At 70.7% G+C, this 114,752-nt stretch carries 106 protein-coding genes, 1 tRNA gene, 1 pseudogene and 1 riboswitch (2 of these 109 cut by a window edge); of the genes and pseudogenes, 54 read left to right on the top strand and 54 right to left on the bottom strand.

What is annotated here, in order from left to right:
* Positions 1–740, bottom strand: the 5' portion of a protein-coding gene (locus O7624_RS12590) for a CoA ester lyase (RefSeq protein ID WP_282240124.1). The gene continues 217 nt to the left of window position 1, outside the view; only the first 740 of its 957 coding nucleotides appear in the window; it begins with the start codon at positions 738–740; its stop codon lies beyond the left edge, outside the window.
* Positions 741–849: 109 nt separating this feature from the next.
* Between O7624_RS12590 and O7624_RS12595 the strand changes: the two genes are divergently transcribed.
* From O7624_RS12595 to O7624_RS12610, 4 genes are all read left to right on the top strand, one after another.
* Positions 850–1,701 carry an SDR family NAD(P)-dependent oxidoreductase gene (locus O7624_RS12595; protein ID WP_282240616.1) on the top strand — a complete coding sequence of 284 codons (852 nt, stop codon included), beginning with the start codon at positions 850–852 and terminating at the stop codon, positions 1,699–1,701.
* A 60-nt stretch (positions 1,702–1,761) separates the two neighbouring features.
* Positions 1,762–2,481 carry a GNAT family N-acetyltransferase gene (locus O7624_RS12600; protein ID WP_282240125.1) on the top strand — a complete coding sequence of 240 codons (720 nt, stop codon included), beginning with the start codon at positions 1,762–1,764 and terminating at the stop codon, positions 2,479–2,481.
* A gap of 88 nt (positions 2,482–2,569) precedes the next feature.
* Positions 2,570–3,163 (top strand): TetR/AcrR family transcriptional regulator, encoded by a 594-nt coding sequence (locus O7624_RS12605; RefSeq protein ID WP_282240126.1) that lies wholly within the window; start codon positions 2,570–2,572, stop codon positions 3,161–3,163.
* Positions 3,164–3,236: 73 nt separating this feature from the next.
* The gene (locus tag O7624_RS12610) at positions 3,237–4,052 is read left to right on the top strand and encodes a hypothetical protein (protein WP_282240127.1); all 816 of its coding nucleotides are present in this window, start codon (positions 3,237–3,239) and stop codon (positions 4,050–4,052) included.
* A 66-nt stretch (positions 4,053–4,118) separates the two neighbouring features.
* Here O7624_RS12610 and O7624_RS12615 read toward each other — a convergent pair whose 3' ends face one another.
* Positions 4,119–5,081, bottom strand: a complete 963-nt coding sequence (locus tag O7624_RS12615) for a DMT family transporter (protein WP_282240128.1) — start codon at positions 5,079–5,081, stop codon at positions 4,119–4,121.
* 107 nt (positions 5,082–5,188) lie between these two features.
* Between O7624_RS12615 and O7624_RS12620 the strand changes: the two genes are divergently transcribed.
* Positions 5,189–5,899, top strand: coding sequence for an HAD family hydrolase (locus O7624_RS12620; protein ID WP_093408353.1), 711 nt, complete (start codon positions 5,189–5,191; stop codon positions 5,897–5,899).
* Between the two features lie 44 nt (positions 5,900–5,943).
* Here O7624_RS12620 and O7624_RS12625 read toward each other — a convergent pair whose 3' ends face one another.
* Together O7624_RS12625 and O7624_RS12630 are read right to left on the bottom strand one after the other, a co-directional pair.
* On the bottom strand, positions 5,944–6,468 hold the full coding sequence (locus O7624_RS12625) for a hypothetical protein (protein WP_282240129.1): 525 nt from the start codon (positions 6,466–6,468) through the stop codon (positions 5,944–5,946).
* A gap of 22 nt (positions 6,469–6,490) precedes the next feature.
* Entirely contained in the window at positions 6,491–7,360 is an 870-nt protein-coding gene (locus O7624_RS12630; protein WP_282240130.1) for a PhzF family phenazine biosynthesis protein, read from the bottom strand.
* 108 nt (positions 7,361–7,468) lie between these two features.
* On the opposite strand from O7624_RS12630, the gene O7624_RS12635 reads away from it, so the two are divergent.
* The 3 genes from O7624_RS12635 (at position 7,469) to O7624_RS12645 (ending at position 10,615) form a co-directional block, all read left to right on the top strand.
* On the top strand, positions 7,469–8,779 hold the full coding sequence (locus O7624_RS12635; RefSeq protein ID WP_282240131.1) for a CBS domain-containing protein: 1,311 nt from the start codon (positions 7,469–7,471) through the stop codon (positions 8,777–8,779).
* Positions 8,772–9,401 (top strand): DUF1003 domain-containing protein, encoded by a 630-nt coding sequence (locus O7624_RS12640; RefSeq protein ID WP_093408590.1) that lies wholly within the window; start codon positions 8,772–8,774, stop codon positions 9,399–9,401. Before O7624_RS12635 ends, O7624_RS12640 begins: the two co-directional genes overlap by 8 nt.
* Positions 9,402–9,466: 65 nt before the next feature.
* Positions 9,467–10,615 carry an Mrp/NBP35 family ATP-binding protein gene (locus tag O7624_RS12645; protein WP_093408361.1) on the top strand — a complete coding sequence of 383 codons (1,149 nt, stop codon included), beginning with the start codon at positions 9,467–9,469 and terminating at the stop codon, positions 10,613–10,615.
* A 125-nt stretch (positions 10,616–10,740) separates the two neighbouring features.
* On the opposite strand, the gene O7624_RS12650 is transcribed toward O7624_RS12645, so the two are convergent.
* Both O7624_RS12650 and O7624_RS12655 read right to left on the bottom strand, forming a co-directional pair.
* Positions 10,741–11,160, bottom strand: a complete 420-nt coding sequence (locus tag O7624_RS12650) for a preprotein translocase subunit TatB (protein ID WP_282240132.1) — start codon at positions 11,158–11,160, stop codon at positions 10,741–10,743.
* Between the two features lie 74 nt (positions 11,161–11,234).
* A complete protein-coding gene (locus O7624_RS12655) occupies positions 11,235–12,554 on the bottom strand; it encodes a trypsin-like peptidase domain-containing protein (RefSeq protein WP_282240133.1) in 1,320 nt (439 codons plus the stop codon).
* Positions 12,555–12,739: 185 nt separating this feature from the next.
* Between O7624_RS12655 and O7624_RS12660 the strand changes: the two genes are divergently transcribed.
* Positions 12,740–13,414 (top strand): O-methyltransferase, encoded by a 675-nt coding sequence (locus O7624_RS12660; protein WP_232511370.1) that lies wholly within the window; start codon positions 12,740–12,742, stop codon positions 13,412–13,414.
* An 82-nt stretch (positions 13,415–13,496) separates the two neighbouring features.
* Here O7624_RS12660 and O7624_RS12665 read toward each other — a convergent pair whose 3' ends face one another.
* Both O7624_RS12665 and O7624_RS12670 read right to left on the bottom strand, forming a co-directional pair.
* Complete coding sequence (locus O7624_RS12665; RefSeq protein WP_282240134.1) at positions 13,497–14,963, bottom strand: leucyl aminopeptidase family protein; 1,467 nt, start codon at positions 14,961–14,963, stop codon at positions 13,497–13,499.
* A 151-nt stretch (positions 14,964–15,114) separates the two neighbouring features.
* On the bottom strand, positions 15,115–15,282 hold the full coding sequence (locus O7624_RS12670; protein ID WP_013283866.1) for a DUF3117 domain-containing protein: 168 nt from the start codon (positions 15,280–15,282) through the stop codon (positions 15,115–15,117).
* Positions 15,283–15,472: 190 nt separating this feature from the next.
* On the opposite strand from O7624_RS12670, the gene O7624_RS12675 reads away from it, so the two are divergent.
* Together O7624_RS12675 and O7624_RS12680 are read left to right on the top strand one after the other, a co-directional pair.
* Positions 15,473–16,297 (top strand): PaaX family transcriptional regulator C-terminal domain-containing protein, encoded by an 825-nt coding sequence (locus tag O7624_RS12675; RefSeq protein WP_093408370.1) that lies wholly within the window; start codon positions 15,473–15,475, stop codon positions 16,295–16,297.
* Positions 16,294–17,085: an enoyl-CoA hydratase-related protein gene (locus O7624_RS12680; RefSeq protein ID WP_093408372.1), complete on the top strand. Its 792-nt coding sequence runs from the start codon at positions 16,294–16,296 to the stop codon at positions 17,083–17,085. Before O7624_RS12675 ends, O7624_RS12680 begins: the two co-directional genes overlap by 4 nt.
* 15 nt (positions 17,086–17,100) lie before the next feature.
* Here the strand turns inward: O7624_RS12680 and O7624_RS12685 are convergent, their stop codons facing one another.
* The 4 genes from O7624_RS12685 to O7624_RS12700 are packed head-to-tail and all read right to left on the bottom strand — an operon-like array spanning position 17,101 to position 19,539.
* On the bottom strand, positions 17,101–17,724 hold the full coding sequence (locus O7624_RS12685) for a hypothetical protein (RefSeq protein WP_282240135.1): 624 nt from the start codon (positions 17,722–17,724) through the stop codon (positions 17,101–17,103).
* A gap of 4 nt (positions 17,725–17,728) precedes the next feature.
* Complete coding sequence (locus O7624_RS12690) at positions 17,729–18,319, bottom strand: DNA-3-methyladenine glycosylase I (protein ID WP_282240136.1); 591 nt, start codon at positions 18,317–18,319, stop codon at positions 17,729–17,731.
* Positions 18,320–18,364: 45 nt separating this feature from the next.
* Positions 18,365–18,862, bottom strand: coding sequence for an SRPBCC family protein (locus O7624_RS12695; protein WP_282240137.1), 498 nt, complete (start codon positions 18,860–18,862; stop codon positions 18,365–18,367).
* Positions 18,859–19,539: a DivIVA domain-containing protein gene (locus O7624_RS12700; protein WP_282240138.1), complete on the bottom strand. Its 681-nt coding sequence runs from the start codon at positions 19,537–19,539 to the stop codon at positions 18,859–18,861. Before O7624_RS12700 ends, O7624_RS12695 begins: the two co-directional genes overlap by 4 nt.
* A 131-nt stretch (positions 19,540–19,670) precedes the next feature.
* Between O7624_RS12700 and folP the strand changes: the two genes are divergently transcribed.
* Positions 19,671–20,540 carry a dihydropteroate synthase gene (folP, locus tag O7624_RS12705; protein ID WP_282240139.1) on the top strand — a complete coding sequence of 290 codons (870 nt, stop codon included), beginning with the start codon at positions 19,671–19,673 and terminating at the stop codon, positions 20,538–20,540.
* Between the two features lie 16 nt (positions 20,541–20,556).
* On the opposite strand, the gene O7624_RS12710 is transcribed toward folP, so the two are convergent.
* On the bottom strand, positions 20,557–20,934 hold the full coding sequence (locus O7624_RS12710) for an NADH-quinone oxidoreductase subunit A (protein WP_282240140.1): 378 nt from the start codon (positions 20,932–20,934) through the stop codon (positions 20,557–20,559).
* A 122-nt stretch (positions 20,935–21,056) separates the two neighbouring features.
* Between O7624_RS12710 and O7624_RS12715 the strand changes: the two genes are divergently transcribed.
* From O7624_RS12715 to O7624_RS12725, 3 genes are all read left to right on the top strand, one after another.
* Positions 21,057–22,532, top strand: a complete 1,476-nt coding sequence (locus O7624_RS12715; RefSeq protein WP_282240141.1) for a hypothetical protein — start codon at positions 21,057–21,059, stop codon at positions 22,530–22,532.
* A gap of 257 nt (positions 22,533–22,789) precedes the next feature.
* Positions 22,790–24,637: a 2-oxoacid:acceptor oxidoreductase subunit alpha gene (locus O7624_RS12720; RefSeq protein ID WP_093408391.1), complete on the top strand. Its 1,848-nt coding sequence runs from the start codon at positions 22,790–22,792 to the stop codon at positions 24,635–24,637.
* A complete protein-coding gene (locus tag O7624_RS12725) occupies positions 24,630–25,667 on the top strand; it encodes a 2-oxoacid:ferredoxin oxidoreductase subunit beta (protein WP_093408394.1) in 1,038 nt (345 codons plus the stop codon). Before O7624_RS12720 ends, O7624_RS12725 begins: the two co-directional genes overlap by 8 nt.
* 84 nt (positions 25,668–25,751) lie before the next feature.
* Here O7624_RS12725 and O7624_RS12730 read toward each other — a convergent pair whose 3' ends face one another.
* A complete protein-coding gene (locus O7624_RS12730) occupies positions 25,752–26,765 on the bottom strand; it encodes a potassium channel family protein (protein ID WP_210937760.1) in 1,014 nt (337 codons plus the stop codon).
* A gap of 159 nt (positions 26,766–26,924) precedes the next feature.
* On the opposite strand from O7624_RS12730, the gene O7624_RS12735 reads away from it, so the two are divergent.
* Together O7624_RS12735 and O7624_RS12740 are read left to right on the top strand one after the other, a co-directional pair.
* On the top strand, positions 26,925–27,629 hold the full coding sequence (locus tag O7624_RS12735; RefSeq protein ID WP_282240142.1) for a helix-turn-helix transcriptional regulator: 705 nt from the start codon (positions 26,925–26,927) through the stop codon (positions 27,627–27,629).
* A gap of 181 nt (positions 27,630–27,810) precedes the next feature.
* A complete protein-coding gene (locus O7624_RS12740) occupies positions 27,811–28,398 on the top strand; it encodes an ATP-dependent Clp protease proteolytic subunit (protein WP_282240143.1) in 588 nt (195 codons plus the stop codon).
* Positions 28,399–28,444: 46 nt separating this feature from the next.
* On the opposite strand, the gene O7624_RS12745 is transcribed toward O7624_RS12740, so the two are convergent.
* The 5 genes from O7624_RS12745 to O7624_RS12765 all read right to left on the bottom strand — a co-directional run bounded on the left by O7624_RS12745 (position 28,445) and on the right by O7624_RS12765 (position 32,610).
* On the bottom strand, positions 28,445–29,014 hold the full coding sequence (locus tag O7624_RS12745) for a hypothetical protein (RefSeq protein WP_282240144.1): 570 nt from the start codon (positions 29,012–29,014) through the stop codon (positions 28,445–28,447).
* 5 nt (positions 29,015–29,019) lie between these two features.
* Positions 29,020–30,354 carry a hypothetical protein gene (locus tag O7624_RS12750; protein ID WP_093408406.1) on the bottom strand — a complete coding sequence of 445 codons (1,335 nt, stop codon included), beginning with the start codon at positions 30,352–30,354 and terminating at the stop codon, positions 29,020–29,022.
* A complete protein-coding gene (locus tag O7624_RS12755) occupies positions 30,351–31,151 on the bottom strand; it encodes an ABC transporter ATP-binding protein (RefSeq protein ID WP_282240617.1) in 801 nt (266 codons plus the stop codon). Before O7624_RS12755 ends, O7624_RS12750 begins: the two co-directional genes overlap by 4 nt.
* Positions 31,152–31,258: 107 nt before the next feature.
* Positions 31,259–32,065 (bottom strand): hypothetical protein, encoded by an 807-nt coding sequence (locus tag O7624_RS12760; RefSeq protein WP_282240145.1) that lies wholly within the window; start codon positions 32,063–32,065, stop codon positions 31,259–31,261.
* A complete protein-coding gene (locus tag O7624_RS12765; RefSeq protein WP_282240146.1) occupies positions 32,062–32,610 on the bottom strand; it encodes a sigma-70 family RNA polymerase sigma factor in 549 nt (182 codons plus the stop codon). Before O7624_RS12765 ends, O7624_RS12760 begins: the two co-directional genes overlap by 4 nt.
* Before the next feature lie 235 nt (positions 32,611–32,845).
* Here O7624_RS12765 and O7624_RS12770 point away from each other — a divergent pair, with 235 nt between their 5' ends.
* Positions 32,846–33,352, top strand: a complete 507-nt coding sequence (locus O7624_RS12770) for a hypothetical protein (RefSeq protein WP_282240147.1) — start codon at positions 32,846–32,848, stop codon at positions 33,350–33,352.
* Positions 33,353–33,870: 518 nt separating this feature from the next.
* On the opposite strand, the gene O7624_RS12775 is transcribed toward O7624_RS12770, so the two are convergent.
* Positions 33,871–33,946, bottom strand: a tRNA-Arg gene (locus O7624_RS12775).
* Positions 33,947–34,105: 159 nt separating this feature from the next.
* Between O7624_RS12775 and O7624_RS12780 the strand changes: the two genes are divergently transcribed.
* A complete protein-coding gene (locus tag O7624_RS12780) occupies positions 34,106–34,666 on the top strand; it encodes a hypothetical protein (protein ID WP_282240148.1) in 561 nt (186 codons plus the stop codon).
* A 74-nt stretch (positions 34,667–34,740) separates the two neighbouring features.
* Positions 34,741–34,967 (top strand): annotated as a pseudogene (locus O7624_RS30670) (hypothetical protein); the annotation flags it as partial.
* A gap of 452 nt (positions 34,968–35,419) precedes the next feature.
* Here O7624_RS30670 and O7624_RS12785 read toward each other — a convergent pair.
* The 4 genes from O7624_RS12785 to O7624_RS12800 form a co-directional block, all read right to left on the bottom strand.
* A complete protein-coding gene (locus tag O7624_RS12785) occupies positions 35,420–36,169 on the bottom strand; it encodes an ABC transporter permease (protein ID WP_093408418.1) in 750 nt (249 codons plus the stop codon).
* Entirely contained in the window at positions 36,166–37,107 is a 942-nt protein-coding gene (locus O7624_RS12790) for an ATP-binding cassette domain-containing protein (protein ID WP_282240149.1), read from the bottom strand. The genes O7624_RS12785 and O7624_RS12790 overlap by 4 nt, the downstream gene beginning before the upstream one ends.
* Complete coding sequence (locus O7624_RS12795) at positions 37,104–37,607, bottom strand: hypothetical protein (RefSeq protein WP_282240150.1); 504 nt, start codon at positions 37,605–37,607, stop codon at positions 37,104–37,106. The genes O7624_RS12790 and O7624_RS12795 overlap by 4 nt, the downstream gene beginning before the upstream one ends.
* A 129-nt stretch (positions 37,608–37,736) precedes the next feature.
* A complete protein-coding gene (locus O7624_RS12800) occupies positions 37,737–38,537 on the bottom strand; it encodes a GNAT family N-acetyltransferase (protein ID WP_282240151.1) in 801 nt (266 codons plus the stop codon).
* A gap of 189 nt (positions 38,538–38,726) precedes the next feature.
* On the opposite strand from O7624_RS12800, the gene O7624_RS12805 reads away from it, so the two are divergent.
* Positions 38,727–39,614: a LysR family transcriptional regulator gene (locus tag O7624_RS12805; RefSeq protein ID WP_282240152.1), complete on the top strand. Its 888-nt coding sequence runs from the start codon at positions 38,727–38,729 to the stop codon at positions 39,612–39,614.
* A 61-nt stretch (positions 39,615–39,675) separates the two neighbouring features.
* Here the strand turns inward: O7624_RS12805 and O7624_RS12810 are convergent, their stop codons facing one another.
* Entirely contained in the window at positions 39,676–40,647 is a 972-nt protein-coding gene (locus tag O7624_RS12810) for a helix-turn-helix domain-containing protein (protein ID WP_170863551.1), read from the bottom strand.
* Positions 40,648–40,770: 123 nt separating this feature from the next.
* On the opposite strand from O7624_RS12810, the gene O7624_RS12815 reads away from it, so the two are divergent.
* Positions 40,771–46,341, top strand: a complete 5,571-nt coding sequence (locus O7624_RS12815; protein WP_282240153.1) for a fibronectin type III domain-containing protein — start codon at positions 40,771–40,773, stop codon at positions 46,339–46,341.
* A 101-nt stretch (positions 46,342–46,442) separates the two neighbouring features.
* Here the strand turns inward: O7624_RS12815 and O7624_RS12820 are convergent, their stop codons facing one another.
* Positions 46,443–47,270 carry a bacteriorhodopsin gene (locus tag O7624_RS12820; RefSeq protein WP_282240154.1) on the bottom strand — a complete coding sequence of 276 codons (828 nt, stop codon included), beginning with the start codon at positions 47,268–47,270 and terminating at the stop codon, positions 46,443–46,445.
* 174 nt (positions 47,271–47,444) lie between these two features.
* Here O7624_RS12820 and O7624_RS12825 point away from each other — a divergent pair, with 174 nt between their 5' ends.
* The 4 genes from O7624_RS12825 (at position 47,445) to O7624_RS12840 (ending at position 51,121) form a co-directional block, all read left to right on the top strand.
* Positions 47,445–48,140, top strand: a complete 696-nt coding sequence (locus tag O7624_RS12825) for a bacteriorhodopsin (RefSeq protein WP_282240155.1) — start codon at positions 47,445–47,447, stop codon at positions 48,138–48,140.
* Positions 48,137–49,147: a Brp/Blh family beta-carotene 15,15'-dioxygenase gene (locus tag O7624_RS12830; RefSeq protein WP_282240156.1), complete on the top strand. Its 1,011-nt coding sequence runs from the start codon at positions 48,137–48,139 to the stop codon at positions 49,145–49,147. The genes O7624_RS12825 and O7624_RS12830 overlap by 4 nt, the downstream gene beginning before the upstream one ends.
* Before the next feature lie 183 nt (positions 49,148–49,330).
* Complete coding sequence (locus O7624_RS12835) at positions 49,331–49,738, top strand: four-helix bundle copper-binding protein (RefSeq protein WP_282240157.1); 408 nt, start codon at positions 49,331–49,333, stop codon at positions 49,736–49,738.
* A gap of 84 nt (positions 49,739–49,822) precedes the next feature.
* On the top strand, positions 49,823–51,121 hold the full coding sequence (locus tag O7624_RS12840; RefSeq protein ID WP_282240158.1) for an NAD(P)/FAD-dependent oxidoreductase: 1,299 nt from the start codon (positions 49,823–49,825) through the stop codon (positions 51,119–51,121).
* A 57-nt stretch (positions 51,122–51,178) separates the two neighbouring features.
* On the opposite strand, the gene O7624_RS12845 is transcribed toward O7624_RS12840, so the two are convergent.
* A complete protein-coding gene (locus O7624_RS12845) occupies positions 51,179–53,869 on the bottom strand; it encodes a LuxR family transcriptional regulator (protein WP_282240159.1) in 2,691 nt (896 codons plus the stop codon).
* Positions 53,870–54,008: 139 nt separating this feature from the next.
* Here O7624_RS12845 and O7624_RS12850 point away from each other — a divergent pair, with 139 nt between their 5' ends.
* The 6 genes from O7624_RS12850 (at position 54,009) to O7624_RS12875 (ending at position 59,466) form a co-directional block, all read left to right on the top strand.
* The gene (locus O7624_RS12850) at positions 54,009–54,680 is read left to right on the top strand and encodes a hypothetical protein (protein ID WP_282240160.1); all 672 of its coding nucleotides are present in this window, start codon (positions 54,009–54,011) and stop codon (positions 54,678–54,680) included.
* A gap of 58 nt (positions 54,681–54,738) precedes the next feature.
* Positions 54,739–55,308, top strand: a complete 570-nt coding sequence (locus tag O7624_RS12855; protein ID WP_282240161.1) for an SdpA family antimicrobial peptide system protein — start codon at positions 54,739–54,741, stop codon at positions 55,306–55,308.
* Complete coding sequence (locus O7624_RS12860) at positions 55,302–56,324, top strand: sporulation-delaying protein SdpB family protein (RefSeq protein ID WP_282240162.1); 1,023 nt, start codon at positions 55,302–55,304, stop codon at positions 56,322–56,324. The genes O7624_RS12855 and O7624_RS12860 overlap by 7 nt, the downstream gene beginning before the upstream one ends.
* A gap of 210 nt (positions 56,325–56,534) precedes the next feature.
* The gene (locus O7624_RS12865) at positions 56,535–57,824 is read left to right on the top strand and encodes a GAF domain-containing protein (protein WP_282240163.1); all 1,290 of its coding nucleotides are present in this window, start codon (positions 56,535–56,537) and stop codon (positions 57,822–57,824) included.
* Between the two features lie 186 nt (positions 57,825–58,010).
* The gene (locus O7624_RS12870; protein ID WP_093408461.1) at positions 58,011–58,427 is read left to right on the top strand and encodes a hypothetical protein; all 417 of its coding nucleotides are present in this window, start codon (positions 58,011–58,013) and stop codon (positions 58,425–58,427) included.
* Between the two features lie 37 nt (positions 58,428–58,464).
* Positions 58,465–59,466, top strand: coding sequence for a polyprenyl synthetase family protein (locus tag O7624_RS12875; protein ID WP_282240164.1), 1,002 nt, complete (start codon positions 58,465–58,467; stop codon positions 59,464–59,466).
* A gap of 10 nt (positions 59,467–59,476) precedes the next feature.
* Here O7624_RS12875 and O7624_RS12880 read toward each other — a convergent pair whose 3' ends face one another.
* Complete coding sequence (locus O7624_RS12880) at positions 59,477–60,541, bottom strand: LacI family DNA-binding transcriptional regulator (RefSeq protein ID WP_198413226.1); 1,065 nt, start codon at positions 60,539–60,541, stop codon at positions 59,477–59,479.
* Positions 60,542–61,028: 487 nt separating this feature from the next.
* Here O7624_RS12880 and O7624_RS12885 point away from each other — a divergent pair, with 487 nt between their 5' ends.
* The gene (locus O7624_RS12885; protein WP_282240165.1) at positions 61,029–63,131 is read left to right on the top strand and encodes a cellulase family glycosylhydrolase; all 2,103 of its coding nucleotides are present in this window, start codon (positions 61,029–61,031) and stop codon (positions 63,129–63,131) included.
* 59 nt (positions 63,132–63,190) lie between these two features.
* On the opposite strand, the gene O7624_RS12890 is transcribed toward O7624_RS12885, so the two are convergent.
* Genes O7624_RS12890 through O7624_RS12900 form a run of 3 tightly spaced genes read right to left on the bottom strand, consistent with a single transcriptional unit; the run spans position 63,191 to position 67,331 of the window.
* Positions 63,191–64,399, bottom strand: coding sequence for an ABC transporter substrate-binding protein (locus O7624_RS12890; RefSeq protein ID WP_282240166.1), 1,209 nt, complete (start codon positions 64,397–64,399; stop codon positions 63,191–63,193).
* Positions 64,396–64,800 carry a roadblock/LC7 domain-containing protein gene (locus O7624_RS12895; RefSeq protein WP_093408465.1) on the bottom strand — a complete coding sequence of 135 codons (405 nt, stop codon included), beginning with the start codon at positions 64,798–64,800 and terminating at the stop codon, positions 64,396–64,398. The genes O7624_RS12890 and O7624_RS12895 overlap by 4 nt, the downstream gene beginning before the upstream one ends.
* Positions 64,801–64,838: 38 nt before the next feature.
* Positions 64,839–67,331 (bottom strand): nitrate- and nitrite sensing domain-containing protein, encoded by a 2,493-nt coding sequence (locus tag O7624_RS12900; RefSeq protein WP_170863553.1) that lies wholly within the window; start codon positions 67,329–67,331, stop codon positions 64,839–64,841.
* 323 nt (positions 67,332–67,654) lie between these two features.
* Between O7624_RS12900 and O7624_RS12905 the strand changes: the two genes are divergently transcribed.
* Complete coding sequence (locus O7624_RS12905; RefSeq protein ID WP_282240167.1) at positions 67,655–69,709, top strand: copper-translocating P-type ATPase; 2,055 nt, start codon at positions 67,655–67,657, stop codon at positions 69,707–69,709.
* Between the two features lie 85 nt (positions 69,710–69,794).
* Here O7624_RS12905 and O7624_RS12910 read toward each other — a convergent pair whose 3' ends face one another.
* The 7 genes from O7624_RS12910 to O7624_RS12940 form a co-directional block, all read right to left on the bottom strand.
* Positions 69,795–70,178: a hypothetical protein gene (locus O7624_RS12910; protein ID WP_282240168.1), complete on the bottom strand. Its 384-nt coding sequence runs from the start codon at positions 70,176–70,178 to the stop codon at positions 69,795–69,797.
* Positions 70,179–70,194: 16 nt separating this feature from the next.
* On the bottom strand, positions 70,195–72,666 hold the full coding sequence (locus O7624_RS12915) for a glycoside hydrolase domain-containing protein (protein ID WP_282240169.1): 2,472 nt from the start codon (positions 72,664–72,666) through the stop codon (positions 70,195–70,197).
* A gap of 88 nt (positions 72,667–72,754) precedes the next feature.
* Positions 72,755–73,987: an ABC transporter permease gene (locus tag O7624_RS12920; protein WP_282240170.1), complete on the bottom strand. Its 1,233-nt coding sequence runs from the start codon at positions 73,985–73,987 to the stop codon at positions 72,755–72,757.
* Complete coding sequence (locus O7624_RS12925; protein WP_282240171.1) at positions 73,984–74,649, bottom strand: ATP-binding cassette domain-containing protein; 666 nt, start codon at positions 74,647–74,649, stop codon at positions 73,984–73,986. The genes O7624_RS12920 and O7624_RS12925 overlap by 4 nt, the downstream gene beginning before the upstream one ends.
* A 3-nt stretch (positions 74,650–74,652) precedes the next feature.
* A complete protein-coding gene (locus tag O7624_RS12930; RefSeq protein WP_282240172.1) occupies positions 74,653–75,819 on the bottom strand; it encodes a hypothetical protein in 1,167 nt (388 codons plus the stop codon).
* A 17-nt stretch (positions 75,820–75,836) separates the two neighbouring features.
* Positions 75,837–76,766, bottom strand: a complete 930-nt coding sequence (locus tag O7624_RS12935; protein ID WP_282240173.1) for a hypothetical protein — start codon at positions 76,764–76,766, stop codon at positions 75,837–75,839.
* A gap of 62 nt (positions 76,767–76,828) precedes the next feature.
* A complete protein-coding gene (locus O7624_RS12940) occupies positions 76,829–77,209 on the bottom strand; it encodes a hypothetical protein (RefSeq protein ID WP_093408485.1) in 381 nt (126 codons plus the stop codon).
* A 951-nt stretch (positions 77,210–78,160) separates the two neighbouring features.
* On the opposite strand from O7624_RS12940, the gene O7624_RS12945 reads away from it, so the two are divergent.
* Genes O7624_RS12945 through O7624_RS12955 form a run of 3 tightly spaced genes read left to right on the top strand, consistent with a single transcriptional unit; the run spans position 78,161 to position 80,618 of the window.
* Entirely contained in the window at positions 78,161–78,754 is a 594-nt protein-coding gene (locus tag O7624_RS12945) for a copper chaperone PCu(A)C (RefSeq protein ID WP_282240174.1), read from the top strand.
* Entirely contained in the window at positions 78,751–79,971 is a 1,221-nt protein-coding gene (locus O7624_RS12950; protein ID WP_282240175.1) for a Dyp-type peroxidase, read from the top strand. The genes O7624_RS12945 and O7624_RS12950 overlap by 4 nt, the downstream gene beginning before the upstream one ends.
* A gap of 17 nt (positions 79,972–79,988) precedes the next feature.
* Positions 79,989–80,618, top strand: a complete 630-nt coding sequence (locus O7624_RS12955; RefSeq protein WP_282240176.1) for a copper resistance CopC family protein — start codon at positions 79,989–79,991, stop codon at positions 80,616–80,618.
* A 42-nt stretch (positions 80,619–80,660) separates the two neighbouring features.
* Here O7624_RS12955 and O7624_RS12960 read toward each other — a convergent pair whose 3' ends face one another.
* The 3 genes from O7624_RS12960 to O7624_RS12970 form a co-directional block, all read right to left on the bottom strand.
* Positions 80,661–81,761: an L-dopachrome tautomerase-related protein gene (locus O7624_RS12960; RefSeq protein WP_282240177.1), complete on the bottom strand. Its 1,101-nt coding sequence runs from the start codon at positions 81,759–81,761 to the stop codon at positions 80,661–80,663.
* Between the two features lie 141 nt (positions 81,762–81,902).
* Positions 81,903–83,870 carry an ABC transporter ATP-binding protein gene (locus O7624_RS12965; protein ID WP_282240178.1) on the bottom strand — a complete coding sequence of 656 codons (1,968 nt, stop codon included), beginning with the start codon at positions 83,868–83,870 and terminating at the stop codon, positions 81,903–81,905.
* A gap of 220 nt (positions 83,871–84,090) precedes the next feature.
* Positions 84,091–84,426 (bottom strand): YnfA family protein, encoded by a 336-nt coding sequence (locus tag O7624_RS12970; protein ID WP_093408611.1) that lies wholly within the window; start codon positions 84,424–84,426, stop codon positions 84,091–84,093.
* Between the two features lie 193 nt (positions 84,427–84,619).
* Here O7624_RS12970 and crcB point away from each other — a divergent pair, with 193 nt between their 5' ends.
* Both crcB and O7624_RS12980 read left to right on the top strand, forming a co-directional pair.
* Positions 84,620–85,099, top strand: coding sequence for a fluoride efflux transporter CrcB (gene crcB, locus O7624_RS12975; protein ID WP_307818562.1), 480 nt, complete (start codon positions 84,620–84,622; stop codon positions 85,097–85,099).
* A complete protein-coding gene (locus O7624_RS12980; protein ID WP_282240179.1) occupies positions 85,099–85,473 on the top strand; it encodes a CrcB family protein in 375 nt (124 codons plus the stop codon). Before crcB ends, O7624_RS12980 begins: the two co-directional genes overlap by 1 nt.
* A 45-nt stretch (positions 85,474–85,518) precedes the next feature.
* On the opposite strand, the gene O7624_RS12985 is transcribed toward O7624_RS12980, so the two are convergent.
* Together O7624_RS12985 and O7624_RS12990 are read right to left on the bottom strand one after the other, a co-directional pair.
* On the bottom strand, positions 85,519–88,170 hold the full coding sequence (locus O7624_RS12985; protein ID WP_282240618.1) for an HAD-IC family P-type ATPase: 2,652 nt from the start codon (positions 88,168–88,170) through the stop codon (positions 85,519–85,521).
* Between the two features lie 215 nt (positions 88,171–88,385).
* Positions 88,386–89,141, bottom strand: coding sequence for a potassium channel family protein (locus O7624_RS12990; protein WP_282240180.1), 756 nt, complete (start codon positions 89,139–89,141; stop codon positions 88,386–88,388).
* A gap of 311 nt (positions 89,142–89,452) precedes the next feature.
* Here O7624_RS12990 and O7624_RS12995 point away from each other — a divergent pair, with 311 nt between their 5' ends.
* The 3 genes from O7624_RS12995 to O7624_RS13005 all read left to right on the top strand — a co-directional run bounded on the left by O7624_RS12995 (position 89,453) and on the right by O7624_RS13005 (position 93,692).
* Positions 89,453–91,063, top strand: a complete 1,611-nt coding sequence (locus O7624_RS12995; RefSeq protein WP_282240181.1) for a potassium/proton antiporter — start codon at positions 89,453–89,455, stop codon at positions 91,061–91,063.
* A gap of 83 nt (positions 91,064–91,146) precedes the next feature.
* The gene (locus O7624_RS13000; protein ID WP_282240182.1) at positions 91,147–92,088 is read left to right on the top strand and encodes an ABC transporter ATP-binding protein; all 942 of its coding nucleotides are present in this window, start codon (positions 91,147–91,149) and stop codon (positions 92,086–92,088) included.
* Positions 92,085–93,692: a hypothetical protein gene (locus O7624_RS13005; RefSeq protein WP_282240183.1), complete on the top strand. Its 1,608-nt coding sequence runs from the start codon at positions 92,085–92,087 to the stop codon at positions 93,690–93,692. Before O7624_RS13000 ends, O7624_RS13005 begins: the two co-directional genes overlap by 4 nt.
* 223 nt (positions 93,693–93,915) lie before the next feature.
* Here the strand turns inward: O7624_RS13005 and O7624_RS13010 are convergent, their stop codons facing one another.
* From O7624_RS13010 to O7624_RS13020, 3 genes are read right to left on the bottom strand one after another with little or no spacing between them, the layout of a single operon-like run.
* Positions 93,916–95,013: an FUSC family protein gene (locus O7624_RS13010; protein WP_093408514.1), complete on the bottom strand. Its 1,098-nt coding sequence runs from the start codon at positions 95,011–95,013 to the stop codon at positions 93,916–93,918.
* Positions 95,014–95,017: 4 nt separating this feature from the next.
* Entirely contained in the window at positions 95,018–95,383 is a 366-nt protein-coding gene (locus O7624_RS13015; RefSeq protein ID WP_093408517.1) for a sensory rhodopsin transducer, read from the bottom strand.
* On the bottom strand, positions 95,383–96,600 hold the full coding sequence (locus tag O7624_RS13020) for a D-arabinono-1,4-lactone oxidase (protein ID WP_282240184.1): 1,218 nt from the start codon (positions 96,598–96,600) through the stop codon (positions 95,383–95,385). The genes O7624_RS13015 and O7624_RS13020 overlap by 1 nt, the downstream gene beginning before the upstream one ends.
* A gap of 122 nt (positions 96,601–96,722) precedes the next feature.
* Here O7624_RS13020 and O7624_RS13025 point away from each other — a divergent pair, with 122 nt between their 5' ends.
* Positions 96,723–97,349 (top strand): universal stress protein, encoded by a 627-nt coding sequence (locus O7624_RS13025; RefSeq protein WP_170863555.1) that lies wholly within the window; start codon positions 96,723–96,725, stop codon positions 97,347–97,349.
* Between the two features lie 109 nt (positions 97,350–97,458).
* Positions 97,459–98,310, top strand: coding sequence for a zf-HC2 domain-containing protein (locus tag O7624_RS13030; RefSeq protein ID WP_282240185.1), 852 nt, complete (start codon positions 97,459–97,461; stop codon positions 98,308–98,310).
* 6 nt (positions 98,311–98,316) lie between these two features.
* Here the strand turns inward: O7624_RS13030 and O7624_RS13035 are convergent, their stop codons facing one another.
* Positions 98,317–98,892 carry a sigma-70 family RNA polymerase sigma factor gene (locus tag O7624_RS13035; protein ID WP_282240186.1) on the bottom strand — a complete coding sequence of 192 codons (576 nt, stop codon included), beginning with the start codon at positions 98,890–98,892 and terminating at the stop codon, positions 98,317–98,319.
* 129 nt (positions 98,893–99,021) lie between these two features.
* Between O7624_RS13035 and O7624_RS13040 the strand changes: the two genes are divergently transcribed.
* Complete coding sequence (locus O7624_RS13040) at positions 99,022–99,867, top strand: MEDS domain-containing protein (protein ID WP_282240187.1); 846 nt, start codon at positions 99,022–99,024, stop codon at positions 99,865–99,867.
* Entirely contained in the window at positions 99,864–100,823 is a 960-nt protein-coding gene (locus O7624_RS13045) for an anti-sigma factor RsbA family regulatory protein (RefSeq protein WP_282240188.1), read from the top strand. The genes O7624_RS13040 and O7624_RS13045 overlap by 4 nt, the downstream gene beginning before the upstream one ends.
* Before the next feature lie 26 nt (positions 100,824–100,849).
* Here the strand turns inward: O7624_RS13045 and O7624_RS13050 are convergent, their stop codons facing one another.
* The 4 genes from O7624_RS13050 to O7624_RS13065 form a co-directional block, all read right to left on the bottom strand.
* Complete coding sequence (locus O7624_RS13050) at positions 100,850–101,023, bottom strand: CsbD family protein (RefSeq protein WP_093408532.1); 174 nt, start codon at positions 101,021–101,023, stop codon at positions 100,850–100,852.
* Positions 101,024–101,095: 72 nt separating this feature from the next.
* Positions 101,096–103,345, bottom strand: coding sequence for a heavy metal translocating P-type ATPase (locus O7624_RS13055; RefSeq protein ID WP_282240189.1), 2,250 nt, complete (start codon positions 103,343–103,345; stop codon positions 101,096–101,098).
* Positions 103,346–103,356: 11 nt separating this feature from the next.
* Entirely contained in the window at positions 103,357–104,349 is a 993-nt protein-coding gene (locus O7624_RS13060; protein ID WP_282240190.1) for a hypothetical protein, read from the bottom strand.
* A 33-nt stretch (positions 104,350–104,382) separates the two neighbouring features.
* Entirely contained in the window at positions 104,383–104,592 is a 210-nt protein-coding gene (locus tag O7624_RS13065; RefSeq protein ID WP_093408540.1) for a copper ion binding protein, read from the bottom strand.
* 115 nt (positions 104,593–104,707) lie between these two features.
* Between O7624_RS13065 and O7624_RS13070 the strand changes: the two genes are divergently transcribed.
* From O7624_RS13070 to O7624_RS13080, 3 genes are all read left to right on the top strand, one after another.
* A complete protein-coding gene (locus O7624_RS13070; protein ID WP_093408543.1) occupies positions 104,708–105,004 on the top strand; it encodes a metal-sensitive transcriptional regulator in 297 nt (98 codons plus the stop codon).
* Positions 105,005–105,279: 275 nt separating this feature from the next.
* The gene (locus tag O7624_RS13075) at positions 105,280–106,626 is read left to right on the top strand and encodes a YibE/F family protein (protein ID WP_282240191.1); all 1,347 of its coding nucleotides are present in this window, start codon (positions 105,280–105,282) and stop codon (positions 106,624–106,626) included.
* Positions 106,627–106,792: 166 nt separating this feature from the next.
* A riboswitch (cyclic di-AMP (ydaO/yuaA leader) is annotated at positions 106,793–106,924 on the top strand.
* 3 nt (positions 106,925–106,927) lie between these two features.
* Complete coding sequence (locus O7624_RS13080; protein WP_282240192.1) at positions 106,928–107,944, top strand: hypothetical protein; 1,017 nt, start codon at positions 106,928–106,930, stop codon at positions 107,942–107,944.
* Between the two features lie 136 nt (positions 107,945–108,080).
* On the opposite strand, the gene O7624_RS13085 is transcribed toward O7624_RS13080, so the two are convergent.
* On the bottom strand, positions 108,081–108,779 hold the full coding sequence (locus tag O7624_RS13085; RefSeq protein WP_282240193.1) for a carbonic anhydrase: 699 nt from the start codon (positions 108,777–108,779) through the stop codon (positions 108,081–108,083).
* Between the two features lie 199 nt (positions 108,780–108,978).
* On the opposite strand from O7624_RS13085, the gene O7624_RS13090 reads away from it, so the two are divergent.
* The 4 genes from O7624_RS13090 to O7624_RS13105 all read left to right on the top strand — a co-directional run bounded on the left by O7624_RS13090 (position 108,979) and on the right by O7624_RS13105 (position 112,102).
* Entirely contained in the window at positions 108,979–109,314 is a 336-nt protein-coding gene (locus tag O7624_RS13090; protein WP_282240194.1) for a helix-turn-helix domain-containing protein, read from the top strand.
* A gap of 97 nt (positions 109,315–109,411) precedes the next feature.
* A complete protein-coding gene (locus O7624_RS13095; protein WP_282240195.1) occupies positions 109,412–109,810 on the top strand; it encodes a hypothetical protein in 399 nt (132 codons plus the stop codon).
* 169 nt (positions 109,811–109,979) lie between these two features.
* Complete coding sequence (locus tag O7624_RS13100; RefSeq protein ID WP_282240196.1) at positions 109,980–110,768, top strand: hypothetical protein; 789 nt, start codon at positions 109,980–109,982, stop codon at positions 110,766–110,768.
* Positions 110,769–110,860: 92 nt separating this feature from the next.
* Entirely contained in the window at positions 110,861–112,102 is a 1,242-nt protein-coding gene (locus tag O7624_RS13105) for an AI-2E family transporter (protein WP_282240197.1), read from the top strand.
* Positions 112,103–112,524: 422 nt separating this feature from the next.
* On the opposite strand, the gene O7624_RS13110 is transcribed toward O7624_RS13105, so the two are convergent.
* A complete protein-coding gene (locus tag O7624_RS13110; RefSeq protein WP_282240198.1) occupies positions 112,525–113,193 on the bottom strand; it encodes an alpha/beta fold hydrolase in 669 nt (222 codons plus the stop codon).
* A gap of 166 nt (positions 113,194–113,359) precedes the next feature.
* Between O7624_RS13110 and O7624_RS13115 the strand changes: the two genes are divergently transcribed.
* Positions 113,360–113,539, top strand: coding sequence for a hypothetical protein (locus O7624_RS13115; RefSeq protein ID WP_093404158.1), 180 nt, complete (start codon positions 113,360–113,362; stop codon positions 113,537–113,539).
* Positions 113,540–113,555: 16 nt separating this feature from the next.
* Here the strand turns inward: O7624_RS13115 and O7624_RS13120 are convergent, their stop codons facing one another.
* A protein-coding gene (locus O7624_RS13120; protein ID WP_282240199.1) for a glycosyl hydrolase family 65 protein crosses the window boundary here: on the bottom strand, positions 113,556–114,752 show its 3' portion. The gene runs 1,179 nt beyond the window's last position; 1,197 of the gene's 2,376 nt are visible here — the last part of the coding sequence; the start codon falls outside the window, past its right edge — the gene reads right to left on this strand; it ends in the stop codon at positions 113,556–113,558.

The raw sequence follows: 114,752 nt of genomic DNA on the forward strand, positions 1-114,752 counted from the left end.
TCGTTCGCGACGTCGATCTGCCCGGGGTGCAGCACCCACTTGCCGTCGAAGCCGAGCGCCGCCGACCGCTTCGCCACCTCGCGGAACGCGTCGGTGTCCCGGATCTGCAGGAACGGGCCGTCGATGGCCTGCTTGTCGTGCATCCGAGCGGCCATCAGGATGCGCATCAGGATGTAGTGGTACGGGTCGCCCGGGTAGTCGGGAATGAGGGCGCCGACCACCAGCGACTTCATGTTGATCGAGGCCATGAAGTCGGCCGGCCCGAAGATGATCGTCTCGACGCGTGGCGACGCGGCGGCGATGGCGTCGACGTTGACCAGGCCGGCCGCGTTCTCGATCTGCGCCTCGATGCCGATCCGGCCCACCTCCAGGCCGAGGGTCTTCTCCAGCTGGGTGAGGGTCATGTCCAGCCACTGCACCTGCGCCGCGTCCTGCACCTTCGGCAGCATGACGCAGTCGAGGTTGGCCCCCGCCCCCTCCACCACGTCGATGACGTCCCGGTAGGTCCACGGGGTGGTGAGGTCGTTGACCCGGACGACCCGGGTCTTGCCGGTCCAGTCGCCTTCGTTGAGCGCGGCCACGATGTTCTTGCGGGCGTCCGGCTTGGCCAGTGGCGCGACCGCGTCCTCCAGGTCGAGGAAGACCTGGTCGGCCGGGAGTCCCTGGGCCTTGCCGAGCATCTTGACGCTCGATCCGGGTACGGCCAGGCAGGATCGGCGGGGACGCCCAACAACGGCCATCGGCGGCGCTCCTTCCGGGTACGGCAGGTCCGCCGTCCCTTACTTAACGATCCCAAAGGTGCTTGTGACGCCACGGTAACCTCGTGCCGTGACCGCGGTGAATGGACCTGTGGAAGATGTCACTGACCCTCGACTGGTCGTCATCACCGGAGCGAGTTCCGGCATCGGACTGGCCGCCGCCATAGGTCTCGCCTGCCGGGGTGACCGGGTCGTCCTGGTGGGCCGGGATCCGGCCCGGCTGCGGGCTGCCGCCGACGAGGTCCGCGAGGCCTCCGGGGAACGGCCCGAGGTGTTCCGCGCCGACTTCGCCGTCCTCGACGACGTGCGGCAGCTGGCCGAGCGGCTGCGCGCCGCGTACGACCGGATCGACGTGCTCGCCAACAACGCCGGCGCGATCGTGCTTCAGCCGATCACCACTGTCGATGGTTTCGAGCTGTCCGTCCAGGCCAATCACCTGGCCCCCTTCCTGCTCACCAACCTGCTGGTCGACCGGGTACGCCGAATCGTGGTGACCGCCTCCGGCGCGCACCGCAGCGGCACGCTCGACCCGAACGACCTCAACGCGTCGCTGCGCCGCTACCGCCCGATATCCGCGTACGGCACCAGCAAGCAGGCGAACATCCTGTTCACCGCCGAGGCCGCCCGGAGATGGCCGCGGGTCGACTCGTACTGCTTCCACCCCGGAGTGGTCCGGACCCGCTTCGGCAACGAGAGCCGGGTGGTCGCCCTGGGCATGCGTCTGCTGCCGTTCCGCAGCCCGGCCAAGGGTGCGCAGACGCTGGTCTGGCTGGCCAACCAGGACCGGTCCCGGCTGCACAACGGCGGCTACTACTTCGACTGCCGGCCACGTCGCCCCTGGCCCAAGGCGGCCGACCCGCGACTCGCGGCGCGGCTCTGGGCGGCCAGCGCCGCCGCGGTGGGCATCCCGGACGGGCCGGGCCACCCGGGGCGCCCGGCCTGAGGTCGCATCGGGCGAGCAACCGGGTCGCCCCGCTCGGCAAACATTGCGATACTCCGCGCCATGACCGTCGCCGAGGGCGTCAACCTGCAAGTGCTGGGCAAGGACGAGGAACTGGCCGCCCGATTGGATGCGGAGCTGACCAGCTTCAACCAGCGAGCCACCGGCGCCACTGACGAGGCCGAGCTGTCCGTACGGGTCACCGCCGCGGACGGCGAGCTGGTCGCCGGGTTGACCGGCTGGAGCTGGGGCACCTGCGCGGGGATCAACATGGTCTGGGTCCGTGCTGATCGCCGTGGCGAAGGCTGGGGCGGCCGGTTGCTGGCGGCGGCCGAGCAGGAGGCCCGACGGCGCGGCTGCGCCGAGATCTCGGTCGCCTCGTTCTCGTTCCAGGCTCCGGGCTTCTACCGCCGGCACGGCTACCTCGACACCGGTCGTCGGGAGGGCATTCCGGGTGGTCACGTCGACCACCAGTTCTGGAAGTCGCTGGTCACCGACCCGGCCGCCGCGGTGCGCCTGGTCGCGCTGGTGGAACTGCCCGACGGCGCGGTCGAGGTCGGGCAGCGGTACGAGGACACCGTGCTCGCCCTGCTGCCACGGCACGGTGGTCGGCTGGAGCGGCGGCTGCGTACCGGGGACGGGCGTACCGAGGTGCACGTCATCCGGTTCGACACCCGGGCCGGCTACGAGGCGTTCCTCGCCGACCCGGAGCGGACCGCGCTGCGGGTGACGCTCGGCGAGGCCGCCCCGCGCACCCGGGTGCTTGAGGTGCACGAGGTGTGACCGGCGGCCGGGACGGCGCCGCCAGACTTGACCGATCAGTCAACGACTGTTTGAATTAGACTGAGCAGTCAAGTCTGGGGAGTGAGTCGTGGCTCGGGACACTCGGGAGCGCATCGTCGCGGTGGCGCGCGACCTCGTTCACGGCGCCTCGCTGGCCGAGGTGAGCACCGAGGAGATCTGCAAGGCGGCAGGTGTCCACAAGGGGAGTCTCTACCACTTCTTTCCCTCCAAGGAGGCGCTCGGCGGGGCCGTGCTGGACCGCAACTGGGAGATGTTGCACGCCGTGCTGGAGGAGGCCTTCGTCGCGGACGTACCGCCGCTGGAGCGCATCGACCGGTTCGTCGACAGCTTCGTGCGGATGCTCTCGCTCATGCGGGAGAGGTTCGGCGCGACTCCCGGGTGCCCACTCGGCGGCCTGGCCGCCGAGGTGGCCGGTCACGGTGACGACGGCCGAGCCCGGGCGGGGCGGGTGCTGTCCGGCTGGACGGGCTATTTCGCCACGGCCATCAGCGAGGCGAAGGGGCGCGGGGACGTGCCGACCGACGTCGACGCCGACAGTGCCGCGACCCGTGCGCTGGCGCTGATGCAGGGGCTGGCGCTGCTGGCCAAGGCGCACGACGACCCGGCCCTGGTGCTGCTCGCCAAGGCCGACATCCGGCTGCTACTGCGGGCGTCTGGCTGACCCTCGCCAGCGACGAGCGCCCGTTCGTCATGCACGTTGACTTGACCGATCGGTCAATTACGGAGGAGATCCCATGTCGCAGTCGACCACCAACGCGGGCGAGAAGTACCGGTTCACCCGCTTCCGCACCGCCCTGCTGCTCGACGATCTGACGTTCGACCGGAATGCTCCCGCACCCGGTGACCGGATGCCGGCTTTCGACCTGCCGACCCTGGGCGGCGGCCGGTTCACCGACGCCGACCTCGGTCGCCTGCCGGTGCTGATGGTCTTCGGTTCACGGACCTGCCCGGTCACCGAGAGCGCCGGGCCGGTGTTGCGCGCCCTGCACCGCGACTTCGGTGACCGGGTGCGGTTCGTTCTGGTGAACACCCGCGAGGCACACCCAGGTGAGCGGTTCGGTCAGCCCCGGACCGCCGAGGACAAGTGGCGGCATGCCGAGGAGTTGCGCAAGCATCACGGGGTCGCGTTCGAAGTGGCCGTCGATGACCTGGATGGCGGGTTGCACCGGGCGATGAGCCCGAAGCCCAACTCGGCGTACCTTCTCGACACCACCGGCGTGATCAGGTACCGGGCCCACTGGGCCAACGATGAGCAGGGCCTGCGAACAGCGCTGGCCGCGATCGCGGCCGGGGTTACTCCGCCGCGCGGACGCAGCCGTGCCATGGTCGGGCCGCTGCTGCGCGCCGTCGGTCACCTGCCCGAGGTGGTGAGCTTCGCCGGCGGTCGGGTCGAACGTGACATCTGGCTGGCGGCCACGCCGCTGGCCGTGCTCGGACGGGTCTCCCGCCTGTTCCGGCGGCTGCCGAAGGACCGCCGAGGTATCGCGGCGGCAGCGTTCACCGGTGCGGTTGTCGTCCTGGCCGCCGCCGTGGTCGCGGTGGCGTCGTGACCGCCGAGACGGGCCGCGGCGATCCGTCCACCGGCAGCGGGGCCGGGTCGGAGGTTAGCCGACAGCTCAGTCGCGGACCGGTGCCGCGTCCGCCGGCACCGCCGTGGTGACCCGTGTCGTACGCCGGGCCGTGCGGGCGCTGGACAACACCACCACGGCTACACCGACCAGCAGCAGCGACAGACCTGGCAGGGTCACCGGGTCGGGCAGCTGCCCCAGCCACGCCCAGCCGATCAGCGCGGCACCGGGCGCCTCCAGCAGGATCAGCACGCTGACCGTGGTGGCCGAGACCCGCCGCAGCGCGTAGCTGAACATCGAGTGGCCGAGCAGTTGCGCCCCGCCGACCAGGGCGAGCACGGCCAGCCAGGTGCCGGTGTCGAAGCCGCTCAGCGGCACCCCGCCGACCAGGCAGACCACCAGCAGGATCAGTCCACACACGCTGTAGCAGATGGTGGTGTAGGTGGCGTTGCTGACGGTGACCCGGGCCCGCTCCCCCAGCGCGGTGTAGACAGCCGCGAACAGCCCACCGGTCAGCGCCAGCAGATCGCCCGCGAAAGCCTGGCCGGAGACCGTGAAGTCGGCACCGGTCGCCAGCACCGCCCCGGCCACCGCCACCCCGATGCCGGCCCAGACACCCACCGGCAGCCGGCGGCCCTGGGCCCGGGCGATCAGCCCCTGCCAGACCGGCTGGGTGGCCACCAGCGCCGTTGCCGCGGCCACCGAGGTGAGCTTCGCACTCGGCATCCAGGTGGCGAAGTGCGCCGCCAGCGCCACCCCGGACAGGACACAGAACATGCCCTCGCGACGGCCGACGCCGGTGGCCACGAAGCGGAACTCGGACCGTCGCCGGGTCAGCGCGAACGGACTCAGCACGGCGACCGCCAGCACGTTGCGCCAGAACGCGACCGCCAGGGCGGGCGCGGCGGCAAAGGCGATCAACGGCGCGGATGACGAGACGGCGAAGACGGCCACGGCAAGTGCCGCGCCGGTGACCAGGTCGAGCGGCGGACGGTGAGGTTCGGGTGCCACGAGGTGCAATCTTCACACGTCACGGGGGCGCCACTTTCCGTCAACGTTCGGTTACGATCGTGCCCGTCCTCACCAGGGCCCCTCCCCGTCCGCCCGGAGGCGTTCCCATGCCCAGGTTCCGGGCGGTGCTGTTCGACTTCTTCGGCACGTTGACCCGTCCGGTCCAGCGTGGCAAGGGTCACCTCAGCACCGCCGAACTGCTCGGCTGCCCGCCGGCCGCCTTCCTTGAGGTGCTCGACCGCACGTTCTACGACCGCGCCAGCGGGCGCTTCGACACCGTCGAGGCGACCCTGCGCTGGGTGTGCGAGCAGGCCGGCGTACACCCTCCGGCGGAGGCGTTGCGGGCTGCCGCCGCCGCCCGGCACCAGGCAGTACGCGCGGACACCCGGCTACGGGACGAGGCCGTGCCGACCCTACGGGCGCTGCGGCGACGGGGCTTACGGACCGGCGTGATCAGTGACTGCACCCACGAGCTACCGGCTTTCCTGCCTGAGCTGGCGATCGCCCCGCTGCTCGACGTCCGGGTGTTCTCCGTGCAGGTGGGGCGATGCAAGCCGGACGCGAGCCTCTATCTGGCCGCCTGCGCGCGGCTGGGCCTCTCTCCGGCAGACTGCCTCTACGTGGGTGACGGCGGCAGCCAGGAGTTGACAGGTGCGCAGCGCGCCGGTCTGAGCGCGGCCCGGCTCGCCTCGCCCGACCTCGCCGACCATCTGGTGTTCAATCTCGACGCCGCCTGGGCCGGCCGGACACTGGGGTCCCTCCGCGAGGTGGTCGACCTGGTCGACGAGGCTCCCAGCCCGGTCGGCGCACCGTGGTAGCCACGCACGTGCGCCGGGCCGGCGTCGCCTCGGCCGACGACGGGTCAGCGACGCCGGACACGGTGCAGCCGGAACGGCCGGCGAGTGGCCCGGACGGCCGGCGTCGGTCGAGGCGGCTCGGCCAGCGACCCGGCCGGTAGCTCGCCGCCGTGCGTCGGCTGGCCGACCGGCGCGAGCCGCACCAGGGCGCAGTCGTCAGCGGCCCAGCGGGCGACGAGTTCGGAGGTCGGTCCAGGCGCGTTCAGCCGTTTGGCCCCCACCAGCGGGGCGAGCGTGTCCCACTGCTCGGTGCCGGGTGTCAGCCGGCTGACCCGCGCCGGCCAGGTGACGATCCGGCCCCCGTGGTCGCCGCGCAGGGTCACCTGGACCTCGTCGGCCTCGGCCAGCCCGGGCGCGGCCTGCTCGCCGGGGCCGCTGACCACGAACAGCGCCGCTTCCAGGGGTACGCACCACAGGGCGACTGGCGGGCGACCCGCCACCGCGGCCCAGGCCACCGAGGCCTTCTTCATCGCCTCTTCGACCAGGGGATGGTTCTCGCGCTCGTCGGTCACCGCGGCATCCTCTCTCATCCGGGCCGGTCCGCGTCGGCCGTCAGCCGACGAACGGCGGGACGAGGATCTCCCCCCGGGCCACCGGCATCACCTGACCTGCGACGCTCGTGCCCACCGCGACACCGCCGGCTGCGGTCACGACGCAGGCCAGCGAGGACGGTCGGCCCATCTCGACACCCTGCCGGACGGTGTACGACGATCGTCCCTCGCCGGGCAACAGGCCGCTGGCGACCAGCCACACCCCGAGACCGAGCGCGGCCGACCCGGTAGCCGGATCCTCGGGTACGCCGAGACCTGGGACGAAGACCCGGGCATGCGCGGTTTGGGTCGCCGGGTTCCAGGAGAAGACGCTGACATGCTCGATGCCGTACCGCCCGGCCGCCACCGGGTTCACCTGCGCCCGGGCGAGGGCGTCGGGGTGTACCGGCAGGAACGGGAACTCCAGGCCGCAGCCGGCGACCCGCGGCGCTGGACCGGGATAGTCCTCCGCGCCGAGCCCGACCATCTCCAGCAGCGGCTCCGGCTCCAGCTCGGGCCCGAGGGTGGGGCTGCCGCCGGTCAGGATGGCGGCACCCTCGCTCACCTCGATCGGCAGCACGCCGGCACCGCATTCCTGGTTGACCTGCCCGGTCGGGAACATCCCCCGGCGAGCGGCGGTGACCGCGGCGCCGACGCTGGGGTGGCCGGCAAACGGCAACTCGTCGACCGGCGTGAAGATCCGGGCCCGGTAGGTGGCGCCGACCTGGGTGGCGGGCAGCACGAAGACCGTCTCCGACAGGTTGAACTCGCGGGCCAGAGCCTGCATCTGGTCGGTCGCCAGCCCGTCAGCGCCGAAGACCACCGCGAGCGGGTTCCCGGCGTACGGACGGTCGGTGAAGACGTCCACGATCTCGTAAGCCAAGGTCGACATGTTGATAGACACTAGGCCCTTCGGGCGTACGTCGGGGTCAGTGCCGGGCCGTGCCGGCCCTGGAGCATCGCCGACCGGGTCATCGGCCCACCCCCTAGGCTGGTGCCCGTGAGCACGCCGACCCGGGTGTACATCGCCCGACTTGCCGGAGTCGCCGTCTTCGACCCCAACGGCGACCAGGTCGGCCGGGTACGCGACGCGGTGGCCCGGCTGCGCGCGAGCCAACGGCCGCCCGAGGTCGTGGGTCTGGTCGCCGAGATGCCGATGCGGCGACGGATCTTCCTCTCCATCAACCGGATCACCTCGATCGACGCCGACGCCATCGTGCTGGGCAGCGGCACGTTGAACCTGCGCCGGTTCGAGAAGCGGCCCAACGAGTTGCTCGTCCTCCAGGAACTGCTGGACCGCCGGGTACAGGTCGCCCCGGAGGGCCGGGCGGCGTCGGTGGTCGACGTGGCGATGGAGTGCAGTCGTAGTGGCGAGTGGTCACTGACCCGGGTGGCGGTCCGCGAGCAGACCGGTCGGTTGGCTCGCCGGGGCCACCTGCATCAGGTCGAGTGGAATCAGGTACGCGGGCTCAGCGGGGTGGCGGAGACCCGGGGTACGGCCAACCTGCTCGCCGTACTGGAGGACATGCGTCCGGCGGACCTGGCCAACGCGCTACAGGATCTGCCCGACGCGCGACGCAACGAGGTCGCGGCGGCCCTGGACGACGAGCGGCTCGCCGACGTGCTCAGCGAACTGCCCGAGCACGACCAGGTGGAGATCCTCGCCGCGCTGGACCGCGAGCGGGCCGCCGACATCCTGGAGGAGATGGATCCGGACGACGCCGCCGATCTCCTCGGTGAGCTGCCGCCGCCGGAACAGGACGTGCTGCTCGACCTGATGGAGCCGGACGAGGCCGATTCGGTGCGTCAGTTGCTGAAGTACACGCCGGGCACGGCGGGCAGCGTGATGACGTCCGAACCGGTCATCCTGCCCCCGGACGCGACGGTGGCGGAGGCCCTCGCGCGGATCCGGGAGCCGCAGCTCTCCCCGGCGGTGGCCGCGCAGGTGTTCGTGACCCGGGCGCCGATGGCCACCCCCACCGGCCGCTATCTGGGCATGGTGCACTTCCAGCGGTTGCTCCGGGAGCCCCCGGCGGATCTGCTCGGCGGGGTGGTGGTCAACGACATCGATCCGCTGCGCCCGACCACCCCGCTGCCGGAGATCACCCGTCGGATGGCCACCTACGATCTGGTGGCCATGCCGGTGATCGACCGGAACAACCGGCTGGTGGGCGCCGTCACCGTCGACGACGTGTTGGATCACTCGCTGCCGCGGGACTGGCGGGACCGGGACGCGGCACCGGGCGGCCTACCGAACGGGGCGACGACCTCGACCGTTCCGGAACCGGCGACGGACGGTGGCCATGACTGAGCAACGGCGCGCGGAACGGCTGGACCTGCCACGGGAGCCCCGGGGATTCAAGCTGCCCCGGGTGGACCAGGAGACGTTCGGACGCTGGGCCGAGGGCATCGCCCGTGGCATGGGTACGGCGAACTTCATCGTCTACATGACGCTGGTGATCAGCGCGTGGTTCCTCTGGAACACCCTCGCCCCGGCTGGGATGCGTTTCGACCCGTACACCTTCACCTTCCTCACCCTGGTCCTCTCCATCCAGGCGTCGTACGCGGCGCCGCTGATCCTGCTGGCACAGAACCGCCAGGCCGACCGCGACCGGGTGGCGATGGAGGAGGACCGGCGTCGGGCGACCATGCAGAAGGCCGACACGGAGTACCTGGCCCGGGAGATCGCCGCGCTGCGGATCGCGCTGGGCGAGGTGGCCACCCGGGACTTCGTCCGCTCCGAGCTGACCCGGCTCGCCGAGGAGTTGGACGAGGCGGCGCAGCGGCGTCAGCGGCTGGAACGCCGGCACCGGGACGAGCCGGCCGCCCGGACCGGCGGTGACGGGTTGGACGAACCCCGCGACGAGGTGGACGGCGACCAACCGGGTGACGGTCGTCACGACCGGGCGACCTCCCACCGCCCGGAGAGCTGATCGACTCGCTCACACCACTGTGACCGGCACCGGTGGCGGCCCGCTGCCGACGTAGCATTACGGGCATGTCAGCTCCCGTCAGCACCGTCAACGACGCCGTCATGGCCGCCCTGGCCACCGTCAACGACCCGGAGATCCGCCGGCCGATCACCGAACTCGGCATGGTGCGTTCCGCCGAGGTCGGCGAGGACGGCGTGGTCCTGGTCGAGTTGCTGCTGACCGTGGCCGGTTGCCCGCTGAAGGACAAGCTGCGTTCGGACATCACCGCAGCCGTGGGCGCGGTGAGCGGGGTCAGCCGCGTCGAGATCGAGTTCGGTGTGATGAGCACCGAGCAGCGCCAGGGCCTACAGGCGAAGCTGCGCGGCGGCGGCGCGACCGCGGAGCCGGTGATCCCGTTCGCCCAGCCCGGTTCCCGCACCCGGGTGTACGCGGTGGCCAGCGGCAAGGGCGGCGTCGGCAAGTCCAGCGTGACGGTAAACCTGGCCGCCGCGCTGGCCGCCCGGGGCCTGTCCGTCGGCGTGGTGGACGCGGACATCTACGGCCACTCCGTGCCGCGGATGCTCGGTGCGGACGGCCTGCCCACCCGGGTCGAAGACATGATCATGCCGCCGCAGGCGCACGGGGTGAAGGTCATCTCGATCGGCATGTTCACCGCCGGCAACGCCGCCGTGGTCTGGCGTGGCCCGATGCTGCACCGCGCGTTGCAGCAGTTCCTCGCCGACGTCTACTGGGGCGACCTCGACGTGCTCCTGCTCGACCTGCCCCCGGGCACCGGCGACGTGGCGATCTCCCTGGCCCAGCTGCTGCCGAACGCCGAGATCCTGGTGGTCACCACCCCCCAGGCCGCCGCCGCGGAGGTCGCCGAGCGGGCCGGCGCGATCGCCCTGCAGACCCACCAGCGGGTGGTCGGTGTGATCGAGAACATGTCCTGGCTGGAACTGCCGGACGGCTCCCGGATGGAGATCTTCGGGGCCGGTGGTGGTCAGACGGTGGCGGATTCGCTTACCCAGACCATCGGCGCGCAGGTGCCACTGCTGGGCCAGGTGCCGCTGGACACCCGGGTCCGGGAAGCGGGCGACGAGGGTAACCCGATCGTGCTCGCCGAGCCGGATTCCCCGGCGTCGAAGGCGCTGGGTCAGGTGGCCGACCGACTCGCCCTGCGCCGCGAGTCCCTGCTCGGCAAGCCGCTGGGCCTCAAGCCGGCCGGGCGCTGATACCGACGGCCCGCACCGGCCCTTCGTCGAGGATGGCGTTCGCGTCGGCCCCGGCCGACGCCGCCGTTCGCTGAGTCGGCTCGCGACCCGACCGGGTCGTTCGACCCGGGCCCGACCGGTGATTGTCAGGTGACGTCGTCGTAGCTGACCGCGCGGGGGGCCGGGGCGGGGCTGGCGGTGCTCACCGGCGCCGGGCCGGGCCGGCGCGGGTCGGCCGAGTTCGCGACATCCTTGAGCTCGTCATGCACGCCGGTGACGTCCGCTCGCAGGCCGTCGTAGACGCCCTGAAGCGGTTTCCGGATCGCCTGCTCGTCCTCCTCGCTGAGCAGATGCTTACGGATGAACGCCTTGGGGTGCAGGTCCTCCAACTGGATGTCGGTGCCCAGCTCCTTGCTCAGGTCGGTGGTGGCGCTGCGGGCCATGTTGCGGAGGTTGCGCACCATCCGCAGTCCGTCACTGATCACCACCGGCAGCCGGTCGCCGAAGATCAACAGCGCCAGCAGCAGCAGCGCTCCGACCTCCCACACGTTCAGGTTCTCGAACATCCTCGGTCCCCCTTCCCCCGGCTACCGCAGCCAGAGTACGCACGTCGGTGCCGCTGCCAGAAGGGGGTGAGAGGTCACTTCGCGTCCGCGGCGAGGGTGACCGAGGCGTTCTGCCGGGTCGAGCCCCGGCGGTACTCGACCGTCACCACCGATCCGGGCGCGTACTTTCGGACCAGGGCGATGAGATCGGTCGGCTCGGTCATCGGGCGACCGTTGAGCTTCAGGATCACGTCACCGGCGCGCAGTCCGGCACCAGCGGCCGGTCCGGACGGCTCGACCGTCGCGAGGCGTACGCCGGTGCCGTTGGCGCCCGAGCCCGGCCCGCCGACCTGGGCGCCGATCACCGTACGCCGGGCCTTTCCGGTGCCGATGATGTCCTGGGTGATCCGTTTCGCCTGATTGATCGGGATGGCGAAGGCAAGGCCGATGTTGCCGGCCTCCTGCCCCTCGGCGACAAGGGACTTGATCGTGGAGTTGACGCCGATGACCCGCCCCGCCGCGTCTACAAGCGGGCCGCCCGAGTTTCCGTGGTTGACCGCGGCGTCGGTCTGGATCGCGGCGTAGTAGCGCGTCGGGCCGCCCGGCTCACCGGCGTGCATCGTCCGGTCCAGGGCGCTGACGATGCCTGCGGTGACCGTGTTGGCAAGCGACAGCGGCGAACCCATCGCCAGCACCGGGTCACCGACGGCCAGGGCGTCGGAGTCGCCGAACTCGACCGGACGCAGCCCGGTGCGGGAGACCTTGATCACGGCGATGTCGGACTCCGCGTCCTGGCCCACCACCGTCGCGGAGGCCGAGCTGCCGTCGTTGAAGATGACCGACGCCTTGCCGGTGCCGCCGGCCACCACGTGATCGTTCGTGATCACATGCCCGTCGGCGCTGGCGATGAAGCCCGAGCCCTCGCTGGTCCCACCCAGACCGGCGACCCGGACGGTGACCACGCTGGGCAGTACCCGCTCAGCGACGCCGGCCAGCGACTCCGGCGGACGTTGGGCGAGCGTGGGCGCCGCACCGGGGACCGCCCCCAGGACCGCCCCACCGGCGCCATTACGGATCGCGAACGCGTAGCCGAGCGCACCACCGAGCGCGCCGGCCAACAGGGCGGTCACCAGCGGAATGAGCAGGAGCTGCTGAAGTCTCGGCCGGCCAACCGCGTCCGGGTCCACGACCGGCTCCGGCTCGCTGCCGGCCTCCGGGGCAGCGGGCAGCACCACCGCCGCCGGAGCGTGCGGATCCCGCCACGGATCGGTGAGCGCGTCGGACCACCACGGCGACGCGGTGTTGCCGCCGTCCTGCGGTGTCGCCGGCCCACCGGCCGGCGGATGTCCGGCCGCCGGCTGCCCGGCCGGTGCTCCGCCCACGCCGGGCTGGCGCCAGTCCCAGCCGTCGGTCACTCGGTGCCTCCCACTCCCGTCCCCGGCATCCACGCGTCCGCGATCCGGCGCGGGCCACGGGATACCGCTTCCAGGATTGCACGGATGCGCCGCGTGGGGTCAGCGGTTGTCACCGCGGGTGGATGCCCCGCTGCGCTCAGGACGGGCCGCCTTTAGAGTCACAGTGCCCATCCGCCCTGCGCATCATGCTCGTCGCCCGGAGGTGCCCCATCGCCACGGTCGCCGGTTCCGGCAGTTCGACGAACCCGGCCCTGCAGTTCGCCGAGTCGTACGTCACCGAGGACCTCGTCCTACGGACCGCACGCAGCCTCGCCCGCGAGGTCGGCCTGAACGCGGTCACCGCGGGCGCGGGTGCCGCGTTGCGCCTGCTCGCCGCCGCCGGCAACGCCCGCGCGGTGGTCGAGATCGGCACCGGCACCGGCGTCAGCGGCGTCTGGCTGCTGCGCGGCATGCGGGCCGACGGGGTGCTCACCACCATCGACGTCGAGGTGGAGCATCAGCGGATCGCCCGACGCATCTTCGCCGAAGCCGGCTTCGTCGCCGGCCGGACCCGGATCATCACCGGCCGGGCGCTGGACGTCCTGCCTCGGCTCGCCGACGGCGCGTACGACCTGGTCTTCGTCGACGCCGAGGTGACCGCCTTCCCCGCCTGCGTGGACGCCGCGCTCCGGCTGCTGCGGCCGGGTGGAGTTCTGGTGCTCAACGGTGCGCTGGCCGACGGTCGGATCGGCGATCCCGCCGCCCGCGACCAGGAGACGGTCACCGTTCGCGAGACGGTGAAGGCCATCCGCGAGTCGGAGCACTGGATTCCGGCGCTGCTGCCGGTCGGCCATGGGCTGTTGGCTGCGGTGCGCTGCTGAACCGACGCGGCCGGCCGCCTGGCGGGCCGGCAGCCGCACCGAGCGACCGACAGCGAGGCGGCCGACCCCGCCATGCCCAAAGTCAGTCCAGCGCCGCCAACCAGCGCAGCAGCCCGCGTACGCCCCAGCCGGTCGCGCCCCTGGTCAACTCCGCGTCGGCGCGTTCGCACCAGGAGGGTGCGGACATGTCGATGTGCAGCCAACGGTCGCGCAGGTCGCCGGTGAACTCCCGCAGGTAGAGGGCGGCCAGCACGGAACTGGCGCCCTGGGTCGGCGCGCTGTGCAGGTCGGCCAGGTCGCTGCCGAGGTGCTCGACGTAGTCGTTTGGCAGCGGCATCCGCCAGGCTGACTCGCCGGCCGAGCTGATCGCCGCCAGCAGTTCCTCGGCGAGCTGATCGTTGTCGCTGTAGAGGGCGCCGGTACGGGTGCCCAACGCCACCGAGTTGGCACCGGTCAGGGTGGCCAGATCGACAAGCAGGTCGGGCTGGAGTTCCTGCACGGCGTACGCCAGCGCGTCGGCGAGGACCAGCCGGCCCTCGGCGTCGGAGTTCGTCGTCTCGCTGGTCAACCCGCCGTAGTGCCGGATGACGTCGCCGGGCCGGAACGCGGCCCCGCTGACCATGTTCTCGGCCAATGGAGCGAGTGTGGTCACCCGGACCGGCAGGCCCAGCGCAGCGACGCCGAGGGTGGCCGCAACGACGGCGGCGGCACCGGCCATGTCCTTGCGCATCAGCTTCATCGCCGGCACGGGCTTGATCGAGATACCGCCGGTGTCGAAGGTGATGCCCTTGCCCACCAGGACCACGTGGGTGCGGGCTTCGGAGGGGTGCCAGTCCAGCTCGACCAGGCGTGGGCCGCTGGCCGATCCGCCGCCGACGGCGAGGATGCCGCCGAAGCCCTCCGCGGCCAGCTGCTCCGGCTCGCGGACCCGCAGCGTGAGCCCGGGCAGGTCGGTCACGGCCTCGGCGACCTGTTCGGCGAACCACTGCGGGTTCTTCACCGAGGAGGGCATGTTGGTGAGGTCCCGGGCCAGTCGGGTCATTCGGGCGGTGGTCCGCGCCACGGTGACGGCCTGCTCGTACGCCTCGGGGTCGGGGACCGCCAGGTCGACGTCGGTCAGCGAGGGGGCGTCGGGGTCCGCACCAAGCCGGAACCGGTACGACCCCAGCAGCAGCCCCTCGACCAGCCCGCGCACCGCCTCGGGTGCCACCCCGGCCGGGAGGGCGAGTGTGACATGAGTCTCATCTTTGGCCGTGCGCGCCAGCGCCGCACCGCCGGCCCGCCAGGCCGCCTCGTCCGCCGCACCGATCCCGAGCAGCAGCAGTCGGCGGGGAGCACCTCCGGGTCGCAGCTGCGTGTGCACCTCACCAGCGCGGCCGTGGAAGCGCGCCACCGGGATCAGTGCGGCCACCTCGTCGGCGACGCCGTCGGGTGGGGCCACTCCGGTTGGCATCGGCTCGGCCTGTGCGTCGTCGGTGGCTCCGGGTCGTACGGGCAGGACCAGGGTGTCGAGCCGGTCCGGCTCGGCGGTCAGACGGATGGCGAGCACGCGGAGCCGTACCTCCTGGAGACGGACGCGCGGTGGACTTGGCCCGCGCGAGGGTGTGACGGCTCTGAGCCACCGGTGGGACCGGTGGCTCAGAGCCAGGAACCAGACGAACTGTCCGCGGCGGCGAGCGTCGCCGACGCACCGGCCTCAATCAGCCGGCGGCCGCCTTCAGCGCGTCACCGAGAGCAGTCGCCTCGTCGGGAGTCATCTCGACGACGAGCCGGCCACCGCCCTCCAGCGGGACCCGCATGACGATGCCCCGGCCCTCCTTGGTGACTTCCAGCGGACCGTCGCCCGTCCGCGGCTTCATCGCCGCCATGTTGTCTCCCCTCAGACCTACACCAGGGTCGGTGGGTTGCCCCACAGCCACTTCGCCATGACCACCCGCAACTTGCACGTGGGTGTCGACCGACGATTTTCCCTGATGAACACCGCCGGACCCAAACCGAAGCAGCATTGATGTAACAGCATCTAGCTTATCCCTAGATGGCCTGTCACAATGTGCGGTCATGCAGGCACGGTCGGCACTCTTCGACCTGTACGGCGACCACCTCCGGCCACGGGGTGGTCGCGCACCCGTTGCCGCGCTGGTCAAGCTACTGGCGCCGCTCGGGATCGCGCCCCCCGCCGTACGGACGGCGGTCTCCCGAATGGTGCGCCAGGGCTGGCTCGAACCGATCAGACTGGCGTCCGGTCCCGGATATTCGATCACACCGAAGGCGGCCCGCCGACTGGACGAGGCCGCCTCCCGGATCTACCGCACCGGTCGGGTCAGCTGGGACGGGCGTTTCGACCTACTGGTGCTGGACGCGCCGAGCGCACGCCGGGACCGCCAGCGACTCGCCGCCAACCTCCGGTACCTCGGCTACGGCACCCTGGACGAACAGACCTGGGTGGCCACCCGTCCGGCAGAAGACGTCGACCTGTTGCTCAGCGAGGCGGGCGTACGCTTCGAGCGGTTCAGCGCCGCGCACGCCGCCGGCACGCCGGGCGCGATGGGCCTGGTCCGCCGGGCCTGGGACCTGGCCGAGATCGGCCGGGCGTACGAGGAGTTCGTCGCCGAGCAGCGGACGTTGCTGACCGGCGTCACGGCCCGCAGTGGCGACGAGGAGGCGTACGCGGCCCGGTTCCGGCTGGTGCACGCATGGCGTACGTTCCTGTTCCGGGATCCGCAGCTGCCCCCGGCGCTGCTGCCCGAACGCTGGCCCGGTATCGCCGCAGCCAGCTTCTTCGACCGCCACGCGGCCCGGCTCCGGCCGGCCGCCGACCGGTACGTCGAGCTCTGTCTCGACGGTGGACACCGGATCGCCCGACAGAAGGGTCGCCAGACGTGACCGAGCCGCTGCTCGTCGACCGCACCGACGCCGTCGTCACCCTCACCCTGAACCGCCCGACGGCGATGAACTCGCTCGACGTGGCGCTCAAGGAGGCGCTGCGGGACACCCTGGCCGAACTGGAGTCCGACCGTGGCTGCCGGGCGGTGGTGCTGGCCGGGGCGGGTGGGTCGTTCTGCGCCGGCCAGGATCTGCGCGAGCACGTCGAGACCCTCCAGGCGGGTGACGGCAACCCGCTGGACACCGTCCAGGCGCACTACAACCCGATCGCCGCCCGGCTGGCGAGCCTGCCGAAGCCGGTGGTGGCCGCCGTCCGGGGCATGGCCGCCGGGGCGGGTGCCTCGCTGGCCTTCCTGGCCGACATCCGCATCGGGGGCCCGTCCACCAGCTTCCTGATGGCGTTCGCCAAGGTCGGGCTGGCCGCCGACACCGGCGCCTCGTGGACGCTGCCCCGGCTTGTCGGCCACGCCAAGGCCGTCGAGCTGCTGATGCTGGCCGAGCCGGTACGCGCCGAGGAGGCCTGCCGGTTGGGGCTGCTCAACCGGATGACGGACGACGACGAGCAGGTGCTGCCCACCGCGCAGGAACTGGCCGCTCGGCTCGCCGCCGGACCGACGGTGGCCTACGGGGCGATCAAGCGTCAGCTCTCCGTCGCCGACGCCGGCACCCTGGCCGACGCGCTGGCCGCCGAGGCGCAGGCGCAGGCCATCTGCGGCGCGACCACGGACCACCGGACCGCCACCATGGCCTTCGTCGGCAAGCAGAAGCCGGTCTTCGAGGGCCGTTGACCCGCCGCCGGTCGGTCAGTCGTCCTCTTCCGGATCCTGGTTCGCCTCCGCGCCGAGCACGAACGCCTGCATGGCCAGTTCGTCGCCGGAGGGTGAGACGAAGGCAGGCAGCTCCCGGGGGCCGAGCTCCTGCACGTACGCCCAGAACAGCCGGACCGCCTCGGCCGGCGAGTCGGCCTCGATCGGCAGATCCAGGCTGACCAGCCAGGTGCGGCGCTGCGGCGCCGGGCCGAGCCGGTCGACCAGTTCGCGGAACGTCGCCGCGTCGAGGGCCGTGACCGGCCCGCCGAGGGCCAGCGCGTCGGCCGCCACCGGCTCGTCGAAGGCCCGCCGGGTGTACGCGACCACAAGCGTGTCGGGTGCCCGGTCGGACTGCGGGTCGTCCGGGTCCTCCGGACGTCGGGCGGCCGGGCCGGCGACCCGGCCCACCGCCACCAGCCGCGGTGGCTCGTCGGCCAGCACCGCGACCTGGTCACCGGGGCGGGGCAGGCTGGTGCCGTCCAGCCCGGTCAACTCAAGCGTGTCGTGGTGGACGAGCCGTTCGGCGTCGTACCGTCCGGCGGGCAGGAGCACGGCCCAGGTGCCCGTGCCGTCCGCCTGGCTCGCCCCGTTCACCCGGTGTGCGGTGTCGGTCGTCATGCCCTCATCCCATCACGCCCGTCGCGGATGTCACGACGTGGCAGCCCGTCAGATGGTCGTCGACCATCCCGGTGGCCTGCATCAGCGCGTACGCCGTCGTCGGGCCGACGAACCGGAAGCCACGCTTCTTGAGCGCCTTGGCCATGGCCGTGGAGGCGTCGGTCAGCGCGGGCACGGCGGCCGCGGAGCCCGGTCGGGCCCGACCGGGTGGCGGGGCGAAGGACCAGAGCAGCGCGGACAGCCCGTCCGGAAGGTCCTGTGCGGCGCGCGCGTTCGCGATCGCAGCTTCGACCTTGGCCCGGTTACGGACGATGCCGGCGTCGGCGAGAAGTCTGGCCACGTCGGCCTCGCCGTAACCGGCCACCGTGTCGATCCGGAACCCGGCGAAGGCCGCCCGGAAGGCCGGCCGCTTGCGCAGGATGGTCAGCCAGGACAGACCCGACTGGAACGCCTCAAGCGTCATCCGCTCGTAGAGGGCGTCGTCACCGTGCAGCGGGCGGCCCCACTCGGTGTCGTGGTAGACCGCGTAGTCGGGAGTGCTGGCACCCCACCCGCACCGGGCCAGTCCGTCGGCACCGATCACCAGTTCAGTCACGGCATCAAGGCTAGGCCCGGTGTCCGACAGCCGGCCGCGCACCGGTCAGGGCAGGCGGCCCTGCTCGACCTGACGGGCGAAGCGTCGCAGCGCCTGGGTGAGGCTGAACTTGGAGCCGGGCCAGAGCACCGGCCAGGCCACCCGCCCGGCCGGCCCGCCCGGCAGGTGGAACCACTCGTGCCAGACCACCTGACTGCGCCCGCTCTCCAGCGGGGTGCACCGCAGCACCCCGGGGCCGCGCAGCAGCGTGCCGCAGTGCACCACGCCGATCTCGTACGGCGCGTCCACCCGGACCACCCGCATCTTGTCCCGCAGCACCGCCGGGCCGAGCGAGGTGACCGCCTCGACCAGGCTCCCCTCACCACCGTCGCCCTCCACCACCTGGACGGTGGTGAACGGGATCCACTCGGACTGCCGTTCCCAGGCCAGCAGGGCGGCGAAGACCTTCTCGGCCGGCGCGTTGACGATCACCGTGGCGGTGACCTCACCGGCACCCGGTTGGGCCGCCTCGCGAAGATCGTCAGCGCCGTCCGATCTGCTCACGCCGACTCCGACCGGACCACCGAACTGTGCGGCCCGGATCCCGGTGCCCCACTGGCGGCCGGCTCGTCACCGGAGTCGGCGGTGGCGGGTGCCGCAGCGTCGTCGGCCGGCACCGGCTGCTCACCGGCCGCCCGGACATCGCCGTCGACCGGCGCCGTCGGGTCGGTCGGCGCTCCCGCCGCCGCCTGCGGTGCCGCCGTTGACTCCGCCGTGGTCTTCGGACCCGGCCGGTCGCCGGTCTCGACCACCGCCGGCGTCACCGAAAGCTCGATCGTCGATCCTTCGACCGTCTGAGGGTCCTGCGCCTCGATCGGCTTGGCCGCCGACTGCTCGCGGGCCTGGCGGAGCGCGTCGGCGTCGTCGATCCGTCCGTCCCGCAACGCCGTCACCTCCGCCTCCAGCACTCCGATCAGCTCGGCCTTGTAGCCGATGTCGTACGCCGCCCGGCGCATCGCCTGATCAACCTGGGTCATCCGGTACCCACGCAGCGCGGTGTCGAAGCGCACCTCGCCGACATCCGACTCGCGTAGCGGACGGTCGCCGGGCAGCGGCACGGCCCGCCCGTCCGCCTCGACCGGGGCCAGGCCGGGATCCCGACCGGTGACCAGCACCGTCACGCCGAACACGACCGCCGCGACGGTGACCGCCACGACCAGCAGGAGCAGAAGCTGACCCATGCACTGATCGTGGCACGCCGAAAGGATCGGGGCGACCCCACCCGGCGCGGCGTACCGCGAACCGGCAACCGGATAGCGTCAGTGCAGCGGCGGCGTGATCGTCGGTGGCGGGTGGCGATGTGGGAGGTGGCGTGGCCGGGGTGCTGCGGCTCGGGGCTCGGCGGTTCGGCCCCGAAGACCTGGTGGTGATGGCGATCGTCAACCGCACCCCGGACTCGTTCTTCGACCGGGGCTCGACCTTCCAGGCCGACAGCGCGCTGCGGGCGGTGGAAAAGGCGGTGGACGAGGGCGCAGACATCGTCGACATCGGCGGGGTGAAGGCCGGGCCGGGTACCGAGGTGGATGTCGCCGAGGAGATCCGTCGGACGGTGGGCACCATCGCCGCCGTACGGGCCGCCTTCCCGGAGGTCGTCATCTCGATCGACACCTGGCGGGCCGAGGTCGCGGTGGAGGCCGTGGCGGCCGGCGCGGACCTGCTCAACGACACCTGGTCGGGGGCGGATCCGGCGCTGGCCCGGGTGGCTGCGCGGACCGGGGTCGGGCTGGTCTGCTCACATGCGGGCGGACTCAGCCCACGCACCCGGCCGCACCGCGCGGCCTTCGACGACGTGGTGGCGGATGTGGTCGCCACGGTGACCGGCCTCGCCGAGCGTGCGGTCTCCCTGGGCGTACGCCCCGACGGGATCCTCATCGACCCGGCGCACGACTTCGGCAAGAACACCCGCCACTCCCTGGAGATCACCCGGCGGTTGGGTGAGCTGACCGCGACCGGTTGGCCGGTGCTCGTGGCCCTGTCGAACAAGGACTTCGTCGGCGAGACGCTGGACCTGCCGGTAACGGAGCGGCTGGAGGGAACGCTCGCCGCGACGGCGGTCTCCGCATGGTTGGGCGCCCGGGTCTTCCGCGCCCATCAGGTCCGGCCGACCCGCCGGGTGCTGGACATGGTCGCGGCCGTTCGAGGCGATCGGCCACCCACGCTCAGCCGCCGCGGCCTCGCCTGAGCGGCCCACCCAGGGGTCAGGTCCAGCGGAGGACGTTGCGCCGCCAGGCGTAGAGCAGGCCGAGCGCGAGGACGCCCACGAAAATCGCCATCTCCACCACCGTGACCATGCCGAACCCGGGCCGGTCGAAGACCACCGCCCAGGGGAAGAGGAACACCGCCTCGACAGCGAACAGCACGTAGAGGTACGCGTAGACGTAGTAGCGGATCTGCATCTGCGCCCAGTCGCCGCCCACCGGGTCGAGCCCGCACTCGTAGCTGGCCCGCTTGCCGGGCGGATCTGCCGGGCGGGCGGGGCGCAGCACCCGGTTGGCGGTGAACGCGACGACGAGGAAGAGCACGCCAGCGAGCAGCAACAGCCCGAGCGTCGCGTACGAGCCCAGGTAACCGGTCACGGTCGGTCAGCCTACCGCCCGTCGGGAGACCACGGCCGCGTCGCGAACTTCTTTTCATCTGGGACTAGTGTCCCAGGGCAACTTCCGACCACCATGGGACCACCACCAGCACCGGAGGATCAATGCGACGGCTGCCCGGACGACGCGTGTGGCGTCGTAGGCTCGCGTCCGCCTGTGCCCTCGGCCTGCTGCTGGGCGTCGGAGCCGGCGCGGCGCCGGGTGCGCTGGCGGCCATGGCGTTGCCGAGTCGGGCAACCGAGCCGGGGCCGTACAGTCCACCGGCCGAGCCGACCGGCGAGCCCGAGCCGACGTCGCCGCCACCGACGGTCGAGCCGCCGGTCGAGACGAGTACGCCCGCCGCGCCGTCGACGACACCCACACCCGGTGCCACCACCGGCGGACCGGCCCCGAGCAGCGGTCCGCCGGCCGCGACCGTGGCACCGCCCCAGCCCACCTACTCCCCGCCGTCCCGGCCGCCCGCGCCCACCGTCGCACCGCCCGTGTCGGCCGGCGTGAAGGTCACCACCGGCGACGTCACCCTGCCGGCCGGCTACTGGAATGCGGCCAGCACGGTGGCCACCCTGAACGTGACAGTCACCAACACCGGCAGCGCGAACGCCGGCGTCCGCCTCGCCTACACCCTGCCGGCCGGACTCACCGACGCCGGCACGGACGGCTGCGCCGCCGACGGGAACCGGGAGTACCGCTGCGGGCAGTGGACCACCGCACCCGGCGCGCAGTTCAGCACCCGCCTGCGGATCCGGGTCGACGGCGACGCCTGGCGCAACATGCCGCTGGCCGGCTCGGTACGGGTGACGGCCACCGGCGCGGCCGGCACCGCGAGTGACGACGAGGGCTTCGCCGTGCTGTTTCCGCCCGGCCCACCGGCGCCTGGGATCACCATGTCGGCCGGCGAGGTCACCTTCGACGTCGACGGTGCCAGCGAAGGATTCCTCGTCCGGCTCGGCAACACCGGTCGGGCCGACGCCAGCGGCTGGGTCGACGTGCTGCTGCCCGCCGGGGTCACGGTGACGACGCCACCTGCCGGCTGCGTCGCCGCGGCGGCAACGCGTACCCGTTGCGAGCTCGGCACCGTCCGGTCGGGGCGTACGGAGGAGGTCAGGTTGCCGGTGACGGCGACGCCGCAGGCGCTGCGCAGCGCACCGCTGTCCGGAGCGGTGATCGGCCGGCTCGACCCGCGCAACGGTGCCGACCGGCGGATGCAGCTCAGCTTCCGGATCACCGCGGCGTCACCTGAGCAGCTCGCGGTGGTGCCGCCGCCAGCGACGTCGCCGAGCCTGCCCCCGGCCGGGGTGGCACCGGGTGACACCGGGGGGTCGTTGTCGAGACAACGCACGGCGATGCTGCTGGTCACGGTGTCGGCGCTGCTGGCGGTCCTCGCCGTCGGGCTGGCCACGGCGCGGTTGCGGCGCCGGGCCGGCGCGTCGCGGACTGGCGGCGCGGAGACCACCGCTGCGACGCTCGGGATCGAGGCGAACCAGCCCCTGGGGGGCGCGCCGGAATCGGACAGCGGAATTTGGTTCCGGGCCCGACGGCCGGCCCGGACGCAGGACCGACCCGGCTGGGACGTGCGGTGATATGGATTACGGCGGCCACGGCGAAACACCGCAAGTTATCACATAAACCCTCAGTTTTCGATCCCAGTCGGCGGACCTCCGGGCAGGGTGCGCCCTCGATCCGACGTAGGCTCTCGGTGAGGGAAGGACAGGCGGGCCGGACGGTGACGGACGGCCGGTACAGCGGCGCGTCAAGGAGGTCTCGTGGCCGGGCAAGGCGAGGTCACCATCCAGTTCAGCCGGCCGCGCCACGGCGCGCTACGAAGCGAGGTGCGGCCGTGAGCAAGCAGATCCGCCAGCTCGAACGGGTGGTCATCCGGTTCGCCGGCGACTCCGGCGACGGCATGCAGCTGACCGGCGACCGGTTCACCTCGGAAACGGCGCAGCTGGGCAACGACATCTCCACGCTGCCCAACTTCCCCGCCGAGATCCGGGCTCCCGCCGGGACCCTGCCGGGGGTGTCGAGCTTCCAGGTGCACTTCGCCGACTACGACATCCTCACCCCGGGTGACGCGCCGAACGTCCTGGTCGCGATGAACCCGGCGGCGCTCAAGGCGAATCTCGCCGACCTGCCCCGGGGCGCCGACATCATCGTCAACACCGACGAGTTCACCCGGCGCAACCTGGCCAAGGTCGGCTACGCGAGCAGCCCGCTCGACGACGACACTCTCGCCGGGTACGCGGTGCATCCGGTCGCGCTGACCTCGATGACGATCGGCGCGCTGACCGAGCTGGACGTGTCCAAGAAGGACGCCGAGCGGGCCAAGAACATGTTCGCCCTCGGCCTGCTCAGCTGGATGTACTCCCGGCCGTACGAGTCGACCCTGCGGTTCCTGGAACGCAAGTTCGCCAAGCGGCCCGAGCTGGTCGCGGCGAACGTGGCCGCCTTCAAGGCCGGCTGGAACTTCGGCGAGACCACGGAGGACTTCGCCGTCCGCTACGAGGTCAAGCCGGCCAAGATGCCGCCGGGGACCTACCGCAACATAACCGGCAACGCCGCGCTGTCGCTCGGCATCGTCGCCGCGGGTGTCCGCTCCGGCCTGCCGGTCTTCCTCGGCGCGTACCCGATCACGCCGGCCTCGGACATCCTGCACGAGCTGAGCAAGCACAAGCGGTTCGGCGTCACCACCATGCAGGCCGAGGACGAGATCGCCGCGATCGGCGCGGCGCTCGGGGCCTCGTACGGCGGCGCGCTCGGCGTGACCACCACCAGTGGCCCCGGCGTGGCGCTCAAGGGCGAGACCATCTCCCTCGCGGTGGCGTTGGAGCTGCCGCTGGTGATCGTGGATGTGCAGCGGGCCGGCCCGTCGACGGGCATGCCGACCAAGACCGAGCAGGCCGACCTGAACATGGCGCTGTTCGGCCGGCACGGCGAGGCACCGGTGGCGGTGATCGCGCCGAAGTCCCCGTCCGACTGCTTCCACGCCGCGCTGGAGGCGGCGCGGATCGCGCTGACCTACCGCACCCCGGTCATCCTGCTGTCGGACAACTACGTCGCCAACGGTTCCGAGCCGTGGCTGCTGCCCGAGGTCGACTCCCTGCCGGACCTGCGGGTCGAGTTCGCCACCGCGCCCAACAGCGAGGACGGCACGACCTTCCTGCCGTACCTTCGCGACCCGCAGACGCTGGCCCGGCCGTGGGCCGTACCGGGCACCCCCGGTCTCGAACACCGCATCGGCGGGCTGGAGAAGGCCGACAAGACCGGCGACATCTCGTACGACCCGGCGAACCACGACTACATGGTGCGGACCCGGGCGGCCCGGATCGAGACCATCCCGGTGCCGGACGTCGAGGTCGAGGACCCGGACGGCGACGCCCGGGTGCTGGTGCTCGGCTGGGGCTCGACGTACGGCCCGATCGGCGCCGCCTGCCGCGCCCTGCGCCAGCGCGGCCTGCCGGTCGCGCAGGCGCACCTGCGGCACCTGGCCCCCATGCCGGCCAACCTCGGTGCGGTGCTGCGCTCCTACGACCGGGTGGTCATCCCCGAGATGAACCTCGGCCAGCTCGCGCACGTGATCCGGGGTCGCTACCTGGTCGACGCCATCGGCTACAACCAGGTCCGCGGCCTGCCGTTCACCGCCGCCGAGCTGGAGACGATGCTGGAAGAGGTCCTGAAGAATGTCTGAGCCCGTCGCTCTCAAGCTCACCGCCAAGGACTTCAAGTCCGACCAGGAGGTGCGCTGGTGCCCCGGCTGCGGCGACTACGCGATCCTCGCCGCCGTCCAGCAGTTCATGCCGGAGTTGAACATCCCCCGGGAGAACACCGTCTTCGTCTCCGGGATCGGCTGCTCGTCGCGCTTCCCGTACTACATGAACACCTACGGGATGCACTCGATCCACGGGCGGGCGCCGGCGATCGCCACCGGCCTGTCGGTCTCCCGGCCGGACCTGTCGGTATGGGTGGTGACCGGTGACGGCGACGCCCTCTCCATCGGCGGCAACCACCTGATCCACGCGCTGCGCCGCAACGTCAACCTCAAGATCCTGTTGTTCAACAACCGGATCTACGGGCTGACCAAGGGGCAGTACTCGCCCACCTCCGAGGTCGGCAAGATCACGAAGTCGACGCCGGTTGGTTCGGCCGATGCGCCGTTCAACCCGCTGTCGTTGGCGCTCGGCGCGGAGGCGACCTTCGTCGGCCGGACCATCGACTCCGACCGTAAGCACCTGCAGTCGGTGCTACGCGCCGCCGCCGAGCACTCCGGCTCCGCCTTCGTGGAGATCTACCAGAACTGCAACATCTTCAACGACGGGGCCTTCGAGCAGCTCAAGGAGCCGGGCACCCGCGACGACTACCTGATCCGACTGGAGCACGGCCAGCCGATCACGTTCGGCAAGGACGGGCAGTTCTGCGTCGTACACCCGCCCGGCGGGTTCGGCCTGGAGGTACGCGAGACCGCGTCGACCCCGGCGGAGGAGATCGTCGTACACGACGCCACGGTCGACGACCCGGCGTACGCGTTCGCGCTGTCCCGGCTGCCCGGCTTCGACCTGCGGAACACCCCGATCGGCGTGTTCCGCTCGGTGCGCCGGCCGTCGTACGACAGCGTGGTGCAGGGGCAGTTGGCCGACGCCCGGGCGACCGTCACCGAGAGCCCGGAGCAGCAGTTGGCCGGGCTGTTGGGCAGCGGCGACACCTGGACCATCGTCGGCTGACCCGTGCCGTGACCAGCGCGGCCGGGCCGTTCCCTCGGGACGGCCCGGTCGACGTTTTCGGGCCCGGTGGTAGTCGACCGTCGCTCAGGGCAGGGTGTTGGCGGTGGGGCGGTCGTCGCGTACGTGCACGAGCATGTCCCCGGTCTCGATGACCGCGCCTGCCCGGTCCGCCAGGGTGACCACCTTGCCCCGCCGGACCAGCGCGATGACCAGGGTGTCGAGTTCCCGGGGCGACCTGCCGACCTCGCTGCGTTCCGCGGAGCGCATGGCCAGCGCCATGCCCTGACCCGGGGTGAGCAGATCCTCCACCACGTCGATCAGCGGTGGCGCCGACGTCGACAGGCCCAGCAGCCGGCCGGCGGTCGCCGAGGAGACGATCACGTGGTGCGCCCCGCTCTGCTTGAGCAGTGGGGCGTTCTCCGCCTCCCGGGCCGCGGCGATGATCCGGACCTGGCCGGCGGTGAGCTGACGTACGGTCAGCGCCACCAGCACCGACGCGTCGTCGCTGTCGGTTGCGATGATCACTGCCTTGGCGGTCCGTACGTGGGCCTGGTTGAGCACGGACGATCGGGTCGCCGAACCTTCGATGGCGACCAGCCCGTTCGAGGTAGCCTGCCGCAAGGCCGGACCGGCACGTTCCACCACCACGATCCGGGACTTGTCCAGCCCGTTCTCCAGCAGTGCCGAGATCGCGCTACGGCCCTTGGTGCCGTAGCCGCAGATGATGACGTGGTCCTTCACTTTTCTCTCCCACCGGTGCAGGCGACGGCCGGTCCGGTACTGCTCGGTCAGGACCTCGAGGGTGGTACCGACCAGGATGATCAGGAACAGCACCCGGGCCGGGGTGACGAACACGATGTTGACCAGCCGGGCCTGCTGGGTCATCGGCACGATGTCGCCGTATCCGGTGGTCGACAGCGAGACCACCGCATAGTAGAAGCAGTCCAGCAGCGTCAGGCCGTCCCCGTTGTTGTCGCGGTACTGCTCCCGTTCGAGGTAGACCACAGCCACCACGGCGAGGACCAGCCCGATGGCGGCGGCCAGCCGGATGCTCAGCGCGCTGAGCGGGCCTCGCCGCTGCGCGGGGAAGTGGATCACCTGGGGTCCTGCCCCGCGTCGGTCGCCTGCACGTCCACAACATAGCGGCTGACCCGGGAACCGCACGGCGGGGTGGCGTCAATGGACCGGTACGGCGAACGCGGCGGCGGACGGGCATGATGGGACGGTCAGCGCAGGAGCGGCGAGAGTGAGGCCCGTATGTCGTTGCTGAGACGGGTGATCGGCGCGGTACTGCGCCGCGAGCGCCAGCACCAGGGCCGCACGCTGCGGGAGGTCGCCCAAGCCGCCGGGGTCTCCGTGCCGTACCTGTCCGAGGTAGAGCGCGGGCGCAAGGAGGCGTCCTCCGAGGTTCTCGCGGCGATCTGCCGGGCGCTCGGCCTGCACCTCTCGGATCTGCTGGAGGAGGTTCGCGACGAGCTTCGGCGGGTCGAACGCCGACTGCCGGCCACCGGCCCGGCCGGCCATGTCCGGGCCGGTAACGTCCCGGCCACCCGGCGCGGCGACCCGGCGACCGCGCCCGCTGGCCGCGGTACGGACGGATCCGCCCAGCCGGTCGCCCGACTCAACGCCGTCGGCTTCGGCGCGGACCTCACCGCAGGGCTGGGCGGCAACGGTCCCTATCCGGGCTGGACCGGCCCGGTCGGGCGGATCGGTGCCGCCGGCCCGACCGGCGGCGAACTCAAGGGCGGTGGGCTGACCGGCGGCGGGTCGGCCGGCGGAATCAGGGTCATCGCCTTCGCCGACCCGGTCGGTCCGATCCACCTCGTCGCCCGGGGTCCGCTGCTCCGTCGCAGGTCGACCACCCGGTCGTCCCTCGGCCCGCTGCACCGGCCCAGAGCACGTACGCGAGCCGCCCGGCGGACGACCGCCGCTCGGACCACCGTCGGCAGTCACCGAGGGTGAGGCCACCAGACATTGTTGTCTCCTCCGAGGAATGACCTGAACTGGCGGCTGGTCGCCGTCGTTCTGCCGTGGGCGGATCTGCCCCGAGCAGAACGGCTGGTTGAAGTCCGGCGGCATCCCGCAGGCTGAAGGGGCCGGTCCCCGAGCGCTCGACGTCGCCGCCGGCGGGTGGAGGTTGACCATGATCACAATGCTCGACGACGGCCAGCGGACCTTCGGCGACCAGGTGTTCGAACGGCTGCTACGAGAGCGGATCGTCTTCCTCGGCAGCGAGGTGAACGACGAGATCGCCAACCGGATCTGCGCCCAGATCCTGCTGCTCGCCGCCGAGGACCCGGAGCGGGACATCACCCTCTACATCAACTCGCCCGGCGGCTCGGTGAGCGCCGGAATGGCGGTCTACGACACCATGCGCTTCGTCCGCAACGATGTGGCGACCCTGGCCATGGGGCTCGCCGGCTCGATGGGCCAGTTCCTCCTCTGCGCCGGCACGGCCGGCAAGCGGTACGCGCTGCCGCACACCCGGATCCTGATGCACCAGCCCTCCGGCGGCATGGGTGGTACCGCCTCCGACATCACCATCCAGGCGGAGAACATGCTGCACGTCAAGCGGACGATGCAGGAGTTGATCGCCCAGCACAGCGGCCGCACCCTGGCCGAGATCCAGCAGGACTGGGACCGGGACCGTTGGTTCACCGCCGAGGAGGCCCGGAACTACGGCCTGATCGACCAGGTGGTGAACACCGCCACCCAACTGTCCACGAGCTGATGCCGCTCGTAGATCGCCCGGGCGACACCTTCAGCTACCCGGACGCCTAGCGCCGAGCCGGACCGACGATCGAGTAGGCGATCAACCCGCCGAGGGCGAGTACCGCGGCAATCAGCATGGCGGCATCGCTCTCGGCTGGCTGTCCCGGCCACGTCGCCGTTGCGCCCCAGACACCCTGCTGGGGGTACATGACCGCGACAGTGGTCCAGCCCAACGGCAAGAACCACGATCTGGCGGCACCGACCACGGTCGCGCACAGGGCGGTCAGCCCCAGCAGGCCCGCGGCGTCACGGGCCACCAGCGCGGCCGGCCCGAACCGGGCCCCGGTGTACCACGTGACGAGCAGGACCACGAGGACGACCACCAGGCCGGCGAGCAGGTGCACCGCACGCCGCCAGGGCCAACGCATCGACGCGGTGCGGTCCAGGTTCTCGTCGGGACCGGCGAGGGTGGACGACAGCACCGCGACCATCAGCAGGACGGTCATCACCACCACCATCGCAGTCACGTCCCGCTCCTTGGCGAAGGCCAGGCACAGGCCCCACACCACTGCCGCGCCGCCGACGGCCGCAATCAGGGCCAGTGGTACGCGCCGCGAGCGCAGGTACAGCAGCATCCAGGTCACCGGGCAGCCCCGGACAGGATGCCGGTGACGTCGGCGCAGGTCCGGAGGGCATCACGGACCGCTGTGACCCGGGCCAGCGCCTCGTCCTCGGGCAGTGCGCGCAATCCCTGCCACAGCGCGACCGCCGCGGGGTTGATCTCGGGGTCCTCCTCGATCATCCCGGGAACCACTCCGACGTCTGACCGCGGTTCGCGCTCCAGAAGCCAGTAGGCCGCCGCCCGTTCGACCACCTCGTTACGGTTCTCGCACCGCCCGTCGTACTGGACACCCAGCCCACGGACAATCTCGGGAACCACGGCGGCCGGGTGCGCGAGCCCGCCACGCTTGTCAATTCGTACCTGGATCCTGACGACGCCGTCCTCAGGCGAACTGACCTCGTCAGTCATGAACGTGCGGGTGTCCTCGTACACAGCGGTGGGCGCGTCCGGCAGTTTGGCCAACGCCGTCAAACCCTCCCGGGCCAGCGGAGTCAGGGCGTCGAGCACATTGGCGTTGACCCGGCTGACGCAGACCGTCGGAGTGTCGTCGGTGCAGAGCAGTTCCCGCGCAACCGGGTCGACCGGCCAGTTGAGCACGCCTTCGTCCCTGGGTACGACCGCTGTCGCCACAAGGAGCCCGAGCACCACCGGCACCAGCGCTGCCGTACGGGTGCGCCAGCCATCGGCCACGAACAACAGCATCCCAGCGGTGGCGAGTGCGGCCATCGAGATCGCGAGCGCAGCGCTGACCCGATTGTCGATCGTCTGGTAGGCGTGGAACGGAAGGGTGCCGTGGACCGGGGAGACCGCCGCGGCCAACCAGTCCGGAAGCCGGATGACGCTGAGGAAGATCAGCAGGACGCCGGCCACCGCCAGCGCCGGGGCGGTCACCAGGGCGGGAAGCATACGCCCGATGCCGAGTCCGAGCCACGCCGCACCGATCAGTGACATCGCACCGACACCGGTGACGACCGCGAAGTTCAGCAGGGGCACGTGCCGGGCGGTGGAGGCGATCCAGCCGATGCCCGCCACGGTCACCAGCAGGTAGGCGACCGTGAGGGTGAGTGCCATCGCACCGAGGACCGGCAGCATCCGCTGTGCGCGTGGCCGGGCGGTGGTGGTGAACAGCTCGCCCACCTTCGCCCGGTGCTCACGGCGGCCCTGCCAGGCCCCGGCGGCCAGCGCCAGCGGCCACAACAGGAGCAGGTATTCGCGGACGGTCATGGCCAACGCCATCCAGCCACTCGACCAGCGTCCGGTCGCCAGATAGAGCGCACCGACCCCGACCACCACCGTGATCAGCCCGGCACCGAGCGCCGCGGACCGACGTAGTTCGATTCCCAGAACGGTCATCGGGCGGCCTCCGCGCGGTGCCGGCGGAGGACGGCGGAGTAGCCGCGCTCGGCCGGGCTGTCACCGGCGTCACCCTGGTCGCCCTGCATGGTCAGCCCCTCGGGGGTACCCTGCCACACCAGGCGGCCCTCGTTGAGAACGAGCACGTCGGTGCAGGCGGCCACCACATCCTCCACCAGATGGGTGGAGACCAGCACGCAACTGTCGGTGCCGAGATCACGCAGCAGCTCGCGGAAGTCGAGCCGCTGTTCCGGGTCGAGGCCGACGGTCGGCTCATCGAGCAGCAGGAGCTGCGGATCGTTGACGATGGCCTGCGCGATCCCGGCCCGGCGCAGCATGCCACCGGAGAGAGTCTTGAGTCGGGCATCGGCCTTGCTGGTCAGCCCGACCCGGTCGATCGACCGTTGCACGGCCGCCGCGACTTCGGCCTTCGGCATCTCCTTGAGCCACGCCATGTACCCGACGAACTCGCGGACCGTGAACCGCGGATAGAAGCCGAAGTGCTGCGGCAGGTAACCGAGGTTACGACGGAGCGATCGCAGATCGGATCGGCTGTCGACCGAGTGTCCGAGCAGGGTCAGCCGCCCCCCGGCGGGGTTCAGGACAGTCGCCAGAGCCCGGATCAGAGTGGTCTTCCCCGCACCGTTCGGGCCGAGCAGCCCATGCACCCCGGAGGGCAGGGCCAGGTCAAGACCGTCCACGGCAAGGTGACGCCCCGCCCGGACCCGTAGACCCTCGGCGTGCACCTCCCACGGATGGGTGGTGACGGCCGTTTCGGCCGCACTCACGGCACGCATCATCATCGTCTCCTTCATTGATCGGCAGCGCGGCAGCGACGCCGCCTCTTTCGCAGGTCGGAGCTGCCCAGGCAAGGCAGGAGTCGTCTGGGCACGGTGGGAGCTGTCTAGTCGTGGTGGGTGAGTCGACGGAGTCCGTTGACCCGGAGGAGGGCCATGACGGTCAGCAGCAGCGTGGCCAGTGCCCAGATGCCGGCACTGTCGGCGGCCAGGACCACCGGGAGCCGAGCTGCGGCCAAACTCGGAGCGATCACGACGAGCGTCCAGATCGCGATCAGTCCGATCGCGGCCCGGCGTACGCCGACAAGCGTCCCCAGCAGCAGCGTGGCGGCGGTGAAGGCCAGGCACGGCAGCAGCATCAGAGCAAGTGACACCCCGGTGCGCACACCAGCCACGGCGAGAGCGGGAATGACGAAGACCAGCACCGCCGCAGTACGCCGCAGCAACATCGTCAGACCGATGGCGGGAGTGGCGGCAATCAGTTCCCAGGCCGGATCGGCACGCCGATGCCAGGCGACCGCCACGCCGGGCAGCGGAGCCAGCGGTGCGATCAGCAGCACCAGCGAGGGCCGCCCCGCCCACAGTTCACCGAGCAGCGCGGCGGAGGCGAGCACCGTGGCGGTCATCGCCAGCCACGGCAACAGCGTGCCGACGAACCAGCGGTGGCGCAGCACGGACCAGGGCCGGCTGCGGCCGGCGGGAGCGGATGTGGCGGCGATCTCCCAGTCCAGGTTCATCGCGACGCGATCGATCAACGTCCGGGTGTCGACAGTGGTGGCACCGGCCAGCCGGGCGCGGCAGTCACCGCAGTCCTCAAGGTGCACCTCGACCGCCCAGACGCTGGGCTCGTCGAGGCCGGGATCCCCGGCGGCGTACCGCTCTATCTGGGACATCGTGGGATGGGTGGTCGTCATGACAGAGCCTCCCGCAGGGCGATCCGGGCGCGGCGGACCCGGGACTTGACGGTGTTCTCCGGTACGCCCAGCAACACCGACGCCTCCCGCATGGAAAGCCCGTCGAGGACCGTCGCCCGCAGCGCGGCCCGCACCTCGGGCGGAAGGACCAGCAGGGCCTGCTCCAACTCCTGGCCGACCCGGGCGGCCATCACCTCGTCCTCGGCCGCCGGGGCCGTGTCCGGCATCAGCTGCACCTGCGGCACCCGGGCCCGGCGCGCCCGGCGCCGGAACGCATCGACCAGACGGTGGGCGGCGATGGTCCACAACCAACCCACCGCGCTCCCCCCGCCGCGCGCCGCCGGCACTCCGGCGAAACTGCCCGCAGCCCGCCAGACCGTCAGGTACGTGTCCTGCAGGACTTCGGCGACCATGTCCGGATCGGCGCACCGCCGGCGCAGGCGCACCTCCAGCCAGGGCACCGTACGCCGGTAGAGCTCGTCGAACGCGCGCCGATCTCCACGGGCCACTCGGCGTACGAGTTCACCCTCGTCAGCTGCGTCCATGCCTCGTCTCACACCCGGTAAGACGACGCGCCCCACCGGATCGGGTCCCAACCCCGTGTGATCGCCGTCACTTCTGACTGCCCAATCGCTGAAGGAGGATCAGTGATCGGTGCCCGCTCGTGACCGCTGGGCCTCGCGGCTACTGGCCCGTGGGCGGCCCAGGATGGTCCGGTCCGTCCAGCGCTCTTGACCTTGCGCCCACCCATGCGTGGCTCGGTTGGCCTACTGTTTCGTCGTGCCTGGATCCGACGATGCCGCTGACGGGCGCATCGCGGTACGTTCGCGACGCCGACGTATCTGGCTGCTGTCGTTTGCCGCGGTTGCCGCCGGCTGTTTCGGCGTGCTCAAGTTGCAGGATCCCGTTGGGACCCCGGCTCAACGCTATGTGTCTCAGGTCAGCGTGCGCGGTTACGAACGAGTGCACGACTACATTGATCCTGGTACGGCGCCTGCCGAGGTTCGCGCCGCAGTCGCGATCTTCGTCGGACCTCCGGATGATGACGCCCTTGCTCGCGTCTCGGGACCTGGACTTGTCGTCAGCGCTCCGACAAAGAATCCAGACTTCCGCGGCTTCCAGTTGATCGGTCACGGCGAGTGGCACGGCTGTTTCGTGCACGTCAAGCGCTGGATGACGAGTCAGCCGCGATTTTCGTACTACGAGCTGACGGCGGATGAGAGGGCCGCGTTCGAGACCGGACGACTGTCGGTGTTGTCTATCGCTGTCGGATGTGGTGATGGGTAGTTGCCCGCGCCATGCGGCCTTCGCGTGGCTACGATCGCGTAATCCATGATCGCCGACGTGCTTCCTTGGGTCTTTGGCCGTTAAAGCGGATCTCTGAGGAGGGTCGGGGTTCGGGGCGGAGCCACCATCGCCCAGGTCGGCAAGCTCGCCGCCGCCTGCGACCTTCCCGACCGCGTCCTGGTCCTACTGCTGGCCTACGGTGGCATGCGAATCGGGGGAGCGCTGGCGCTGCGTCGACACCTGGCGACGCTGCCCGACGTGCCGGATGTGTTCGTCTTCCCCGGTCGACAGTCGCACACCAGCACGGCAGCACGGCAGCAGAGCCATCACGGATTCCGCCGTCGCTTCAACATCGCCCTACGGTCGGCTGGATTGAACGACGTGACGCCCCATGATCGGCGGCCCACCCATCTGAGCACCTGGACGCGAGCCGGTCGAAGGTTGCAAGGCGATCGGGCACGCAGCGGGCACGTAAGCCCCGGAAGGCGGATCAGTGATCGATGATCAAGGCTGTTACCTGGTGCCCCCGGCAGGATTCGAACCTGCGACACACGGTTTAGGAAACCGATGCTCTATCCCCTGAGCTACGAGGGCGCGAGGGCACAGTCTAGCGACCTGGGGTTTACCTGAGGTGGCAGGGAGTGGCAACCTTCCCCCGATCATCGTTGTCCCAGCCTGCCGCCGTCGCCGGCCGCCGTTGCACGACCGGTCTGGCTCCTGGCCAACCGACGCTGCAGCGGCTTGAATGGCGGGGTGCAGGTCAGCAAGGACGGGCGGAGCTGGCGCATCGGCACCGCCGCCGACGTGAGTTGGATCGCTGGTCACACCACTGCCGGCGTCTCGATCACCACCGCCATCCCGCCGGTCTTCGATGCCTACGCCACCACGTACCAGGCCGACGACGTCACCGTCGCCAGCTACGAGCACGCCTTGGTCGAGGACCTCATCACGCACACTCCGGACCAGCCCTGGTTGCTGGCCTACCTCGACACCGGCGCCCACGACGTCGTCTTCCCCCACGCCCGGAGGGTGTTCCTCTACTGGGACTGGCCGTACGTGCTGGTCGAGGCCGGTCCCGAGCAGGCCCTCACCTGGCGCACCGGTGGGCACATGCGCCACGGCCGCGGAGCGCTACCCGATCTGTTCTTCCCCGCCGACCGGTCATGGCTGGTCTCCGCGCTCTGGGACGACACCTGGACCTGCGTCGGCGGCCCGACACCCGTGATCCACGCCCTCGAACGCGACCCCGTGGCCAACGCCCGCCAGGTACGACCCGGCGAAGACGCGCTGCCACCGGGACTGGTCCGCGAGTAACGACCAACGCCGACGTCGCGGTCAGTCCCGACCATCGCGATCACCTTGCGGCCACAGAGACATGACGAAGAGCCGGATACGGCCGGGAGGCGATCCGCCAGGCGCTACGACCGGAGGTCCGACGAGCAACCAACCGCAGCCCGCGCAGGATGCCAGTACCGTCGAGGATCTGAACACCTGGCTCGACGCTGACCTGCTCCGGCGGCTCTGGCCGCCCACCCTCTGGCTGCCGCCCCAGCTCCGCGATCGCTGGAAGGATGCCTTGCCCGAACTCGCCGCAACCCGCAGCAACGCGGCGTAGCGGTGGATCCCTTCCACGAACGCCTCGCCCGCACCGGGCTCGGGGCAGCCGAACGATACGGCTTCGCCCTGGCCGGCGGCTACGCCGTCCAGGCCGCCGGACTCCTGGAGCCTCCCCTGTGCTTTGCAGGTGTGCCGAACCAGCGGGAGAGCCTTTCTCGCAACGTGGCCTCGGCGGTGGCGGTGGGTTCGTCGAGCGTCGCGGCCCAGGCGACGTGCCGTGATGCCCCGGTCGGTGTGCAGGGTGAGGTCGGGTGCGAAGGTGCCGGCCAAGGCGTGGTGGCCGGAACCGGGCATCGGGTAGCGGACGTCGGCATGGGCGACGAGTGCTCCCATCCGGCGTTCGGCCGCGACGGCCGGGTGCCGAGCGCAAGGGCTCTCGATTCGTTGCGGCGCCGCCTCGTCGGATCACGTTCACCGAGACGGCGCCGCAACGCCCCACACCGGCCCGGGTCACGCTCGCTTCGTGAAGGCGGAACGCGCCCACAGGTAGCCGACGAGGGCGATCGCCACGCACCAGGCGACTGCGACGGCCGCGTCGGTGGTGTCAGGCGCGCTGTCGAGCAGGCCGCGCACGGTCTCGATGATCGGCGTGAACGGCTGGTACTCGGCGAACTGTCGCAGGCCCGGCCCCATCTTCTCCGCCGGGACGATCGCGCTGCTGAAGAATGGCAGCATGACCAGCGGCACGGCGGCCATGCCCGCCGTCTCCGGCGATTTCGCCGAGAGTCCCAGCGCGACAGTGAACCAGCCCGCCGCGAAGGCGAGCAGCACGACGACACCACCCACGGCGAGCCAGTCGGTCAGGCCCGCCTCCGGGCTGAACCCCAGCAGGAAGGCCACTCCGACGAGCGCCGCGATGGCGATCACGTTGGTCAGCACGCTGGTGACGACGTGGCCGGTCAGCACCGCGCCGCGGGAGACGTCCATGGCCTTGAACCGGTTGATGATGCCCTTGGTCATGTCGGAGTTCACCGCTGTCGCGGTGGCTCCCAGCCCGTAGCAGACGGCCAGCAGGATCAGGCCCGGCGTCGCGTAGTCGATGTAGTCCATGCCGACGCTGAAGGCGTCGCCGAACATGTAGACGAACATCAGCATGATGATGATCGGCATCAGGACGGCGTTGAACACCGAGGTCGGGTTCCGGGTGAGGTGTTTGAGGTTGCGGCGCAGCATGACCAGCGAATGGGACTGGGCGCTCATTTCGTGTCGACCTCCGTGGCGTGGCCGGTCAGGGCGAGGAAAACGTCGTCGAGGTCCGGGGTGCGCACGGAGCATTCCTCGGCGCTGAGGGAGTGCTCGTCGAGCCGGTCCAGCAGGGCCCGCAGTGACTTCGTGCCGCCGTCGGCGGGAACCCGCAGGGCCAGCGCGTCGTCGTCTCGGGTGGCCTCGGGGAAGATCCCCGCGGCGGCGTCGAGTTCGGCGGCGGTGGAGAACCGCAGCCGTACGTGTGTTCCGGGGATGAGGCGTTTGAGCTCTTCCGGCGTGCCCTGGGCGACCAGGCGGCCCTGGTCGAGCACCGCGAGGCGGTCGGCGAGTTGGTCGGCCTCCTCCAGGTACTGCGTGGTGAGGAAGATGGTTGCGCCGTCGGCGACCAGGTCACGCACGATCGACCACATGGTGCGGCGGCTGCGCGGGTCCAGGCCCGTCGTCGGCTCGTCGAGGAAGATGATCCGCGGATCGCCGACCAGCGTCATCGCCAGGTCGAGCTTGCGACGCATGCCCCCGGAGTAGGTGGAGGTCGGCTTGTCCGCCGAGGCGGTCAGCTCGAACCGGTCCAGCAGGTCCGTGACGATTCGCGCGCCGCCGCCGGCGACCCTCCGGTTGAGGTCCACCATCAGCTGGAGGTTCTCGCGTCCGGTCAGTAGTTCGTCGACGGCCGCGAACTGGCCGGTGACGCCGATGGCCGCGCGGACCGCCTTGGCGTCGGTGGCAAGGTCGTGGCCGGCGACCCGGACCGTGCCGCCGTCGGCCTGGACCAGGGTGGTCAGCACGTTCACCGTCGTCGTCTTGCCCGCGCCGTTGGGGCCGAGCAAACAGAACACCGTGCCGGCGTGGACGTCGAAGTCGACGCCGTCGAGGACGGTCTTGTCCTTGTACGCCTTGCGCAGGCCCGAGACCGAGATCGCCGGGATCGTCACGTGGTCACCTCCGGGGTGACCGCGGCGGCGTCGAGCGCCGCGGTGATCTTGTTGGTCATCTCGGCGACGGTTGGACCGGGTGCGCCCTGACGGGTACGGACGGCGGCGTCGAGGGCGACGACGACGGTGCGGCGGAAGTTGTCGGCCTCGGCCGGAGCCTGCTCGGCGAGCAGGCGCATCGCCTCGGTCAGGGCGGGCAGCACGCGGTCGGCAAGCTCGGCCACCGACCTGCCGTTCAGGTCGACGCCCGTGGACTTCTCCGCAAGCACGTGCCCGACCAGGCCGGTTGCCGAGGCCAGGGCGATGGACCCATCGGTGGCGATCTTGTGCGGCGAGCCGCCGGCGGCTCCGGCGGCCGACAGCAGTGCGACCGCACCGTACGCGGCCGTGCGAAGCGTGAGTTTGTCCTGGGTGGAGAGGTTGACGGGCACGGTGGTGAACTCCTTGACGTTGACGTTGACGTGGGCAGGTGGCGACCGCCGGGTGGCGACCCGGATCACTGGGCGGGTCCCGGCTCCCGACCGGGGCGGCCCACGTCCGAGGGCGGACAGGATCTTTCATGACAAACCTCTATTCTTTGGGCACGAGTCGGCCCGGACGTGCCACTGGATCGGAGTCAGGGCCGCCGGTTACGGCAGGGTGAGTTCGTAGCGGAGACGCCGCCCTAATGGGCGGAAGCCCAGGTGTCGACGCAGGGCGACCAGGTCGGAGTCCTCGTCGGCGGTGCGGGTCTCGATCTCCTCGACGTGTGGATGGATCTCGCGTAGTCGGGTGAGCAGAGCGGCATTCACCCACAGCCCCAGCCGCTGGCCGCGATCACCGACGAGCACGGCAGGGCCGTACTGGCGGGCGCGGACCTGCGGCAGTGCGCCCGTCATCGCCACGACATAGGCGGCCACCCCGCCGTCCGCCTCGGCGGCGCTCACCACCGCGGCACCGGGCCCGCTCGGATGCCGGAGCAGTTGCTCGACGCTGGTCGCGCCGCACGGATCCCCGGTCCAGTGACGCAGTCGGTATCCGGGGTGCTCGACATCGACCAACTCACCCAGCCAGGCATGGTGGACATCGCAGTAGCTGAGCAGATCATGGCTCCCGGATCCGGTGCGCCGAAATCCGTGCCGCTCACAGAACGACTGCGCGGCGGAATCCGGGGCGGTCTCCACGATCAACCGCCGGCCCACGGCGTGTGCGCCGACGGCGGCCAGCAGCCGCGATCCGATCCCTCGACGACGCCACTGCGGCTGTACGTACAGGTTCAGCTCGAGGGTGCCCGGCTGCGGGGCGGTCTGCGGTGGCAGTTCGTACTCGAACGGCATGACCGGCCGCAGTTCGGCGACCCCGGCCACCAAACCGGGCGACGTCACAGCGTGCCAGCGTGGGATGCCGAGATGATCCGGCGCCGCCACGATGTCGATCACGCTTTCGCTCATGCGTTCACCATCGCCCGGCCGCCCCGGCCGAACAACGCAGAAGATCGCATCGCCGCATTAGCCAGCGGTGATCGATCGACGACGACCCCGCGACGGCCGGTGGTCCGAGCCACGCTCGTGCCGCCCGTTCTCGGCGGGGCCGTAGACTGCCCAATCCCAGGCCGCAGTGATCGAAGGTAGGGCCGTCTGGTGGAGCTGCGCGACATCGAGATCTTCCTGACGCTGACCGAAGAGCTTCACTTCGGTCGCACGGCCGAGCGTCTGCACGTGTCCCAATCGCGGGTCAGTCAGTCGATCAAACAGCAGGAACGCCGGATCGGCGGGGGCCTGTTCGAGCGTACGAGCCGCGCCGTTCGGCTCACCCCGCTCGGCGAGCGGCTGCGCGACCGTCTCCGCGCCGGCTATAGCGAGATCATCTCCGGCATCGAGGAGGCCACCGCCACCGCCCGCGGCCAGGCCGGCACGCTGACCATCGGCACGATGGCCACCCAGTACCAGTCGGTCGAGTCCACCCTCGACCTGTTCCGGCAGCGGCACCCGCAGTGCGAGCTGCGCCTGCGCGAGATCCTGCCGACCGACCCGCTCGGGCCGCTGCGGGCCGGTACGGTCGACATCGGGATTCTCTGGCTGCCGATCCGCGAGCCAGACCTCACGGTCGGGCCGGTCCTGCACCGCGAGAAGCTGGTGCTGGCGGTGGCCGCCGGTCATCCGCTGGCCGGCCGGGGCAGCGTCGAGATGGAGGATCTCGGCGATCATCCGGTGGTCTACCCCGAGGGACCCATTCCGGACTACGTGTGGGAGGCGCACACCCCGTCCACCACCCCGGCCGGGCGGCCCGTCCGGCGCGGACTGGGCATCGTCACCCTCGAGGAGGCCTTCCAAGCGATCGCCGGCGGCAGCGTCGTGTCCCCGATCGGATCGGACGTGGGAGCCACCCGGCAACGGGGCGACATCACCTTCCTGCCCATCACCGACGGACCGGTGCTGCACTACGCGCCGGTGTGGCGCAAAGGCGGAGAGAATGCCCTGGTACGCGCCTTCGTTCAAGTCGTCACGAAGGCGCAGCAAACGACGTAGCCGGGCCGGGCACCGGCTGGAGTGCACACCCCGCACACATCCGCGAAGACCATCCACACGTTCATCGCGGTGTCCGGCGGGCACGGAACGTGGCACGGTACGCCTGGGGTGAGGTGCCGAGTTCCCGCCGGAAGGTGTGCCGCAGGTTGGCGGTAGACCCGATCCCGGTCCGCGTGGCGATCCGTGCGATCGGCTCGTCGCTGGCCTCCAGCATGCGCTGGGCGGCGAGCACCCGCTCCCGGGTGAGCCACTGGTGTGGGCTCATTCCGGTCAGCCGATGGAAGTGCCGCGCCAGCGTCCGCGGACTCATGTGCACCCGTTCGCCGAGCGATCGCAGCGACCATGGCTGGTCCAGGTGGCCGCGCATCCAGTCCAACAACTCCGGCAGCGGATCGTCGGGATCGGGGCTGAGCGGCGAATCGACGAACTGGGCCTGTCCGCCGCTGCGGTAGCCGGAGAGCACCAGCCTGCGGGCGAGCGCGGCAGCCACGTCCGCGCCGTAGTCCCCGCGTACCACGTGCAGGGCGAGGTCAATACCGGCGGACATACCGGCGGCGGTCAGGACGCCGGTGTCGTCGATGAAAAGCGCCCGCGGATCCACGGTCGCGGCGGGGAAGAGCGAGGCCAGCAGCGGTGCGGTCGTCCAGTGGGTGGTGACGTGCCGATGGTCGAGAAGGCCGGCGTGGCCGAGGATGAACGCCCCCGTGCAGATCGACATGATGCGGGCCCCGCGCCCGTGTGCCCGCAGCAGGGAGGTCAGCAGCGGCCGGGGTGGCACCTCGTGTTCCCTCGTCCAACCCGGGACGACGAGGAGGTCAGCGGCCTCCGCCTCGGCCAGCCCGTACGGGGCGGACACGGTGATCCCGCCGTCCAGCTCGATCTGCCCCGGTTCGATGGCGCACGTCCTGGTCCGGTACCACGATCCGAACCGGTACGCATAGTCCACGCCGAAGATCTCGTTGACCGTGACGTAGTCGAAGCTACCCGCGCCCGGGTAAGCCAGCATCGCCACGCTCGGTTCCTCGACCGGCATCGCAGACCTCCCTAACGCGCCCGCCGCGCGCCCCCGGGTGACGCTGAGTGACTGTCCACATTCTTGCGTTCGATGTCCAGATCCTTCACCCCGCTCCACATATCGATGGCACATTATTCGTGGATGGCGAGCGTGACGACCGACCGCAGCGAGTATCCGATGGGCGTATCGCTCAACAACCAGGTGATGTTCGCGGCGAAGGCTCGGCGAGCCGCCGTCGCGATGCTCGTGACGGTGGCGATTCTGCTGGCGCCGGGCGCTGTGGCGAAGGCCGAGATCCCTGCGGGCGGGATGTCCGCGGCCCAACTCAACGACGCCTTCCGCACGTACGGAGACACCAGCGGCAGGTGGAACGGAGGCGACAGCACCGCCTCGGTCAAGCTGCCCGACGGCCGGATGGTGTGGCTGTTCTCGGACACCTTCGTCGGCTCGGTCAACCCCGACGGATCACGTCCCGACTTCCAGCCGATGATCCACAATTCGATCGTCGTGCAGGACGACGCCACCCTCTCCGAGACGCTGACCGGCGGCAGCGTCGACGAACCGATGTCCCTGGTCGGCGCCGAGCGGGACGGGGATCCCACGAGCGCCGGCTACTGGGTCGGTGACGGCACGGTCGAGGACTCCACCCTCAAGGTGCTCTACAACCACTACCTGCGTTCCGGCCCGAATCCCCTCGACCTGAAGTTGACCGGCACCGCCCTCGCCTCGTTCGACCTGCCCGAACTGACCCTGCGCTCGCTCACCCCGCTCCCGGTGGCCGACCGGATCGCCTGGGGCTCGGCCATCCTGGAGGACGGCGACACCACCTACATCTACGGCACCCGGCTGGTCAACGACTCGGGGCCGGTGAAGCCGATCTACCTCGCCAAGGTGCCGGCCGGCGAGCTGGCCGGGCCGTGGCAGTTCTGGACCGGCGACGGCTGGTCGGCCGAGGAGTCGGAGGCCACCCGGCTGATGGCCGGCACCACCACCGCCTTCGGCGTGCAGAAGATCGGAAACCAGTACCTCCTGGTCACCGTCGACGGCAACCTCGTGTTCAACCCGGACACCGTCGCCTACACCGCGCCGGCGCCGACCGGCCCCTTCAGCGGACCCGTGCACCTCTTCCGGGCGCCCGAACCGCAGCCGGGCAAAGAGATCATCGTGTACGACGCCCGACTGCACCCCGAGTTGGCACGCCCGGGCAAGCTGCTCGTGTCGTACAACGTCAACAGCCTGGCGAACGCCGACAACCAGGCGGACGCCCGCCTCTACCGACCCCGGTTCGTGGAGGTCACCTGGCCACGGCCGGCGCCGGACCCTGCGACCCTGCCCCCGACGCCGACCGAGCTGTCCGCCACCGCCGACGAGCAGCGCAACGTTCAGCTCACCTGGACCGCCTCGCCGGGTGCCACCGGCTACCGCATCCACCGGCGGGACCTGTCGTACGGGCAGAGCCACCCGGTCCGGCTGCCCGGCCAGGTCGCGGCGCCGTCCTTCACCGACGCCGGCCTGGTGGACGGGCACCTGTACGAGTACGCCGTCTCGGCGGTGAACGGCAACGGCGAGAGCGCCCCGACGACCGTGGTGTCGGCCACCGCGCGCGGCGGGCCCACCCAGCAGGGCGAATTCCTGCCGGCCCCGGACGGCACCGCCGTGGCCGGTAGCTACCTCGTCGACCTGCGCGACGGCGCGGCCAGCGGCGAGTACGGCATCCGGGAGATCGCAACCCGCCTGGTCGCTCGATACGGCGGCAGCCTCGACGGGGTCTTCGGCGCGGCCCTCGGCGGCTTCTCGGTCACCGACCTGACCGACGCGAGGGCGCGCGAACTCGCCGCCGACCCGGCCGTCGAGGCGGTCGAGGAGGACCGCACGGTCAGCTTGGACGACGACGGCGATGTCTCGGCGTCGGACAGCGGTGGCGTCCAGGAAAACCCACCCTCCTGGGGCCTGGACCGCATCGATGGCGCCCTGGACGGCAGGTTCGTCTTTCCGTCCATGGGTGAGGGCGTCCACGTGTACATCCTCGACAACAGTGTGCGGACCACCCACACCGACTTCGGTGGCCGGGCCGACGTAGGAGGTGAAAAGCGCTCCCGCAACGTGGAAATGTGCGGCGCGCACGGCACCCACGTGGCAGGCACGGCCGGTGGAAAGAGCTACGGAGTGGCGAAGAAGGCGCACATCATCGACGTGCAGATCGGTTGCCAGATGGCCACGACCGCCGCAAGGATGACCGGGGGCGTCAACTGGATCACCCAACACGCCGCCCTGCCCGCAGTGATGAACATCAGCCTCAGCGTGGCTACCCGCTCGCGGGACCGGGACCGGCTCGGCAAAGCAGTGCAGGATGCGATCGACAAGGGCATCACCGTGGTCGCCGCCGCCGGCAACGCCGACGTGGACGCGTGCACGGAGGTGCCGGCCGCCCTGACAGACGTCATCACCGTGGCGGCCACCGACCAGGACGACAGGCGCGCCCCGCGCAGTAACCACGGGTCGTGCGTCGACATCTTCGCGCCGGGCGTCGGCATCACCTCGGCCAGCAACATGGACGACACCTCATCCCGCGTATCGGGTGGCACCTCCATGGCGACACCGCACGTCGCCGGTGCGGCGGCGCTGGTGCTGCAGGCACACAAGAACTACCGGCCCGAGCAGGTGTCCGCCGCGCTTCTCGGCCTGGCCGAGCCGGGCGTGATCCGCGATCCCGGCGTCGGTTCCCCCAACCGGTTGTTGCGGGTGGCGCCGCCGCTGGACGATACGCCCACCGGCCTCACCGCCACCCCGGCCGACGACGGCACCATCAACCTGGCCTGGGAGCCGATCGACGGCGACGGGATCAGATACCGGGTCTCGCAGCGGGACGTGACCGCCGGGCAGCGCGATCCGGTGGAACGGCAACCGACGATCTGGAGCGGCACCAGCGCGGTCGCCGACCACCTCGTGCCCGGGCACACCTACGAGTTCTCCGTGGTCGCGGTGAACAGCATGGCGGTCAGCCCTCCATCGGAGCCGGCCACCGCGACGTCGACAATCGCGGCGCCGCCCGCACCCGGCGGGTTGACCGCCACCGCCCAGGGCAACGGCACCATCGAGCTGACCTGGACCGAGCCGCAGTCGGACGTCTGGTACTGGGTCTACCAACGCGACACCACGATTGACGAGCAGGAGTTCACCAAGCTGCCGCTGCCGCTCACCGAGTGCTGCTCGATGGAAGCGGGCTTCCTCACCCACGGCCACACGTACGAGTTCAAGGTCAGCGCGACCAACCGTGGCGGTGAGGGGCCGACATCGGCACCGGCCACCGCGACCGCGTACTTCGATGCGCCGGCCGCCCCGACGAACCTGCGCGTCACACCCGGCGACGGCATGACCACCCTCACCTGGGACCCGTCCGCCACCGAGGATGTCTGGTACTGGGTCTACCAGCGCGACGCTACCGAGAACGAGGAGTGGGAGCAGCTCCCGATACCGATCTCCGAATGCTGCACCATGCCGGCGCAGTACCTCGCCAACGGCCACGAGTACGAGTACAAGGTGACCGCGACGCGGGGTTCCGAGAGCCTGCCCAGCAACGTGGCCCGAGCCAAACCCATGCCACCGCTGCCCGGCCAGCCGACGAACCTGACCCTCCGGCCGCTGTCCACCGGCGACATCACCCTGACCTGGGACGCGCCCAGCCCGAACCTCTACTACCGAATCTACTGGCGGGACGTCACCGCAGGTGAGACCACCTTCAAACGATCCGAGGTCCCCACCGACAAGACCACCGCCACCTGGGAATACCTCACCCACCTGCACACGTACGAGTTCAAGGTGACCGCCGAGAACCTTTCCGGCGAGGGCGCGGCGTCGGCGCCGGTGCAGGCCCGGAGCACGGTGGCGCGGCCGACGGCACCGACGAACCTGCGGACCGTGCCGTCCGGCAGTCTGCAGATCCGGCTGACCTGGGACGCGCCCGGCCCGAACGTCCTCTACTGGGTGTACTGGCGGGACGTGACCGCGGGCGAGACCACCTTCCGCAAGTCGCCTTACCCGACGGAGCTGACCGAGGCGACCTGGCAGTACCTGGTCAACACCCATGTCTACGAGTTCAAGGTGAGCGCCACAAACGTGGCGGGGGAAGGGCCTGCCTCGGCGACCTCCCGGGCCACCGCCATCGGCATCGCCCCCCAACCACCGAGCAACCTCAAGGCGACAGCCGGGGACAGCTTCGTCCGCCTCAACTGGACGGCCAGTCCGACCGCTGGCGTGATGTACGTCGTCTACCACCGCAACGCCTCTCGCAACCAGTCCTGGCGGAAGATGCCGTACCCGGTCGACGGCTGCTGCACGTTCACCGCCGAGTACCTGACCAACGCAGAGCGGTACGAGTACCGAGTCGCCGCCACCAGTGCCGCAGGCGAGAGTGATCCTTCCAACGTGGCCGGTGCGACGCCGATGCCGGTCTTCCCGAAGCCGCCGACCAGCCTGCGGGCCACCGCCGGAAACGGCAAGGTCTCCCTCGCCTGGTCGGCCAGCCCCACCCCCCGGGTGTATTACCTGATCGAGTACCGCAAGTCCGGCGGCTCGTGGAAACGCCTGCCGTATCCGGTCGACACCTGCTGCTCGTTCACCGTGAACCTGCTGAACAACGGCACCACGTACGAGTTCCGCGTGCGGGCGACAAATGTGGCCGGCGACAGCAGCCCGTCCAACACCGACTCGGCCCGACCGCTGCCGCCGTTCCCGCAACCGCCGTCGAACCTCAACGCGAGCAACGCGGGCAACGGCGCGGTGAAGTTGACCTGGACGCGGAGTTCCACGGCCAACGTCTACTACTGGATCGAGTACCGCAAGGTCGGCGGCTCGTGGATCCGCCTGCCGTATCCGGTGAGCACCTGCTGCTCGTTCACCGTGAAGTACCTGAACAACGGCACCACGTACGAGTTCCGGGTGCGGTCGACGAACCTGGCCGGGACCAGTTCGCCGTCGAACACCGACACCGCCCGGCCGATGCCGCCGTTCCCGAAACCGCCGTCCAACCTGCGCGCGGTCGCCGGGGACAGTTCGGTCAAGCTGAGCTGGTCGGCCAGCCCGACCCCGGACGTGTACTACCACGTCTACGTGCGCGACGCCACGCTCAACGGCTGGTGGGAGAAGCTGCCGTACCCGCTGAACAAGAGGTCGATGACCGTCGGATACCTCGGCAACGGCCACTACTACAACTTCAAGGTCACGGCGATCAACGCCGCTGGGGAGAGCGCGTCGACGAACATCGTCACCGCGTTGCCCCAGTGGGCCGACGGCACCACCCGGACCGCCGAGATCACCAGCAGCTGGATCTTCGCCAGTTTGGGGAAGTTCGACCCCATCCAGCGGTTCGACGTCACCGCCGGTGTCCGCGGCACCCGCACCGGCGACTACATCCAGGTCGACGGCTACTGGCGCATGAACAACGACAAGCGGTTGCTGTCCGGCATCTTCTGGTACCTCGTCATCGACTGCACCGAGAACTACACCGTCATGCACCGGACGTTGGCATATCCCACGGGCGGCCCGACCAGCGGCAGCCTGACCTTTCACTACAAGAAGAACCCGCAACGCAAGTACCGGGTGCAGGTCTGGGGCGTCGGGGACATCACCTACAGCGGAGGAATCCATGCCAGATTCGCCCGCTACCCGTCGTCAGGCATCATCCCTTTCATCAAGGGGACGCCGTGCTTCTGACGACAGAAGCCTGCCTGGTAAGGCTCTGCATCCGGCATCGCGTATTTTGCCTGACCCACGTCCGGCTCGGCCTCGTACGTGCGCCGCGACCGGCGAAGCCCTCAGCTGGCCGTGGCGGAGGTCAGGCCGCCGCGCGGCTGGGCCACGTCCTCCTCGATAGCGGCCTGGCAGTTCTCGGCGACGCTGACCTTCCGGGCGATCACCCCGATCAGCACTCCGTAGATCACTTTCGAGGTGATGTCGGCCAGTGTGTAGGTGATCTGCCGGGCCACCACCCCGTCGGCGGATTCCCACATCGCCGGCATGAGATATGCCCCCGGATAGAGCATCCAGGAGACGAGGATCAGCCACCACACGGACCGGGCCGGCCCGCGGGCGGCGCGGGGCAGCCGGCCCAGGTTGCCGAAGATGAGGCGGGCGACCAGGGCGAGCAGGAACAGGAAGAAGACGGTGCTGACCAGGCCCCAGATCCAGAACGGCCAGGACCTGTCCACCTCGTAGAACTGGCCCGCATAGCCCGTGTAGATCATCGCCAGGCCGGCGGCGACGAACAGCGCCCACGTGCGGTGGAAGCGCCGGCCGGTGACACCGAGCACCACCAGCAACTGGATCAGCAGCACCGGCACGTCGATGGACCAGTTCATGTACCGGTAGCCGTTTGAGAAGAGGGTGTCGGTGTTGACGAACGCGCTGCCGTTCCAAGCGAACGCCTCGGACCAGCGCTGTGACAGCACCCAGAGTTCGAAGAACGCGGAGATCATGACCACTGCTGAGAGCACCGAGGCGAGCCGGTACCGCGGAGCGATACCGGACATGGTCAGCAGGAAGTAGAGGAGCCCGGCCGCCATGACGGCGTAGCCGAGGGTCAGCACGTGCGAGACCAGCGTGTACTGGATGACGTTGTAGCCGAACTCGTTTTCGAAGTTCATGCCGCTGGCCCGCCCTTCCGGCCCGGGATCGTCTCCGATAGCGGAACGTGGTGCCCCGTCTCCGCGATCGGAGTTATTTCCCCTTGTAACCCAAAAACGTCTATACCCATCCTAAGCTGACATCTGGGGAACGGTCCCTCAATCCAGCGAGCCGGGATTGGCTAGGGAGTTGCCGTGGAGTTCTGGCTGTGGTTCTACGTCGCCGCCATGGCGGTCGGCGTCGTGCTCTTCCGCTACTGGCGGGCCAATCCCAAGGGCATCCCGCCGGTGGAGTACGCCATCGCCACGGCTATTCCGCTCTGGTCGGGATTCTGGTACGTGGTCATGGCGGTGGGCGGCGGTCGAATCGACGTCGCCGATCAGACGACGTTCTGGGCCAGGTACGCCGACTGGGTGGTCAGCACTCCGCTGCTGCTGATCGCCCTCTCGCTCACCGCGATGCACGCGTTGCCGCACAAGCGCTGGGGACTGGTACGCGCGCTCGTCGCCGCCGACATCATCATGATCACAAGCGGTTTCCTGGCTGATCTCATGGAGAGCCCGACCTGGCGATACGGCCTCTATCTCCTCGGGGTGGTGGCCCTGTTGGTGGTCTTCGGGCTGATCTGGGGGCCGCTGCGGGCCACCGCAGCCCGTCAACCGGCCCCCATGTCGAGGGTCTTCACGCAGGTGGCGCTCCTGCTCAGCGTGCTCTGGGTCGGCTACCCGCTGATCTGGATTCTGGGGCCGTCCGGGTTCGGGCTGTTCGGGGACACCACCGACACCGCCCTGTTCGTGGTCCTGCCGATCCTGTCCAAGGTCGTGTGGAGCGCGGTCGACCTGGCTCTGCTGCGGCGTCTGTCCGACCGCGGCCTGCTCACCGTCGCGTGACGCCAGCCTCCCGTCAGGTCGTCCGGCCGGTTCACCCTCCACCCGGCGACTGGCTGCTGCGCCGGGTCGGCCGTTCGGGCCCGATCGCACTGGCTGGGCTCACCTGCCTGGCCCTGCTGGTTCCGGGGGTGACGGCCTGGGCGGGAACCCTCCCGCTGCTCGTGGGCCTGCTGATCGGCCTTCCGCACGGCGCCGTCGATCACCTGGTACCGGCCTGGATCTCCGCCAAGGCACGGCCGCTGCGGCGCACCGTCGGGCTGCTGCTCGCGTACCTCGTGACGGCCGCCGCCACGGTTGCGCTGTTCCTCTGGGCGCCCGTCCCCGCCCTGACCGGATTCCTGATCCTCGCGGTGCTGCACTTCGGCACCGGTGACGTGGCGTACCACGCCGAGCGGGACGGGCGGCCACCGGTCCGTCCCGTGCTCGCCGTCCTGGCGTACGGCGGGCCGCCGGTGGTGCTGCCAATCGCGCTGTGGCCCGGTACGGTCGACCCGCTGCTGGACGCGGTTGCCCCGGGCGCCTCAGCCGCGTTCGCGCCGACCGGACGGCTGATCGCCTTGTCCGTCGTACTCCTGGCAGCCCTGGTGACCGGACTCCGCGACCTGGCCGCCCGCCGGGGTGGGGATGTGGCGACGCTCGGGGTCCTCGTCGCAGCCTTCGCGGTGGTGCCGCCGCCGCTGGCGTTCGGCGGGTACTTCGCGATGTGGCACTCCGCCCGGCATGTCGCCCGGTTGTTGCGCGCCGACCCGGGCAACCGCCACCACCTAGCGGCCGGACGGCTGGGCGGTCCGATCCGCCGGTTCACCCGGCAGGCGACGTTGCCCACCATCGCCGCCTTCGCCGGCCTGCTCGTCCTGGTATGTGTCGACGCATCGCCGACCTTCAGCCCGGCGGCCGCAGGTCCGTACCAGGAAGCCCCGTTACATCTGGTCTTCGCGGTACTCGCCGGGCTCACCGTGCCGCACGCGGCAGTGGTCGCCCGGCTCGATGTACGGACGGCCCGGTGAGAAGTGCAGACGATGTCACTCGACGCGCATCGGGATTGGGGCGTCGACCGCCGGCGGGCGCGGGAGTTGGCTCACCCCGTCGAGGGTTTGCACCGGCCGAGCGGGGAAAGTTGACGAAACGGCAGTCGACACGGCGATCGGCTCATCCGAGCACCACCAGGAACCGACAGAGAGGAGTGCCCGATGCCGAGCACCACGATGCCCATGCTGGAGACGTACCCGAAGTCGATCAACCTGGACCGGACGAAGCTGGCGGCTACGATCGATGCCCTCAATGACTGCGCGCAGGCCTGCACCGCGTGCGCGGACGCCTGCCTCAGCGAGGACATGGTCGCCGAATTGACCAAGTGCGTCCGGACGAACCTGGACTGCGCCGACATCTGCGCGGCCACCGCCCGGGTGCTCTCCCGCCACACCGGCTACGACGCCAACATCAGCCGCGCCATGCTGGAGGCGTGCGTCACGGCCTGCGTGTCGTGCGGGGACGAGTGCGCCGCGCACGCCGAGAAGCATGAGCACTGCCGGATCTGCGCCGACGCGTGTCGCGCCTGCGAGCGAGCCTGCCGCGACCTGCTGGCCACCATCAACTGAGGGGGTCGGGCGTTTCCCCCGGCACCACGGGGTTACCTCTTGAACGGGACGAGAAACGACAGCCGACCGTCGAGGGGACCCGTCATGGCCCGACCCAGGATCGTCATCATCGGCGCGGGATTCGCCGGTTTTCACGCCGCACGTCGCCTGACCCGCATCTCGCGCGGCGCCGCCGACGTGGTGTTGGTCAACCCGACCGACTATTTCCTCTACCTGCCGCTGCTGCCCGAGGTTTCCGGTGGGGTGCTCGACCCGCGTCGGGTCACCGTGCCGCTGGCCGACACCCTGCCCGGAGTGCAGGTGGTGCTCGGCGAGGTCGATGGCATCGACGTCGACGGCCGCGCCGTCTCCTACGTGGACCCCGAGGGGCGCACCGGCCGGTTGCCCTACCACCGCCTGGTCCTCGCCGCGGGCAGCGTCAACAAGCTGCTGCCGATCCCCGGCGTCGCCGACCACGCTCACGGCTTCCGCGGCATCCCCGAGGCGCTGCACCTACGGGAACGGCTGATCCAGCAACTTGAGATGGCCGACGCCACCGACGACCCGGCCGAGCGGGAAGCGCGCTGCACCTTTGTGGTCGTCGGCGCCGGCTACACCGGCACCGAGGTAGCCGCCCAGGGCCAACTCTTCACCGACGAGATGGTCCGCCGTCACCCGCGGCTCGACGGGATCCGGCCGCGCTGGCTGCTGCTGGACACCGCCGACCGGGTCCTGCCCGGCCTCGCCGAACGCATGTCGGCCGTCGCCGGGCGCGTGCTGCGCCAGCGCGGGATCGAGGTGTGCCTGGGTACGTCCGTCACCGAGGCCACCGCCGACGGGGTCCATCTCTCCGACGGCCGGTTCGTGGCGTCTCGCACCCTGGTGTGGTGCGTCGGCGTACGACCCGACCCACTCGTCGAGGCCACCGGCCTGCCCACCACCAAGGGACGGATCACCGTGGACGAGCACCTGGCCGTGCCCGGTCATCCCGAGATCCTCGCCTGCGGCGACGCCGCCGCCGTGCCCGACCACGCCCGCCCCGGTGAGATCACCCCGATGACCGCCCAGCACGCCGTCCGGCAGGGCCGCCTCGCCGCCGACAACATCGCCGCCTCGTACGGTGTCGGCAGGCTTCGCCCGTACCGGCACCGCGACCTCGGCTTCGTGGTCGACCTCGGCGGCTGGCAGGCCACCGCGAACCCCTTCCACGTGCCGCTGTCCGGCCTGCCGGCCCGGGTCGTGGCGCGTGGCTACCACCTGCTGTCGCTACCCGCGAACCGCGCCCGCACCGCCGCCGACTGGATCTTCGCCGCGGTCGGTTCACGGCCAAGCGTCCAACTCGGCCTCGTGCCTGGCGCCGCCGTGCCGCTGGACACCGCGGCCCCGGAACTGATTCGCCGCTGATGCCGCCTGCGGGCACCGTGGCTCGTCACGCCGGCGGGCGGTCGACTGGGACAGGTGTCACCCGGTCCCCGGGGTGCCGCCCGGCGGCACCGCCCCACCCCCGTCGCGAAGCAGAGCGGCCAGGGCGGCCCGCGAGCTGACCCCCAGCTTGCGGTACACCCTGGTCAGGTGGGCCTCGACGGTCCGCTCGGTCACGTAGAGCCGCATCGCGACGGCGCGGTTGGTGAGGCCCTCGGCGACCAGGGCGGCGACCCGTTTCTCGGCCTGGGTGAGATCGGGTCCGGTGACCACGGCCCAGCGTCGCTGTCCGGCCCCGTGTCTGCGCTGGGCGTTCACCACCTGCTGGCGTAGCCACGCGGAGGGCGTGCGTTCGGCGATCACCCGGGCGAGGTGAATGTGATTCCGGGCGGCACCGGATTCGCGTAAGGCGTCGAGACAGCCGGCCACCGTGAGGTGGGCCTCCCCGAGTGACAGGTCGGCCTGCCGATCGGTGAAGAGTCGGATGGAGTCCTGGGCGGCGGCCAGCGCGCCGACGGGGTCCCGGCGGGCGAGCAGCACCTGTGCGGTGGCCAGGCGTGCCTCGGCCCGCCGGATCTCCAGACCGAGCGCGGCGGCGGCGGCCTCAGCCCGCTGGGACCAGGCGTACGCCTCGTCGAGCAGGCCACCGGCGACCAGAAACTCGGCGTGCCCGGCGAGCCACTTGGGCTGAAGATCCCGTCGGCGGGGCTGTCCCCGGCCAGGCTGCACCAGCGTGCCGGTCAGGTGTCGCGCCTCGGTGTGCCGGCCCTGGGCGAACCGGATGTGGGACAGGACCGCCAGCGCGGTGTCGTGCAGCGCTGGTTCGTGCCGAGCCTCCTGAACGGCTTCCTCACCGACCGGGGCGGCGGCCTGCGGGCCAGCGCGCCAGAGCAGCGCCATCGCCCGGTAGGTCAACGCAATCGTCACCGCCTGCCGGGCACCGACCGAGCGTCCGGCCCGTTCCGCCTCGATCGCCACACTTATCGCTTCGTCGAGTCGACCGCTGCCGGCGGCGATCCGCGCCTGACCTGCGAGAAGTCCGGGCAGCACGTGCGCCTGGCCGTGTTCCCGGGCCAGCGCCACCGCCCGGGTGACGTGGCGCAGGGCGTCAGCCTTCTCCAGAACGACGCCCTGCACCCAGGCCAGCCATTCGGGGACGTCGAGGCAGCCGGCGAGTGCGCGATCCGACATGGCGTCGACGAGTGCCTCGGCGGCGCGCAACTCGTCGGCGGCTATGTCGGTGGACCCGTGTGCGGCAGCGCGGGCGGCGAGGGTGGTCCGGGCCACCGCCACCAACGGTGGGTCCGTCTCCGCTCCGATCGCCGCCTGGATTTCGGTGACCAGCGGGCCCAGCTCGCCCCACCGGCCGTCCCTGGCGGCGAGTCTGCCCTGCGCCACGGACAGCCGGGGTCGTAGCCGCCGCACCGTCGTGGTGTGCTCCCGCGCCAGCCTGGCCCGCACCGGGACGTTGGGTCCGAGCCGGTCTGCCAGTTCGGCGCGCAGGACAGTCGCGGCGAGCCGGGTGTCGGGACCAGGCAACGTGTCGAGTGACGCCTGCGCAAGACCGAGCGCATCGGTGAGATCGCCGGACGCGGCCGTTGCCCGGGCCCTGGTCAGCAGCGCGTCACCGAGCGCCACCGGATCGTCCGGCGGGGCCAGGGTGACCGCGAGGCGACTCAGCCGGGCCGCCAAGGGCGGGTCGAGGGTCACCAGCTCCCGGGCGATCTCATGGACACGGGCGAACCGGGAGGCGGTCGCGCCGGCCCGCAGCAGGTGCCAACCGCAGGTACGCGGGTCGGCGCGGCGCTGGCGCAGTGCCGCGTCGGCCCGCAGGTGCGCCCCGGCCCGCCAACCGGCGGGCGCATCCTGGTAGGCCGCAGCCCGGACCAGGGCGTGCCGCGGGCGCAGGATGATGTCGTCGGCCGCGTACCGGAGCAGATCCATGCGGACCAGCTGGTCCAGCGCCTCGACGGTCGCCGTGCACCGGAGCTGGCCGACCTCTGCCACCAAACCAGGGTCGGCCACCTCGCCGAGCACGGCCACGGTGTGCAGGATCCGCCGGGTCGGCTCGTCCGCCAGGTCGATCTCCGGGCCGAGGAGCCCTGCCAGGCAGCGGGACGAGCCGAGTTCCACGACCCGTTCGAGCACGAGGATGCCGTCTGCGTCGACCAGTTCCGGGTGAGCGCCGAGGACGGCGAGCAGACCGGGCAGTCGTTCACCGGCGGCCGCCAGCGTCGCACGCCGGGTCGCCGGCAGTACGCGCGGAAGCAGCGCTTCCGCCGCCGCTTCGGGGAGCGCGCCCAGTGGCACGGCCAGTTGTCGTATCCCCGCGCCGGTGCCCGTGACCAGGCGGAGCAGGCCTCGGGGCGCCTGCCGCGGCCGGTAGGCGCAGAGCACCGCCAGCCGTCCGGGGGGTGGCGCGTCGACCAGCAGGTGCCGCAGGGCGGCCAGCGCCGGTTCGGCCCGGTGGGCGTCGTCGAGGACGGCGACGACGGGCCTGACCCGACTGAGCCGACCGATCCGGGCGAGAGCTGCGGGCGTCCAGCGGTGGGCGGCCAGGTCGACATGGAACACGCTCGGCAGTTGACGGAGCAGGTGGGTCAGGAAGGCGGTCTTGCCGGCACCGGGATCACCGGTGATCTCGACGATCGTCGGCTGCCTCGGCACGAGCGCGGCCAGGCCGGTGCGGACCGCAGCGAACTCCTCGTCCCGACCCACCAACATGGACATTCGCTCACGATAGGTGATCCGGACGGGTGATCTACGTAAGGGCTTTCCCCAATGCTCCTGTCGGTACCGGCCCGCGAACATGTGCCGGGTTCCGCCGCCTGGCGGGACTCCCAGCACAGGCGAGGGTGAGGAGAACTGAGTGCCCAGAAATCGATGGCGCCGACTGATGGCGCCGGCGCTCGTGATGTCGTTGGTGGTGTCCGGGATCGCGGGGCAGGGCGTGGCCAGCGCCCGACCGACCGAGGACCGGACCCCGGCAACCGTGGCGACGACGCCGACCGTGGGTACGACGGCGGACGGCGCGGCGCTGATGCGTGGTGTCTTCTTCCTGCAGGGCGAGGTGGGCCAGAAACTGGAGCGCCTGCCGTACGTCTTCATGGACGCCGAGAACCTGCGCAAGAACCGGTCTGCCGAGGCGGTGCAGGCGGTGACCCGGCTGATCGAGGAGGCCGAGGCGGACCGGCCCGGACTGCTCGCCAGCTTCTCCACCGGCATGCGCAGCGGCGATCCGTACCAGGTCGAGACCGCGCTTACCGAAGCCGGCTCGGCGTTGGAGGCGGCGTTGGGAGATCGGCCGATCCTGTTCAGCGATGAAGGTGAAGAGGGCACCGACACGGCGGTCATGGTGGAAACCACCATCGCGGTGGTGAACGTCGGAACCGTCGCGGTTTCCCTGGCCGTGGCGGTCACGGTGGCCGCCGTACTCGTCGTGGTGGCGCTCCTCGACAGCCGGGAGCGGCCCCTGGGCGGCCGCGACCTGGAGACCGAACGGCTCATGGCCCTGTTCGCCACCGAGCTGCGCACCATCTGAACCGGTGCGGGTGGGACTTCCGTGCCCACCCGCGCCCCTTCTTCCGTGAGGAGATGACATGGCGGACAACCGGAACCAGGTGGTCGTATCCCGCCGCCCGGTGTTCTGGATCGGGCTGCTGGTGGGCCTGGTCGCCCTGTTCGACCTGCAGACGTTCCTACCGGGCAACGCGGTCACGCTGCCCGGCCAGCAGCAGGCCGCCCCGGTGTTCCGGAAGCTACTGCCGCAGGGGTGGGCGTTCTTCACCAAGTCGCCCCGCTCCCCCGACCTCTCCGTCCACGCGATCCGCCCCGACGGTCGGTTGGACGACATCACCACCGACGCGTACGCCGAGCCGCGGTACGCCTTCGGGCTCGACCGGTCGGCCCGCGCGCAGGCCACCGAACTGGCCCTGGTGATTTCCCGGATCCCCGGATCGGTCTGGCAGCAGTGCCGGCAACCGACAGCTGCCTGCCTCGTCGAGGCGATGTCGACGTCGGCCACACCGGTCCGCAGCGGTGACGACACACCCTCGGTCTGCGGCCCGGTCGTCATCGCCCGCACCGAGCCGGTGCCGTGGGCGTACCGGGACCTGGTCGCCGGCGAGTTCCGGTACACCCACGTCGTTCGCTTGGAGGTGTCATGCTGACCAGCCGCCCGTCGAGCATTTCCGTTGCGGTGCCCTGGGGGTCCTGGCTGGGGCTCGCCCGTACGCTGCTCGCCACCGCGACCGCCGCGACACTTGTGTTCACTGACGCCGACACGCTGTTCACGCCACTTCTCGGCCGGGGACCCGGACCACACTGCACCGGCCTGTCCGACATCGGCGCCTTCTGTCTGGCCGGGCCGGAGCACGCGGACCTGGTGCGGTGGGCGTGTGTCGCGGTACTGCTGGTGGTGGCGAGCGGGTGGCGACCCCGGTTCACCGCCCTGCCGCACTGGTGGATCGCCTTCAGCGTGAGCACCAGCGTGTCCATCCCGGATGGCGGCGAGCAGGTCAACCAGGTACTCACCCTGCTGCTGGTACCGGTCCTGCTGGCCGACCCCCGCCGCTGGCACTGGCAGCCGTCGCCCCCGGGGGACCGGGTGGTGCGCCCCGGCGGTCGGGGCATGGTGCTGGTCGCCACGGCGGTCGTCCTGCTCTTCGCGATCCGTCTCCAGGTCGCCGGCATCTACTTCCAGGCGTCGGTGGCCAAGCTCAGCAAGGCGGAGTGGGCCGACGGCACGGTGATGTACTACTGGCTCAACCATCACAGCTTCGGCTCCCCCGGCTGGTTGCAACCGGTGACGGACGCCCTGGTGAACCAGCCGGTGTCGGTCGCCCTGCTGACCTGGACTCCGCTGGCGATCGAGTTCGCCCTGGCCGTCAGCCTGCTGCTGCGTCCGGCCGTACGGTGGTGGCTGCTGCCGTTCGGTGTGCTGCTGCACGTCGGCATCGCGGTGCTGATGGGGTTGTGGAGCTTCTCGCTGGCCATGATGGCCGCCCAGGTGCTGTTGCTCGTGCCGATGGGGGCGAACCTGCCCGGCTCCTGGCGGGCAGTCCGGGAACTGGTCGGTCGTCGAGGTGCCCAGGAGCCGGGCGAGGGTGCCCCGGGCGCGGTTGCGGAGCCCACCGAGCGGCCGAAGAAGGACGAACCGGTGCTGGCGGGCCAACTGTCGCACTGAACACGCGGTGTCCGTACGACGAGGGCGAGCCCGGGTCCGCTGCCGGATCGCCCGCACCGATGCGCCGGCTGCATCGCTGCCGGACACATCGACTGCCGGTACGCTGCATCGGCGGCATCGGCTCGTTCCCGCGTGCCGTGGCCACCGTCGTCCAATGGGCGAATTACCCATCGATCCCCCGCACGGGCAGCTGAAAGGTGAACCGACACCATGACGGCGGTACCAGGTGATCTGCCCGCTGCTGCGGATCCGGCGAGCACCGGTCAAGCAGCGGAGGACCTACGGACGCTGTTCGGGCAGTCCATTGCCGTCTTTGCCGCACTGGCGGGGCCGGAGCACCTGGTGGAGGCGGCCAACCCGGCGTTCTTCGCCGCCATCGGCGAGCAACGGGCCCGCACCGGCGTACCGCTCGTGGAGGTGATGCCCGAGCTGGCAGCTCAGGGCTTCATCGCCCTGCTGGACGAGGTCTACCGCACGGGTGAGCCCTACACCGGCCGGGACGTCCGGGTCGTGCTGGGCACCGAGCCGCACGCGCGGGAGGCGTACTTCGACTTCACCTACGAGCCGCGCCGCGACGCCGACGGCCGCGTGGTCGGCATCGGTGTGATCGGCGTGGAGACCACCCAGGTCAAGCAGGCCCAACGGCTGATGGCCGAGCACCACGCCCTGCTGGAGCAGATCGCCCGTCAGGCACCGTTGACCGAGGTGCTCGACGGGATGGCGCGCAGTATCGAAAATCTCGCGCCGCAGGAGATACTCGTCTCCGTACTGCTCGCCGACCCCGATGGTCGGCATCTGCGGCACGGTGCCGCGCCCAGCCTGCCGGACTTCTACAACCAGGCCATCGACGGGATCGCCACCGGTGAGGGCGTCGGATCCTGCGGCACCGCCGCGCACCGGCGGGAGTCGGTGATCGTCACCGACATCGCCGCCGATCCGTTCTGGGTGGACTTCCGCGACCTGGCCGGGCGGGCCGGACTTGCCGCCTGCTGGTCCACGCCGATCCTGGCCCGTGACGGCAGCCTGCTGGGCACGTTCGCCATGTACCACCGCACCTCGCGCGTGCCGCAGGACACCGATCTGGCTCTCGCCCGGATCTTCGCCGGCACTGCGGCGCTGGCCATCGAGCGCCACCACATCGAGCAGGCGAAACTCGCCGCCGAGGCGCGCGCCAAGGCAGCCCACGACGAACTCGCCAAGGCGGTACGCGCGGAGCGGGGACTTCGTGCCGAGGCCGAGCAGCGGGCCGCCGCCGCCGCGGAACTCAATGCCCAGATGCGGGCCGCCGCCGCCGCGCAGGCCGCCTCACCGCACCCGGAGACCTGCCAACTCGGCGGCGCCGAAGCGTGCACCGCACCGGCCGAGATCAAGATCGCCGACTCGTGGGGCGACTCGGCATGGGGCTGTCCCCGCCATGTCGAGGAGGCCATCCTCAACGTACGGGCGGTCTTCATCGCCAGCGAGGAACTCGGCGGCCTGGCCGCCTACCTCAACCGCTGACCCGCCGTTCTGCGACCCTCGTCATCACAGGTCACCTACCGGCGGTCGGGTCGCTGCTCGCGGTGGCCACGAGCGATGTAGTCCTTTGCGCTGGCCACGGGCCCTGCACGCCGAGCCACATCACCCTGAGTCACTATTTCGACACACCTCTACCGGTTCGGTCGGCAGGTCACCAACACTTCTCTCATGGAGAGCAGTGGGCGTGAGCGCAGTGACGAGCGTTTTGAGAAGGTGGCCGAGGAGACCTCCGAGACGGTGACCCATGCGGCCAGCGTGCTGGAGGAGGAACTCGCGGCGGGCATCGCCAGCGCGCGGCGGCTGGAGGAGAGGCTGAGCGCCGACCGCAGGGTGGACCCGGAGGCGTTCGACGAGCTGGTGACGCGGGTCCGCACCGACGGGCACGCACTGATCGACACCGTGGTCGCGCAGTTGAAGACCTCCGACGACCGGCGTGGTGAGGTCATCCGCCGGTACACGTCAGACGCGCACGACGCCCTCGACGGCGTGCTCAACCTCGCGCGGCTGGTGCCGGACATGGCGAACGGGCTGGTCGACCGGCTCAAGCCGGAGGCCACGCAGCAGCCCGCGCCCTCGGACCGGTAACCGGACCACCGGCGTGGCCGGCGGTCATGTCACGCAGATGCTGGAGCGCTATCGCTCTCTCGCGATCGACGCGCTCCTCGCTGGCGTGCCGTCGGGCGGCCCGCATTACCTCTACGACCTGGTGAGCGAGTACCCGCGGCGTTGGGGCAAGGGGCTGCGTGCCGCCCTCTGCCTCGCGGCCTGCCGAACCTTCGGCGGCACGCTGCCGGTGGGACTCAACGCCGCGGTGACCGTGGAACTGTTTCACAACGCGTTCCTCATTCATGACGACATCCAGGACGAGAGCGAGCAGCGGCGCGGAGCAGAGACCCTGCACGGCGAGTACGGGGTCGGTGTCGCGCTCAACGTGGGGAACATGACGAACCTGCTCGCGTTGCAGCGGCTCGCCGCCAACCGTCGGGCCCTCGGCTCGGGGATCGCCTGGCGGCTGTTCGAAGAGACCCAACTCATGCTGCGTCACTCGTTGGAGGGGCAGGCGATCGAGGTCGGTTGGATCCGGGACAACGTCTGCGACCTCGACGCGGACGACTACTACCGGATGTGTCTGAAGAAGACCTCCTGGTACACCTGCATCTACCCGTGCCGTACCGGCATCCTGGTCGCCACCGGTCAGCATGACGCAGTCGACGTCCTCGACCGGTACGGCTGGTATCTCGGTGCCGCCTTCCAGATCCAGGACGACGCGCTCAACCTCGTCGGGGACTTCGCCCGGTACGGCAAGGAGATCGCGGGTGACCTCTGGGAGGGCAAACGGACGCTGATCCTCATCGACTTCATGCGGCGGTGCACCGGGGACGAACGCGAGCGGCTCGTCGCGTTCCTGCGCCGGACCCGGGCGCAGCGCACGGCGGCCGAGGTGCGTTGGCTGCACGGGCGACTGCTCGCCTACGAGTGTGTCGAGTCTGCCCGCCGCAGCGCCCGTGACCTGGCCGCCGCCGCTTTCCGGGAAGGACAGCGTGCGTTGGGTCCGGCGGCCGAGACCGAGGACGGGCGATTCCTGCTTGGCCTACCGGAGTACGTCGTGGAGCGCAGCCGGTAGCGACAGGTGCTCAACCTGAGGCCCCGGGCGGTGCCGTGCTCCGACGGACCTTGAGGGTGGTGCCCAACTCCAGGCCGACCTGCGACGCCCGCTCCCCCCGACCGAGGGCGAGCGCCAGTTCGGTGGCGGTGACGGCCATCTCGGTCAGCGGCTGGTGGATGGTGGTCAGCGGCGGGTCGACCAGGTCCGCCAGGGGCAGATCGTCGAAGCCCACCACGCTCAGGTCGATCGGGATCCGCATCCCCAACCGCCGTGCCGCCTGGTAGACGCCGAACGCCTGCAAGTCGTTGGCCGCGAAGATCGCCGTCGGACGGTCGGGGCGGTTCAGCAGGTCGAGCGCGGCCGTCTCGCCACCTTCCCTGGACAGTTCGGCACGAACGATCAGGTCGCCGCTCAGGCCGGCGGCGTCGCACGCGGCACGGTAACCGTCCAGCCGGGCCCGGCAGCACAGGATCCCTTCGGGCGCGGCGATCATCGCGATCCGCCGGTGGCCCAGTCCGATCAGGTGACGGGCCGCAGACCGACCTCCGGCCCAGTTCGTCGCTCCCACGAAGGGAACGTCGTCCGGCAGTTCGACGGTGGGGTCGAAGACCACGAACGGGATACCACGAGCGCGAAGCTGGTTGCGCTGCTCCTCATCCAACTGCGCCACCGTCACGAGGCAGTCCGGACGGCGGGAAAGAGTGTCGTCGATCCAGTAGCGGATCGCGCTGCGCTGCGGGCCGAACTCCGTCAGGATGACGCCCACACCGTGCTGTCGAGCGACGCGCTCCACCCCTCGGATGATCTGCACGCCCCACATGTCCTCGATCTCGTCGAAGACAAGCTCCATCATGTTTGACCGGGCGGCCGGTGACGACCTGCGATAGCCGTGTTGGTTGATCGCGGCTTCGACGCGCGCCCGGGTCTGTGCCGCCACACCGGACCGACCATTTATGACCTTGGAAACGGTCGGCACCGATACACCGGCGGACTCGGCGATGGCGGCGATCGTCACCGGTCGCAACGGATCGCCGAGTTGCGGCTCCAGGTCAACGGACTGCTCGCTCGACTCGGCGCGCGTCAACCTGGCCACCTTCTCACCGATCCCTAGTGGCCGCGGGGCCCGCGTCGGCCATCGCCGAGCGGCCGATGGCCGCTACACCGTTCAGGGCGCAAGGATAACCGTTCAGTCCGGCGTCGGGGGTGACGCCGCCGGGCACACCACGCCGGCATCAGCCCGGACCCGAGGCAGCCGCACCCGGCGCTTTCATTGACGTCGATCGAAGAAAGTTGTAACGTCTCGCCCGGAAACTTTCTGGGCTGCGATGTCGAAAGTTTCCTCGCGGGAGTTCCAGGGCTCGTCGCGGACGTCAGGGCAGCGTCCGCATATTCCCTCCCCCTTCGTTGCGCGCGGCCGGGCACCCATCGGTACGCCAACCACCGCGCATCCCGGCCGTGACGGCTAGAAGGCCCGAGTCTTCGTACGCCAAGCCCCTGTGCTGGTAGCCCGTCCGCCGAAAGCACGAACCGGCGGAACGGCCGGTCCACGACACGGGCACCACTATGGCGAGGAGTTGCTGATGAGTTCGCAGAACAGACGAAGGACCCCCTGGCGGGCCGGCCTGGTCGCCGGCTCGGTCGCCGCGCTGATGTTGGCGGGGACGATGGTGACCGGCAGCGCCCAGGCTGCGGCCGGCTGCCGGGTGACATACGACGTCTCGTCCCAGTGGCCGGGCGGTTTCACCGCCAATGTGAACGTGACGAATCTCGGTGACCCGATCAACGGCTGGGAGCTGGCGTGGACGTTCCCCTCCGGCCAGCGGGTGACCCAAGCCTGGAACGCGACGGTCGCCGCGTCGGGTAGCCAGGTCACCGCTACGAACATGAGCTACAACGCCGCCGTCGGCACGAACGCCACGGTCTCGTTCGGCTTCAACGGATCCTGGACGGGGAGCAACACCCCACCGACCTCGTTCACGTTGAACGGGGTCGCATGCACCGGGAATGTCGGCCCCTCGCCGACACCCAGCGTCTCCCCGACCGTCTCCCCGACCGCGTCACCCACGGTCTCGCCGACGGTGACCCCACCTCCCGGGAACCGGATGCAGATGGTGGCGGCGATGCAGCCCGGCTGGAACCTGGGCAACACCCTTGATGCCATTCCCGACGAGACCGCCTGGGGCAACCCGCTGACCACCCGGGAGATGCTGCGCCACATCAGGTCACAGGGCTACAAGAGCATCCGGCTGCCGATCACCTGGAGCAACCACCACGGGCCGGCACCGGACTACACCATCGACCCGGCCTGGCTGGACCGCGTCCGCGAGATCGTCGACTGGTCCCTGGCGGAGAACCTCTACGTGATGATCAACCTGCATCATGACTCCTGGCAGTGGATCAACGCCTACCCCACCGACCGTACGAACGTGATGGCTCGGTACCAGGCGCTGTGGAGTCAGCTCGCCGACACGTTCCGCGGCCACTCGTCGAAGCTGGTCTTCGAGAGCATCAACGAGCCCCAGTTCACCGGCACGTCCTCCGACGCCGAGAGCGACCAGGTCCTGCACGAGCTGAATCTGGCATTCGTCCGCCTGGTACGCCAGTCCGGTGGAAACAACGCCACCCGTCTGCTGGTGCTGCCCACCTTGCACACCAGCGGTGAGCAGGCCCGGATGGACGCGTTGCTGACCACGTTCGACGAGCTTGACGACCCCAACCTCGTCGCCACCATCCACTTCTACGGCTGGTGGCCGTTCAGCGTCAACATCGCCGGCGGCACCCGCTACGACAGCAACGTCGAGCAGGACATCATCGGCACCTTCGACCGGGCGTACAACACGTTCGTGTCCCGCGACATCCCGGTGATCATCGGCGAGTGGGCCCTGCTCAGCTACGACTACACCCGGCCGGGCATCATCCAACGGGGCGAACTGCTGAAGTTCTTCGAGGCCGTCGGCCACCACGCCCGCATCCGGAAGCTCACCACCATGCTGTGGGACGCGGGTTCATTCCTGCACCGACCCGAGCTGCGCTGGCGGGACCAGGGCATATACGAGTTGATGATGGCGAGCCTGACGACCCGCTCCGCCACCGCTTTCACCGATCAGATCTACGTACCCCGCACCGGCGACATCACCAGCAGATCGCTCACCCTCAACCTGAACGGTGCCTCGTTCCAGAGCCTCTGGCACGGCAGCACCCGACTGACCAGCGGCACCGACTACTCCGTCTCCGGCAGCACCCTCACGCTGACCCGGGCGGCCGTCACCCGGTTGGCCGGCAACCGGGCCACCGGCGTCAACGCCACCATCGAGGCCCGCTTCTCTCAGGGCGTGCCGTGGCGGATCAGCATCATCAGCTACGATCCGCCCACCCAGACCGCAGCCACCGGCACGACCAGCGGGTTCACAATTCCCACCCAGTTCCGCGGTGACCAACTTGCCACCATGGAAGCCGAGTACGCCGACGGCAGCGCCGCCGGACCGGCCAACTGGACCACGTACAAGGAGTTCTGGAGCAGCTTCCGGCCCGACTACAGCGCCAACACCATCCTCCTGACGCCCGAGTTCTTCGCCGAGGTCAACGACGGCGCTGTCACCCTCACCTTCCACTTCTGGAGCGGCACGCAGATCACGTACCGGCTGACGAAGTCCGGCAACTCGATCACCGGCAGCCCGGCCTGACCATTGCGCGGTGTGGCCGGTGCGGAGTCCCGCACCGGCCACGCCGGGCACCGCCGAGGTCAACCGCCGAGAGTGGCAAGTTCCGAGACGACGACGTTGGTCAGGGCCCGCCCGTCCCGGCGGACCTGACGGAGATACCACTTCTGGATCGGTGCGTGCGTGGACTTCGCGAACTGCCAGGGCCCACGAGGGCTGTTGAGCTGCCCGAGGCCGGCGATCGCGGCGTTGATCTGCTGCGGGGTGGGGTTCGTGCCCGCCGCGGCGATCGCCCGGTCCAGCACGGCTGCCGCGTCGTACGACGCCATCACGATCGACGTGGGCACCCGGCCCGGGTAGGCCGCGTTCCAGGCGGCGACGAATTCCCGGTTGGCCGCGTTGTCGAGGTCGGGCGAGTAGTTCAACCCGTTGTAGATGCCCTCGGCCGCGTCGCCCTGCTCGACCAGGCTCGCCGGCTCGGTGACGAAACCCGCCGCGTAGAGCGGCAGGTCGGCGACGGGGGATTCGGCGTACTGCTTGACGAAGGTGATGGCGTTCTGCGCGTCGAAGAAGCAGTAGACCGCCTCGGCGCCGGACTCGGCGATCTCGTCCAGGTACGGCCCGAAGTCCTCGGTGACCGGGAACGGGCTGAAGACGGCCTTGCCGCCTGGGTTGGCCAGTCGGCCACCGAGGTCGGTGAAGGTGTCGACGAACCCGCGCAACTCGTCGCGACCGCTCTGGAAGTCCGGCCCGATGGCGTAGACGCTGCCCTGCCCCACCTCCTGCTTGACGAACGGGGCCATTGCCACACCGGGCTCGACGGAGATCAGGTTGGTGTGCCAGACGTACGTCACGTCGGTCAACGCCGGCCGCCCCAGCGCACCTACCAGCGGAACCTTGTGCTGATCGATGAGCGGGAGGATGGCGGCGACGCTACCGCCGTTGATGATGCCGGTGATCGCCGAGACTCGATCCTGCTCCAGCAGCTTCGTCGCGGATTCGACGGTCACGTCCCGTTCGTATCCCTCGTCGGCGACGATCAGCTCGGCCGGGTGACCGCCCAACTGCCCGCCACGCATGTCGAGGTAGAGCTGGAAGCCGTCCCGCAGCTCGGAGCCCGGCGCCTCAAGCGACCCGGCCAGGGCGGTGATCATCCCGATCCGGATGGTCTGCCGTTGCGGCTCCGATCCGCCGTCACAGCCGGCGCTGACGGCGACCAGCACACCGGTCAGCAGGGCTGCGCCGAGCCGTCGGGCGGTTGTGGCGCGTCGGGTGGGGTGGCTGGCGTTCACAGCATCCCCAGCAACTGGGACCGCACCGCCGGGGTCAGCACCTCGCCCATCCGGTTCGCCAGGTCGGTCATCTCGTACGAGACCTGGCCCACGTCGCAGACCGGGGACGCCAGCACGAGCAGTGAGGCCCCGTCGCTGAACGACATGCAGAACATGAAGCCGCCGTCCATCTGAGTCACGTTCGAGATCACCGTTCCGGCCTGGAAGAACCGGGCGGCCCCGACCAGCAGGGCGATCAGACCACTGCCGGTGGCGGCGAGCTGATCCGCCCGATCGCGGGGCAGGCCGTGATTGTGTGCCAGGACCAGCCCGTCGGTGGAGATGGCCAGGGCATGACTGACCTCAGGAGTACGGCTCACGAAGTTCTGCAACAGCCAGCTCAGGTCGTTCGGGCTTGTCACGACGTCACTCCAGATCGGGGAGGGGTGGACAGTCAGCGTCAGAAGGAGTTGGGGGACCGGCGTCCGGCGACGCCCTTGGCGTAGGCCGACATGGCCGCCGCCACAGTTGCCGGATCCAGCTTCCGCTGCGGGTCCGCGCTCGGTTGCGGCGTATCGGGCACCAGATGGGGCTGCGGCACCCGGCGTGGCAACCCGACCTGGGTGGACGGCGCTGGAGTGGCGGTCGCCCATTTCTCACCGGCATCGACCGGCCAGATGACGGCCACCGAGTCGCCGTCGAGGGCGGTCTTGAACCAGCCGTTCACCGTCGGTCCGGCCGGCAGCCCCACCGCGGGTTGCGGCTGAGCTGCTGGCTGGAACAGCGGTGCGGGTACGGGAGGCGCGGCGACGGAGCTGGGTGGCGCCGGCGTGCTCGCGCGTACCGCGCCGGCACCGACCGGGACCCGTCCGGCATTCGGCACGGGGTTGCCGGAGCCGGCCACGGGGAGGCTGGCGCGTGTCCCGGAGGTCATGGCCGGACGCCCCCCGGCGGCGGAGGGTCGGCCCCGGCCCAGTTCGGACTCCACAGGTTGCGGCTGCTGGACCGGCCGGCGTACCACGATCGATGCCGGCAGCGTGATCTCTGCGACCGTTCCGCCCGTCGGCCCGGGGCGCAGCTCGACCCGGACGGCGTGCCGGGCGGCGAGCCGGGCAACCACGGTCAGGCCCATGGCCCGCACGCCCGACACGTCGATCGACGACGGATTGGCGAGCGCCATGTTCAGCTGCTCGCACCGCTGGGTGGAGAGCCCGACGCCCTGGTCCACCACCTGCACGATCGCCCGGTCGGAGAGGGCGTGCCCGGTGACCAGCACCTCGGCCTCCGGCGGGGAGTACCCGGTCGCGTTGTCCAGCAGCTCGGCGACCAGGTGCACGATCTCGTCGACCGCCGTACCGGCGATCGCCAATTCCTTGTCCACGGTGCCGATCCGGACCCGGGTGTAGTGCTCGATCTGGGACAGCGCGGCCTGGATCACGTGGTCGAGCGGAACCGGCTCCTGGCGTACCCGGGAGATGCCCGAACCACCGAGCACCAGCAGGCTCTGGTTGATCCGGGCCATCCGGGTCGCGAGATGGTCCAGTTGGTACAGCTGCTGGAGACGTTCGGGGTCGGCCTCGTCGCGCTCCACCTCGTCGACCTGGGCGAGCATCGCGTCCACCAGCCGCTGCTCACGTCGAGAGAGATGGACGAAGATCTCCGCGATGTTGGCCCGCATCACCGCCTGTTCGCCCGCGATCCGGACCGCTTCCCGGTGCAGTGCCCGGGTCGCGGTGGCCACTTCGGCGATCTCGTCGGAACCGGTGATCCGGAATTCCGAAACGGAACGGTCCGCCACCTCGTTGGGCTGCACGCTGCCGGGAGGGGCCGCGGTGAGCTCCCGGACGACGGCCGGTAGCCGGTCGTACGCCACCTTGGTCACCGTGTTGCGCAGCGACCGCAGCCGGCGGGTGATCCGCCGCGCCACCACACCGGTCAGTACGGCGGTGAGCGCCAGGACCAGGAAGATGCCGACGCCCTGTAGCAGCGCGTTACGCAGCAGTTGCCCACGCTCGGTCGACACCCGGTCGGCCACGGCGGCATCCAGGTCGCTCTGGATCCGGAACATCTGGCTGACCCAACCGTCGGTGGCCTCGACCCAGGCGTCCGGATCGACGGCGAGCCGCCCGCCGGGCAGCGTCCGGCCCACCTGGTCCTGAAGCCGTTGTGCGGCGACGACCTGGGGATCGGTACCGATCTGTTCCCAGCTGGCTGCCCAACCCGGTTCGGCGAGGGCCAGGAAGGCGTTGGTGGCCTCGGCGTATCGGGCCTGGGCACCGACGATCTCCTGCTGTCCGGCCGGGGTCAGCTCGCCCCCGGCGAGGCTGCGCAGCACGATGACCTGAAGCTGACCGATCGCCTCGCCCGCCTCGGAGACCGCCACCGCAGCCCGGACGTCGTCGGCGATGTTCGTCGAGGTGTCGGTGGCCACGGAAGCGCGGAAGGTCAGCAGGTCCGCGACGAGAATTCGGTAGCTGAAGGCGATCGCGGAAAGGGTGGCGCGAGGGCTCGATCGGACCTGCTCGCGTACCGAGCCGAGCGCCGCCAGACCGGCGTCGATCCGTTGCAGGGCGGAATTTCCGGTCGCCACCTCGTCCCTGCGTTGTTGGAACTCGACGATCTCGGCGTCGGTCCGGGCGACCTGGTCGTCGAAGGTGGCGCTGGCCGCCTGGCTCTGGGTGGTCACCTCGACCGCGGCGATCACCCGTTCGGCCTGTAGCGCACGGGCGAGCGCGCCGGCCTGGGTGGAAAGTGTGACGACGTCGTGCACGGTGCCCGCGTTGAGCACCTGCCGGACCGTGCCCTCAAGGGCCAGGCCGGCGAAGGCCACGACTGCGATAAGTGGTACGGCGACCAGCAGCCGGAGCAGACGGACGATGCTGCCCCGGGCCAGCCATCCCCGGCGCGCTTCGGCATGGGTACGCACTGCGGCTGCCGCTGTAGCACGTGTCACCGGCGTACTCCGCCCCCTTGCCTCATCGACGTTGATCTCAGCAGAAACCGACACATACGTCGGTTACATGGTGGAGGGTGGGCGTGCCTGCCCACGTCAGAGCGCCATTCCTACCACGATGTATCGGTTCACCTCTAGATCCCTACTCGCCCGCTCGTGGGTTGACTGACGTCTCGGACATGAACCCGAAGCGCGACAGCGAAACTTGTTCAACCAATCGGCGCGAACGAATGGCGGAACGGGCGAGGCCCAACCTGGCTCGATCTTGTTATGCCTCGACCTATACCCCGTGGGGGTATATGGTGATGTCCGGAGGCGATGACATGTCCCACGGCGACACCCAGCACCACCCGAAGCAGCACGGGCACGGCGGGCACGACAAGCACGCCGGGCACGACCCTGCGGCGTTCCGCCGCAAGTTCTGGCTGAGCCTGGCACTGACCGTGCCGATCGTGGCCACCAGTCACATGGTGATGGACTGGCTCGGCTACGAACTGGACTTTCCCGGGATCAGCCTGGTGGGGCCGGTGCTCGGCACGGTGGTCTTCGGCTACGGCGGCTGGCCCTTTCTCCAGGGCGCGGTGCGCGAGATCCGGGATCGGGCGCCGGGCATGATGCTGCTGATCGCGATGGCGATCACGGTTGCCTACGTGGCCTCGCTGGCCACCTCGTTCGGTGCCTTCGACCTGGACTTCTGGTGGGAACTCGCGGCACTGGTGACGATCATGCTGCTCGGCCACTGGCAGGAGATGAAGGCGATCGGCCAGGCCCGGGGCGCTCTGTCGGCGCTTGCCGCGCTGCTGCCCGACGACGCCGAGCGGCTCGACCCGGACGGAGCGCCGCACCGGGTGACAGTGGCCGAACTGGGTGTCGGCGATGTGGTCCTGGTCCGTCCGGGTGCCCGGGTTCCGGCGGACGGCACCGTGGTGGACGGTCGCGCCGAGATGGACGAGTCGATGATCACGGGCGAGTCGCGCCCGGTGTCGCGCGCCACCGGCGACCGGGTGGTGGCCGGCACGGTGGCCACCGACGCGGCACTGCGGGTCCGGATCGAGGCGGTCGGGGACGACACAGCGTTGGCCGGCATCCAGCGGCTGGTGAGCGAGGCCCAGCAGTCAAGCGGCCGGGCACAGGTGCTGGCCGACCGGTTCGCCGCCTGGTTGTTCTACATCGCCACCGCGACCGCCGTGCTGACCCTCGTGGTCTGGTCGCTGCTGGGCAATGTGGACGAGGCGGTCGTGCGGACGGTGACGGTGCTGGTCATCGCCTGCCCGCACGCGCTCGGACTGGCCATCCCGCTGGTCATCGCGCTGTCCACGGCGGTGGCCGCCAAGGGCGGCATCCTGGTCAAGGACCGACTGGCCCTGGAGCGGATGCGCACGGTGGACGCGGTGCTGTTCGACAAGACCGGCACGTTGACCCGGGGCGAGCACGTCCTCACCGATGTCGCCGCCACCACCGGCACGACCGAACGGGACGTCCTCGCCATCGCGGCGGCGGTGGAGGCCGACAGCGAGCACCCCCTCGCCCGGGCGATCGTGACCGCCGCCGCCGACCGGAGCGACAAGCGGACGGCGTCCGGGTTCCACTCGATGACCGGCCGCGGGGTACGCGCCGAGGTGGACGGGGTGAGCTACGCCGTCGGCGGTCCGGCGTTGCTGCGGGAGCTCGACGTGAGCGTGCCGGAGGACCTCGACGAGCACCGGCAGGACTGGTCGCGTCGTGGCGCCGCAGTGCTATACCTGCTGCGGCTCAGCGACGACGGCGGCGCCGTCGTCCTCGGTGCCCTCGCGTTGGCCGATCAGGTGCGACCGGAGGCCCGGCAGGCCGTCGCCGATCTGCGCAGGCAGGGCATCCGCAAGATCATGATGATCACCGGGGACGCGCGTCCGGTCGCCGAGGCGGTCGCCGCCGACCTCGGATTCCGCGCTGGCGAGGACGAGGTCTTCGCCGAGGTGCTACCGGCGGAGAAGGACGACACGGTGACCGGGCTTCAGCAGCGTGGGCTGCGGGTCGCCATGGTGGGCGACGGGGTCAACGACGCACCTGCCCTGGCCCGCGCGAACGTCGGCATCGCGATCGGCGCCGGCACCGACGTGGCCATCGAGTCCGCCGGGGTGGTGCTCGCCTCCTCCGACCCGCGCGGGGTGAGCGGCGTGATCCGGTTGTCCCGGGCCGCGTACCGGAAAATGCTCCAGAACCTGGCCTGGGCCGCTGGCTACAACGTGGTCGCGCTGCCACTCGCCGCCGGGGTCCTGGCCTGGGCAGGCGTGGCGCTGAGCCCGGCGGTCGCCGCCGTGCTGATGTCGGCCTCCACCATCGTGGTCGCGCTCAACGCCCAACTGCTGCGCCGCGTCGAACTGCGCCCAACGGATTGAGCACCCGTCGGGGCAGCCTTGTAGCCCGTAGGCTTCGACACCGAGATCGCAGTCCTGCTCCGCAACGACCGTCCTTTCGCCGCCGTCAGAAGAACGGGGGAACGGTACGGTCCGTAAAGAGCAGGAAACCGGCGAATGGCAGCAACTGGACGACGATCGTGGCCAGGGCGCCGACGAGCCGGGTCTCCCGCCGTGCGGGAAACCCGGCCCGCCGGGCCTGCCGCCTGTTGAACAGCACGGAGCAGCCGACGAGGACGGCGGACGCGAACGCGATCAGGACCGCGACCCCGATCGCGCCGTCCTGTCCGTACAACGGGACGACGTCGTTCCAGATCCTTGCGCGGAGGTAGAAGACGAGGCCGTCCACCGCCTCCAGCGGAAAGATCCAGAAGTACCCGATGAGGGCGTTACCGGCCAGCCAGGTGAGGGCCACCCTGAGTCGGCTGGGGTGGCCCGCCACGGTCGTCACCTCGTCGTCGCTCCCCTCAGTTACGGATCAATGCGTTCGTCGCCTCGAAGCAACGGTAGACACCCATGGTCTCCCGGCCGTACACCACCGAGTTGCTGCCGTCGCCCTGGTACGACGCCAGCATCTGTTCGATTTCCTGATCGGTGTAGGTCAGCCGTTGTCCGGTGATGCCGGCCCGACGGTGACCCCCCTCGAACAGGATCAGCGGCACCGTGCTGATGTTGTAGTTGTCGTTCTCGTTGAGCGAGCGCCAGGTGTCCCACATGACATGCCAGTCGCTCGCGTCCTGTGCGGCCCCCGGCACCAGACCTCGCCCCTTGGCCCAGTTACGAGCCCGGATCGCGCTGGCCGCGAAGATCTGCGACACGCCCGTGCTGGAGTCGGGCCGCTCCGGCATCGGGGTGGGCGGCGGGCCCAGCCTGCCGCTGTTCTCCCAGGCTTCCAACTGCTGCCGGTAGACGTACCAGAGGCGGACCGCAGCGTCGGCGACCGACTCCTCCAGAGTCTGCTTCCAGTACTCCCAGAAGGGGTTCGTCTGCAACAGCGCCTTGCGGACGTTGTAGCCCCGCGACAGGTTGGTGATCAACTCGTCGTGTGCGAGCACCTTGTCGAGCGCCTCCTCGATGCTGTGGATCAAGCCGACCTTCGGCGTGTCCAGCGGATTGAGATAGTTGCGCAGGGAGGTCAGCAAGGAGGATCGGTAGGACATGTCGAACCGGACATCAGGCTTCGCGGAGGTGTCCCGGACGCGGCTCTGGCCGGGATCCCGACCCGAGTAGATGTTGTTGTCGATCTCGATCTGGCCGGCTCCTGAGCCGACGGTGATCGTGGTGATCTGGTCGAAGGCCCAGTCGTACGGCAGTGGGAAACCGAGATTGCCGCTGAAGCCGGTGGAAAGGTCGGCGACGAAACTCGACGTGGTCAGGCCCAGGGCGGCCAACCGGCTGCACACGTTACGCGCGCCGTAGACGCCGATCCGGTACGGGTGGCCGAGTAGCTCCATCGTGTTCTGAATCGCCCGGAAATGCGGGATGACGTAATCGGTGATGTCCGTGTTCAAGGCATCGAAGTCAACCGCGTGGTAGATGATGGTGCCGCGTTCGAAGCCGTACCCACTCGCCGCCTGAACGCACAGGCTTGCGTCCAGGTGCCCCTGCTGAGGGCTGAAGTAGGACGCCTCGCCGCCCCAGGTCTGGTAGATCGGAAAGCAGCGCAGCCCGGCGTTGAACATGGTCTGCAACTCGCCCGGCTTGATGTTCTTGTCCAGACTCGTGTTCGGCACGTTTGTCAGGTACCTACCGATGACCCGATAGCCCAGGTCGTAGAGGGTCTGGGCGCGGGCGGCGGTGATCGTGGTGACACAGTCCACCGCATTGCCACGACGATCGGTGTCCCCGGTGCTTACCAGCAGCGAGCACCAGGTCTGGAAGTCACCCTTGCCGGTCACCGGCAGCGCCACGAACTGCTGGAACAGCCGCGCCTGATCGCTGACGGACTGGCTGAAGACACCGTCGAAACTCACCGGGTACCGGTTGAAGATCATGCCCGCCTGGAATAGGCGGATGAAGTTTGACGACCCGGAATCGTGCTGACCGACAGAGATCGCGCCACGAGCCCTGAGGGCCGACCGCGTACCCGGCCCGAAGTTGCCGTTGGCTCCGGCCACGTTCAACTCGATCTGCAACGCCCAGATCAGTGCCTTCGCCACGTCGCGCGACGGGTGCCCGTCCGCCGGCACGATGTAGAACCAGGACTGGTCGATGAAGCTACGGTTCATCCACTGTTGCACCGATCGCACGGCAGGCGAACCGTTCTCGACCACCACGTACGCGTCCATGGTCAGCAGCGCCTTGAACTCTTTCGGGCTCAGGTGGTAGTTGACATCGGTGAACCCCATGTTGCGCCGCAACTGGTGAATCGACTCGGTGGTCACCTCACCCCATGTCCCGCTGATGTCCTCGCCGTAGTAGCCCTTGCAGTACAGGCCGCACTGCATGATCTTGATGATGTTCGTTGGTGATCCGTTCGTCGTCGCGCCGACCCGACTCAACGTCGTGGGTCCGAACGAGTCGGACGTCGCGGTGATACCCAGTTCGAGTTGCAGGGCGCGGGTCAGTGCGAACATGGTCGGCCATCCTGTACGCCCGTCCTCCGGCGCGGGCACGTAGCCGGCCCGGTTGCCGTAGGTCGCATTGACCCACTGCTGCGCTCGGAGAACCCATTCGTCGACGGAGGCCGCAAGCAGGCCGGTGGAGCGGATGTTGGCCTCGAGCAGCCGCATGTCGCCCTGCATCCTGGCCAGCGGCGGGGCCGGTTTGGGGGTGACAGCGGCGGAATCGGCCAACGGCTTGCCCGGTGGCACCTTCCGCGGCCCTGCGGGATCGGCGGGGGCCGCCGAGGCAGGGCTCGCCACGGTCGCGCCTGCACCGGCGGCGGCAGCACCGACTCCGAGAATTTGCAGCAGCTTCCTGCGGTCGATGTTCGTCATGACACCCCGTTTCTTAGAAGGGTTCTCTACTGTGGATCACGAAGACGATTGACGTTCATGGGTGACGCGAGGACGTGGGTCGACTAATTCATTTCTGAAGTGCGGTGACCGGGGACAGGCGAGCCGCTCGGGCGGCCGGTAGTAGTCCGGCGAGCAGGCCGGACATGGCACTGATCGCGCAGGCGATCAGAGCAACTCGGATCTCGATGACAGGAGTCCATCCATTGACGACGGACGCCACCGAGGTGGTCAGGACGCCGAGCAAAGCGCCGGTGACGCCGCCGAGAAAACCAAGGGCGGCGGTCTCGAGAACCAGCTGGAGGAAGATGTGACTGCTGCGGGCTCCCACAGCTCGCCGCAGTCCGATCTCGCCGGTGCGGCCGGCGATTCCGGCGGTGGTGGCGTTGCCGATCGAGATGGTGCCGATCAATAGTGCGATTACGCTGATCATGAGCGTGGAGCGTGTGGTGTTGTCTTCGATTTCCCGCCGGAGGGTGGCAGGGTCGGGCGGTGCGATGGCGCGAAGCTCCGTCGGTGCTTCGGGGCGCAGCGCCAGGGGTGCCTGTCGCCCGATGAGCTGGGCCGCCCCGGGGAAGGTCTCGATCAGCACGTCCTGCTTGGCGCCCCGCCCGCCGACGGGCGATCCGAGCCGATGGGCTACCGAATACGGGATGATGGCCGCCGCCAGTGCTTCCGGTCTCCGCGTCACGTCATGGTAAATGCCTATCACTGTGAATGGTCTGCCGGCGATGAACACAGCCACCCCAACGCGGTGCACTCCGAGTTGTCTGGCAACCACTTCGGAGAGCATCACGACAGGCGCTTGCGCATCTTCCTGGAAACTGTCGAAGTACCGCCCGGTCGTCAACGCCGGAGCGATGACCCGGAGTGCGGAGGGGTCTGTTCCCAGGACGGGAGCGCCGACGACCCCGTGCCTGGGATCCGACGTTCGGTGCAGGGATTGTTCTGGCAGGGTGACGCGCCGCCCGGCAGCGACGACACCGTTGAGCCGGGTCAGCCGCTGCAGGGCCGGCTCCGCGAGCCACGGCTCTCGATCATCGGACACCTCCGGCTGGACGACGACCTCGGTCGCCCGCCGGACGTCGAAGGAGGAGGTGACCTGCTGGTTGAGGGTCGAGCCGAGGCCGAGGCTCGCGACAAAGGCCGCCGCACCGACGATCGTGCCGACGACGGTGGCGAGGGACCGGCCAGGGTGGCTGAGCACCGCCAGCGCGGCTTCACCGGCCAGATCACCGAGGCGCAGTCGGGACGGGCGGATGCTCAGGTCGGTCGCCCTGCTACGGTGCCTGGGAAGCCTCATCGTGACTCGTTCAGGAGGCCGTCGATGACCTGGATCTTCCTGCGCGCCTCGGCCGCAACGTCGGCGTCGTGCGTCACCACCACCACGGTGAGGCCGTTGGCGTTCAGCTCCCGCAGCATCGCGACGACGATCGCGGTGTTGGTGCTGTCGAGATTCCCGGTGGGCTCGTCGCAGAAGAGCACCTGCGGCTGAGCGGCCACCGCGCGGGCGATCGCCACCCGCTGCTTCTCACCTCCGGACAGTTGACGGGGATCGGCGGCTGCGCGGCGCCCCAGGCCGACCCGCTCCAACGCATCGACGGCCAACCGGCGGCGCCGACCGCGCCGGTACCCCCCGTACAACATGCCGAGCTCGACGTTCTCCAGGGCCGTTCGCCCCGGCAGGAGATGAAACGCCTGGAAGACGAAGCCGAACAGACGGCATCGGATCGCCCCCCGCATCGCCGCGCTGCAGGTGCTTGTCTCCATGTCGCGGATTCGATACGAACCAGCGGTGGGCACGTCGAGCAGCCCGAGCAGGTTCAGCAGAGTCGACTTTCCAGCCCCCGAAGGGCCGGTGATCGACACATAGTCGCCGGAGTCGATGTGAAGATCGACGGCACGCAGGGCATGGACGGGCCGACCCTCGTGATACACCCTCTCGACGCCCTCAAGTGTCAGCATGGCTCACCGGTCCGAGTGAAGTTCGCCGACCATTACCTGCACGCCCTCGGTGAGGCCGGGTCCGGTGGGCTCCCTCAACTCGACCCATCCACCTGCGGACCGCCCAGCGGTCATGTCGATGTCGTTCGTCCTGGAACTGCCGTCGACCACCGTGACGAATGTCGAGCCGTCCGGTCGTGAATAGACGGCCGAGACCGGCACGGCCAGAACCTCCTCCGCCGTGGCGACACGGATCTCCAGTCGAAGTGAGCCACTCGCTCCTTCCAGGGGCGCCTCGGTGAACCGGCAGCGGACCTGGAAACCAACCTGTCCGTCCGCACCTTCCTGCGGTTGACTGCCGACCGAGGCCACCTCCGCCGTCCTCGTTTCCCCGGTCAGGTCATCGGTGACCTGCACTTCCTGGCCGGTGTTCACCAGGTCCCGCTGATCGAGGGCGATGGCGGCCGAGATGGTCGGGGCCTGCTGGTCAAGCTCGAACAGGAGGAGCTTCGGATCGTCGAGAACCTTGCCGACACGGACGCCGACCTTGCTTATCCGGCGGCCGCTCTTGTCGATCAGAAGAGCGGCGGACTGCGGGAGCCAGACGGCCGATGGCGAGGAATCGTTGGCGTTGCCGGAGCCGGTCTGCCAGTCCATGTCCTCAATGCGGTAGCCGCGATCGTGGTAGAAGCGGCTCAAGTGTCTGCGCGTCTGTCCGTCGAGGGCTCCGCTCACTGCGACGGGGTAACCCACTCGACGCAACATCCGCTGCACAGCTGTCACGTCCGGTCCTCGGGCATCCGTCGTGATGTCCCGATAAAGCGGAAAGGGCAGTTTCATGGCGAACATGGGTTTCCCTGAGCTCTCCAGGAGAGCCCGACCCTCCGCCACCGAATCTCCCGGTTTGACGAACAGCCTCGTCACGACGCTGTTTGCGCCGACAGCGGCGACCGGAAGAGTGATCGCTCTGCTGCGGCCGGCGGTGAGGCGTCCACGGAGCACGACCGGTTCGGCCAACGACCGACGCTCCACCGTGGCAGTGACCAACGAGGGCGAGGGCGGTGCCGCGTCCGCCGCCACCTGCTGCGGAGTCCGCAGCGTCGGGCCGAGGAAGATCGCACCCCCGGTGACGACCACCACCGCCAGGAAGAAGGAGCAGACGAGCAGCAGAAAACGACGGCGGCCGGCCATGATCGGATGACGTGACGTCATGCCGCACCAATGAGGTCGGCCGACTGCTTGGCCAGGTCGATGACCTTCGGGTTCAGCTCGACAAAAAGATGCTCATTTTTCTCGATCAGGTCACGCTGCACCTCGACCGCCACCCGCAACTGTTCGCGAGCCATACCGGTATCGCGTCGACACTGAAACCAGGCGACCGCCAGACGGCTTTCGGCGGGACCGGCGCGGTATTCGCTCGCAGGCACCGCTGGACCGATCTCGATCGTCCCTGGCATGCGCTTGGGCTCCCAGAAGTCCAAGCCTGCTGCGGCGTCAGTGCCAACCGGTACGTCGAACAGAGCGGGATTCGGCGATTTCAGGAAAGCGGCCTCGTCTTTCGGCCCATGCCCTTTCGATGCCAGACAGGAGAGCAGCTTCTGCGGCCATTGGGAACCCATGCCCTCATCGATAAGTGGCATCAGCGGCTCGGAGAGCTTGTTCCCAAGCTCGAAGTAGGCGTAGTAGACGTCCTGACTGTCGTCCGAGAGCGCCCGCCACGCCTCCGCGGTGCACCGATCGTAGGCGTCGTCGTAGCTGGGGTCGGAGCTGACCACGGAGGGCGGAGCCGAGAGCGAGTCGCGGCCGAAACCGATCCGGCGAGCCTCAGCCTCCGATGCCGGCCCGAACGACGACTCGGTGATGCGGAGATGTCGGAACGGATTCCTCGGCTCCCCCAGCATGATGTTCAGATTCTGTGGGTACCCCTCCCCGGCGAGGCACTTGTTGCGCACCTTCAGCTGCGCATAGTCGATCTGGCCCAGCTCCTCGCCCAGGAATAGCGAAAATGGCTGATCCGATTCTGCTGCGGAAAGATCAGCCGCAGGAAGGCGCTCGTCCTGCCAGCAGCCCCCGGAGGAAAGCAGGACCGCCGCTGCGACGACGAGGGCGGCAAATTGTTGACGAGTTGCTGGCATCATGCCCCTCTCGGGCGAGACCGGGCAGTTGGGGTGCCTCCGATATCAGAGACACCCCAACTGCCTCAGGCGCAACGCTTGTGCGAGTTGTTCCGCGCGCTGATCGGGCTCCGGAAGTCACGTGGGAACGTGGTGTACGGCGTGCGGTAGCTGGACAGGTCGTACACCGTCACCGCGCACTCGGTGTCCCGGTTCCAGAGGCCGCCGGCGGTGTTGGCCACCCACAGGCTGGTGTTCCCGTCGGGAACGTTGCCCCAGATGTCGTTCGAGTGGTCAGCGTCGTTGTACCAGAAATGACGCTGGAAGGAGCTCGTCATGAAGTCGTCCCAGGCGAAGTCAAAGCAGATCTCAGCCCGGTTGCACGCTGCCTTACCATCCCCCTTGTCCGCCTGGGCGGCGGTTCCGCCCAAGGCGGCGGCGGCAATGCCAACCAGGGTTGCCGCCATGATGCTTTTTGCTTTCATACACCGCTCCTCGGATATGTGAGGCTCCGAGAGAGGCACCCACGAAACGGGCACGACTCTGAGGCCAAGTGGCCGTGGTCGCGGGCGTAAAAAGGCCCCAGATAGGGAAAGTTGGGCGCTCGGCGAATAACGCAGTGAGCGACCAAGAACCTCGAACCTTGAAACCCCGTGTGGCCTACACAGATGGATTACTGTGTGGCACCAACATCCTGGCCGATGTGCGTCGATCTCCGCAACCCCATAGTGGCGACGGCCTATACCAGAACAGCGTTGATCTTCAGACGGCCGGTGGGGGCACTCGGCGACAGTGCGGTCCGGCAGCAATCCCGAAGTCGCCCGTGCCGAGCAGCGAATATGCCGGGAAACCGACTCCGTGGACGGCCGGGCCGACGGGCGGAAAAGCTGCGATCGGCGGCTTCTGCGCGTTTCATGGCATCTGTGGTTCTCGCCGGTCGAGATCATCGAGGCGTACCGGCACTGTCCGTACTCGACAGCCTTCTCTCGACGAGCTTCCCTCCAGCGTCACCCAGGGTGAGTCAAGAGGCCATCGAAGGCGATGCCAGCCGCACAGTTACCAGCCAGAGGGTTTCCGGCCGGGTTCACCCATGGTCACGACTCCGGTTTGCCGGCCAGGCGGCAGCTTCTGTTGGCGGCTCGGGTTGTGGGCACTCCTCACGAAGCGTGAGTCCGCAATCGTGGCGCAGTCCGCACTCCCGCACTCCATTCGTGCACCGCTCCGGCTCGTAGAAGTTTTTCGAGCGCCCGCTCCCACTCCTCTGACCGGCGATTTTCGGAACATCTTCGAATAATGGCCGGAGGTTCCGCCGGGGATCCCACCACCCGGGGCGACGACGGTCGGCGCCCGGCGGTGGGCGGAACTTCCAGGCGTCCTCGGCCGACAAACCTCATGACATCGATCTTCGAGGGGAAGTCATGCCCAGCCTCCTGCCCCGTCGGGCCCTGCGCCCAGCGGTCCTGTTCACCGGGGCCGCACTCGTCGTGTCCCTGGCCGCCTGCAAGTCGTCGTCCGGGGAGTCGTCGACCACCCCCACGCCGTCCGCCACGGCCTCCGTCGAAGCCACCGTCGAGGCCGGTGTGCTGGGCGTACGCGATCCGTGGGTGAAGGCCGCCGACGAGGGGATGACGGCGGCGTTCGCCACGTTTGTCAACGACAGCGACACCGATGTCACGATCACCGGTGCCGCCAGCGAGGTATCGCCGATGGAGCTGCACGAGATGGCGATGGCGGACGGGAAGATGGTGATGCGGGCTAAGCAGGGTGGCGTGGTGATCAAGGCGAAAAGCGAGTACAAGCTGGAACCGGGCGGCGACCACCTGATGTTGATGGACCTCGCCAAGCCGGTGCGGGCCGGTGACGAGCTGTCCTTCACCCTCAGCTTCGCCGACGGGCGGACCCAGACGTTCCGCGCGGTGGCCAAGCCGTTCACCGGGGCGCAGGAGAGCTACGCACCCGGGCACGGGGAGCCGATGCCGGACATGCCGACGAGCCACAGCCCGGCGCCGTGACGCCCACCAGCCGGCCGGTGAGCCGGCGCGGCCTGCTCACCGGCGGCGCGCTGGCCGCCGGTGGCACGGTGGTCGGGGCCGCCGCGGTAGCCACCACCCGCGGCGAGCCAGCGGGACGCCCGCCGGAGCGGCCGCCGACGGCGGGGGTCGGCGAGGCGGTCGAACCGTTCCACGGGGTACGGCAGGCGGGGATCGTCACCGAACCGCAGGCACACGCCGCGTTCGTCGCCTTCACCCTGCACCCCGGCACCGACCGCGGCGCCCTCGGGCGGCTGCTGCGGCTGCTCTCCGACGACGCCGCCCGGCTCACCCAGGGCCGACCCGCGCTCGCCGACACCGAACCCGAGTTGGGGCTGCTACCGGCCCGGCTCACCGTCACCTTCGGCTTCGGCCCGGGCCTGTTCACCGCCGCCGGTCTCGACGACCGCCGCCCACCCTCGGTGGTCGACCTGCCCGCGTTTCCGATCGACCGGCTGCAATCCCGCTGGTCCGGCGGGGATCTGCTGGTGCAGCTCTGCGCCGACGACCCGCTCACCGTCGCGCACGCGCAACGGGTCCTGGTCAAGGACACTCGGCCCTTCGCCACGGTGCGTTGGGTGCAGCAGGGTTTCCGGCGGGCGGCCGGCGCCGAGCCGGGCCGTACCCAACGCAACCTCTTCGGCCAGCTCGACGGCACCGCCAATCCGAAGCCGGGTACGCCGGTGGAGACGGCGGTCTGGATCGCCGACGGGCCGGACTGGTTACGCGACGGCACCACGCTGGTGGTGCGGCGGATCAGCATGAACCTGGAGACCTGGGACCTGCTCGGTCGCACCGACCGGGAACTGGCCGTCGGTCGGCGGCTGGACAGCGGTGCCCCACTGACCGGCACAGACGAACACGACGAGCCCGACTTCGCCGCTCTCGGCCCCGACGGGCTGACGGTCATCCCGGATTTCTCGCACCTCACCCGGGCGCACGTCACCGACGACCGGTTCCGGATCCTGCGCCGTCCCTACAACTACGACGGCGTACCCGCCGCCGACGGCACCGCGGACAGTGGGCTCATCTTCGCGGCGTACCAGGCCGACATCGCCACCCAGTTCCTGCCCATCCAGCGGCGGCTCGCCCAGCGGGACCTGCTCAACGAGTGGACCACCCCGATCGGTTCCGCCGTCTTCGCCGTCCCGCCCGGCTGCCCGGAGGGTGGTTGGGTCGGTCAGCAACTGCTCGACTGACGAGGAGAATGACCGCCATGTCTCGCCGCATTCACCGGCCGCTCGCCGCCGCCCTCGCCGCCACGCTGGCCGCCACCGCGCTGCTGCTCGGGCCGGTTGCCCCCGCGTACGCGCACAACGTGCTGCGCAAGGCCACTCCTGCGCAGGACGCCGAGCTGAAGAAGGCACCGACCCGGATCACCCTGGAGTTCCTGCAGAAGCTGAACCCGTCGTTCACCACGATCACCCTCAGCGACGCCGACAAGCAGCAGGTGACCACCGGCGAGCCGGAGGTCAGCGGCACCAAGGGCACGATCACCATCGAGCCGCCGCTGGCCAACGGCGTCTACACCGTCGCGTACCGGGTGGTCTCCACCGACGGGCACCCGGTGCAGGGGTCGTACAAGTTCACCGTCGCCGACCCGACGGCCACCGCCGAACCGAGCCCCAGCCCCACGGTGAGCGAGCCGGCACCGACGTCGGTGCCCCCGAGCGCCGAACCGACCGCCTCCGCCGCAGCCGCCAGCCCGGCCGCGAGCAGTTCCTCCGGCGGTCCCGGCACGGCGGCGCTGCTGGCCGGCGGCGGAATCGTGCTGGCGCTGGTGGCCGCCGCAGCGGTGCTCCTGCTGCGCCGCCGGTCCACCACTGGAGGCAACCCGGCGCGGTGAGCATCGCCGGGGCGGCACCCCAGCGGTCAGCACCGGCGGGCCTCAGCGCAGCAGCACCGGTCCCGCGTCGATCGGGGTCCGGAACAGCGCGTACGGCTTGCGGCGCAGATCCCTGCCCTGCTGGAAACCGGGTTGCCGGTGCAATTGGTTCGCGGTGACGTAAAGGTGCCCGTCCACCGCCACCGACAGGGTGTCCGGCCAGAGCAGCCGAGGGTCGTGGACGACACTCTCGTACTCGCCGTCCGGACGCCGCCGCAGCACCGCGTTGTGCTCGTACGCGGTGAGGTAGATCCGTCCGGCGTCGTCGGTCTCCAGGCCGTCGGAGCCGGTGCCCTTGTCGCCCTCGTGGACCACCGTCGCGGCGACCTCGTCCGCGCTGGCCGAGACGTCGGCGAGCGCGTCGGTGGCGACGCTGTACCACTGGCGCGAGGCCAGCGGACAGTAGTAGAGCCGGGAACCATCGGCGGAGATGGCTATCCCGTCCGCGCCGATCGTCAGCGGTGTCGGCGGCCCGTCGGCCGACCGTTGCAGGAGGGGTCTCCCCTCCACCACCGGCCGGAACCGAGCCAGTGGCTCCGCCTTGGTCGAGGGATGATCGTGCAGTCGTCGCCAGGAGGCACCGCTGGCCAGGTCGACCACGATGATCCCGTTCGGCCCGGCGACCGCGGAGTCGGTGATGTACGCGACGCCCGCCTCGCCGCGCCGCAGGTCGAAGCGCACGTCGTTGAGGTACGTGGTGGGCAGCGCCACGTCCGGCGGAAAGGTGATCACCTGGGCAACGGTGTCGCTGCCCAGGTCGATCCGGACCAGTTTGGGGCCGCCCGGTCGAGTCGGTTGGAACTTCGGGCTGCCGGTGTCGAGCACCCAGAGCCGGTCGACGGGGTCGACCACGACGCTCTGCACCGAGACGAAGGCACCCGGATCGTCGTCGTCTCGCGGCTGGTTCCACCGCTCGTCCGGGTACGCCACCTCGGCGCCGTCGCGCAGCTCGACCACGGTGGCGGGCACCTCGTCGCCCCAGCGGGGGAAGTTGACGAAGATCCGGCCGGTGTGCGAGACGCTGACCCCGGTCGGCATCGGCCCGGTGAAGGCATGGACCAGTTCCAGCTCGCCGACGGGCTCGTCGGACACGGGCTCGCTCATCCGCTGCTCCTGCCGTCGGGCCGCGTTTCGTCCCGACCCGTGCCCGGGTCTCAGCCGACGCGGCCTGGGCAACACCCGTTCCCGTCGTCGGATGACGCAAACGTGACGGCGCGGCTTCTCCGCCCGACGCGCAGGCGGGTGTCAGCCGGCGGCCGGGTGCGGATGTTGCCGGGGCGCGGGTAGGCGGTCGTTGTCCGCGTAGCCGGCGGCCTGGAGAGTGAACAGCTCGGCGTACCGACCACCGGCGGCGACGAGTTCGTCGTGGGTGCCCTGCTCGATCAGACGACCGTGATGCAGCACGAAGATCCGGTCGGCGTGCCGGACGTTGGCCAGCCGGTGCGTGATCAGGATGGTGGTGGCCCGGCCGCGCCGGTCGCGGATGGTTTGGAACAGCGCGTCCTCGGCCCGCGGGTCGAGCGCCGAGGACGGCTCGTCCATCACCAGCAGTTCGGCGTCGCGCAGGAAACCGCGAGCCGCGGTGATCCGCTGCCACTGCCCGCCGGAGAGGTCCTGCCCCTTGGCGAACGTACGGTCGAGCAGCGTCTCGTACCCGTGCGGCAACTCACGGATCATCTCGTCGGCGACCGCCCGGGCGGCGGCGGCCTCGATCCGGTCCTGCCGGGCCTCGGTGTCGATGTCCCCGATGGCGATGTTCGTGGCGGCGGTGAACGGCCACTTGTGGTACTCCTGGGTCACCACGGCGATACGACCACGCAACTCGTCGCGGTCCAACTCGGACAGGGGCCGCCCGTTCCAGCGGATCACGCCGTCGCTGGGCGTACGCAGGGCCGCGATCATCGCGGCCAGGCTGCTCTTGCCGGATCCGTTCTCCCCGACGAAGGCCACCGTCTGCCCCGCCTCGACGGTCAACGTCACACGATCCACCGCCGGGGTGTCGCGATCCGGGTAACGCAGGCTCACCGCCTCCACGGTCAGCTCCCGCAGCCGGTCGGGTGCCGTTGCCACCGCCTGCTCCGGCAGGTAGGTGGCGGCGCGGGTCATGAACCCCGTGTAGTCGCGGAAGTGCTGGCCCTCGGTGTAGACGCGGTCCATCTGAAAGGTCACCACGGCCAGCGAACGTTGCGCCGCCTGTACCGCGATCACGCAGGTCGCCGCCGCCGCGAGCGGGATCTGTCCGTCGATGAGCAGCAGACCGAGCAGCGCGTAGACCACGGCGGTGGCGACGCCTCCGATCATCGAGCCCACCGTGACCGTCGTGGTCACCCGACGCGCCAGGGCCAGCTCGATGTCGGTCTCCACCGCCATCACCCGGTCGTACTGGTCCAGCAGGAACCGGCGCAGGCCGTACGAGCGCAGTTCCGGTGCCGACGCCCGTTCGGCCATCAGCCGGTGCAGCAACCACATCCGACGTCGCCGGACCGAGCCGGCGATGTAGGTCTGGTACCGCAGGTGCCCCGCCCGCAGCGACGCCCACGCGTTCGGCACGGTCGCGACCAGCAGCGCCGGCAGCAGCAGCGGATGAATCACCACGACTGCCACGGTCACCGCGACCACCCCGACCAGCCCGGCGAGCAGGTTCATCGACGCGGGAACCAGATCCACGGCGGAATCGGTGCCCCGGGAGGCACGCTCCATGTCGTCGGCGAAAGCGTCCGCGTCGAAGGCCTCCAGTCGCACGGCCGTGGTCATCTCGAACAACCCTCGCTCCACCTCCCGGCTGACCCTGGGCGTCAGTCCGTTCAGGGCGTAACCGGTGGCGATCGCCATGCCGGACCGCGTCGCGGTCGCCGCGGCCAGCACCGCGAGCGCCGGCAGCGCGGCGACCACCTTCTCCCCGGTCGGCCCACCGGCGAACAACTCCACAAGCACCCGCTGCGTCGCGAGCAGCCCGAACGCCGACATCACGCCGGCACCGACCGTCGCGACGGCGACCACCGAGGTACGCAGCCGGTCGGCCCGCCAGCTGATCCGCAGGGCCGCCCAGATCAGCCGGGGCAGTTCGGCGAAGACGGCGAGCAGACCGGCCTGGGTCCGCGCCCGCATGCCCGTCTCCCACCACATGGCCCGCATCTCGGGGAGCACCGACTCCCCAGCCGACGGCTCGGCCTGTTCCGCTCGGTCACGACGTCGGGTCGACGTGGCGGCCATGCAAACACCTCCAGGGGTCGGCGACACGCGGCGGTCGCCTCTGCCCGCTGGATGGCGCCGCCGGGACGCGAACCAACGAGATAGCCAAAGGCGATCGACCAGCTACTTATCGTCACCGTCGATACGGTGGTGGTCCAGCCCTGTCGGCGCGCCGAACCGCCCGACCCGGACGCCGGGCTCCGGTCACCGCCGCTCGGCGCACCCCGGCAGCCGAGCGGGGTCAGGCACCGCGCGGGGCGTACATGATTACGGCGACGCCGAGCAGGCAGATCGCGGCACCGGTGAGGTCCCACCGGTCCGGACGGAAGCCGTCGAAGATCATCCCCCAGGCGAGCGAGCCGGCGACAAAAACCCCGCCGTACGCGGCCAGGATGCGGCCGAAGTTCGGGTCGGGCTGGAAGGTGGCGACGAAGCCGTACGCGCCGAGGGCGAGCACCCCGGCTGCGACGAACCAGAGCCCCCGGTGCTCCCGCCAGCCCTGCCACACCAGCCAGGCCCCGCCGATCTCGGCGATCGCGGCCAGGACGAACAGCAGGACGGAACGCAGCACGGTCACCCGCCGCACCCTACCGACAGCGGCTGGCCGCACCCCGGGTCGACGTCCAGCGAGCGGCGTTATCCTCTGCACGGGGCATCCCGCCGGAGGTGCCCGTGGCGGTGGGGCCCGCCACCCCGCCGGTGCGGGACAACCGCGGCGCTCGCCGCCAACGGTCCCTGCCAGGGCAGACGCGTACTGGTAGGTGGTGACCGTGGGGGCGCAGCGACCGCCCGTCGATCCCGATGTCGATCTCAGTGTGCCGCGGCAGCGCGCGGAGCTGCGGGGCGGGACCGCCAGTCTGCTCGCCGCGATCTCCGTCGGCGGGATGGTCGGCGCGCTGGCGCGATACGGGCTGACGGTGACCTTTCCGCATCCGCCGTCCGGCTTCCCCTGGGCCACCTTTGCCGTCAACGTCTCCGGCTGTCTGCTCATCGGGACGCTGATGGTGCTGATCACCGAGGTGTGGGCCGCGCACCGACTGGTCCGGCCCTTCCTCGGCGTCGGCGTGCTCGGCGGCTACACGACCTTCTCGACGTACGCCGTCGAGGTGCAGCAGGCGGTGGCGGCCGGCGCGGCCCGGACCGGCCTGCTGTATCTCGCCGGTACCCTCGTCGCCGCCCTCGCCGCCGTCCGGCTGGGCGTGACCCTGACCCGGCTGGCGACCGGCGTGGACCGGAAGCGGAGCGCTTGATGGCCGTCATCCTGGTGGCGCTCGGTGCCGCTGTCGGCGCACCGTTGCGCTACCTCGTCGACCGGGCGGTGCAGGGACGTCACGACTCCGTCTTTCCGTGGGGCACCTTAGCGGTCAACGTGGTCGGCTCCCTCCTCCTTGGTGTCCTGATCGGCGGGGCCGCGGTGGGTGCGGTGCCCGGTTCCCTGGTCAACCTGCTCGGCCTCGGTCTGTGCGGTGCGCTTACCACCTACTCGACCTTCGGCTACGAGACGATCCGGCTCCTCGAGGACGGTGCCCGTTTTCCCGCGCTGGTCAACGCTGGCGTCAGCGTCGTCGCCGCGCTGGGCGCCGCGTTCGTCGGGGTCGCCCTCGCCGAGGCGCTGTGGGCCTGACCGTCGCGCGTTCTCGGTGACCGGGCTCCTCGGCGTGCCGGCCGTTCAGCCGAGATCGTGGCGCAGCCGCTTGTCGATGGCGACCACGACTGCGGAAACCGCCCCGACGGCCAGGATGCGCAACCACACGTCCGGCCCGATCGGTGCCGTACCGAAGATCGCGTTCATCGGCGGCAGATACGTGATGGCGAGTTGGCACAGGGCCTGCGCGGCGACGCCGAGCAACAGCAGGCGGTTGGTGAAGAAGCCGAGCCGCCATGCCGAACGGGTCAGCGACCGGCAGCTGAACAGGTAGAACGTCTCGACCACGACGAAGACGTTCATGGCGGCGGTACGCGCCTGTGCGACATCGGCACCGTTGGAGTACTCCCACTGGAACACCCACCACGCGCCGGCCACCAGCAATGTGGCCACCAGCACGATCCGGATCACCAGAGCGCCGGTCAGCAGCGGCCGGGCCGGGTCGCGGGGCGGCCGTCGCATGATGCCGCGCTCCTTCGGCTCGAAGGCCAGCATCAGGCCGAGCAGGACGGCGGTGGTCATGTTGATCCAGAGGATCTGCGTGGGCAGCAGCGGCAGCGTGGCACCCAGCACGATGGCGACCAGCACCACCAGCCCTTCACCGAGGTTCGTCGGCAACGTCCAGACGATGAACTTTGTGATGTTGTCGAAGACCCCCCGGCCCTCCTCCACCGCGGCCTCGATGGTGGCGAAGTCGTCATCGGTGAGGACCATGTCGGCCGCTTCCTTGGCCACCTCGGTACCGGATCGGGCCATGGCGATGCCGATGTTCGCCTGCCGCAACGCGGGTGCGTCGTTGACCCCGTCGCCGGTCACCGCGACCACGTGGCCTCGTTGCTGAAGGGTCTCGACCAGCCGGAGTTTCTGTTCCGGGGAGACCCGGGCGAAGACGGCGGCCCGGTCCACCGCCTCGCCGAACCCCTCGGCGGGCAACTTTTCGAGATCCGTGCCGGTGACCACCCGATCCGGACGTTCGGCGTCGAGCAGCCCGAGCTGGCCGGCGATGGCGCCGGCGGTCGCCGCATGGTCGCCTGTGATCATCTTGACGTTGATGCCTGCCGAGTGGCAGGCCCGTACCGCCGGGGCGGCGGCGCTGCGGGGTGGGTCGAGCATCGCCTGCAACCCGGTGAGGACCAGGGTGCCGGGCAGCGCGACCTCGTCGAAACCGTCGTCCGGACCGTCCGGTGGTCGTACGGCGGTGGCCAGCACCCGCAGCCCGCGACCGGCCAGTTCCTCGGCCGCCCGGAGCGCGGCGTCGGCCCGGAGCGGGCGGATCTGACCGTTGGCACCCATCTCGCCCCGGCACATCGACACGATCCGCTCGACGCCCCCCTTGGCCAGGACCACCGTCCGGCCCGTGGCGCGCTCGTCGTGCAACGTCGCCATGTACTGCCGCTTCGAGTCGAAGGGGATGGTGTCCCGGCGTGGATAGTCGGCGGACAGCCGACCGTGGTCGATGCCCACCTTGGCCGCTACCACCTGCATCGCGCCCTCGGTCGGATCACCGGCCAGCAGCCACTCGCCGTCCTGCTCGCGTACCCGCGCGTCGTTGCATCCGGCACCGGCCAGCAGCGACCAGCGCAGGGCCTCGCCGCCCCGGCCGTCGTCGCGGACCTCCCCTTCCGGCCGGTAGCCGGCGCCGGTCACCTCGAACTCGGCGTCCGGGGTCCACAGCGCCCGGACCGTCATCTGGTTCTCGGTGAGCGTGCCGGTCTTGTCGGAGCAGACGACAGTAGTGCTGCCCAACGTCTCGATCGCCGGCAGACGACGGATCACCGCCCGTCGACGGGCCATCCGGGTCACCCCGATCGCCAGGGTGATGGTGACCGCCGCCGGCAGCCCTTCGGGGATCGCGCCGACGGCGAGCGCCACGGCCGCCGTGAACGTCTCGACCGCGTCCTGGCCGCGGAGCAGACCGACGGCGAAGGTCACCGCCGCCAGCACCAGGATGATCACGGTCAGCACCTTGCTGAACCGGGCCAGCTTGCGGGTCAGCGGGGTGGCCAGCGCCTCCGCCGCACCGACCAGTCGGTGGATCTGGCCGAGTTCCGTCTCGGCCCCGGTGGCCACCGCGATGCCGGCACCGCCGCCGGCCGCGACGAGCGTGCCCGACCAGACCATGTTGCGCCGGTCGGCGACCGGTGTGCCCACCGGCAGCTCCGCCTCCAGCTTGTCCACCGGTACGGATTCGCCCGTCAGCGCCGACTCGTCGACCCGCAGCTCGGCCAGCCGGACCAACCGCAGATCCACCGGCACCTTGTCGCCGGCCTCCAGCACCACCAGGTCACCGGGGACCAGGTCGTCGGAGGAGATCGCCCGCAGCTCGCCGTCGCGGATCACGCGCGCCTCGGTACGCACCATCGAGCGCAGGCTGTCCAGGGCCGCCTCGGCCCGCGACTCCTGGGCGTAGCCGATCCCGGCGTTGATCAGCACCACCGCGAGGATCACGGCCGAGTCGACGTACTCGCCGAGGACCGCGGTGACCACGCCAGCCGCGATCAGCACGTAGATGAGCGGGTTGTGGAACTGCCGCAGGATCCGACGCAGCAGGCCGCCACCACCGGCGGCGGGCAGCACGTTGGGCCCGTACCGGTCCAGCCGCCGGGCGGCCTCGGCGTCGCTCAGGCCGCGCTGCGGGTCCGTCTCCAGCAGCAGCACCACCTCGTGGGTGGACATGCCGTGGTGTTCGTCGGATCGCGACGTCCCCGCTGACTGTTCGAGCGTCACCGTCACCCCGCCGACGAAGAGAACCGGACCCGCGCCGCCGACCCGGGTCGCCGCCTTCCGCCCCGGCGGCGGGCCGGACACCGCATCCACCATCTTCCGGGACAAACTCGACCGAGCAGGCCGGAACGCCCGATCACGGCCGACGCGCTGCCGGCCGTCGCCGTTCAGCCGCTGGTGCGCTCGGCCGAATCGGGGTCGAGGTGCCGCCGCAGGGCGGCGATCTCGGCACGCAGGGCCGCCACGTCGTCGCTGGTGGCCGCCGCCGGCTTGTCGGCGCCAGCCGCGACGCGCTCGACGATCCAGGTCGCCAGCGAACCCGTGACGAAACCGATCAGGCCGATCCCACCGATCATCAGACCGAGGGCGACGAATCGCCCCGCGGTGGTCACCGGGTAGAAGTCGCCGTAACCGACGGTGGTGATGGTGACCGTCGACCACCACAACGCGTCGTCGAAGGCGGTGATGTTGGCGTCCGGCGCGAGTCGTTCGGCGTCCAGCACCGCCAGCGCGGAGACCAGCACCAGCAGTGCCGTGGTGGCGGCGACGTAGACGGCCAGCCGGCCGCGGGCCCACACCTCGGTGCGGCGATTGATGGTCAGCACCACCATGACCAGGCGTACCGCGCGCAGTGGTCGCAGCATCGGCAGCGTCAGCACCACGAGGTCGAACAGGTGTTCCCGGAGGAACTTCCGCCGGTCCGTGGCCAGCCGCAGCCGAACGAGGATGTCCGCCCAGAACAGCGCCCAGACGATGACCGTCGTGGCGGAACAGGCGGCCCGCCAGGCCGGGCTGAGGTCCGGACGCAGGATCGGTGCCGCGTACACCACCAGGAACACCACGGACAGCACGGTGAGCGGTGCGGCGCTGACCCGCTCCCATGCCTCCAGTCGATCGGTCCGCTGTGCTGTCCCGCCGCCCATGAGCCGGCTCCCGTCTGCTCCGTCGTCGTACGCGTGACCGGGCCATGGTCGCGCAGCCGGACACGAGACCCCACAGGCGGTCCGCAGATCGTCCGGACAGTGCGTCACCGTCACGCTCGGCATTCGGTGGCTGCTCGCCCGGTAACGTGAGCGCGGGGACACACCGTGGCACGGGTCGCCGCCCGGCTGACAGAGCCGGGCGTGCCGGCTGTGCGGCCCGTGGGGGCGGGGGTCGGCGTTGTACCCCCACAGCGGGCGCGAGCGTGAGGGAGCGGATGCATGGGTCGACTGCGGCTGGGACGGGTTCCGGGATGACCCTGCAACAGGTCTACCTGCTGATGATCGCCGCGGCGGCGACCGTGCTGGTAAGCGTCACCGCCGCACGGCTGGCCACCCGGGTCGGCGTACCGATGCTGCTGGCGTACCTCGGCATCGGGCTGCTGCTCGGCGAGAACGGACTCGGCCTGCGCTTCGACGACGCCGCCCTGGCGCAGGCCCTGGGCACTGCGGCGCTTGCGGTGATCCTGGTGGAGGGTGGCCTGACCACCCGGTTCTCCGACATTCGACCGGTACTGGCACCGGCGACCGCGCTCGCCACCGTCGGTGTGCTGATCAGCGTCGGGGTCACCGCCCTCGGCGCGCACCTGCTGCTCGACGTCTCGTGGCAGCTGGCTCTGCTGCTGGGCGCGGTGGTGTCCTCCACCGACGCGGCGGCGGTCTTCTCGGTGCTGCGCACCCTGCCGTTGCCCCGGCGACTGGCCGGGCTGGTGGAGGCAGAGTCGGGGCTGAACGACGCACCCACAGTCATCCTGGTACTCGCCTTCAGCGCCACCGGACTGACCTCGACCAGCCCGGTGGAACTGCTGGTCCAGATGGTCTACCAGCTCGGCATCGGTGGCGCGGTCGGCGTCGCGATCGGCCTCGCCGGAGTGTGGTTCCTGCGCCGGCTCACCCTGCCCGCATCGGGCCTCTATCCGATCGCCACCTTCTCCTGTGGCATCTTCGCCTTCGCCGCCGCCGGGCTCGTCCAGGCCAGCGGTTTCCTCGCCGCGTACCTCGCCGCGCTGATCCTGGGCAACGCCCGGCTGGCGCACCGCCGCGCCACGGTGTCGGTGGCCGAGGGGCTCGGCTGGATCGCGCAGATCGGCCTGTTCGTCATGCTCGGTCTGTTGGCCAATCCCAGCGAACTGCCCGCCGCGATCCTGCCCGCCCTCGCCGTGGGTCTGGTACTGCTGCTGCTCGCTCGCCCGATGTCGGTGCTGGTCACCCTGTTGCCGTTCCGGATTCCGCTGCGCGAACAGGTGCTGCTGTCCTGGGCTGGGCTGCGGGGCGCGGTGCCCATCGTGCTGGCCACCATTCCCGTCGTGGCCGGCGTCGGCGCCAGCGAACAGCTGTTCAACATCGTCTTCGTGCTGGTCGTGGTCTTCACACTGGTGCAGGCTCCGACGCTGCCGTGGCTGGCCAAACGCCTGCGGCTCAGCTCGGCCGGGATCGGTCCGGACCTGCAGGTCGAGTCCGCGCCGCTGGACGCCATCGACGCGGACCTGCTGCACCTCACCGTCGAGCCCGACTCCCAAATGCACGGCGTGCACATCCGCGAGCTGCGGCTGCCGCCACCGGCCGCGGTCACCCTCGTGGTCCGCGACGGGACCGCCTTCGTACCCGAGCCGGACGCCCGGTTGCGCCACGGTGATCAGCTGCTCGTGGTCACCACCCCACACGTCCGGGACCGGGCGGAACGCCGTCTGCGGGCGGTCGCCCGGGCCGGCCGGCTCGCCCACTGGCGCGGCGAGACCGGCGACCCGGAGCGGCCGGCCAGGATCCGGCGTCCCCCGGAGACCCCGACGATCCCGCCGCGCGCGGCACCATCGCCGGACACCGGTGACGAGTCGCCGTCGGCCCTCGTCCCGTCGGCGGGCTGACCCGCACGGCGAGTGGCCGGCCGTCGCCTGGGCCCGACGCGGGCCGGCCAGGTACTCGACACAGGGCCTAAGGTGAGGCTGGTGTGCCGGGAAGCCTGGTCGGCGGTCGTGTCCTCAACAACCTCTCGGAGGCCGCCGTGCACCCGCCCGCCATCCGCACCGAGCATCTGAGCAAGCGGTACGGTTCCCTGCTCGCCCTCGACGATCTCGGCCTGACCGTCGACGCCGGTGAGGTGTTCGGCTTCCTGGGGCCCAACGGCGCCGGCAAGTCCACCACCATCCGGCTGCTGCTCGGCCTGGCCCGCCCGACCGCCGGCCAGGCGTGGATCTTCGGTACCGCCGCCGCCGAGGTGGCCACGGCGCACCAGCGGCTCGCCTACGTGCCGGCCGATGTGACGCTCTGGCCGCAGCTCACCGGCGCGGAGATCCTGGAGTTGCTCGGCGCCACCGGGCCAGGCGTCGACGTCGCCTACCGGGACGAACTGGTGGACCGGTTCGCCCTCGACCTGTCGAAGCCGGGACGGGCCTACTCCACCGGCAACCGACAGAAGGTGGCCCTGGTCGCCGCGTTCGCTACCCGCGCGCCGCTGCTCGTCCTGGACGAGCCGACCGCCGGCCTGGACCCGCTGATGGAACGCGAGTTCCGCCGCGCGGTGAACGAGGCCCGCGACGCCGGGAGCACGGTGTTCCTCTCCTCCCATCAGCTGGCGGAGGTGGAAGCTGTCTGCGACCGGGTGGGCATCCTGCGCGCCGGGCGCCTCGTCGACGTCGCCACCATGCCCGAGTTGCGGCGGCTGCACCGCACCGAGGTGCTGGTGCGGTTCGCCGGCCCGGTACCGGAGTTGACCGGCGTGGCGGGCATCGACGGCGTTCAGGTCGACGGGGCCGCGCTGCGATTCACCCTCACCGGGCCGCCCGGCCCGGCCCTGCGGGCACTGGCGGCGGCCGACCTCACCACCCTCACCATGCGCGAGCCCACGCTGGAGGAGATCTTCCTCGACTATTACGGGGAGGGGAGTCGATGACCGCCATCGGAGGCGGAGGCGCCGCCAGGGCCGCCGTCACCCGGCTCGCCCTGCGCCAGGTCCGTCGGCCCGCGCTCGTCGTGTCCGCGGTGACGGCCGGCATCACCGCCGTCGTCGTCGCCGGGTACGAGAGCACGGCCGGCACCGCACTCGATGCCGCCGCGTTGGCCGCCCTCGCTGAGAACCCGGCGGTCCGCACCCTGTTCGGTGAACCGTTCGCGCTGGACACCCCGGGTGGCTTCACGGTCTGGCGGACCGGCACCGTACTTGCCGTCCTGCTCTCGGTGTGGGGGGTGCTCGCCACCACCCGGGTCACCCGGGGCGAGGAGGAGAGTGGCCGGTGGGACCTCCTGCTGGCTGGCCGGCTGACGGTGCCGGCCGTGCTCGGTCGGCACCTCGCCGTCCTGAATGCCGCAGTGGTGATCGCCGGAGCCGCGGCCGGGATCGTGCTCGTCGCGGCCGGCACGCCACCGGGCGGCGCCCTTCGGTACGCGGCGGGTCTCGTGCTGGTCGCCCTCTTCGCCGTGGCGACGGCGCTGTTGACTGCGCAGGTGATGCCGACCCGGGCCGGGGCGAGCGGGTCGGCCCTGGCCGTGCTCGGCGTCGGACTGCTGGCCCGGATGGTCGGGGACGGCGTCGCCGCGCTGGGGTGGTTGCGCTGGCTGTCGCCGTACGGGCTGCTCGCCCTCGTCCGTCCCTACCGCGACGACCGGCTGCTGCCCCTGCTCGTGCTGGCCGGTGCGGCGCTCCTGGTCGGCGCGGCGGCGACAGCGCTGGCCGGGCGTCGTGACGTGCGGGCCGGGCTGGTCGCCGCACCGGCCGGCCGGCCGCCCCGCAAATGGCTGCTCGGCACGGTCGACGGGTTCGCGGTACGCCGGATGTCGCGCCCGCTGGCCGGCTGGTCCGCCGGGATCGGCGCGTACTTCCTGCTGATCGGTCTGCTGGCGACGTCGATGACCGACTTCCTGTCGGACAATCCGCGCTTCGCCGAACTCGCCGCGCAGGCCGGCTTCACCGAGTTGGGCAGCGTACGCGGCTACACCGCGTCCCTGTTCGTCCTGCTCGCCGTGCCGGTCGGGGTCTTCGCCGCGTCCCGGCTCGCCGAGTTCGTGGCCGCCGAGACGGACGGCCGGCTGACGTCGCTGTACGCACAGCCGGTCAGCCGTAACCGGCTGCTGACCGCCGAGACGCTGGCCGCCCTCGGCGGGGTGGCGGTGCTCGTCACCGTGGCGGCGACGGCGACCTGGCTCGGCGCCTATCTGGTGGACGCCCCACTGCCGCTGGCCGCCGCCCTGGCCGGCACCTGGCACGTGCTGCCGGTCGTGCTGCTCTGCCTCGGCGCGGCGATCCTCGCCCTCGGTTGGCTGCCCCGGGCCACCGCGGCCGTCGGTGTCCTACCCGCGATCGGCGGGTTCCTGCTCCAGGTGCTCGCCGACAGCGCCGACCTTCCGGGGTGGGTGTCCGCGATCTCACCGTTCACCCATCTGGCGGCGGTCCCGGCCGAGTCGCCCGCCTGGCCGGCGTGGTGGATCATGGTCGGGATCGCGGTGCTCGCCGCCGCCCTCGGCAGGCTCGGCCACCGGCGTCGCGACCTGCTGGGATGAACAACGCCCGTCGTCGCCGGGGAGCGTCGCGACCGGTGTCGAGCGGCAGGTGAGGGCCTAGGCCCTGCGTCGAAGTCCTCGGTCGAGCCGAGGCGGAGTCCAGGCGGCGGTCCGGCAAGGCGGGGATTGGTCCGGATACCGGTGTTGTATCCGGACCAATGCCTAACGCGGCCGGCCGTCGCCTGGGCCCGCCGTAGGCCGGCCAGGGACTTCGACACAGGGCCTAACCGGCGGCGGCCCGCCGGACCAACCGGCGGGCCTCGTCGCCCGGCACGCCGGTGGCCCGCAGCATGTCGTTGGCGACAGTCCGCAGTTGGGAAACCACGATGGTGCCGGAGAAGCCGATCTCCTGCCGGCATGCCTCACCAGCGTCCTGCACGGCCCGCAGCACCCGCTCCCGCGTCCGGACCGGCTCCTGCATCGACAGGAACTCCTCGTGCATCAGGCGCACGCCCTGCCCCACCTGCTCGACGGCGGTGGACAGGCAGACCGGCACCGGTTCGTGGTCACGCAGTGCCGTGAAGATGCGGCGGACCAGCGTCCGGCTGTTGCGGAAAGCTCGGTCCAGGTGCTCGGCCCCGGCGCCGTACGCGGCCAGCGCCCGGCGCCGCCGCCACTGCAGCGGAGAGAAGCGGACCACCTCCTCGGCAGCGGTCACCACGTCACCGACCTCCCGCAGTTGTCCTTCGGCGGACCGCATCTCGTCCAGCACCTCCCTCGCCCGACGCGCATCCCCTCGGGCCAGCGCCTCCGCGGCCGACGTCAACTGCCGGGCGAAGGTGTCCAGCGCCGGCCCGGCGATGCGGCGCACGCTGCGGGTCGGGTTCATCGGGGCGAGGACCAGCACCACCAGCAGCCCGGTCGCGCCGCCGACCAGGGCATTCACCGTCCGCGGCAGGACGATGTCCGGCGTGCCCGGGGCGAGGGTGGCGATCAGTGCCGCCGCGCCGCCGGCCTGGGTGACCAGGGCACCGGTGCCCCGCACGGCCACCGCGACAAGCAGCGCACCGAACACGATCACGAACGTCTGCCAAGCACCGGTGCCGACCGTACCCACCAGCAGGTCGCCGATCAGGACCCCGACGATCACGCCGACGATCAGTTCGACGGCCCGGCGGGCTCGCCGGCCGATCGAGGTGGCGATGACGGCGACCGCGGCGATCGGGGCAAAGGTCGGGTCCGGGTTGCCGAGCACCTGCTCGGCGACCAACCAGGCCAGCGACGCGGCCAGACCGCCCTGGAAGGCCAGCAGCAGATGCTGTCGCAGCCGGCCGTAACTGCGCCTGCCGGCGGCTGCGAAGCGTCCCCGGAGGCTGCTCATCGGGTCATCCGACGGGGTGGGCCATGGTCCCGGTGAGTGCCACGGTGCCCGGCAACCGGGTGTCCTGCCGGAGGAACTGCACCACCACCGGCACTGGCGAACTGAGCACACAGCCGTACGGGCGGTCGAGGCGGACGGCCTCCGGATCGATCAGGTCGTTGACCCGTACGTGCCGGATGCGGCGGGCACCGACGGCGAACCGGTACGGCCCGACCGGTTCGGTGTCCTCGTAGTAGAAGTGGAGCAGCACCTCCGCCTCGGAGTCGGTGGTGTTCAGCACACACAACTGGTCGAAACTGGTGAACTGCGGCTCGCCGCCGGTGCCGCCGAACGGCACGTGCCCGCCCGGCACCGCCCACACCTGCGCCATCACGCCTCCTCCAGCAGTCGGGCCAGGTCCGGGGTGAGGAACACCCCGTCCGGGTCGAGGCGGCGGCGGGCCGCCTGAAAGTCGTCCCAGCGGGGAAAGAGCGGTCGCAGGTCCTCGGCGGTCAACCAGTGCTTCTTGCCCCAGTGCGGCCGTCCGCCGTAGCGCCGGAAGACGGCCTCCATGTCGCGGAAGTACTCCTCGTACGGCAACGAGGCGTTCTGCAGGCAGGCGATGGCGGTGGTGGGGCGACCGTACGCGTTGCTGAGCCAGATGTCGTCGGCGGCGATGCTGCGGACCAACACCCGCCAGCCCACGGTGCGCCGGTGCCGGCTCAGGATCCGTCGCCGGATCTCCGCGAAGCAGGCCGGGAACGCCTCTGACGGGAGCATGTACTCGATCTCCTCGAAACGCAGATCGCGATGCTGAGGGATGGTGTCGTGGGTCGGCCCGATCTCCAGTTCCTTGGGCTCCTGCCACCCGTTCCACTCCGGCACCCGGCGGGCCGGCCACGTGGAACGCGCGGCCACCCCGTCGATTCGGTTCATGGTGCGGATCTGGGTCAGGTCGCTGCGCGGGTACCAGTAGAAGTCCATGTTGCGGTTGGTGTGCTGCAACTCGGCCAGATGGTCGAGGGTCCACTCGATCGGGGCGCACCAGGACCGTCGACGCAACTCGTAGCTGGGCTCCAGGTCGAGGGTGAGCTGGGTCACCACTCCCAGGACACCGAGGGAGAGCCGGGCGGCGGGCAGCAGCTCCTGGTTGCTGGTCGCGGAGACGTCCAGCACCTCACCGGTGCCCGTGACGAGGCGTACCTCGGACACCTGGGTCGACAGGTTGCCGAAGCCGAGGCCGGTGCCGTGGGTGCCGGTGGCGATGGCGCCCGCGATGGACTGGTAGTCCACGTCGCCGAGGTTCTCCATGGCCAGCCCGGCCTCGTAGAGGCCCGCACCCAGCTCTCTGAGCCGGCTACCGCCCCGGACCGTGGCCCGGTCACCGGCCTTGTCGATCACACCGGCCATCCGGTGCAGGCTGACCAGGGTGCCGTCGGTGCGTACCAGCGGGCTCGACGAGTGGCCCGAGCCCACCGGGCGCAGGTTGGTCCCCGCCTCACGGGCCCGCAGCACCAGTTCCCGCACCTCGTCCTCGTCGGCCGGCTCGGCGTAGCCGGACGGGGTGAAGGCGAGACTGCCGGACCAGTTCACGAACGGACGGGACACCCCCGGCAACCTCCTCTCGACGGACGAACCGTGCGCTTACCCCCGGCCTGGCGGGGTAGTCGCTGGCATGGCCGAACCCGTCCCTTCCACGTCGAAGGCCCGACCCACCAGCGGGACACGTCGTGTCTGAGTGGTGGTACGCGGCGCTGGTGGCAGTGCTGTGGCTGGCCATCGGCCTGGGCACGGCAGCGGTTTTCGTCACCCGTGGCGGTCACCGCAGCCCGCTCTGGTACCTGGTGGGCGCACTGCTCGGGCCGCTGTTCGTGCCGATCGCGGTCGAGCGGGGCCGGGCCCGCCCACAGCTGGTCGACGTACGCCACCGACCAGCCCGACCGGTCGGCAACGGGTTGCGCGTGCTGGTCGGGGTGGACGGCTCCGCGCACTCCGACCGCGCGCTGCGTGCCATCGCCCGCGCCCTCACCGGAAGCACAAGTGAACTCGTCCTGGTCACCGTGACCAGCGCCGACCTGACCGACGCGGAGTCCCGGCAGGAGCACCAGCGGGCCCGCCGCATGATCGACGAGCGGGCCGCCGGACTGCCCGAGGGGCTGCCCCGGCCCACCACCGTGGTCGTCACCGGTCACCCCGTCGATGCCTTGCTGACGGTCGCCGACGACCGGGATGTGGACCTGCTGGTGGTCGGCCGGCACGGACACGGGATCGGCGACCGCTTGCTGGGCAGCGTCGCCGAGGGCCTCACCCACCGGTCGAGGCGGGCCGTTCTGCTCGGCAGCCTGCCCGGCCGCTGACCGCCCGCGACCCTCGCCACCGTCCGGCACCCCGGCCCTGACCTCGGTGTCGGCCGGTCCGGCGGTGCCGACCGGGAACCATGCCAGCCCAGGAAGCGACTATAGGTACATGCGGTGTGAGCAGTGGCGGGAGATCCTGTCGGCGCAGTTGGACGGTGAGGTCACGGCGGACGAGCAGCGCAACGTCGGTGCGCACCTGGAGACCTGCGCCGGTTGCCGGGCCTGGCTGGACGCGGCGGCGAAGGTGACCCGCCGGGCGCGTACCCAGGTGGTGACCTCGCTGCCGGATCTGACCGAGGCGATTCTCGCCGCCGCACCGCCGCCGCGTCGGCGCTGGCGCACGCTCGTCGCCGCCGCGATGCCGAGTCGTTGGTGGCCGGCGACCGGTGCGCGACCCAGCCTGGTCAACGGGCTGCGCGCCGCGCTGGGTCTGCTGGGCGCCGTGCAACTGGTGCTCGGGCTGGCGCAGATCGGCCGAACCGAGGTCGCCGAGCACCTTCACGCCAACGGCCAGCACCTGTGGCACGAATCCGCCGCCTGGAATGTCGCCGTGGGTGCGGGCTTCCTCTTCGTCGCGCTGCGTCGGACCTCGCCGTCGGGGCTGCTGCCGATGCTCGGCGCCTTCGTGGTCACCCTGGTGTTGCTGTCGGTCAACGACCTCGTCGCCTCGCAGGTCGCGGTGGAGCGGCTGGTGAGTCACGGCTTCCTGGTGGTCGGCTACCTGATCACCGTGCTGCTGGCGCGAAGCTCCCGCCAGCCCGGCGAACCGGGCGACCGGCGCCAGCCGGAGCGGTCCCGTTGGCGGTTGCGCCTCGACGAGGCCGACGAGCCCGCCCCGCTGCGGCTGTTGCCGCCCTACTCGGCCCAGGCCCGGCACTCCGCCCACCTGGGTTCCGCCCCGGCCCGCCGGCGTGCCGCTCACGGCGACGACCGGAACCGTGACCGGCGGCGGGTCGCCTGACGGGCCTCATCCGGCGGCGCCGGGCCGGTCCGCCGGACAGTCGGCCGACCGCATCGCCGCGACCAGATCCTCACGGGCCCGGGCCACCCGGGATCGGATGGTGCCGACCGGCACGTCACAAACCTGCGCGGCCTCGACGTACGACAGGCCGAGCAGTTGGGTCGCCACGAACGCCTCACGCCGCTCGGGGGCGAGACCGTCGAGCATTCCCCGGAGCACCACCTGCTCGTCCACCCCGGCACGCACTCCGGCCGGTGTGCTCTCCGCGGCGGTCTGCCAGTCGCTGAGGTTCGCGGTCCGTGGCCGGCAGGTGGCGGCGCGTACCTGGTCCACGGCGACCCGCCGGGCGATGGCGAGCAGCCAGGTCCGGGCCGTGGAGCGGCCGGCGAACGACGGCAGTGCCCGCCAGGCTCGCAGGTACGTCTCCTGGACCAGGTCATCGACCTCCCGCACCCCGGGCAAATGGGTCAGGAACCGCCGTACGTCCTGCTGGGTGGCCCGCACGAACGCGGCTGCGGCGGCATGGTCGCCCCGGCCCGCCGCGAGCGCGTACCCGCTGATGTCGTCGGTCACGGCTGTCATCGCCGTATTGGTCGGTGGAAACCGTCGGTTGGTTCCCTGGCGGGCCGGCAATCGGGCCGGCAATCGGAGGACCTGGCTAGCCGGACCGCTCCGGGCGACGCCGTAGACTGCACTGATGGGGCACCTCACGTGAGCGAGCGGAGTGCCGTGCTGACTGACCAGCCGCCGCGGTACGGGCACCTGTGCTGGGCGTACGACGACCCGGCCGGGTTCATGACCCATGCCGTGGAGTTCCTACGCGCCGGCTTGGCGGCCGGCGAGCGGGTCTGGTTCGTCGTCTCCGGTCCCGCCGAACCGGTCCGGGACCACCTGCTCGGTGTCCGGAACTTCGCCGACGCGCTGCTGACGGGTGCCGCCCAGGTCCGCTCCCTCGACGGCGCGTACGGCAGCACAGCGGTGATCGATCCGGCGAGTCAGGTGGCGTCCTACCGCCGGGCCACCCGGGAAGCCGTCGCCGCCGGATACAGCGGCCTGCGGGTGGCCGCCGACGCCACCGAGCTGGTCCGTACCGCCGCGCAACGCGACGCGTTCGCCCGTTACGAGCAGCGTGTGAACGAGATGATGCGCACCGAGCCGTTCCAGGCCATGTGCGCGTACGACCGCTCGCAGCTGGGCGAGCCGGCGGTCGCCGAGCTGGCCTGCCTGCACCCGGAACACAACCTCGGCCAGCTGCTGTTCCGGCTGTACGCGGTACCGCTGCGTCAGGGGCAGGCCGCCCTCGCCGGTGAGCTGGACCCGTCCAACCACGACCTGTTCCGCACCGCGCTGGACCGCGCGGATCTGCAACCCGTCGATGACGAACTGGTGCTGGACGCCGACGGGCTCCGTTTCCTCGACCACCGGGCGCTCATCCACCTGAACGAGTACGCCCGGGACCGGCAGGTGACGGTGGTGCTGCGGGCCGCCCGCTCCGGGGTGGCCCGGCTCGCCGCCCTGCTGGACCTGCCCGACCTGCGGGTGGAGGTGACCCGGTGAGGACCGGTGCGGCCGCCGGGCGCACCGGCTACTTCCACGAGGCTCTCTGTTACGGCTCCGACGAGGAACTGCTCGCCGTCGTGGTGCCTTTCCTGGTCGGTGGTGTGGAGGCGAACGAGCCCACCTTCGTCGCGCTCGGCGAGCGCACCGGCAACCTGGTGCGCGCCGCGTTGCCCGCCGACACGAAGGTCGAGTTCCTGTCGGGCGGCGACGTCTACGCCCGGCCCACCGCCGCCATCCGGATGTACCGCCAGCTCCTCGCCGATCTGGTCGCCGACGGTGCCACCCAGATCCGGATCATCGGCGAGGTGCCGCCGGTCGGTCTCGGCCCCACCTGGGACTGGTGGGCCCGGTACGAGTCGGCGATCAACCACGCGTACGACGACTGGCCGTTGTGGAGCATGTGCGCGTACGACACCCGGACCAGCGCACCCGGGGTGCTGGCGGACGTCGCCGCCACGCACCCGTGCTTCGCCGCAGTCGACGGGCGGCACCTGCCCAGTGTCGACTACGTCGCGCCGGAGACCTTCCTGCGCCAGACGCGCCCGATGCCGCCCGACCCGATGCAGACGACCCCGCCCCTGGTTGACCTGCTCGGCCCGACGGCGGCGCAGGCCCGCGCGGCCGTGCACCAGGTGGGCCAGGGCGGGCTCCGGGATGACGAGTTCGACGACTTCGTCGTCGCCATCAGCGAGACCGTCACCAACGGGCTGCGGCACGGCAGTCCCCCGGTCCGGTTCCGGCTGTGGGCGGGCGCGGAACGCATCGTCGCCACCGTCAGTGACGCCGGCCCCGGCCCCCAGAATCCGTACGCCGGGCTGCTGCCGTCGGCCAACGGGGTGCCGGGCGGGCTGGGCTTGTGGATCACCCATCAGTCGTGCAACCACGTCACCTACCACCGCGACGACCAGGGGTTCACCCTGCGACTCACCGCCGGCCGACCGCTGGGCGCCTGACCACGCACGAGTCGTGGCGTACCGCACTACTTGCGGAACGCGTCCTTGATCTTCTCGCCGGCCTGCTTGAGGTTGGCGCGCATCTGGTCGCCGCGACCTTCCGCCGCCAGGCGCTCGTCGTCGGTGGCGTGACCCACGCCTTCCTTGATCTTGCCGCCGGTGTTCTCGGCGGTGTTGTTGAACTTGTCCTCGACGCCCATGTCGCCCTCCCGGGGGATCCTGTCGCTACGTCCAGTCAGGTACCCAGTCCGGCATCGACCAACCGGAAAAGTTCAAGAAACGGGGCGGAACCGGCGCAGCCGGAGGCTGTTGGCCACCACGAACACCGACGAGAACGCCATCGCCGCCCCCGCGATCATCGGGTTGAGCAGCCCGGCGGCTGCCAGCGGCAGGGCGGCCACGTTGTACGCGAACGCCCAGAACAGGTTGCCCTTGATGGTGCCGAGGGTGGCGCGGGCCAGCCTGATGGCGTCTACCGCAGCCAGCAGGTCGTCCCGGACGAGAGTCAGGTCGGACGCCTCGATCGCCACGTCGGTGCCGGTACCCATCGCCAGTCCGAGGTCCGCCTGGGCCAGCGCGGCGGCGTCGTTGACGCCGTCGCCAACCATCGCCACCACCCGGCCCTCCCCCTGCAACCGGGCGACCACCTCGACCTTCTCCGTGGGCAGCACCTCCGCGATCACCTCGTCGATGCCCACCTCAGCGGCCACCGCCCGGGCGACCGTGGCGTTGTCACCGGTGAGCAGCACCGGCTTCAGGCCGAGCGCGCGCAGCCGCCGTACCGCCTCCCGGCTGGTCGGCTTCACCTGGTCGGCCACGGCGAGCAGGCCACGGGCCTGGCCGTCCCAGCCGACCAGCACGGCCGTGCGCCCCGCCGCCTCCGCGTCGGTCGCTGCCCGGGCGAGATCATCCGGTACGACCAGACCCCGCTCATTCAACAGCCGGGCCCGGCCGAGCAGCACCTGGCGGCCGTCCACGGTGCCGCTGACCCCCAGCCCGGCCACGTTCGCGAAATCGGTGACCGGCGGCAGCACGCCGACCTCGGCGGCACCGGCCACCACCGCTCGGGCGACCGGGTGCTCCGAGCCGTTCTCCAGGGCGGCAGCCAGGCGCAGCACCTCGTCGCGTCGCTCACCTCCGGCGGGGGTCACCGCGAGCAGGCTCATCCGGCCGGTGGTCACGGTGCCGGTCTTGTCGAGCACCACGGTGTCCACCCGCCGGGTGGACTCCAGCGCCTCCGGCCCCTTGATCAGGACGCCGAGCTGTGCGCCCCGCCCGGTGCCGACAAGCAGCGCGGTCGGGGTGGCCAGGCCGAGGGCGCACGGGCAGGCGATGATCAGCACCGCCACGGCGGCGGTGAAGGCGGCGGCCGGGCCGGCGCCGTTCCCCAGCCACCAGCCCAGGGTGCCGGCAGCCAGGGCGATCACGATCGGCATGAAGACTCCGGAGATGCGGTCGGCGAGCCGCTGGGCGGCGGCCTTGCCGCTCTGCGCCTGCTCGACCAGCCGGGCCATCTGGGCGAGCTGGGTGTCGGCGCCGACCCGGGTCGCGGAGACCACCAGTCGGCCACCGGCGTTGACGCAGCCCCCGATCACCGCGTCACCCGTTCCCACTTCGACAGGTACCGACTCGCCGGTGACCAGGCTGGCGTCGACCGCCGAGGAGCCCTCCTCCACCGTCCCGTCGGTGGCGATCTTCTCGCCGGGCCGCACCACGAAGCGATCGCCCACCGCGAGCTGGTCGACCGGGACCCGGGTCTCCACCCCGTCCCGCAGCACTGACACGTCCCTGGCGCCCAGTTCCAGCAGGGCCCGCAGGGCCGACCCGGCGGTGCGCTTCGCGCGCGCCTCGAAGTAGCGACCGGCGAGGATGAAGGTGGTCACCCCGGCGGCCGCCTCCAGATAGATGTTGCCGGCGCCGTCGGTACGACCGATGGAGAAGCTGAACGGGTGGGTCATGCCGGGGGTACCGGCGGTGCCGAGGAACAACGCCCACACCGACCAGCCGAGAGCGGCCAACGTGCCCAGCGACACCAGGGTGTCCATGGTCGCGGCACCGTGCCGCAGGTTGACAAGCGCGGCCCGGTGGAAGGGCAGCCCGCCGTAGACCACCACCGGGGCGGCCAGGGTCAGCGACAGCCACTGCCAGTAGGTGAACTGCCAGGCCGGCACCATGGCCAGCGCGATCACCGGCAGGCTCAGTGCCACCGACACCCACAGCCGGGTACGCAGGGCATGCAGCGGATCCGCCGGCTCGGCGGCAGCCGGTCCGGCCGGGGTGGGCGGCGGCGGCAGGCTGGCCTGGTAACCGGTCTTCTCGACGGTGGCGACGAGATCGTCCGGAGTAACCGGGTCGGCGTACGAGACCGTCGCCTTCTCGGTGGCGTAGTTGACGGTGGCCTGCACGCCGTCGATCCGGTTGAGCTTCTTCTCGATCCTCGCGGCGCAGGACGCGCAGGTCATCCCGCCGATGGCCAGCTCGATCAGGTGCGGCGCGGTGGTCAGGGGTCGGCTCGTACTCATTGCGGGTCCTGTCAGTCGTGTCCGTGCCCGGGGGTCCCGTGCCCGTCCTCGGGCGCGGTGGTGGGGTGCCCGTCGGCCGGTCCGGTGGTGCCGCCCGGGTCACCGACGTGCACCGTGAACTCGGCGGTACGCACCACTCCCCGGTGGCGGAAGTCGAGATAGAGCCGGTACGCGCCGGCCGAGGGGAACTCGGTGGCGAAGCTGACCTGTGGGCCGGGGGCGGTGCGCCCGTCTCCCGGGCTGCCCTCCGGGTGTACGTGGAGATAGGCCAGGTCACCACGGCGCAGCGCGACCAGGTGACCGTACGCGCCGAGGTACGGCTCCAGGTCGGTGACAGGTGTGCCGTCGCGGCTGACGGTGAGCGTCAGCGTCGTGGTGCGCCCCGGCTGCGGGGCTCCGGTGAGGGCGACGGTGTAGCCGTCGACGGTGGCGTTGCTCGCCGGGGCGGGCAGCGGTCGCTCGGCCAGCGTGCCGGGGACGGTCACGTCGACGCCGAGCGTCAGGGGGTCGCCGCCGGTCGGGGTGAAGTCGGCGAAGGCCCGCCACACCCCGGGAGAGTCCAGCGGTGAGGCGATCCGCCAGGTGCCGTCCCCGGCCAGCTCCGGATGGACGTGCCGGAAGCCGGAGAGGTCGCGACGGGCCACGATGAGGTGCATCCGTTCGTCGTGGGTGACGTCGTACCCGGTCACCGGACGGCCATCGGGACCGGTGATCCGGAACGCGAACTCACCCGGCGGCGCGTCGACCGGCACCAGGGTGTAGCCACGGTCGGCAACGAGCAGGCCACCGGGCAGGTGCCCGGCTGCTCCTTCCTCGTGCCCGGCCGCCTCCTCATGCCCGGCGTCACCCTCGTCGCGGGCGTCACCGCCGTGGCCGGCGCCCTCGCTGTCGTGGCCGGCGGCGACCACGGTCACCGGGCCGGTCAGCTGCCCCACCCCGTACGCCGCGCCGAACACCGCCGCCAGGCCGAGCACGAAGCCGCTCAGCTTCGTCGCCGTGTTCATGGTTGACCCCTCGGTTTCCGCGCGCCGGCCGGCTCAGGCGCCGGCCAGCTCGTATCCGGCCTCGTCCACGGCGGCACGCACCGCGTCGTCGGAGAGCGGCTGGTCGCTGGTGACGGTGACCCGACCGGCGGCCAGATCCACCTGAACGTCCTTGACGCCCTCGATCGCACCGATCTCGGTGCTGACCGCGTTGACGCAGTGCCCGCAGGTCATGCCCTGCACCTGGTACGTCGTGCTGACCATGGAACTCTCCTCACCACTCTGGAAGGGTGGGCCGAACACCCACCCGGATACCCGCAGGGGGTATCCGTCGCACCGACCGTACCATACCCCCTGGGGGTAGGTTATTCTTGCCGGCATGAGCACACCCGCGCCGATCCGCGGCTACACCGCCAGCAAGGACCAGCTCCTCGCCCGCCTGCGCCGGGTGGAGGGTCAGGTGCGCGGCATCGAGAAGATGGTCGACGAGGACCGCTACTGCATCGACGTGCTCACCCAGATCTCCGCCATCCAGGCCGCCCTGGACAAGGTCGCCCTCGGCCTGCTCGACGGGCACGCCCGGCACTGCATGCACGAAGGCGCCGCCGAGGGGCGCGCCGACGAGATGGCGACCGAGATGATGGCCGCCGTGGGCCGGCTCATGAAGCGCGGCTGACCCGACCCGCCGACGCACCCTCGCGACAGGCGTCGACAGGTCCGGCTGGTTACCATTCGCACACGATGGCCAGCCGAAATCCGTGCCTCGCGGCCCGAGGTCGCCGTCAGGCGTACGCCCGCACGGCCGTCGCGAGCGGGTCCGCAGCTCACGGTACGCAGCCACCCCGCCACGCTCAGGCCATTCGGGCTGCCCTTCCACACCGCCGTCCGGCGGCACTGAACCGTCTCGCCCATCGACACGTACTCAGCCCTGAAATCGTTGGGAGACACTGAATGGGCGCCGACCACACCCGTTCCGCTCCGCCCACCCCGCCGGGGGTGCGGCGGATCCTCGTCGTGACGGTGGTCCCCCTTTTCATCGCCACCCTGGTCGCCGCCATCGTGCTCTGGCCCCGGGACGCCCCGCGCCCCGAGGCCGCCGACGACACCCCCCGCTACCACGGCACGGTCACCCGGGTGGTCAGTGAGCCATGCCCGCCCAACCCGGTGGTACCCGAGGGGACTCCGACGGCTGCGGACGGCCCCTGCGGCACGGTCACCGTCCGGGTGCAGACCGGACCGGACGCCGGGCAGGAGGTGCAGACACCCATCCCGACCGGGCCGGGCGCCCCTCGCGTCGAGGTCGACGACGACATCATCCTGGTCTCGCTGATCGACCCGGAGGATCCGACGGTCAGCACCTACAACATCGCCGAGCACCAACGCGGCAAGCCGCTGGTGTGGCTGGCCGTACTCTTCGCCGCCGCCATCGTCGCCTTCGGGCGGCTGCGCGGACTGGCCGCGCTGGGTGGCCTGGCCGCCAGCTTCGCCATCCTGCTGACCTTCGTACTGCCCGGCATCAGCGCCGGCCAGCCACCGCTCGCGGTCGCCATCGTCGGCGCCTCGCTGATCATGTTCGTGGTGCTGTACCTGACCCACGGCATATCCGCCCAGACCTCGGTGGCCGTGCTCGGCACGCTCGCCAGTCTGGTGCTCACCGGACTGCTCGGGCTGGCCGCGACCGGGGCCACCCACCTGACCGGTTTCGGCAGCGAGGACGCCACCACCCTGTCCATGTTCCGGGCCGACGTCGACCTGCACGGTCTGCTGCTCGCCGGCATCATCATCGGCTCGTTGGGCGTACTCGACGACGTCACGGTCACCCAGGCCGCCGCGGTCAACGAGTTGCGCCACGCCAACCCGGACCTCTCCCGCCGGGAGTTGTACCGCTCGGCCACCCGGGTCGGGCGGGCACACATCGCCTCGGTGGTCAACACGATCGTGCTGGCGTACGCCGGCGCCTCGCTGCCCCTCCTGCTTCTGCTGACCGCGGATTCCCGCGCACTGGGGCAGATCCTGACCAGCGAGTTCCTCACCACGGAGATCGTTCGTAGCGTGGTCGCCACGCTCGGGCTGATCGCCGCGGTACCGCTTACCACCGCGCTGGCTGCGGTGGTCAGCACCGCCGGGCGCGGCGACGCCGACGTCCGCGGCGGTGAGCCCACCCCCGTGATTCCCCGGCCGGCAACGGACCGGGCCGAGGCGCTCCACGCCCTCAGCACCCCACCCACCCGAAACACGTCCCCCGCCACCCCTCCAAGGTGGCCCGACCCGGACAGGAGCACGGACACCACATGGTGACACTCCTCAACGTGACCGCCCCTGTATACGCGGCTCGTAATCGTGTCGCTGGTCACTCAAAGCGATTACGAAATGACGCATCTAGTCGGGTTCGGGGCGTAGAAGCACAGATGGACTGTCAGGTAACCTCACTGCCGGTCACCGCCGAAGGCGCGCAGCGGCGCCTGCGGTGCCGCCGCCCAATCGCCGCCAGGCGAGCCGGGGACCCAGGTACGTGGGGTGAATCCGCGAAAGCGGTAGGGGCCACTTCCGTCCCGAACCCGTCAGCTAACCCGGTCGGCGGTCGATGGAAGGGAAAACAGTGACGGCACCCCTACGCCGCTGGTTGACGCCCGTGGTGGCCGTGTTCGCCGCGTTCGCCGTTTTCGCTGGTCCGATGCCGGCGACGGCCGCACCGAACGACCCCAAACCAGCGGAGCACGACGACGACCCGCCGATGCTCAACGACTTGATCGAGGCGACCACCCGGGACTACTCCAAGGCCAAGGCCAAGCTGGAGAAGTCCAAGAAGCGGCAACTCCGACTGGCGGTTGAGGTCCGCGCCGCTCAGGCTGACCTGGACGCACTCTCGCCACAGGTCGCTCAGATCGCCACCCAGTCGTACCGCACGGGCCGGGTCGGCGCGATCGCCATGCTGTTGCAGAGCAGTGCACCGGACTCGTTCATCAACCGGGCCTCGGCGCTGGACGAGCTGAACCTGGTGAACGACAAGAAACTGGGCGAGGTCAACGCGATCAAGCTCCGCGCCGAGCAGGCCAAGCTCGCGCTCGACGCCGAGGTGCGCGAGCAGAAGAAGCTGACAAATGACATGGCGCGCAAGAAGAGCGAGGCGGAGAAGTCCCTCCGACTGGTCGGTGGTGTCGGCCTGACCGGCGGGTTGGTGGACGCCACCTCGCCGGTGGCCCGGATCGCGCCGAACCGGGCCTCGGACGGCGGCTGGAAGCCCGAGTCGTGCAGCCAGAACGACCCCACCACGTCGGGCTGCATCACGCCGCGGACGCTGCACATGTACAAGGAGGTCAAGCGAGCCGGATTCAACCGGTTCGTCGGCTGCTTCCGTCCGGGTGACAAGTTCGAGCACCCCAAGGGCCGGGCCTGTGACTGGTCATTGCAGAACAGCGGCTTCAGCCCGTGGCACAACAACGACACCCGGATCTACGGCAACAACCTGGCGGCCTTCCTGGTCCGCAACGCCGACCGACTGGGCGTCTACTACGTGATCTGGAACCGGCAGATCTGGTTCGCGGCCACCGAGCGCTGGAGTTCCTACAGTGGCCCGTCCAACCACACGGACCACGTACACGTGTCGCTGCTCTGATCGCTCACACGACGCACCGAGGGCCGTCCCGCCAACCGTGGTGGGACGGCCCTCGTCGTTCCGGAGGTCACCGTCGGACGCGGTCGCCGACTGCCGGTACCCGGACCGGCGTCATTCCTCGCGACAGGTCGCGGGATCAGGGCGCGGTCGCCATCGCACCGCCGAGTGCGGCGGGTTCCGCGGCGACCGCCCGCACCTCACCGGCGGCCAGTCGGTACGACATGCCGACCACCGCACATCGCCCGGCAGCCACCTCCGCGGCGAGAGTCGTGGAGGAGGCCAGCATCGTCTCGACGGTCCGCGCGATGTGGATGTCCACGATGCCGTCCAGGTCGTGCACTCCGGCGTCCTGCGCCCGGCGCAGGCTCGGCACCACGGCGTCGACCACGGCGCCCAGATGCCCGGGCGGCGTGGTGGCGGTGGCCAGTGCCTCGCGGGCCGCCTGGACAGCGCCGCACGAGTCGTGGCCGAGCACCACCACCAGGGGCGTACGCAGCACGGCCACCGCGTACTCCACGCTGCCCAGCACCTCCGGCCCGACGGTGTGCCCGGCGGTACGAACCACGAAGAGGTCGCCCAACCCGCGATCGAAGATGATCTCGGCGGCGAGCCGGGAGTCGGAGCAGCCGACGATCACCGCGAAGGGATGCTGTTCGGCCGCGACGGCGGCCCGCCGCCCAGCGTTCTGGTTGGGATGCCGCAGTGCGTCGGTGACGAACCGACGGTTCCCGGCGAGCAACTCGGCGAGGGCCCGCTGCGGGGCGCCGGGAAGATCCGCGCTGAGCAACTCGCGGTCCGGTCCGGGCTGGGGACCGAGCGTTCCGGGTCGACTCATCCGGCTGCACCTCATCTCTGGGAGGAATGCCTGGTCATCCCGGCCGGCGCTGGTCACGGGCTGCCATCACGGTCACACGCGCCATAACGCACGTCAAGCTATACGTGATATGCATTTCATACATCAGTCGACGCTTGCGCTCGGCCGAACCGAGGCCGGTAACGACGCGGGCCGGGGTACTCGAACGGCAGGTCATACGATGGCGGGCATGGCGAGCACTGACGGACGGGAAAGCGCACGGAACTGGACTTTCCTCACGAACCACGCGCACGTCCTGCTCGCCATCGCCCGTAACCCCACCGCCCGGCTACGCGACGTCGCGACGGAGGTCGGCGTCACCGAACGTGCCGCTCAGGCCATCGTCGCCGACCTGGAGGCGGGCGGCTACCTGCACCGCACCCGGGTGGGCCGGCGCAACGAGTACACCCTCAACCCGGCCGGGCGCTTCCGCCACCCGGCGGAGGCCGACCACCAAGTGGGTGACCTGCTGGCCCTCTTCACCAAGGGGCAGGTGACCGACACCGCCGACCACTGAGCCGGCACCAGTCCTGATCAGACGACGTGGCGCGCTTCACCCACCCGCAAGGATCGCCGCGCTGCGATCAGGCCGACGGCGGGATAGGTTGGATCCCGTGTCGTCTCCAGCATTCGCCCGTCCACTGTGGCCGGCAATGCTGTGCGCACTTCGTGAGCTGACCCGGTTGGCGTTGGCGACCCTGGTGCTAGCCGTAGGTGTCGGTGGGGCCGTCGCGGCCGATCCGCCGGCCCGGCCCACCGCCGTACCACCACCGAACGCCACGGTCGTCGGCGGCTCGCCATCCACCGCGATGTCGGCCGTCCAGCCCATCGTCGAGCCCGCTCAGGCGGTCGACGCCGGCCAGGTTTGGCGGGCGCCGGCCACCGGCGCACCGCTGCGGCCCGACCGTACCGACGCCGAGCCGGCCGATGCCGCCCAGGTCGATCACCGCGCCGCCCCGGTGCCCGCCGTCCGGGCGGGCGAGCCGACCCGTCGCGGCCCACCCACCGCCTGACCGACGGCGGTCCGCTCGACCGATCGAGCCAGGTGACGCCGCCGCTCCGCCGGCCAGATGCCCGGTGGGCCCAACGGCCACCGCGGCATCAGCCGTGCCCCGGCATCAGACCCGCCGTCACAACCCGCGTCCATCACAGTCGACGACTCATCCCGACCGCGAGGTGTTGATGATGCGTACCGCTCTCTCCTCCGTCCTGCTCGACGCGCCCCGCGCCGCCGCTATCTGGCTGGGCCTGCTCGGCGTGGTGACGCTCGCCGTCACCGGCCTGCTGCTACGACCTCGACTCTTCCGCTTCGACGCCGGCACCCGCATCCGCGAGGCCGCGCTGCCGAGCCGGTCCGACCACGCCGAGCAACGACGTGACCAGGAGCGCTGGGCCGAGGAGGTCACGATCGCGGCGGAGCGGGCCGACGCGACGGCCCGGCACCGCCGCGACGAATGGCTCACCGCCCAGGACGAGGCCGAGCAGGCGTGGCAGGCGTACGAGGCGGCGGAGGCGGACGTACGCCGGCTCTCCGATGCCGCCGGCATGCCGCTGCCGAAGACCGCCCGCACCCCCGCCGAGTACGCCGACCGCGAGCGCTGGCTGCACCGGGCCGCCCTGGACGCGTACTGGCGGCGGGAGTTGTCGGTGGAGCAGCTCAGCGACGTCTTCGCGCACCGCGGCTGGGATCCCCGGTTGCACCCGGTGGAGCAGGAGTTGATGCTGCGTCGGGCGGTACGCGACCACCTGCTCGCCCGGCAGCGGGCGGCCCGGGAACGGGAGCAGGCGACCTGGCGGGCCGCGGAACTCGCCGCCGCCGCAGCCCGCAGCCTGCGCGAGGAAGCAGCCGCCGCGCTGATGCCGGCGGCCACGGAACGCGAGTCGCTCCTTCCGCTGACCACACCCGCTGCCGCCGAGCAGACCCGGGAGATCCCGGCGGTCGTCGGCCGGGCACCGGTCGCCGCGTACTGATAGCCGAACGCCCTCCCACCCGGTCGCCGGCAATTAGTGTCGGAAGGACGTCGACCGGGTACCGACCTCGCCGGACATTGAGGAGGGCCGACGTGGTCGCAAGCGATGGCGGGAACCAGCCCGACGAGACGGCGCTGCGGGGTGCCGGGCCGCGCCAGACCTGGGCCGCCCTGCCCTGGCTGGTCCGCTCCGCCGTGGTGTGGAGCGCCTGCCTGGTGGTGATCGCCGCCGGGCTCTACCTGCTGGCGCGGATCACGCTGCTGGTCACCCCGCTGGCCATCGCCCTGGCCGCCACCCTGTTCCTCGCCGCGCTGCTCGATCCGGTGAACCTGGCGCTCCGCCGGCTGCGCCTGCCGGCCGCGCTCGCCGCTCTGCTCAGCGTTCTCTTCCTGCTCGGCATCCTGGGCGGTGTCGGCGCACTGGTGTGGAGTCTGACCGCCGACCAGTTCAGCGAGTTGGGCCAGGAACTGCGGCAAGGGCTGGAGCGCACCCGCGACTTCGTCACCTCCACCCTGCCGGTCAGCGACGCACAGCTCGACAGCCTGCTCAACCAGTTGCGCCAGGCGATCAGCCAGCAGCAGGTGGACCCGGTCGCCAGCGCCCGCACCGTGGCCGAGGTCGTGGGCTCCGCCCTGCTCGCCCTGGTGCTGCTGTTCTTCCTGCTCAAGGACGGCCGGGAGATGTGGCAATGGACGCTGCGCCGGGCCGCCGGGCGCAACCGGGACATCGCCGCCGAGGCGGGCCGTGTCGGCTGGCACACCCTCGGTTCGTACAGCCGGGGCACCATGTTGATCGCGGCCATCGACGCCATCGGTATCGGCCTGGCGCTGGTTCTGCTCAGGGTGCCGCTGGCGTTCCCACTAGCATTGATCACGTTCATCGGCGGGTTCGTGCCGATCGTCGGTGCCACCGTGGCCGGCGCGGTCGCGGTGCTGGTGGCCCTGGCCGCCAACGGGCCGACCACCGCCCTGCTCACCCTGGCCGCCGTGATCGCCGTTCAGCAGATCGAGGGCAACCTGCTGGAGCCGCTGGTGATGAAGCGCCAGGTACGGCTGCATCCAGTGGTGATCCTGGTCGCGGTGACCGCCGGCACCCTCATCGCCGGCATCGCGGGAGCCTTCGTGGCGGTCCCGATCACGGCCGTCGCCTGGCGGGTCATCGACAGCGTGCAACGTCAACGGCAGGCCGCCGCGAATGCCTCCGATTCGGCGTCCGGCCCGCCGGCACCCGATTCACCCCCATCGAGAACGCCTCCGTCCGGCCCATCGACCACAGCCCCCGCACCATCACCCTCCGAACCGTCGTCGTCCGGACCCGCCCCCGAGCCCACCTGACGTCCCCATCGCTCGGCGCTCGGCACTCGGCACTCGGCACTCGGCACTCGGCACTCGGCGCTCGGCGCTCGGCGCTCGGCGCTCGGCGCTCGGCGCTCGGCGCTCGGCGCTCGGCATCAGCTTGCGGCATGTCGGGCCGTCAACCCGACGGGAAAGCGCAACATGCCGCAAACCGTGTCCTTACGCCGACCGCAGCGGCCAACATGCCGCAAACCGCGACTCCACCGGCAACCGCGCAGACAGGAGATGCCCCGAGTCGCGCGCCCTCAAGCCGACCCACGGACCCGACATGCCGCATGTCGCACCCTCACGCCGACCGGATGACCCGACATGCCGCATGTCGCGACCCCCGCGAGGGCCGCACCCTCGACCGGGGCCGGGGGCCGGGGCCGGGCTGGGGAACAGGACCACGGGTGGGGGTCTCAGGCGGAGGCGGGTTGGGGGTGCAGGTGGTCGTGGAACCAGTCAGCCGCGGCCTCGGCGACCTGGTCCAGGGTGCCCGGCTCCTCGAAGAGGTGCGTAGCGCCGGGGATCACCCGCAGTTCGGCCTGGGACGTCAGCTGATCGAGCGCCTGCTCGTTGAGGGTGATCACCTGCTCGTCGAGACCGCCGACGAGGAGCAGCGTGGCGGCGCGCACCTGGGCCAGCGCGGAACCGGCCAGGTCTGGACGACCACCGCGGGACACCACAGCTTGGACCAGGTCCGGCCGCCGCGCGGCGGCGACCAGCGCGGCGGCTGCCCCGGTGCTCGCGCCGAAGAGGCCGACCGGGGTCGTCCCGAACGGCCGCTCGGTGGCCAGCCAGTCCACGATCCCGGCGAGGCGGTCGGCCAGCAGCCCGATGTCGAAGCGCAGCTCGGCGGTGACCGCGTCCACCTCGTCCTCGGCGGGGGTGAGCAGATCCACCAGGACGGTGCCGAACCCGGCCCGATTGAGCTGGTGAGCCACCGCCACGTTGCGTGGACTGTGCCGGGAACTGCCACTGCCGTGCGCGAACAGCACCGCGCCGACCGGCTCCGCCGGCACCAGCAGATCGGCCGGGAGCAGGACCTCACTCGCCGGGATCGTCACCGCTTCGTCGCGTACGTCCATCTCGCCCCCCAGTGGCCGACTCAGCCTGCCGGATACCCGGCTCGGCCGACGACACGCCCGGCGGTCGCCCTGGGCGCGGGTTTGCGTCGGGGGGTGCCGGGTAGCCGACGGGCGACCGCAGACGGACCGGCGTCACCGGCGCCGCCGACAGATCGCGAGGACCGTCATGCCGCATCACCAGCGTGAGCCTGTGCAGTCCGCCGCCGAACGCGAACGGCGGGAACAGGGCGACAAACGCGGACGGGACTGGGCGGACGACGCGGCCCAGGCGCGTTCGGCCGACGATCCCCGGGCGAGGACGCCCCACGACGCCACCGGCCGCCCTTCCCAGGGCGAGCCCATCTGACGGCGGCGTAGCCGGGTCAGGCCGGGTTCTCCGGCAGCCGGAGCAGGGGTGCCCGACCGGGTGCCTGCTCCGGCATCGGCAGGTCCGTACGCGGCGGCGGATTCGGTACGGTCACCGGCTCGTCGCAGGTGACGCGCACCGGTTTGCCGTGGTGCCGCAGCTCGATGACGGAATCCGGGGCGGCGTGGTGCAGGGCGTACGTCGTGTCGTGGCCGCGTACGTCGACCCGCAGCCGCATCCCGCACCACTGGAGCGAGAACGACAGGCCGTTGAGCCGGCTCGACAGGCAGGGCGCGAAGGACAGCGTTCCGTCATGGTCCCGTAGGCCGCCGAACCCGGCGACCAGCGCGATCCAGGCGCCCGCGAGCGAGGCCATGTGCACCCCGTCGCGGGTGTTCTCGTTCAGGTCGTGCAGGTCCATCAGCGCGGCCTCGCGCAGGTAGCTGTGCGCCAGATCGGAGTAGCCGACCTCCGCCGCCAGCACCGCCTGGGTACAGGCCGACAGGGACGAGTCGCGGACCGTACGTCGCTCGTAGTAGAGGAAGTTGCGCAGCTTCTCCTCCGTGGTGAAGGCGTCGCCCCGCCAGTGCATGGCCAACTCCAGGTCGGCCTGCTTGATGACCTGTTTGCGGTACAGGTCGAAGTACGGATAGTGCAGTAGCAGCGGGTACTTGTCGGGCGGGGTCTGCTCGAAGTCCCACTCCTGCAACCGGGTGAAGCCCTCCACCTGCTGGTGCACCCGGAGTTCCTCGTCGTACGGGATGTGCATGGCCGCGGCGGCGTCGCGCCACGCGGCGGCCTCCTCGTCGGTGACCCGGAGGTGGAACGCCTCGTCGCGGTACCGCATCGCCACCTCGGCGGCGGTCCGCAGGTTCCGCTGGGCCATCAGGTTGGTGTAGATGTTGTCGTTCTTGACGGCGGTGTACTCGTCGGGACCGGTGACCCCGTCGACGTGAAAGTTGCCGCTACGGTCGTGGTGCCCGAGCGAGCGCCACAGCCGGGCGGTCTCCACCAGCAACTCCAGCCCGATCTCCCGCTCCACCTGCCGGTCGCCGGTCACCAGCACGTAGCGGCGCAGGGCGTCGGCGATACCGGCCGCGATGTGGAAGGCGGCGGTGCCCGCCGGCCAGTACCCCGACGACTCCGGCCCCTCAATGGTCCGCCACGGGAAGGCGGCACCGGCCAGGTTGAGCGTCCGGGCCCGCTCCCGGGC

It is taken from the genome of Verrucosispora sp. WMMD1129 (assembly GCF_029581255.1).
Taxonomy (GTDB): Bacteria; Actinomycetota; Actinomycetes; order Mycobacteriales; family Micromonosporaceae; genus Micromonospora; species Micromonospora sediminimaris.

Bases quoted from the DNA above. Each gene is read 5' to 3' on its own strand.
- O7624_RS13055 (WP_282240189.1), bottom strand. From the start codon at position 103,345: ATGAGTACGAGCCGACCCCTGACCACCGCGCCGCACCTGATCGAGCTG.
- O7624_RS12885 (WP_282240165.1), top strand. From the start codon at position 61,029: ATGAGTTCGCAGAACAGACGAAGGACCCCCTGGCGGGCCGGCCTGGTC.
- O7624_RS12905 (WP_282240167.1), top strand. From the start codon at position 67,655: ATGTCCCACGGCGACACCCAGCACCACCCGAAGCAGCACGGGCACGGC.
- O7624_RS12945 (WP_282240174.1), top strand. From the start codon at position 78,161: ATGCCCAGCCTCCTGCCCCGTCGGGCCCTGCGCCCAGCGGTCCTGTTC.
- O7624_RS13110 (WP_282240198.1), bottom strand. From the start codon at position 113,193: ATGGACGTACGCGACGAAGCGGTGACGATCCCGGCGAGTGAGGTCCTG.
- O7624_RS12815 (WP_282240153.1), top strand. From the start codon at position 40,771: ATGGCGAGCGTGACGACCGACCGCAGCGAGTATCCGATGGGCGTATCG.
- O7624_RS12860 (WP_282240162.1), top strand. From the start codon at position 55,302: ATGCTGACCAGCCGCCCGTCGAGCATTTCCGTTGCGGTGCCCTGGGGG.
- O7624_RS13075 (WP_282240191.1), top strand. From the start codon at position 105,280: ATGGGCGCCGACCACACCCGTTCCGCTCCGCCCACCCCGCCGGGGGTG.
- O7624_RS12785 (WP_093408418.1), bottom strand. From the start codon at position 36,169: ATGAGCGCCCAGTCCCATTCGCTGGTCATGCTGCGCCGCAACCTCAAA.
- O7624_RS13010 (WP_093408514.1), bottom strand. From the start codon at position 95,013: ATGAGCAGCCTCCGGGGACGCTTCGCAGCCGCCGGCAGGCGCAGTTAC.
- O7624_RS12760 (WP_282240145.1), bottom strand. From the start codon at position 32,065: ATGACGACCACCCATCCCACGATGTCCCAGATAGAGCGGTACGCCGCC.
- O7624_RS12870 (WP_093408461.1), top strand. From the start codon at position 58,011: ATGGAGAGCAGTGGGCGTGAGCGCAGTGACGAGCGTTTTGAGAAGGTG.
- O7624_RS12725 (WP_093408394.1), top strand. From the start codon at position 24,630: ATGTCTGAGCCCGTCGCTCTCAAGCTCACCGCCAAGGACTTCAAGTCC.
- O7624_RS13070 (WP_093408543.1), top strand. From the start codon at position 104,708: ATGAGCACACCCGCGCCGATCCGCGGCTACACCGCCAGCAAGGACCAG.
- O7624_RS12810 (WP_170863551.1), bottom strand. From the start codon at position 40,647: ATGCCGGTCGAGGAACCGAGCGTGGCGATGCTGGCTTACCCGGGCGCG.
- O7624_RS12640 (WP_093408590.1), top strand. From the start codon at position 8,772: ATGACTGAGCAACGGCGCGCGGAACGGCTGGACCTGCCACGGGAGCCC.
- O7624_RS12875 (WP_282240164.1), top strand. From the start codon at position 58,465: ATGCTGGAGCGCTATCGCTCTCTCGCGATCGACGCGCTCCTCGCTGGC.
- O7624_RS12995 (WP_282240181.1), top strand. From the start codon at position 89,453: ATGACCCTGCAACAGGTCTACCTGCTGATGATCGCCGCGGCGGCGACC.
- O7624_RS12600 (WP_282240125.1), top strand. From the start codon at position 1,762: ATGACCGTCGCCGAGGGCGTCAACCTGCAAGTGCTGGGCAAGGACGAG.
- O7624_RS12845 (WP_282240159.1), bottom strand. From the start codon at position 53,869: ATGTCCATGTTGGTGGGTCGGGACGAGGAGTTCGCTGCGGTCCGCACC.
- O7624_RS12765 (WP_282240146.1), bottom strand. From the start codon at position 32,610: ATGGACGCAGCTGACGAGGGTGAACTCGTACGCCGAGTGGCCCGTGGA.
- O7624_RS12625 (WP_282240129.1), bottom strand. From the start codon at position 6,468: ATGAGAGAGGATGCCGCGGTGACCGACGAGCGCGAGAACCATCCCCTG.
- O7624_RS13085 (WP_282240193.1), bottom strand. From the start codon at position 108,779: ATGAGTCGACCCGGAACGCTCGGTCCCCAGCCCGGACCGGACCGCGAG.
- O7624_RS12700 (WP_282240138.1), bottom strand. From the start codon at position 19,539: ATGGGTCAGCTTCTGCTCCTGCTGGTCGTGGCGGTCACCGTCGCGGCG.
- O7624_RS12620 (WP_093408353.1), top strand. From the start codon at position 5,189: ATGCCCAGGTTCCGGGCGGTGCTGTTCGACTTCTTCGGCACGTTGACC.
- O7624_RS13065 (WP_093408540.1), bottom strand. From the start codon at position 104,592: ATGGTCAGCACGACGTACCAGGTGCAGGGCATGACCTGCGGGCACTGC.
- O7624_RS12715 (WP_282240141.1), top strand. From the start codon at position 21,057: ATGCGACGGCTGCCCGGACGACGCGTGTGGCGTCGTAGGCTCGCGTCC.
- O7624_RS12740 (WP_282240143.1), top strand. From the start codon at position 27,811: ATGATCACAATGCTCGACGACGGCCAGCGGACCTTCGGCGACCAGGTG.
- O7624_RS12745 (WP_282240144.1), bottom strand. From the start codon at position 29,014: ATGCTGCTGTACCTGCGCTCGCGGCGCGTACCACTGGCCCTGATTGCG.
- O7624_RS13015 (WP_093408517.1), bottom strand. From the start codon at position 95,383: ATGGCGCAGGTGTGGGCGGTGCCGGGCGGGCACGTGCCGTTCGGCGGC.
- O7624_RS12965 (WP_282240178.1), bottom strand. From the start codon at position 83,870: ATGGCCGCCACGTCGACCCGACGTCGTGACCGAGCGGAACAGGCCGAG.
- O7624_RS12610 (WP_282240127.1), top strand. From the start codon at position 3,237: ATGTCGCAGTCGACCACCAACGCGGGCGAGAAGTACCGGTTCACCCGC.
- O7624_RS13005 (WP_282240183.1), top strand. From the start codon at position 92,085: ATGACCGCCATCGGAGGCGGAGGCGCCGCCAGGGCCGCCGTCACCCGG.
- O7624_RS12930 (WP_282240172.1), bottom strand. From the start codon at position 75,819: ATGGCCGGCCGCCGTCGTTTTCTGCTGCTCGTCTGCTCCTTCTTCCTG.
- O7624_RS13060 (WP_282240190.1), bottom strand. From the start codon at position 104,349: ATGAACACGGCGACGAAGCTGAGCGGCTTCGTGCTCGGCCTGGCGGCG.
- O7624_RS12670 (WP_013283866.1), bottom strand. From the start codon at position 15,282: ATGGCGGCGATGAAGCCGCGGACGGGCGACGGTCCGCTGGAAGTCACC.
- O7624_RS13035 (WP_282240186.1), bottom strand. From the start codon at position 98,892: ATGACAGCCGTGACCGACGACATCAGCGGGTACGCGCTCGCGGCGGGC.
- O7624_RS12645 (WP_093408361.1), top strand. From the start codon at position 9,467: ATGTCAGCTCCCGTCAGCACCGTCAACGACGCCGTCATGGCCGCCCTG.
- O7624_RS12650 (WP_282240132.1), bottom strand. From the start codon at position 11,160: ATGTTCGAGAACCTGAACGTGTGGGAGGTCGGAGCGCTGCTGCTGCTG.
- O7624_RS12755 (WP_282240617.1), bottom strand. From the start codon at position 31,151: ATGCGTGCCGTGAGTGCGGCCGAAACGGCCGTCACCACCCATCCGTGG.
- O7624_RS12990 (WP_282240180.1), bottom strand. From the start codon at position 89,141: ATGGGCGGCGGGACAGCACAGCGGACCGATCGACTGGAGGCATGGGAG.
- O7624_RS12935 (WP_282240173.1), bottom strand. From the start codon at position 76,766: ATGATGCCAGCAACTCGTCAACAATTTGCCGCCCTCGTCGTCGCAGCG.
- O7624_RS12660 (WP_232511370.1), top strand. From the start codon at position 12,740: ATGCTCGTCGCCCGGAGGTGCCCCATCGCCACGGTCGCCGGTTCCGGC.
- O7624_RS13090 (WP_282240194.1), top strand. From the start codon at position 108,979: ATGGCGGGCATGGCGAGCACTGACGGACGGGAAAGCGCACGGAACTGG.
- O7624_RS12855 (WP_282240161.1), top strand. From the start codon at position 54,739: ATGGCGGACAACCGGAACCAGGTGGTCGTATCCCGCCGCCCGGTGTTC.
- O7624_RS12820 (WP_282240154.1), bottom strand. From the start codon at position 47,270: ATGAACTTCGAAAACGAGTTCGGCTACAACGTCATCCAGTACACGCTG.
- O7624_RS12685 (WP_282240135.1), bottom strand. From the start codon at position 17,724: ATGACGACCGACACCGCACACCGGGTGAACGGGGCGAGCCAGGCGGAC.
- O7624_RS12920 (WP_282240170.1), bottom strand. From the start codon at position 73,987: ATGAGGCTTCCCAGGCACCGTAGCAGGGCGACCGACCTGAGCATCCGC.
- O7624_RS12925 (WP_282240171.1), bottom strand. From the start codon at position 74,649: ATGCTGACACTTGAGGGCGTCGAGAGGGTGTATCACGAGGGTCGGCCC.
- O7624_RS13030 (WP_282240185.1), top strand. From the start codon at position 97,459: ATGCGGTGTGAGCAGTGGCGGGAGATCCTGTCGGCGCAGTTGGACGGT.
- O7624_RS12980 (WP_282240179.1), top strand. From the start codon at position 85,099: ATGGCCGTCATCCTGGTGGCGCTCGGTGCCGCTGTCGGCGCACCGTTG.
- O7624_RS12750 (WP_093408406.1), bottom strand. From the start codon at position 30,354: ATGACCGTTCTGGGAATCGAACTACGTCGGTCCGCGGCGCTCGGTGCC.
- O7624_RS12865 (WP_282240163.1), top strand. From the start codon at position 56,535: ATGACGGCGGTACCAGGTGATCTGCCCGCTGCTGCGGATCCGGCGAGC.
- O7624_RS12960 (WP_282240177.1), bottom strand. From the start codon at position 81,761: ATGAGCGAGCCCGTGTCCGACGAGCCCGTCGGCGAGCTGGAACTGGTC.
- O7624_RS13100 (WP_282240196.1), top strand. From the start codon at position 109,980: ATGATGCGTACCGCTCTCTCCTCCGTCCTGCTCGACGCGCCCCGCGCC.
- O7624_RS12675 (WP_093408370.1), top strand. From the start codon at position 15,473: ATGCAGGCACGGTCGGCACTCTTCGACCTGTACGGCGACCACCTCCGG.
- O7624_RS12840 (WP_282240158.1), top strand. From the start codon at position 49,823: ATGGCCCGACCCAGGATCGTCATCATCGGCGCGGGATTCGCCGGTTTT.
- O7624_RS12835 (WP_282240157.1), top strand. From the start codon at position 49,331: ATGCCGAGCACCACGATGCCCATGCTGGAGACGTACCCGAAGTCGATC.
- O7624_RS12800 (WP_282240151.1), bottom strand. From the start codon at position 38,537: ATGAGCGAAAGCGTGATCGACATCGTGGCGGCGCCGGATCATCTCGGC.
- O7624_RS12735 (WP_282240142.1), top strand. From the start codon at position 26,925: ATGTCGTTGCTGAGACGGGTGATCGGCGCGGTACTGCGCCGCGAGCGC.
- O7624_RS13050 (WP_093408532.1), bottom strand. From the start codon at position 101,023: ATGGGCGTCGAGGACAAGTTCAACAACACCGCCGAGAACACCGGCGGC.
- O7624_RS12915 (WP_282240169.1), bottom strand. From the start codon at position 72,666: ATGACGAACATCGACCGCAGGAAGCTGCTGCAAATTCTCGGAGTCGGT.
- O7624_RS12985 (WP_282240618.1), bottom strand. From the start codon at position 88,170: ATGTCCACCCACGAGGTGGTGCTGCTGCTGGAGACGGACCCGCAGCGC.
- O7624_RS12955 (WP_282240176.1), top strand. From the start codon at position 79,989: ATGTCTCGCCGCATTCACCGGCCGCTCGCCGCCGCCCTCGCCGCCACG.
- O7624_RS12630 (WP_282240130.1), bottom strand. From the start codon at position 7,360: ATGTCGACCTTGGCTTACGAGATCGTGGACGTCTTCACCGACCGTCCG.
- O7624_RS13115 (WP_093404158.1), top strand. From the start codon at position 113,360: ATGCCGCATCACCAGCGTGAGCCTGTGCAGTCCGCCGCCGAACGCGAA.
- O7624_RS12940 (WP_093408485.1), bottom strand. From the start codon at position 77,209: ATGGCGGCAACCCTGGTTGGCATTGCCGCCGCCGCCTTGGGCGGAACC.